Raw genomic sequence first — 115343 nt, 5'->3', positions numbered from 1 at the left:
CCAGATATATTAATCCAGTTAGTATGTACATTTTTGTTTCAATTGTTTACTTCCTAGTTGCCTACTCTCCAGAGCATTCGAGCAAAAAAAACAAAGAGCATTTACCTACGAAAACTGCATCAGAGAAAGTGGCAGTTTTGGATAGTGTAAAAAAAGAACTTGCTGGTGCTGGAGTGGTGAACCAAAAAGCTGATGAAATTTTAGATAATGTTAAAGCTGATTTTAAGAAAGAATTAGATATCGAACAATTTAAAGAACTCGGTTTTAAGGAACAAACTTTAGTTTTAACTGATCTTAAAACTCGTCGTAAAACAAATAAATCAGATTCTTTGAAGAAAATAATTTCAAAATTCTCTTCAATACACAATGATAGAAATGATAGTACTTATAGTGCGTATTTAAACAGGCAAAAGCAGTTGCCACTTTTAGAACAAGACAATTGGTTTAAGCGAATGGTAACTAAGCGTTCCATCACTATTGGTGAGAAATCGGAAGTTATAACGGAAACATTAGAACACAACAGACCTAAACAATACTTTTTATTGATGCCACTTTTAGCATTATTTATTATGTTGAACTTTCGTAAAAATCATATTTATTATCTTAACCATCTTATTTTTACCATTCATGGCATGACGGCCTATTTCATAGTGCAAATTTTTACACAGCCATTAATAAAATATGTTCTAGGTGGAACTGGATTTTTTCAATCGATAATAAGTTTTGCAGTAGTTGTTTGGATTGTATGGTATTTCTATAATGCTTTAAAAGTATTTTATCAAAGAAAACGTGGAGCCACTATTTGGAAAATGATATGGATATTTTTTCTTTACTACGTAGCATTAAGTTTAACCGAAATGGTTATGCTAAATGTAATATATTATGTTGCTACTTAATAGAAGGTTAAAATTTATTCATAAAAAAATCCCAAGTTTTAAAAACTTGGGATTTTTTTTTATATCTATCGAATTTTATTTTCTGTCTTTTAATGCAACGAAAGCTCTATCAGTTTCGCCAACATAAACCTGACGTGGACGACCAATAGGTTCTTTATTTTCGTGCATTTCTTTCCATTGAGCAATCCATCCTGGTAAGCGGCCTAAGGCAAATAATACCGTAAACATTTCTGATGGGAAACCTAAAGCACGATAAATTATACCCGAATAAAAATCTACGTTTGGATATAATTTTCTATCGATAAAATATTGATCGGTTAAAGCAGCTTCTTCTAATTTCTTCGCAATTTCTAAAATCGGATCATCAATACCTAAATTCTCTAAAATATCATCGCATGCCTTTTTAATGATTTTAGCACGAGGATCGAAGTTTTTGTAAACTCTGTGTCCGAATCCCATCATACGAAAAGAATCATTTTTATCTTTTGCTTTAGCGATCCATTTTTCAGTATCACCACCGTCTGCTTTAATCAATTCAAGCATATCAATCACAGCCTGGTTTGCACCACCGTGTAACGGACCCCAAAGTGCTGCGATTCCAGCTGCAATAGAAGCATATAAATTACAATCAGAAGAACCAACAATACGAACTGTTGAAGCTGAACAATTTTGCTCGTGGTCTGCATGTAGAATAAGTAATTTATTCATTGCATTTACCACAATTGGGTTCACATCATAATCTTCAGTACGTTGACCAAAAGTCATCCAAAGGAAATTAGTTACATAATCGTATTTATTTTTTGGATAAATAAGTGGATGCCCTAAAGATTTTTTATAAATGAATGAAACTATTGTAGGCAACTTAGCTAAAAGCTTTATAATAGTTAAATCCTGTTCTTCAGCAGTTTGGTTTGGCTTTAAACACTCAGGATAAAATGTAGAAAGAGAGAAGATCAACGAACCTAACTGACCCATTGGATGAGATTTTGAAGGATATCCATCAAAGAATTTCTTCATGTCTTCATGAATCAGCGTATGCTTGCTAATTTCAGACTGAAAGCCATCTAACTGTTCTTGTGTTGGAAGTTCTCCATAAACAATAAGATATGAAACCTCTAAAAAGCTCGATTTCTCGGCAAGCTCTTCAATAGAATAACCTCTGTATTTTAAAATACCTTTCTCACCATCTAAAAAAGTGATTTTACTTTTAGTTGATCCTGTATTTTTAAAACCAGTATCTAATGTTATAAAACCGCTTAAATCTCTTAATTTAGAAATATCAATCGCCTTTTCGTCTTCAGTTCCTGTAATTACGGGTAATTCTATCGTCTTACCATCAACTTTAATCTCTGCAATATCTGACATATTATTGTATTGTGTTTATAGCTTTCTAATTTATATAAAATTAATATACATGCATAGCAAATCTGTTAAATTAATATGAAATATTAGTCAGTATGACGTAACAATCATGATTAAAAAAGTCAGATTTATTTATTTATTTTCCTTTAATTTCCTCTACTACCCGACCGCATTCTAACATTTCGTCGCCATAATAAGGGTTTTTAATTTCTTTTTCTGTTGATAACCAATCTCCTCCATCGCCTTTATTTGCCATTGGGCAGTGCTGCACATATATTATTCCTTTTTCAACTTCTCCCGATTTGATAAAAGCGATTAAATCCATACTTAAAGTAGTGAAATTTTTTCGTTGAAAAACAATGTTATTGGTTTCTGATATTTTTTTTGCGATACTAGCCGTGCTTTCACAACCCTCGTAAAGCGCTAAGCTTTTTTCTAGTTTCTCAGCTGCTTTTTGAGCTTCTGATGAGTCTGATTTGACCAAAGCATTTTTTAAATCCTCGTATCGATTAAAAATATCCAACTTCTTGGCATCCTTTATAATAACTTGTGATTTAGACAAGGTATCTGCTTGAATCGAATCTTTTGTTTCAGCAGTTTTTTTCTCTGATTGATTGCAGGCCATTAAAACTGATAATATTGCGATTCCGAGTATCCTTTTCATTGTATTTGGTTTTGGGCTCAAATTAGCAATTAAAATATTAAATAAATAAAAAAAGCCCCCGAAAATTTCGGAGGCTTCAATTATATGATGTTTTAATTATAATTTAAAATTATATCCTAAACGTAAAGCAAACTGGCCAGTCCTCATAAAATATAAATCAGACGAACTATTGTTTACATAGCCTTCGTATTTAGCCCCAACTTCTAAACCATTATTCCATTCGTAACCAAGGCCACCTGTGTAAATAAAATTCATAGTAGCACCATCTTTCAGAGCTAATCCCGTTCCAAGGCCACCAGTTAAAAACATTCTATCTACCACAAAAGCTTTAACACCACCCATTAAAGGGATAAATTCGAAATTTAACGGACTGCCTTTCCATTTAAGTTTTGTGTAACCACCAGATGCTGTAATAGCAACATTTTTGGTTAAATCGTATTGAAGTCTCAAATCTGCACCGTAACCATAATCCATTTCAGATTTATCTGAAAAAAAGCCTGCCTGTGCACCTACTCCAACCTTAAACGCCATCCCATTATCCGTTGTCATGGTAGTTGTAGAAGTTTGAGCCTTTAAATTTGTTGTCGTTAATATTGCTAATGCCGAAGCGACTGCAAAAATTTTAGTAATTGTTTTCATACTGAATGTATTTAAGTTATTTATTAAGGTTTTGGTATATATACGACATCCAGCAATAAACAGATTTTATAAAATTATTTTTTTTGAAATTTCTGAAAAATAAAAAAGCCCCCGAATTTCGGAGGCTTTCTATTATTGGTTTGAAGCTTTTCTATAAACCAAATCCATAAGCTAAACGCAAGCCGAAGAAGCCTGTACTAGTGCTATTTTGAGCAAGACCTTCGTATTTAACTCCTAAATCTAAACCATTGCTCCAAGCGTAACCAACTGCTGGAGAATAAACGAAAGAAGTTCCGCTACCCGATTTTGTTCCGAAACCAGCACCTAGTTCTGCTAAACCATAAATACCTGAACCTGATGGATCGAAAAAGTATTTAGCACCTACTTTTACTGGAATGTATCCATAACTAGGGAAATCAACACCAGTATTGCCAATTTCTTTACCACTTAAATGAGTATAACCAGCAGTTACAGGAATTGATAATTGTTTATCCACATCAAATTGATATCTTAAATCTGCACCTAATGCAACGCTGTAAGCATCGCTTGTTGGAATACCAGCTGTTATTCCTATTCCTAATTTTTGAGATTGAGCATTTACACTGGTTGTAAAGAATAATGCTACTGCAGCTGCTGAAGTAGCAATGATTTTAGTAATTGTTTTCATTATAAAGTATATTTTTGAGTTAATCAATATGTGACAACAAATACAAAACCTATGCCAAATAAGTCTTTTTACCTTATTTAATTAGACAAAAACGTCATATTTAACTCACAAAAATCTTATTTAATTACTTTGAAACCTTTTCGAGAATTTGTTGTTTTAGCAGGTTGAGTGGTGCTGATGCATCGAGCCAATTTATTAATACTCCATCTTTTTCCATCTTTCTAAAAAAAGTATTTTGTCTTTTTGCAAACTGGCAAATTGCAATCCCTAATTTCATTGTCAATTCATCAAAACTTAACTCACCAGATAAATGGCTTACAATAAATTTGTATTCCAAGCCATAAAAAACTAATATTTCTTTACTTATCCCCTGCGCTAATAAATTTTGAACCTCCTCAATCATTCCATTTTGTAATCTGGTATCTAACCGTTTCAAAATATTAGATCTCGTTATCTCAACTTTGTTTTTAAGTCCGAAAATTATCGGCTTAATTTCAGGTCTTTCAACAATTTCCAGCTTATTGTATTTTAAGTATTCTGCTATTTCAATCGCCCTGATAAGTCTTTTCTTTGATGATAAATCTACACTTGAAGCAGAATCAGATTGATATTTACTCAACACATTAACTAATTCATCTTTAGATAAAAACTCTAACTCGTTTCGGAAATTAATATTTACAGGAACAGCTGTATAGTTTTGATTTTGTAAGAGGCTGTGGATATACATTCCAGTTCCGCCACAAAGAATAGGTTTTTTCTCCTTTTCTATAATGGATTGAAAAGCTTTGTAGAAATCGTTTTTAAATGCATCAACATGGTATCTTTCACCTGGTTCAAGAATATCAATTAAATGATGTGGAATAATTTTATCACCAATTAAATATTCATTCAAATCTTTACCAGTACCAATATCCATTTGTTTAAAAATCTGACGGCTATCGGCGCTAATAATTTCTCCATCGAGTTCATTAGCCATTTCAACAGCCAATTTTGTTTTACCAGATGCTGTGGCCCCTAAAATAATAAGTAACGAATTATCGGGCATATCAGAATTTTAAGATGAATTTTATGCTCCCTGTATTAAAGACTTGGCGATTTTTTGTTTCCTGAGAACCTTTATTTAAGCTACGATTTAAATCTTCATCCAAATTAAAATATTGAGGTTCGATCACATCAACCTGGTTAAAATTTAGTTTATAATAAGCTGCTCCAGTAGACCAGTCTTTATCAGCATATGTCATTAAATCATTAGGTTTTAATAATAATGATAAATGCTTAATTAATTTACTTAAACCACCAGTAATCGAAAAACCGCCTTTTACAGCAAACCTGATCAACTCAATCGATTTATAATTTTCTGTATGATTCATTTTCCGAAGTGCTGAAAATGTTGCGACAGCTAAAAGTTCATCATTTACAAAAAGACCAAATTTATACCTGCTACTTACAGCGCTTTGCAAATGGTTTTCATTTAAAAACAAATCGGCAGTAGGTTTATCGAGTTTTAAAACTTTGGTTTTCCGACCATGAATTCGCTTATTTTTACCCGAAAGCGAAAGAATTCGATTTAAAACTTGTCGAGGTTTTTTACTCCACACATCTTCCCAAATATTGATAAATTTTAAACACTTATCTTTATTAAGGTTTTGCAGCAAAATAAATTCCTGCGGTGTAAAATTATTATCAATATCGATCAGGTTGATAATAACTTGATGTTCTGTAAGTAAAACGAATGTGAAATCTTTATCATATTTCAAGTCAAAAGCGATATTATTTTCTGTTAGTCCAGCTAAAAAATTGCTACGCCATTTAGTTATCGATAGCTTTGAATGTAATATAATATTATCCAATTAAATTTTTGTTAGGCAAGTTTAGTACTCATCCGCAAATTTAACTGTTCATATTTATAATCGACTAAATCCACTCGTTTTCTTTGAAATTAACATGAGCAATCTCAACCAAGGTATTAACGTCTTTATGCTGCTCATTTGTTAATTCTGATATTTTTATTCCCGCCTTATTATCACCAAAATCGCTCAAATTTAAGTCAGAGTTATTTAAGTTGGTCGTATTCAGCTTCAATTCAATATTTTCGCCATTAATGTAAATGCCAACAAAAAAACGTTCAGTAACTTTTTCTTCTGTGGTTTCAATATTTTTCTCACTATATAAATCGTAACCAGTTTCTGAATTTTCGTGAACGGTGTATCCTCTAGAAGCATAAGGTTGTAAATCGGCTCTAATGGTCTGAAAAATTTCTACAAGGTTGGTTTTCATAATTTACAGTTTAAAATAATAAACACAATCAGTAAGATATTGTTTATTATTTAATCTAACCACCACTTATTAGTAGGAAAATCTTGATTCAAAATAACTGTTTCACCCAATTTAGGTGTTATAATTTTAACGTCTTTTTTTTCTGCGGCAAGAGTAACCCTTTTAATTGGCTCATCCCACGGATGAAGCGCTAAGCTAAACTTGCCCCAGTGTACTGGCATTAAAATTTTGGCATTTAAATCAATAGCAGCTTGAACTGTTTCTTCTGGAAACATATGAATATAAGGCCAAAGCTCATTGTATTGGCCACATTCTAGCAGCGCAATATCAAACGGACCATATTCCTTACCTATTTCCGAAAAATGTGTATCGTAGCCAGAGTCTCCACCTAAAAATAGTTTATAGTTTTCGGTTTTTAAAACAAATGCCGACCAAAGAGTTTGATTTCGCTTAAATTTTCTTCCAGTAAAATGACGGGCTGGAACAGCCGTAAAATTAAGTTTATCAAAAACATTTAAGCTTTGATTCCAGCAAAGTTCATTTATTTTATTAGAGCTTATACCCCATTTTTCTAAATGCGAGCCTACTCCTATCGAGGCAACGATTGTTTTGGCTTGTGGTGCAATTTTTATAATACTTTGGTAATCGAGGTGATCGTAATGATCGTGAGTAATTAATAACACATCGATATTCAAAAAATCACCTGCCTTAACAAAGTCAGTTCCTTTAAAGTTTTTGCTACCGATAAACGAAAAAGGCGAAGGCGTTTTACTGAAAACAGGATCTACCAGAATTCGTTTTCCATCAACTTTAATAAGGTAAGAAGAGTGTCCAAACCAAATAATTTCGGGTGCATTACTTTTTGCATCCGTATTTAAATCAGGTTTAACAAAAGGTAAAGGTTTTAATGGAACTTTATTTGGTTCTTTATGAAATAGAAAAACGGAAAGAACCTTAAAAAAACTCACCCCTTCGGGCTGCATTGGTGTAATGGATAAGTTCTGTAATGCTCGATCGCGGTAATTGGCTAAGTTCCGAATCGAATTTAACCTTGCACCTTTAGGAAGCCTTCCAAAAACAGGTAAGTTGGTAATAACAAAAAAAAACAGGACGAAAATTACTAGGATATAAACAGTTATCATGGTTAATTTAAATATTCGGCTAAATTAGGTGGAAAAATTAAAAACAAAAAAATCCGATTATTGCTAATCGGATTTTTATTTGAATGCTTATTTAAGATAAGCCTTTTTTATTTTTATAAGTCATTTTGGCTTTTGTACCAGCGCTGTAATTATAGTTTTTCAAATTACTTGCTTTCTTTTCATGAAATGCAGCACCACGTTCAGAAGTATCTTCTTCTTCAGCACCTTTCTTTTTCTTAGGTTTAGATGCAGCATCTACAATCTTTAAATCCTCAGGCAGTTCCATTAAATCCATTCGTTGTCCAATTGCCTGTTCAATTTTTTTAACCTCAATAAGCTCAATATCAGTAGAAAAAGTTATTGCAACCACTTCTTCATCGTTATGCTTAACAATACGTTGAATTAAAGTTTCCTTTTGTTCTGGTAATTCTAAATGAATTATAAAAGGAATGCCTTGAATATCTAAATCGGTTAAGTTTTCATTGGCAACAATTAAAACTCTGGCTTCTGGATTTGCCTTAAAATCTTCGATGTCATCGTAACCCTTATCATCAAAAAACAATGAACGATAAATGCTGTACTCTTCCTCGTTAGTATGGTTAAAATTTTTATAAACAGTTTGAGCTGTTAAACGCGTATTTACGAAAACTACAACTTTGTCAAAAAACTCTACATCGTTAAGTAATAAGGTTAACAGGTTTAGTTTTGTTCTAAAATTTGGCACCTGATATAACATTTGCTGATAAACCTCAGCTTGTTTTTCGCCAATTTCATCAACTTCGATAGTAGCTGTAGAATCCTTCATAAATGGAGAAATCATGTGATTAAGCTTTTCGTGCAAAACCTCAGTAAACACAACGTGTTGAGACTTATATGCACTCTTTGCCAATTCTACAACTGGTAATTGAAGACCTTTTTTTATAATCAGTTCAGCATTATCAACAATAAATAATTGAATTTTATTAGTGTTAAGCGCTAATTTTAAATATAAAGCACGAGCTCGGTCTGGCACTGCAACAATAATATCGCAACCATCGGTAATCTCGTTCATTTGAGTATCTACTGCACCACGACTGTCAATCCCTAAAATTCGGAAGGTATTGTTGCGATTTAAAAGCTTAAATTGCTCCAAAACATGATCTACATGTTCAGCATCTGGCACTAAAATTATTGCTCTTGGTGCTTCCTCAAATGCATATTTCAACTTCATTAAAGTAGCTAAAACATAAGTTGTTGTTTTTCCCGAACCCTCTGGTCCCACCGCTATAACATCCTGACCACCTAAAATACGCGACATAGTTTTAGCTTGGATTTCCTTTGGAGTTAAAAATCCTGCATCAGTCATGGCTGCAATAAGTGGTTTGCTTAGTTTTAATTTATCTAAAGACACTGCTTAAATTTTAATGTTTGAAAATACAAATATCCTCAAAATAATTAGCTTTTAAGAAATTGAATTTAAAGGTTTGGAAATGAACGTCGCTAATTCTTAGATACTTCAGTCCTGCTATCCATTATTTCCGATGAAAAATCAGAATCATTTCTATCAGGTTTAGCTAACTTAAACCGCTACTTTTAATACAAAAATGAAAATATTAAAAAATTAACAAAGTGAATTACAGTTAATTAAACAGAAAATCAAAATAATAACTACTAAATCTATAGATTTTATATACAAATTAATATATTTGCTCAACATTAATCAATAACTAAATAAGTATGTTAAACAATTAAACGTTAAAATCATGTCAATCTATTTTCAATATCCAACCATAAATGAATATCCAGATTTAGCTAATCCGCTAAAAATAGAGAAAATTGAAGTAAACAATAAAGATAATGAAGGTAGCATTAATTTACTTCAGTTAGAGGAATTAAAGGATTTCTTAGCGTTAAAACCAGTTTAGCATAAATGGCCAGTTGACCGATTGGAAGGTTGAAGTTTCATAAACTTTTAAATGTTGGTTCGAATCCATCACTAGGCCGCTAAGTGTTTCTCATATACACTTATCCTGATTCTGCTCAATCAGGTAAGATTTGGTTATCTTATATTTGTTTTGTTGTTAGCAAAGGCTATCCGCGATGGATAGCCTTAACTTTTTCTGAAAATCATAATGCTCTCCGAAATGTAGAAATGCTAGTAATCCATATTTTAATATCTAAGATTTCCCAGTTATAATACACATCAAACAAAATAAAATAAAAAAAATTAAAATTCTAAAAACTTTTTAATCCTTTCATGGTTATCTATATAATTCACATTATACTAATCTTTTACAGATTAATTTGTTTGGTTTAAAAAGGGGATTTATGGATATAAATCCCTTTTCTTTTTTGCGAAATTTTTAAATCATATATTCGCTTCTATAACCTAACATTTTCAAGTTTTAATGAATAGAAAATATTTCCTTTCCTCATTTATTGCAGCTACAACGGTTTTACCTGCATTTAAAAGTTTAGCTTATGCCGTTGAAAATGAAAATCCATCATTCAAAATCCCGCCCTATTTAAAACAAGGCGATACAATTGGTATAACTAGTCCTGCGGGCTATATTACTTTAGAGCAAGTTCAGCCATCGGTTTTACAAATGCAAAATTGGGGGTTTACTATAAAAATTGGTGCCACTATTGGAAAACGTGATTACACCTATGGAGGTACCGATGAAGAACGTTTAGCTGATTTCCAACAAATGCTTGATGACCCAAACATTAAAGCCATTATGTGTGCCCGAGGTGGTTATGGGTTTGTTAGGATAATTGATAAGCTAGATTTTACCGCCTTTAAACGTAATCCAAAATGGATAATCGGTTTTAGTGATATTACGGTTCTACATTGCCATTTGGCTAAAAATTATGGGATATCCTCTATTCACTCGAAAATGTGTAACAGCTTTCCTGATGATTGGTCCAAAGCAGAACCGATTCAAATTGACACCATTCTATCTATAAAAAATGCTTTAATTGGCGAGCAGATGAATTACACAGCTTCTTTTAACACCAGCAATCGTTTAGGAAAAGCCGATGGGATTTTAGTTGGTGGCAATTTAAGTATTATCGAAACCTTGGCTGGAAGTGATTCTGATTTAGACACACGGGGAAAAATTTTATTTATTGAAGATACAGGTGAATACTTGTATAGTATTGATAGAATGATGTGGAATTTAAAGCGTAGTGGTAAATTAAAAAACTTAAAAGGTTTAATAATTGGTGGCTTTAAAGTTAAGCCAGATGATGTTGGAGAAGAATTTGGCAAAACAATTTATGATATTGTTTTGGAGAAGATAAAGGAATACAAATACCCAGTAACTTTCGATTTCCCTGTTGGCCATCAACGCAATAATTTCGCTTTAAAATGTGGTGTAAATCATATTTTAGAAGTTACTGAAACAGGTTCTATTCTGAAAAGTCTTTAAATCAAACAGAAATTTAAGGAACAAACAACTTCCAGATTAAATAGCAAGCTAAAGTTCCAACAGCAGCGATAATAAAGCCACTTAATCTTTTCTTTTTTATAAAACAGATTAAGATTATGCCTGATATTGAAACCAAGGTCATCAGCACCGCCGAAATATCAATAATCCACGACCAGGCTTTACCAGAATCGCGGCCCTTATGTAAATCGTTAATTACTGCAACTGCACCAAAACGCGTTACTGTTAATTCATATTTGCCAGTTTCCCGATCAATAAAAGAATCGGCCAAATAACCTGGACCATTAAAGGTTAAGCTTAGTTCGCTATCATCTATTCTAAAATCGCTTAAAGCACCTTTAACTTCATGTTTACTTCTTAAAAACTCAACAATTTGCAATTTATTAATTTTGTTTGTATCAAGTTGGTTAACCCATTTGATGTTTACATTTCCAGAATCTTTAGTCACTACTTCTTTACCTGAAGTAAACCAATCGGCGTGATTTAACGTTAGTCCAGAAACGGCAAAGAATAAAAGAATGGTAAAACTTACCATCGATAAATAAATATGTAACCAGCGGGATAAGCCTGCAAATCGCTTTTTACCCTTACCGTTTCCAGCTTGTTTTTTAACTGGTTTTTTACCTAAACCTGCTGGCGCAGAAACGATATTATTTTTTTCTGTAGTCAAGAGATGCTGATGTAAGTTCTGTGTTTGGGGTTAATTCGAATTTTTGAGCGGTACCAGTAAATTTCATTTGCTTAGATATTATTTGATAAGTTCCATGTTCGCGGGCAACTTCGATATAAACCGTATAACTACCAGCCTTTACTAAATTTCCAGCGTCATCTTTACCATCCCAAGATAAGCTGTATTTACCTGGCCCACGCGTTGCAGAACTTGTAGAACTTAATACACTATTTTCTTTTTTAAATTCTTCACCATTTGTACGATTCCAAGATTTTAAATCGGGTAACCAACGTGGTTTATTATACCAAATAGCCAAATTACGAACTGGCTTTTTAGCCGCATCTTCTACCCATACAGCCACAAAAGGGCGGCGTGTACGGCGACCATCCGCCGATTCTATATTTGCCAATTCTAAATTAACAAGCAATTCGAACTTGGTGTTCCAAAGTTTATCCGCTTTGCTGCTAGTTAAAGCAACTTTAGGTTTTTCTGTTTTAACCTCGTATTTGGTCCAGTCTTTACTTCTAATCTCTTCACCATTTTTGGTAACCAGTAAATACGCAACATCATTTCTGGCAGCTACCAATTTTTCAATTTCATTAACCGATAAAACGTTAAAAGAAGTAGCCAAAGCACCTGCTTCGCTTGCATTTGCGGCAATTACAGTAGCGCTAATTATTTCAGAAACAGGGTTTCCTGTTCGTGGATCTACAATGTGCGAATACCATTTGCCATTTACATTGTAACCTCTACGGTAGTTTCCACTGGTGGCTACAGCCATGTTCGATACTTGTATGGTCGTTAAAGCGGCGTCATTTTCAGCATCGGCTTTCGGATTTGCAACTTGAATTCGTTCAGTATTGCTACCTTTTACAACCATATCGCCACCAATATTTACCACTACATTTTCAATACCAGCAGAAGTAAATGCTTTTTCTGCTGCTTTATTAATAATGTAGCTTTTAGCAAAAGAATTTAAAGCTAATGGTGCGTCATCCAATCGGGTTACAGTTTTATTTTCAAAGTTTAAAGTATAATGTTTTTGCTTTACAGTAGCCACCGCATGCTGCAATTCAGTAACAGATGGCAAAATATTTTCTATTGCCGCTTTTTTCCAAACTTTCGAAATTACTTCTGCTGAAGCATCTACAGCGCCATTTGTAATGCCTTTGTAGTTTTCAAACTGTTGCAAAACTTCAAATAAATCGTTCGAAATCTTTGTGGTTTGCTTACCGCTCTGCATCCATTTGCTAAATTCACTAGTCTTTTTGTATGCGCTTAAAATATTATCCAATCTATCAATTTCATTCAAAGCAATGTTTTCTGCAACATCTGCATCTGTTTGGTTTGCAGCCTTAAATTTCAATTCTAAAGATGTTCCTAAAACATTTTCAAAATTAGATACAAAAGTTTTAGTGGCTTTTTTTGGGTTAACAAACGCTGAAAATGTGATAGCCAGCAAGAAAATGGCTACAATGTGCTTAAATTTCATATTTGAACATATTTTATTTAAAGGCAAAGAAAAATTTTATTTGGATTAATTAAGAATAGTGAACAAATTATATTAAAAATAATACATGTAATATGATTTGAAAATTTATGCCTCAATTTAATCGGAAACTACACTCCCGCTTTTTGTTTCAACAAAAGCAGAAAAAGCTTTTGGTTTCCACTACAATCGGGTTTATAAACTTTGGATTGTGATTCTTTTGAAAGGTTTAATTGCTGATTGTAGAAGTTTTTATAGCAAACTATTTTTTGTAACCACAGATAGGTTTACAAATTTAGTTTTTTAAACCCGACAAAAACGGAAATACTTTTTGTTGCACATCTTCTATAATCCCAACTAACAATAGCAAAAAGATTGAAGTGTATGGCGGGACAACAGGAACCTATTGGCTACTGTAATTGCTTTTCAAAAAACATTACGATTATATAATAAGGTAGAAATGTAGGTTTAACCTTTTAGTGCGCTAATCTTTCAAGCTTTTTTTACTATTTTCGCTTATAACATGTTAAATATACAATCGAAACTTCCTGGCGTAAGTACAACCATTTTCTCGGTTATGTCTAAGCTTGCTACAGAATATAATGCAATTAATTTATCTCAGGGTTTCCCTGATTATCCTTGCGACCCGAAGCTTGTAGAGTTGGTTAATAAAGCCATGAAAGATGGATTTAACCAATATGCACCAATGCCAGGTTCGCCATTATTGCAGCAAAATATTGCCGAAAAGGTAGAAAAACTTTACAATGTAAAATATAATCCGAGTACAGAAATTACAGTTACTGCTGGTGGTACCCAAGCCATTTTTACAGCCTTAGCTACAATTATTAATAGCGGCGATGAAGTTATAATTTTTGAACCTGCTTACGATAGTTACGCACCAACAATTAGGCTTTTAGGTGGTTTAGTAAAAACATACGAACTTGCTCCGCCGAATTATTCGATTGATTGGGATATGGTTAAAAAGCTATTTACGGCCAATACCAGAATGATTATTTTAAACTCTCCGCAAAATCCAACTGGCAGTATTTTATCAGAAAATGATATGAATGCGCTTATTAAATTAATAAATGGAACCGATATTTTGATTCTGAGTGATGAAGTTTATGAGCATTTAATTTATGATGAACAAAAGCATCAAAGTGTTATGCTTTACCAAGAATTAAGGGAAAGAAGTTTTATTGTAGCATCGTTTGGTAAGCTTTTGCATGCTACTGGATGGAAATTAGGTTATTGCCTTGCACCCGAGAAGTTAACGAAAGAATTTAGGAAAGTACACCAATTTAATGTTTTTAGCGTTAATAGTGCAATGCAACAAGCCATTGCCGAGTACATTAAAGAACCAGCAAATTATACAGAAATCGGAACTTTCTTTCAAGAAAAGCGTGATTACTTTAGGGGGCTTTTAGCTGAGAGCCGATTTAAACTGCTACCTTGTAACGGCTCGTACTTTCAATGTGCAAGCTACAGCGATATCAGCGACGAAAAAGATACAGATTTTAGCATGAGGCTAATCAAAGAGTTTGGAGTTGCCACGATCCCTGTTTCGGCATTTTACCAAAAAGCAACAGACCATAAAATTATTCGTTTCTGCTTTGCTAAAGAAAAATCAACCCTGGCTTTGGCTGCAGAAAAATTAAAAAATGTTTAATCATCCCGCAAAACTAAACATATGGAAGCACCTGTTTACACTCAAATAGAAAACCTGAAAGTAACCATTTTTCAGGCTTATCTTTTTTGGGAAAACATAGAAAAAAATCTTGTAAACCTAGCCTTGCGCCTATCGATGGGTGTTAGGGAAAAAACAGACTTAATCATTTTACCAGAAATGTTTAATAGTGGTTTTAGCATGAACTCTGAAACGCTCGCCGAGGAAATGGGCGGACCAACTATGCAATGGATGCAAAAAATAGCGCACCAATATAATTGCGTAGTTACAGGCAGTTTGATTATTAAAGAAAACGGGCACTATTTTAACCGTTTAATTTGGATGAATCAGAATGGTGAACATGAGCACTATGATAAACGTCATTTGTTTGGTATGGGAGATGAAGATAAACACTTCAGCCCAGGTAAAGACAAACTAATTGTTGAACTTAAAGGTTGGAAAATAAGATTGGCGGTTTGTTATGATTTACGTTTTCCAGTTTGGTTGCGTAATGTTAACGAAGAATACGATATTTTACTTTTGGTAGCAAGCTGGCCCGATAAACGTTCTGCCCATTGGAAGGCCTTGATACCTGCCCGAGCAATAGAAAATCAAAGTTATGTTATTGGCGTAAATCGTGTCGGTCATGATGGAAATCAAGTTTATCATGGTGGCCATTCTATGGTAATCGATCCATATGGTAACACAGTTTACTACAAACCAGAAGATGAGGATATGTACACGGTTACCATTAACTACGAAGAATTAGTTAAAATTAGGCGCCAATTCCCTTTCTTAAAAGATGCCGATACTTTTAATATTAGTTAAAAGCAAAATTTAATTCCAAACCCTTACACAAACAAATAATTACTTATTACAAAATGTTTAACCGCCGTAAATTTATAAAAGCCTCTGCCCTTTCTGCGGGTTTATTAGCCATAGATAAGACAAGCATGGCTGATGCAATTCCTGAAAAACCTACTAAAGCTAAAAATTTTCCAATCGTAATTTCTACCTGGGATTTTGGTATTGCCGCAAATGCTGATGCATGGAAAGTGTTATCGAAAGGTGGAAGAGCTTTAGATGCCGTTGAACAAGGTGTTTGGGTGCCAGAAGCTGATGAAAAAAATCAATCTGTTGGTTATGGCGGTTTACCAGATCGAGACGGAAAAGTTACTTTAGATGCTTGCATTATGGATGAAAATGGCGATTGTGGTGCAGTTTTAGCATTAGAACACATTAAACATCCCATATCTGTTGCCCGAAAAGTAATGGAAAAAACGCCACACGTTATGCTAGCTGGAGATGGTGCATTACAATTTGCCTTAGAACAAGGATTTAAAAAAGAAAATTTACTTACCCCTGAAAGTGAAAAGGCTTGGAAAGAATGGCTGAAAACAGCTAAATATGAGCCTGTAATGAATATTGAGAATAAACTTTACGATAAAGCTGCTCCTCAAAAACTTCCAGGAAATCAGTACAATCACGATACTATTGGGATGCTAGCAATTGATGTTAAAGGAAATATATCGGGGGCTTGTACCACAAGCGGAATGGCTTATAAACTTCACGGCAGAATTGGCGATAGTCCTATTATTGGAGCTGGTTTATATATAGATAATGAAATTGGTGGTGCAACATCTACAGGCGTTGGCGAAGAGGTTGTACGTAATGTTGGTTCGTTTTTAGTAGTAGAACTTATGCGACAAGGTTATTCGCCAGAAGCGGCTTGTAAAGAAGCAGTTATGCGCATAATAAAGAAAAAACCAGAAACTGCGAAAAATATTCAGGTCGGTTTTCTAGCCATAAATAAAAAAGGCGAATATGGTGCTTATGCCATTCAGCAAGGGTTTAGCTATGCAGTTTGCAACGCTGAAAAACAAGACTTACTAATCAACGGAAAAAGTTATTACTAAATTATAAAATCATCCCAAATCAAATTATTAACCTTAAAAATTAAAAAATGGGATTATTATCTAAAATCTTTGGCAAAGAAAATGTCGAAGAGCGCAATGGTGAACCTGACATGGTTTACGTTCCGAATGAAGATGAACGTATGAACTGGGCAATTGAAAAAGCTAAATTAACCCTTTGGTATTTCGAACAAAGCCTTATTAGTCCTCAACCTCACCAGGTTTATTTCTCAATTAAAGTACACATAATTGATGGTGAAAATGGCGAGCATATTTGGTTAACCGAGCCTCATTTTGATGATGAAGGAAATCTTTTCGGAACAGTTGGAAACGAACCTGTAAATGTTAATACCGTAAAACTGAATCAGAAAATAGGCATAGATAGAAATTTAATTTCTGACTGGATGACCATTGAAAATGGAAAATTAATCGGTGGATATACGATTAGGGCTATTAGAGATGGTGTTCACGACAAAGAGAAAGCTGCATTCGATAATAGTATTGGTTTGTTTATTGACGAAGGGATTGACCATTTCAAAACCAATTTTGATACACCAGAAGGTGCAATACTTTCTCTCGAAAAAGCTTACAATGAAAAGAATTTAGATGCTGCAATTGCTTGTAAAGATTTTTATGAAGAAGCGAAAATGATGATTTCCGGCTTCAACACCAAATTAGATGAAGAAACAATACGAAGCACAGCCGAAGTTTTAGAGCTCTCGTTTATTAAAAATATTGAAGAATATGGCTTTCCGAATTTTGAAGAATTACAGAATGCTTTCGAGAGAGAAAAAATTGACGACAATCATTATATCATTACCGAAATCTGTTGGTTTCTAGATGGAGGAAAATCAATTCAAAAGCTTAATACTTTTAAATCAGCTACTGGATGGAAAGTTTTAGGGCCAATAAACGATAAAGAATAATAATGAACGGAATTTTAGAGGTTTGTGCAAATGGCTATGAATCGGCTTTAGCTGCACAAAATGGTGGAGCAAAACGAGTTGAATTTTGCGATAACCTGGCCGAAGGTGGAACGACACCAAGTTACGGTCAGATCGCATTTGCAAAGAAAAATTTAACGATAGAAATTTGGCCAATAATTCGCCCACGTGGTGGCGATTTTTTGTATTCTGATATAGAGTTCGAGTTAATGAAAGAAGATATAAAAATCTTTAAATCATTAAATTGCGATGGAATAGTTACAGGAATACTTAAAGCTGATGGTTCTATAAATAAAGAAAGAACTGCCGAACTAATTGAGCTTGCCAAGCCTATGAAAGTTGCATTTCATAGAGCTTTTGACATGAGCAATGATATGGAAGAAGCTTTAGAAGATTTAATTGATTTAGGAGTTGTTCGTATCCTTACTTCCGGCGGAGCTTCTTCTGCAATTGGTGGTGCTCAAAACTTAGCCAAGCTTGTAAAACAAGCAAACGAAAGAATCTCTATTATGCCTGGTGCGGGCATAAATCAAAATAACATTCAAGAACTAATAACTAAAACAGGTGCTACAAATTTCCATGCATCAGCCAAAATATTTATTCAAAGCAAAATGGCTTATCGCAATGCCGAAACAAAAATGGGCAGTATTGAAGATGAATATCAATATGAATTAACTTCAGAAGAAAAAGTTAAGGCATTGGTTGATGTTATTAATCAAATAAAATGATGAATCGTTTTATCTAATAATTATCTCCAAGTAATAAAAAAGGGAAATGCTTAGCATTTCCCTTTTTTATTATTAATTAATTTATTTAAATATTTAATTTTCAGATATTTAGTATATTTAATTAACCTTTCATATAAAACAAACAAAATGAAAAATTTATCTTTCTTATTATTTGCGGCAATATTTATTACCTCTTGCCAAACTAAAGAAACGAAATCAACTGCCTCTGTAAATACCGATACCACCAAGTATCCTTACACAATTAAAAAGATGCAAAGTTGGGAAATGAATTCAGATGTTAAAAACGCTCAGACCGCAATGGCACTAATCAAAACCTTTGAAAATTTAGACACGGCAGGTATGGGAAGAATTCTGGCAGATAGTGTTTCGTTTGATTTAGATGGTTATAAATTTAAAGGAACAAAGCCCGAATTTCTTAATCAGATACAAAGCGAATTTTCTAAAATGAGTGGTTTTAAAATCGAAATGCAAGATATGGAATCAGTGATAAATAAAGATAAAAGTGAAGAATGGGTAAGTCTTTGGTATAGCCAGGTTTCTACCACAAAAGATGGCAAAAGTGATACAGTTAGCTTGTACAACGATATAAAACTAAAAGATGGAAAAGTTTTTCGACTTTCAGAATATATACAACACCCTATGAAAAAATAAACTAATATATCCCTCCAAAGGGGACATATTTATAAAACTATTTTTTATCTCCACTTCCAGGAACATAACCCAAACCTGGTGTTAACCAATGTAATAAGATTACTCTCGAGTAACGGTAATTAATTGGAGATAGTAGAAAAACGCCAAATAAAATTAAACCAACATAATACCAAAGATTTTCGTAAACAAGCGCTAATCCTAAAATATACGAAGCCACTCCTATTGTAATAATTTCGGCAACATTCATTGCATAACTAACAAACATGGCTACATAGAAAAAGCCTGGTTCGCGTTCAAATTTCAAATTGCAGTATGGACAGTTTATATTAGTTTTTTGAAGTCTAAAAGCATAAGCACTACCCGTAAAAATATCACCTTTACGGCAACGTGGGCACTTGCATTGTAATACCGCCTGAAATTTTGTAAGCTCTGCCATGATTTTAATTGTTTAATAGTGCAAAGATAAGATAAGCAAATTCGTTAAAACATGACCTATGTCATATTTTAAAAACGATAAGAACTCAAGCTTTATCTTAATTAGAAAAATCTTAGCGTTTAATAATCTTCCCACTTTTTAAAACGAATAAATCTTTGCTGGCTAGTTGCTTTACAACACGTATTACAGTTTCCACTCTTAAGCCAGTCATATCAGCGAGATCTTGTCTGGTAACTTTAAGGCTTTCGCCAGTAGAAATATCAGCAAATAAAAAGCTAATTATTGTTTCCAATCTGTGTTCGGCCTTTTCGTTAGCAAGCTCTTCCAGCATCATCGATTTATAGAAAAGTCTTTTACTCAAAACCTTAATTAAATCCATACTAAATTCAGAATCATCTTTCAAGAGGTTGAAAAAATCCACCCTGTTAACTAGGATAATTTCAGAATTCTTACTAGCAATTGTGTAAGCCAAGTATGGTTTATTAATTAACAAGGCTGGTTCCCCAAAATATTGTCCCGTTTTAAAAACGCCTTGTATAAATTCCTTACCATCGTTGTTAACGGTAACCATTCTTATCTCGCCGCTTTTAATAAAATAAACAAATCTTGGTTGCATATCTGGCTCGTAGATTATCGTATCCTTTGGAAATTCTTTAACTGAATAACCTTTCTCTAAAAGCTGTTGAATATACATTAGCAATGTTATAAAAAAACTAACCTAAGGTTTCTTTCATTAATCCTGAATAAAATTCTTTTAATGAAATACCCATTGCAGCAACTTGTTGCGGAATAAAACTTGTAGCAGTTTGGCCAGGAATGGTATTTATTTCTATGAAATAAAACTTATTAGTTTCATGTTCAAGGAAATAATCTACACGCACAACACCTCTACAATTCAGTTTTTTATATACATCTTTTATAATTTGATGAACTCTTTGATACTCTTCATCACTCATACTACCTGGAGTAATTTCCTGCGTAGAACCTGGAGTGTATTTAGCTTCAAAATCGAAAAACTCGTTAGAAGGTATAACTTCGGTAGTAGGTAAAACGGTTATTGCTCCATTTGCGCTATAAACCCCAATCGAGAACTCCCGTCCGCTTACAAATTCTTCAATTAAAACTTGTGTATCTTCTTTAAAAGCCTTTTCAACTGCAGCGTCTAAATCATTTGCGTGTTTAACTTTGCTCATGCCAATACTGCTTCCACCGCTATTTGGTTTAACAAAATAAGGAAGTTTTAAATCTTGTTTGATTTGTGCTAAACTGTAATTTCCATCCTTAAATATTTGAACAGATTTGGCTACAAATAGATTATCAATATCACTTACAATTGCTTTCGTATAACCCTTATTCATTGTAATTGATGAAGTTAAAGCATCGCAGGTAGTATATGGAATGCTCAACATATCGAAATAACCCTGTAACTTACCATCTTCACCTGGCGAGCCATGAATGGCAATAAAAACTCCATCAAATTTTATTTTTCGTCCTTCTAATGTTAACGAAAAGTCGTTTTTATCTATATCAATTTTAACAGAATCGGCAGGTTCATAAAACCATCCCTTATCGTTTAGCATTATTTTGTAAACCTCGTATAAATTGGAATCAATATTTTGAGCAATTGTTGCTGCGCTTTTAACCGAAATTACCCATTCACCTGTGGTTCCGCCTGTTAACAATGCAATAGTTTTTTTCATGTCGATATAAATAGAAATTGAATATAAATATATCCTCAAAAATATAAATATCTTTGTGCAATATTTAATTTTGACGAACAGAATAACAAATGATTAACTTCAATCGTTCATTAAAACATTAATATAATTACATTTGAATTTACTGACTTAGCCCCATATTTTAAGATTCATGTCTAAATTTATAGATTATTTAAAAACCAAATCATTTAGAAATACCATTATAGCTGCAGCTATTACGGTATTTATACTCCTTCTAATAGCATTTTTTAGCTTAAGATTTTATACCAAACATGGGCAAGGGTTAAATGTACCGATGGTGAAAGGACTATCTTTTAGCGATGCTGTTGTGAAATTAGAAGAAGCTGGCTTAAAATATGAAGTTGATTCTGTTTTCATTTTAGATCAGCCTGCAGGTATTGTAATTGATCAGGATCCCGATCCAAATACTTTTGTAAAGGATAATCGTACAATCTATTTAACTATAAACGCGGGCAAAACCCCTAACACGAAGTTTCCAGATATTGCATTTAAAACTTTAAGAGAAGCACAAGCAATTATTGAAAGCTCGAGATTAAAACTTGGTGATACTACTTACAAAGCCGATGTAAGTCGTGATGTGGTTTTAGAGGCTTCTTTTGGTGGTCAACCTATCCAGGCCGGACAGACACTGCCAGTTGGCTCGAGTATTAGCCTGGTTTTGGGAGATGGTAGAGGAAATCAGGAAGTAGATATACCGCAATTGGTTGGCCTAACAATTGATGAAGCAAAATTTAGTTTAAAAGGTTCGGCTCTAACTTTGGGTAACATAATTTACGAAGGCGCAATAACAGATAGTTCAAATGCGGTAATTACCAAGCAAGATCCAATGCCTGCCGATTCGTTAACAAAGGTAACGATAGGTACAAAAATTAACATTACATTATCCAACAAGCAACTTTAAAATACGCATATTACGACAATGACTGAAGTAGAAAAAAAGAAAATGAGTACAGGTAAAAAAGCTGCAATGATTATAGCAGTTCTTATTGTTCTGATTGGTGGATATTTTGCATTAAATCTTTACAAAGTTTACTTCGCTCCTAATGTTACCGAAAATCAGAAATATTTATATATCAAAACTGGATCTAATTACGATGATTTAATTACAAATTTAAAGACTAAAGATATTCTAAATAGTCCATCCTCTTTTGCTACGGCAGCTGGTAAAATGAATTTACCAACAAGCTTGAAACCTGGCCGTTATCGCCTTAAAAAAGGAATGACTAACCGTACTTTAGTGAATATGATTAAAGCTGGAAACCAGGAACCAGTAAAATTAAAGTTTCAAAATATTCGTAAAAAAGAAAACTTTGCGGCCTACTTAGCCAGCAATTTAGAAGCCGATTCTTTAGGTTTTATCAGTGTTTTAGATTCGACTTCGTTAATTAGTAAATACGGATTCAATCAAGATAATGTTTACGCAATGTTTATTCCGAATACTTATGAAATGTATTGGAATGTTTCGCCTAGTGAATTTATGGAGCGTATGCATAAAGAATATGATAAATTTTGGACTGCAGAACGTAAACAAAAAGCTGCTAGCTTAAACCTTACTCCTGCCCAAGTTTACACTTTAGCTTCAATTGTTGATGCAGAAGCTCTTTATGATAAAGAGATGCCAATAATTGCTGGACTGTATTTGAACAGATTAAATAAGGGAATTTTATTACAAGCCGATCCTACCGTAATTTTTGCCAATAATGATTTTACAGTTAAACGTGTTACTAATAAATTACTTCAGGTTCAATCACTTTACAACACGTATAAATATGCAGGATTACCACCCGGACCGATTATGATGCCGAGCATTAATGCAATTGATGCTGTTTTAAATCGCCAGCAAAATGATTTTATTTATATGTGTGCCAAAGAAGATTTTTCGGGATACCACAATTTTGCCGCTACTAAAGCAGAACATGAAATTAACGCGAAAAAATATCGTGAGGCTTTAAACAAAAGAAACATTTTTAAATAATGTTTATACACGAAACGAAGGTTAAGGTTCGCTACGCAGAAACGGATCAAATGGGCGTTGTCCATCATGCTAATTACGCATTATATTACGAACTTGCCAGAACAGAGTGTTTTGAAGCCTGCTCAGGAATAACATACGAATCGATGGAATCGGATGGAGTAATGTTGCCATTGCTGGAATTACAATCTAAGTTTTTAAAACCTGCACTTTATAATCAGGTTTTAACGGTGAAATCTATTGTTAAAGAATTACCTACTGTTCGTTTAAATGTAGAATACGAAATTTATAACGAAAAAGAAGAACTGATTAATATTGGAAAAACTACTTTGGTATTCGTAGATAAGCAAACACGCAGACCTTGCCATCCTCCAAAAAATTTTATGGATGGAGTTACTCAATATTTTATTTAACAATTAAATGGAATGGTTACACAGGCAATTATTAAATCTTAAACTCTATTCTAAATTTATCGAATGGAGCAAAACTTGTGTGTTACCAGGTTTTAGTCCATTACCACTTTATACAGTTGCAACTTTCTTTTTTAAAGAAATCGGTAAGGATTCGCTTGTTAATAAATCCTCTTCCTTGGCTTACAGCTTCATGTTAGCCATTTTCCCAGGCATTATCTTCCTTTTCACCTTAATTCCCTTCATACCAATTAAAGGCTTCCAGGATCAGTTATTAAGCTTAATGGAACTTGTACTACCCCACAATGCATTTGATGCATTTGAAACGACCTTAAAAGACATTATTAAAAAACAAAATGGCCGTTTACTATCCTTTGGTTTTATATCTGCTATTTTCTTTGCAACCAATGGTGTTAAAAATTTAATGAAAGCATTTAATAAGTCATCCTTAATTATTGAAACAAGAAGCTGGTTAAAGCAACGTTTAATTGCTTTGATATTAACCTTGGTAATTTGCTTTTCAATAATAATCTGCATTAGTGCAATGGCTTTAGGCGAAATTTTATTAAACTATATTAAAACAGAGTTACACATTAAAGATAGCTTGGCTGTATATGCCATTCAATTAACCAGATGGGCTTTACTTGCTATCTTATACTTTATTACCATTTCTGTTCTATATCGTTATGGGCCTTCGCATGCAAAGAAATGGAAGCTCTTTAGTGCAGGTTCTTGGTTGGCCACAATTTTAGCTTTTTTAACCATGTGGGGATTTTCGTTTTATATCAACAACTTCGGTTCTTACAATAAAGTTTATGGCTCTATTGGTACTTTAATTGTTGTAATGATTTGGCTTTATTTAAACTCTTTAATTTTATTAATCGGTTTTGAGCTTAATGCGAGTGTTGATGTAAGTAAACGAAGTGTTAAAATTATTCGCCCTACATTCAATCTATTCAAAAAAACAGATCGGATTGAAGAAAATATCAGAAAAAAATAATTTTTTCTCCCTCTGTGTTAAGCAATTATCAACTTTATATAAAAAAAAGCACATTGGAGTTTGCAGATTTAAACTGGATTCGTACTTTTGCCGATGGAAAGCTGGCAGAGTGGTCGAATGCGGCAGTCTTGAAAACTGTTGACTGTCATAGGTCCGGGGGTTCGAATCCCTCGCTTTCCGCTTCACAGCGTAAAAAATCCTGCATCGAGAGATGGCAGGATTTTTTGGTTTATAAATAGCCGCATTTATTAATTACATCGTTTTTATGAGCAATTCGAACTGATTTTTGTTGAGGAAATATTCAACCTACCATTTAAATAGCTTAAACACTAGGTTTATTTATTTTGATGATTTAAAATCAAATGGAGCTTGAATATATTAAACATGGAGAAAAATTTGAACAAAATAAAAACGGGGTTCTTCTTCTTGCGATTCAGTTCCCCGTTTTAACCTTAATAACAACCGTAATTATCATTAAAGCATCTAATAACTCTGTAAATTGAATTTCTTCGTTTTTACTTGGTTTTTGCAAACTTTTGTAAATCGTTAAGAAGTTATTTCCGATAGCCGTGTTCCGTAAAACAATACTATTTTCAATAATGCCTGTTTAAGCCTTTTGGTTTTCGAATACATAATCTCTCGACTTTGTATTTATATTCTTAATTGGTTTAAACCGCTCAAAAAACAACCATATTCTTATGAAGTTAATCCGAAAAACTTCCCCTTTCGGTTCTGTTTCTCTTTTGGATTCTCTTTTCAGACTTTCAATTACTCCGTATTTGATATATTCTAATATAGGGTGAAAAACGATCTATGTCAATAAAAATATATTCTTTTTATAAACAAAGTTATCAACCTGAAAATCAGACTTGTTAACATATAAATTTGCCAAAAACATTGTTTTCTGCATTTGAAACAAAATATAGCGTTACTTTATCCACACAAACACATAACTAACTTACTAACAAACAGATAACAAATAGTGAAATTATATATTTATGTTTTCTGCTTAAAAGCTTAAAGTTTATGAAAAAACTTAATCCAAATCATTCAACAAAAACATAGGTAATATGTTATTTTTGTGATATGCAGATCAAGCAACCCATAAGAAATATTCAGGATTTTTTACTCAGCACCTATTTTGCTGATGGGTTGCGCATTACAATTGGTGTGCTGCTTCCCTCCTTAGTATTTGCTCAATTCGGTTTACTTAAATACGGAATGACCTTATCTCTCGGTGCGCTATGCGTAAGTGTTGTTGATAGTCCTGGACCAATGGTACATCGCCGAAATGCTATGCTAATTACAGCTGTGCTCATATTCATATTTTCGATATTAACGGGATTAACCAACAAAAGCCATTATTTTATTGGCTTTCTGTTAATTGTATCCAGCTTTATCTTCTCAATGCTCTACATATATGGAATAAGGGCGGCATCTATTGGTACCGCTACCCTATTAATAATGGTTTTGAGTATCGACGATATAAGACCGTGGCAGGAAGTATTAATCCATTCGCTAATGGTTTTAGCAGGTAGTTTATGGTACACTGGATTAAGTTATTTTGTTTACCGATTACGCCCTTATCGATTGGTGCAGCAATCGTTAAGCGATTCGATTATCGAGGTTGCAGAATTTTTAAGGGAGAAAGCTAAGTTTTACCATCGAAATAACAATTACGATAAAACATATGCAGATTTATTGCAATTGCAGGTTTCCGTTCATGAAAAGCAGGATGCAGTTCGAGAATTATTATTTAGAACTCGTGAAATTATTAGGGATTCGACACCTGAGGGCCGATTTTTAATGCTTGTGTTTGTTGATATGGTAGATTTGTTTGAGCAGGTAATGTCTACCTATTACAATTACAAGCAATTACACGATCAATTTGATTCTGCTAACATATTGCCAGATTACGAAATGGCTATAAAACGCATTTCTTATGCTTTAGATGATATTGCTTTCGCGTTAAAAAGCGGTGGTAAGCCTGTTATTTCAAAACGATTGTTAATAGAAATTGAGCGTTTAAAAATTAAAATAAATAATTTCGAAGGAAACAACAATAATAACCAATTTAGCACCTCTGCTATTATCGCTTTAAAAAATATTGAGGTTAATATCGAAAACATACTTGCTAGAGTAAAAACGATTAATAATTATTTTAAACTCCGCAATAGTAAAGATATAAGAAAGGCTGATGTTGATACAGAAAAATTTATTACTCGCCAAAAATTTGATTTTAATCTATTTACAGAAAACTTAACCTACAGTTCATCCACTTTTAGGCACTCTTTAAGGGTTACTGTTGTTATGCTTTTAGGTTATGTCGTTTCTCAGATTCTCAATTTTTCTCATAGTTATTGGATACTTTTAACCATTCTGGTGATTTCTAAACCAGGATTTAGTTTAACTAAACAGCGTAACTATCAAAGATTGATAGGCACTACAATTGGTGCTTTTATTGGTATGGGTGTGGTAACCTATATTCATGATAAAAATACGTTATTTGCGATCCTCTTAATCTGCATGATTGGCTGTTATAGTTTTCAACGAAAAAATTATGTTGTAAGCGTATTATTTATGACGCCCTACATCTTGATTTTGTTTGATTTTTTGGGAATGGGTTCCATAGCTCTAGCAAGAGAAAGAATTTACGATACTTTTATAGGCTCAGGAATTGCACTTTTAGCGAGCTATTCGTTATTTCCAACATGGGAACGAGATAAACTAAAGGATGCGATGGTTAATATACTTTTGGCAAACAAAGCGTATTTCGAGCAAATTGCAAAACTCTATTTTGAAAACAATTACAATCGAACAGATTATAAACTGGCAAGAAAAGAGGTTTACGTTAGCACAGCAAACCTTGCTTCTCTATTTCAAAGAATGTTCTCCGAACCAAAAAGCAAGCAAATCTTTATAAAAGAAGTTCATCAATTTACTGCGCTAAGTCATTTACTATCTTCATACATGGCAACTTTATCGCTGTATAACAAAGAACACGATTTTCATGTCGAAAATTTTGAAGCGCTAAAGCCAATAGCAAACAACACGGTTTATTTGCTTGATACTTCAATTGAAAATTTGCATAAAGGACAAAATACAATTGATAATGTACCTTTAATCCGTTTAAATGAAACTGGTTTTAGCATAAAATCAGGAGAAGATTTAATACCAGAACAATTTGATTTAATACAAAAAGTTGCCTACGATTTATACAAACTTTCTGTTAAAATAAAAATCTAACTTTTATCCAATTGCTCAAAAATTGCACAAATATTAAAGGGCAATGTTAAAATAGAACCGTTATCTAGTTTAAAAACAATTTGAATTTCACATGCTGTTTTCTTGCTTTCCAAATCTTTAGAACTAATCATTATTGGATAAAATTTTTGTTCTGGATTATCTGATTTGATTATTTCTTCTCTTGATTTAAATTTCAATTTGGTTTCAATACTCCCTTCTTTCAAATAAATCCGATCAATTTTTTTGTAATTACCATTCGATACGAAATCTAACATCAGCTTATCATCTAAAAGAGATGCATTCTTATAAAGTTCAAATGCATAATATTTATTATCATCTCGATAATATTGATAATCTAAGCTTTGTTTCTGCTGTGCAAAACACATTTTTGATAGCGCAATAAAAAAGAATATAATTAAGGATGTTTTCATTTTTTAGAATTTAGGGCATGGAACTTTAAAACCTTTAAAGTTATTATGTCGATAGATTAATGAAATTTCGTAAGTACGTGGAGTAGAACTTAATACACGATTACTTAAAATTGTATAATTAATACCTGCACTAACATTACCGAATACTAACCCCAGATATGGGTAAACCGACGATTCGTTAAATTTATACCACAGACCGCCATTCAATTTCAACTTCGTTTGATCGTTGGGCTTAAAACCAATTACTACACCAGCTAATTTATCATTAATATTCCCCTGGCCATTGTAAATTGCAGTTAAGTTGAAATCAACATAATCATTTACTAGATAAAGTAATCCAAAGTTTACTGTCCTTCTTGCAGGTAAGGCGTTATTAGTTGCCCCAAGAAGTGTTTCAACAGGTTTGGTAAGGTGGTATTGAGCATAACCAACGGCTAAACTCATCCGCTCGAAAGTTGCAGAAAAGTTAGCTCCAATATTTAAATCGAAATACGATGTTCTATCGTTTTGCAGATTTAAATAATTTGGCAATGTAGGATCGAATCCACTCCCATTATACTGAGATGCAAATGTAAGTTTGTTATAATCTAAAAACCTCGAAACATAAGATATTTGAGGTGCTAAGCCAAACTTAAACCGATGATGAACATCAAGATATTGATAATAAGAAGCGCTTGCGCTAATGTATTGTGATTTTAATGCCTTATTGAAAGACTCATCAAACAAGCCACTAACCCCTATTGAAAACACACTATTTGTAAAGTTCTCATCGGCAATTAGTTTAACATCTCCAGATATACTGTACGTATTATATGGATCACCAAGATTTCCCCATTGCTGCCTGGTATTTAAAGCTAAGCGATAGTCGCCATCGAAAAACCCAGTAAAAGCTGGATTTAAAGCCAAAGGCGCAGCAAAATACTGAGAAAATTTTGGGTCTTGTGCAGAACAACATATAGTTATAAAGCACAATATTAGAGTTGTTATTTCTTTGTACATTATAATATTAATATAGTTTTACCTTTTGATTGAAATTTCCCGCCCAAAACATCTATGCCTTCTGCAAACCATGAAAAAGTTTCCATTGGATGCATTTTAGAATTAAATTGCCCATCCCAGCCAGTTGAAACCATACTGCCAGTTTGATAAACCAAAATGCCCCATTTATTATAAACCTTAAAGCTTATTAATTTTTGTATGCTTGTAAAAAATGGATAAAGTAGATTGTTCGTAGATTTTTGAGGGGTAAAAGCTGTTGGAACAACTATTTTAGGAGCTGGTAAAACAGTTACCACAAGCGGAGCTGATATAGAGCATCCTTTATCACTTTCTAACGAAATATAATAAACACCACTTTTATTTATTTTTGTAGGATCGGCAAGTTGTTTAGTAAGCGAAGCATCCTCATAATAACGAGCCTTTACATAGCCCTTACTACCTTTAACGATATCGGCAGATGTTAAATCAATATAATCATAATCGAAAATTGAATTGGGTTGATTTAAAACAATTGTTGGCAATGGATTAATCGTAACATTTATTTTTGCAGATACAAAACAGCCATTGGCATTTGTAATTTTCACAAAATAAGCCCCCGTAGTGGCTATTTGGCTTGGTAGAGTAATTTTGTTGCTTAAATTACTATCGGTATAATATGAATAGGTTACTCCTATGGTAGTTCCAGTATATAAACTTTGTTCTGTGATATCAATTGTAGAAGGATAACACACAGGGCTCGGATCTTTTGTTACCAAAACGGGTAAATCAAAAACTACTACACTAATTTTATCGGTAACCGCACAACCCAAAACATTTGTTGCTTTAATATAATATGTTCCACTTCTGTCGATTTTTGTTGCATCGGGTATTATCTGATTAAATGCTGCATCATAATAAAACTGATATTTTAAATCTTTATCGCTACCAGTAAAATTATTTAAGGCACTAATATCAACGGTTTCAGGATAGCAAACAGCTTTGGGATTTGTTATTTTAAGGATTGGTTTAGTATTTACAATAACATCTACAGCTAAAATTTTACTACAGCCTAAATCGTTGCTGAGTTTGGTGTAATATCTTCCACTAACATTTATTCTGGTTGGATTAGCTAAAGTTTTAGTAGCCGCCGCATCAGTAAAATAACCTTTAGTTACATCAGTTAAATCCCCAACATATATATCATCATTTGATAAATCTACAGTCTGATTATAACAGGCTTGAGGTGGATTTTTAATTGTAATATTTGCTATGTCGAAGATCGAAATATCTACACTGCTAACGCTTTCGCATCCTTTATAATTTGTGGCTTTTATATAATAAGTTTTATTCTCATTGATCTTTACCATCCCAGTTATAGGAATTGATAAATCTTTGTCTTCATAAGCAAAGTAACTAAAATCAGCATTTCTATTAAGCACATAATCATCTGATGTTAAATCAATTAAAGTACCTTGACAAATTGTATTTTTTGGTAGAAGTTGAAGTTGGTAATCAACCGCCATAACAACAGCACTTAAAGTACTCGGACAACCATACCCAGTAAAAGGTACTACATCAAGAACGATTACTGTACCATCTGGTGGTGTTGGTTTAATTTTAACCGTTTGCCCTGTCCCATATTTAATTGTTCTATCACCATTGTACCAATCATAGGTTTGAAATCCACTCGGACCCGAAACATTAAGTTCTTCAGAGCTTTTACAGTAAGTATTACCGATAATTAAATCTCCACATAAATTGTTCACATCAACATAAGCATAGCCAAAATGCCCACCCAAAGTACAATCTCCAGTTATAAATTCTAAAAGGAGTTGTTTTCCTTGGTACCCAGACAAATTTATTGTTACTGGAGTCCATTCTTTATATATAACAGTACTACTTGATTTAGATTTTTTGAAGCCAGGGAGTGTTGAAGTTGCTATGTATTCGAATGAGGCGCAAGGGATATATTTACCCGTTTCAACATCTTTTACCCTTGCAATGAAGCGTGGTTGTTCTTCCTTAGGATGATTAGGATCTTCGAATACTACTGCATATTGATATGTAAGGGTAAATTCGGAACGATTGGCTGGTACATTTATCAGATATGAAATCCCCTCACCTTGTGCGCCAGTTCCATTATTCCCAACCTTAACAATATAGTTTCCACCACTCTTCGGAACAATTTGAAATTGACCATACTGATCCAAGGCTGTTTTGTTGTTCTGTAAGGTATGCCTACCCAAAACTGCAGAAGATACTTCGGTTAGATTTACACCTGAAAAATTAGAGGTTCCTGTGTAAATTTTCCAGTTTTTGAAATTGCCATTTTCAAAACCAATGTTTTCTGGACATAATTGTGCTTGTAATTTTGATGGCATAACCATGCTGGCTATACATAACATCAATAGTAATCTATAAATCAATAGGGAGCGATATTAATAATTCTATATAAAAATAGTTATACTGGTATAATTAGTTAGTCGTTTTTTTGTGTTTATGTATTTTTTTACACGAAAACTAGGCGTAAAAAAATTATTTCACCAGGCATAAAAGCGCACTTATTTAGCTGGCGATCAGACTAATTAAATCAATTAATTCTTGCTTTAAATTTAAATTTGAGGCAAGAAATTTTACACGAAAACTATTCGTTTTTTGTATGCATAAAGGCATTTTTCAAACAATTTTGCTTAGATAGCTGTTGTTTATGCTTTAACCGAAAATTATGGAAAAGTTATATACAGCTGAAGTTACAGCTACAGGGGGCAGAGACGGGCATATCAAATCAAACGATGGTCAATTGGAATTTGAAATTAGAAAGCCAAAAGAACTTGGCGGTCAAGGTGGGGCTACTAACCCAGAGCAGTTATTTGCTGCAGCTTGGGGACCTTGTTATCTTGGCGCTTTAGGTTCTGTTGCCGAACGAGAAGGTGTAGATGTTAGTGAAGCTTACGTTAATGTTTTGGTTTCATTTAATAAAGATGGAAATGCCTTTGTACTTTCAGCAGATTTAGATGTACATATCCCAGGAATATCGCACGATGAAGCCCAATCAATTGCTGAAAAGGCACATAAAGCTTGTCCTTACTCAAAAGCAACTAGAGGAAATATAGATGTGAGAATTACAGCTATTTAAACAAGTAAAAATAAAAACGGACTTTGCTAGTCCGTTTTTTTATGATTAATATTTTCTGTTGCAACCTTATAGCAAAAGCTTGCTAGCCAAGCCTAAAATTAAAAGAAAGCCAAAAACATCGGTAAAAGTGGTAATAATTATGGATGAAGCAATTGCTGGATCGATACCAACTCTTTTTAAGATTAACGGAATTCCAGCTCCAGTTATACCAGCAATTACTAAATTACCTGTCATTGCCAAAAAGATAACCAGTCCCAGCATGGGGTTTCCATCGAAAAAGAATGCAAAAATGAACACGATTAAGCCATTGGCGGCTCCATTAATTAAACCGACAGTAAATTCTTTTAATACCGTTCTATAAGCCTGCTTATCTGTTAAATCATAGAGCGAAATACGACGAACCGTTACCGCCAAAGCTTGTGTTGCGGCATTTCCACCCATACCTGCAATAATGGTCATATAGGCAGCTAATGACGGGATTAATTTAATTGTTGGATCGAAATAGCGTACAACTGATGAAGCTAAAAAAGCGGTTCCTAAATTGATAATAAGCCAGGGCAAACGGGATTTTACAGCTTCGACCCAATTACCACTCAGTTCTTCATCTTCTGATACACCTGATATTTTTAAAATGTCCTCCGTACTTTCCGCTTCCATAACGTCAATAACATCATCGAAAGTAACTCTACCTAATAATTTCTGATGCTCATCAATTACTGGAATACTGGTTAAGTTATACTGAGAAATCAAATTAGCTACCTCTTCCTGATCGGTATCAGGATGCACATAAACTGCATCGATTTTTACAAGTTCAGTGATTTGAGCATTGTGCCTGGCCTTGATGATATCTTTTAGAGAAACAATGCCTTTAAAAATCTCATTATCATCTACAACATAAATGGTATAAAATTCCTCCATCTCTTCACTCTGACGGATGATTTCATCAATTGCATCTTTCTTAGTTAAGTTAATGTTTACACAGATCAGTTCTGTGTTCATTAAACCACCAGCTGTCTTCTCGTCGTAAGTTAAAAGATTACGAATTTCAGAAGCATGCTCATCTTGTAAGTCTTCCAGAATTTCCTTCTGTTCGTGGTCTTCAAGTTGAGAAATAATGTCGGTAGCATCATCATAATCCAGTTCTTCAACAATTTCAGTACGCTTATCGGGATGCAGCTGAAAAAGTAAATCTTCAGGATGAGATTCCTCATCCATCTCAGAGATAATTTCTGAAGCTATTTCTGCAGGCAACAAATTAATAATGTGTTGCTGTTCTCCTTTATCTAAGCGTTCGAATAAAATTGCAATTTCTGAGGCATGATATTCCCCTAAAACTTGTTTTAAAGTTTCATCACCAGCTAAAATTGCATTTTTAACCTTCAGTACGTCGCTCTTATCTATTTCGAATGATGATTGCATATTTCTTGAGCTTCTAAAATAGCAATTCTAATACATTTTTAATGTTAAAACTTCTATTTCCAATAAAGAAAATTGTTGGAGGGTTATTTAAACCAGCCTCTACGCCAAAAGTATATAACTTGTATAATGGCAATAACAAGCATAACAAGCCAGGTGTATAAATAGCCATGTTCGGCATAAAGTTCAGGCATATTATCGGTTAATATTTTACCAGTTGTTGGGTCTTCCCTACTAAAATTCATACCGTAAATACCAGCAATAAAAGTTAGTGGAATAAATATGGAAGAAATTATGGTAAGAACTTTCATAATTTCATTCATCCGATTACTAATGATGGATAAATTCATATCGATGTTTGCCGACGCAATTTCTTTTAAAGACTCTATAAAATCGATGATTTGAATGCAATGGTCGTAAGCATCTTTAATGTATGTTTTAGTTAGATCAGAAATCAATGGGCTATCACTTCGCAAAATGTCGTTTAATTTATCTCTTTCTGGCCAGGCTACTTTCCTAATTGTAATTAATGATCGCTTTATGGCTTGTGTATCATACATAATTCGTTTATCAGGATTATCAAATAAACGGTCCTCAATTGCATCCAATTCTTCGCCCCAAAAATTAAGAAGCGTAAAATAGTTATCTACAATTGCATCCATCATGGCATACATTAGGTAACTACTTCCACCTATTCTAATATTTCCTTTACCTACTTCTAGCCGTTTTCTAACAGGATTAAAGCAATCTTCATAATTCTCCTGAAAAGTAATTAAGAATTTTGGTGTAAGGATAAATGATATTTGCTCATTACATAAACCATTTTCTTCGCTTAAGTAAAGATGTCTGCTAACTGAAAAAACATATTTATCGTTATCATATTCATCAAGTTTTGGCCTTTGATACGAACTTGTGATATCTTCAAGCACCAATCTACTTACATTTAATTTTTCGTATAAGGTTTCAAAAATGCTTGGATCAGCCAAACCTTTAATATCAAACCAATAGAAAAAATTACTATTCTCGGTTAGCTTTTCTATATTATCGATGTTTTTTAATTCTTCATTTTTATAAGATTTATCATCATAAGTATGGAAAGTGATAATGGGCTTTAACGCATTTTCATCAATGGTATATAAACCTGGACTGGTACCAGGCTCGGGCACTTTATAGTGAATGTGTTTATTGCGTTTTTTATTTTTAGCCATAATTAAAGGTATAACTTAGCCTGCGGACCTTGATTGAATAACAAATCGACAATACTTAAGTTAGGAATAAACTGATGTTTATCTTCAAAAACCTGAAAATATTGCTTATTGTTTAAATATTCATCAGTTTTTTTTGGACTCATCATATTTCGATAATCAAATTCAGGCTCAATATGATCATAATACTCGGTGGTAAAATTAAAAGTGATATCCAATTTAAGCTTTTTAGATAGCCATTCAATCAGTTCAAGGTTGTAATCGAAAAGAAAATCAAATTTCTTATTATAAAAAAGTACTAACTCATCCTCGTAAAATTCGAAATAAGCCGAGCTGCGATAACAACTTTCCAAACTCATCCAATGTAAGCGCTGCCAGTTAAAATCGTAACTAATTTTAACATCTTTAATTGCTGTTCTCATTTTTGCTCCTTTTACTACTGGAACAGTAATATCGAGTTTTCCGTTTGGTGAGTATATCCCAGCTCTGTTTCGGAAGGTTTGTTTAGGGAAATGCTCAAATTTTTCGATTAAAAAATCGGGCTTAATTTGTTGTATTTTACTAAAATAGCTTACAGGAGGAAGATAAAATAAAGGAAGTATAGCGGTATTTTGCATTTGAAAATATATGTTTGTAATTCAAACGTTTTAAAATTAATGATTAAAAGAGGGATTGCGCACGTGGGCGTATTTTTTTTATGCCTGATTTCGCTATTGCCTCTGCAAATATTATTTATTTTTGCAAGATTACTATATTATATCCTTTATTACGTAATCCGTTATCGAAAAAATGTTGTTCGTAATAACTTAACAAACTCCTTTCCCGAAAAATCTGAACAGGAAATTATCAAAGTCGAAAAGAAATACTTTAAGTTTTTAGCAAATTTGATTTTCGAAATCATTAAGCAGAAAACAATTTCAAAAAAGGAAACTTTAAAAAGAGTAAAATTTGTAGGCATTGAGCAATTAGAAGCTCATTTTAGCAAGGGTGAAAGTGTTTTGGCTTGCACTGGTCATTATGGAAATTGGGAGCTAGGCACTTTAGCTTTAGGCTTAAATATCTCTGCTAAAACGATTGTGATTTACAAACCAATAAATAATAAAACTTTCGAGTATTGGTTTAATAAACTTCGTACTAAATTTGGAAATGTATTTGTTGCCATGAAACAAACTTTACGTAGTATGGCAACCTATAAAAATGAACCAAGTTTATTGTGTTTTGCAAGCGACCAATCGCCTACCCGCGAGGAAAGTAAATATTTTCTTACCTTTTTAAATCAGCCAACTGCGGCTTTATTAGGAGTAGAAAAAATTGCAAAATCTACAAACAGACCTATTTATTACTTTAAAGTGAGCTCTGTAAAAACAGGCTATTATACTGTTGAAGTTTTACCAATGTGCTTAAATCCTTCTTTAACTGCTGATGGTGAAATTACCAATATGCACTTTAAGTTTTTAGAAGATATAATTAAAGAACAGCCTCAATATTGGCTTTGGAGCCATAAACGCTGGAAATTTAAACCCGAATAATAATAATGAATCCATCAGTAGCAGTTGTAATTTTAAACTGGAATGGTAAAGCTTGGTTACAACAATTTTTACCCAGCGTTTTACTCTCAAAATACGATAATTTGCAAATTGTTGTAGGCGATAATGGCTCTACAGACGATTCTGTATCCTATATTAAGCAAAATTTTCCAACCGTTAAAATTATAAAAAACGATGTTAACTACGGTTTTGCTGGCGGATACAACAAAATTTTAGAACGTGTTGACGCTGATTATTTTGTGCTTTTGAATTCGGATGTAGAAGTTACTCCAAACTGGATTCAGCCTGTTATTGATTTGATGGAGAGCGATGATAAAATTGCTGCAGCACAACCTAAAATTAAATGGCAAGAAAATAAAGCGCAATTTGAATATGCTGGTGCAGCAGGCGGTTTTTTAGATATTTATGCTTTCCCATTTTGCCGTGGAAGACTATTTAACATTTACGAAATTGATAAAGGCCAATACAATGATACCAAAGAAATTTTTTGGGCAAGTGGTGCAGCTTTTTTTATTAAAAGTACGTGTTGGCTAGAAACTGGTGGTTTAGATGCAGATTTATTTGCCCACATGGAAGAAATCGATTTGTGCTGGAGATTAAAGAACCTTGATTACAAAGTAGTTTATTGTCCTGATGTTGAAGTTTATCACGTCGGTGGCGGCACACTTCAAACGGAAAATCCTTTTAAAACCTATCTTAATTTTAGAAATAACTTAATCATAATGCAGAAAAATCTTCCTGCTGGAGATGCTATTTTTAGAATTTTCATTCGAATGTGTATCGATTTTATTGCCTGGTGGCATTTTCTTTTAAGTGGAAAGCCGAAGTTTACATTGGCTGTAAGTAAAGGCCATTGGCATTTTATTAAAGCACTAAGTAAAACGGCATCAAAAAGAAAACAAATCCAAAAACCCTATGCTGAGCATACTGGAGTTTATAAAAGCAGCGTGGTTTGGGCGTTTTTTATCAAGAAAATTAGATTCTTTTCCAATTTATAATTAAGCATTAAATAGTAAACTTTCAATCGCCAAACGGTAACCATTCATTCCGAAGCCAGTTAAAACACCTTGGCAATTTTTGCCTGTTAAAGAAGTGTGCCTAAATTCCTCTCTAGCATAAATATTAGAAATATGAACTTCTACAACAGGTGTTTTAATTGCAGCAATAGCATCTGCAATAGCAACTGAAGTATGCGTGTAACCACCAGCATTTAAAATAATCCCATCGTAGCTAAAACCAACTTCGTGCAGTTTATTTATAATTTCGCCTTCAACGTTACTTTGAAAATACTCAATATCAATTATAGTATAAATTTCTTTTAGCTTAATTATATACTCATCAATGCTTGTATTACCATAAATTGATGGCTCACGTACGCCTAAAAGATTTAAATTCGGACCGTTGATAATTTGTATTTTCATGTTGATATTATAACGTTAAATGTTGTAACGTTGCAATGTTATAAAAAATCTTAAATAAAATCATGCTTTGGCAATCATATATTAAAGGATTTAAAGGTTATTTAAAATTAGAGCGCTCGTTGTCAGGCAATTCTGTTGATGCTTACTTAAATGATATTGATAAATTAAATCAATATTATCAATCTTTAAATGTAGAGCCAGCCTTAAATGCAATTGTTGCAGCAGATATTAAATTATTTATAAGCTGGCTTAACGAACTGGGTATGCAAGCGAGTACGCAGGCAAGAGTTATTTCAGGATTAAAATCGTTTTTTACTTATTTAATGCTTGAAGAGGTAATTGTAAACGATCCGATGGCGTTAATTGAGGCTCCAAAACTTAGCCGAAAATTACCTGACACCTTAAATATTCATGAAATTAACAGCCTAATTGATGGTATTGACGCCTCTAAACCAGAAGGCATGCGTAATAAGGCCATTATCGAAGTTTTGTATGGCTGTGGTTTACGGGTTACTGAACTAACCGAACTAAAAATTTCAAATCTGTATCCTCAAATAGAATTTTTAAAGGTTATTGGTAAAGGAAATAAAGAGCGGCTGATCCCGATTGGTGGTGTTGCCTTAAAGCTTTTGGATCTTTACATTCATCAAATCAGGGTTCATGTAAAAATTAAAAAAGGAAATGAAGATTTTATCTTTCTGAATCGTTTTGGAGCTAAACTATCGAGGATTTCGATATTTAACCTAATTAAAAGTTTAGCCGTTCAAACTGGATTAAAAAAGACAATCAGTCCACATACTTTGAGGCACTCTTTTGCTACTCATTTAATAGAAGGAGGAGCAGATTTACGTGCTGTACAAGAAATGTTGGGGCATTCGAGTATTACTACAACCGAAATTTACACACACATAGACAGAGATTTTTTAAGAGAAGTAATTACGCAATTTCATCCTCGTTCTTAAGGATTAGTTCTAGCCATAATCATTCTATCCTTGCCCTGCATATCTTTCTTTAACTCTATGTTTTTAAATCTTTTATCAATAAGTATCTGAAGCGTTTCTTCCCATAAATATTCATTAATTTCGAAAAATAAATAACCATTTGGATTCAGATTACTCAAAGCAAAATCGGCAATTGCTTTATAGAAAATCAAAGGGTTTTCGTCACTAACAAATAATGCTGTATGCGGCTCATGTATCAAAACGTTTTCATGCATTTCTGCTTTTTCAAGCTCTCTGATATAAGGTGGATTACTCACAATTACATCGTACATCTTATCTGTTGAATATTTTAAAATATCCGCTTCAATTAAGTTGATATTTATTTTATTCAATTGTGCATTTTCCGCAGCAACTTTTAAAGCTTCAGAAGAAATATCGATAGATGAAACATCTAAATGTGGTAAATGCTTCTTTAATACGATTGGAATACAACCCGAGCCAGTTCCAATGTCTAAAAGCGACTCCTTTTTATCTTTAACATGATTAATAACCCAATCCACAAGTTCTTCAGTTTCTGGTCTTGGTATCAAAACGTTGCTCGTAACTTTGAAAGGTAAACCGTAAAAAATAGTTTCTCCTAAAACCTGTTGAACAGGCTTACCTGTTTTCAAATCAGTCAAAATTTTCGAAAGTTTATTAGAATCTTTAGCTAAAATTTCTTTTTCTTTATCGATAACTAACTGGCTTTTAGCTACTTTTAAAACACTGCTTGCGGCTAAATTAAATATTGCTTTCGCCTCATCGTTATCGTAAAAATGGCTTAAACTCTGTATATATTCTTTTTCTAAGGCTTTAATATTCATCGATTACAAAAGTAATAAATTGGTAACTATCCTTGTCATAATTTAACTACTTTTGCGCTAATGAGCGATGAATTTTACATAAAACGTTGTTTAGAGTTAGCAGCGATAGCAATTGGAAATGTAAATCCAAATCCGATGGTTGGTTGTGTTATTGTGGCCAATGGTAAAATTATTGGCGAGGGTTTTCACCAAAAATATGGCGAAGCCCATGCAGAGCCAAACGCCATTAAATCTGTTTTAGAAAAATATGGTGATGAAGCCGAAAATCTACTAAAACAAGCCACTGCCTATGTTAATTTAGAGCCTTGTGCACATTTTGGAAAAACCCCGCCCTGTGCCGATTTATTTGTAAAGTATCAATTAAAAAAAGTTGTTATTGGCAACCGAGATCCATTTTCTGGTGTTGATGGAAAAGGCATTGAGAAGCTTAAAAATGCAGGCATTGAAGTTTTAAGTGGTATTTTAGATGATGAATGTAAGTACTTTAACAGACGTTTTTTTACCAGAATACAAAAACAGCGACCTTATATTATCCTTAAATGGGCAGAAACTGCAAATGGCTATTTTGCCACAACAAACGGCCATCAAAAATGGATAAGTGGGGCATTGGCAAAACGTCTTGCTCACCAATGGCGAACAGAAGAAGATGCAATTCTAATTGGCAAACAAACCGCGGTGATAGATAATCCTCAATTAACAAGTAGAGAATGGCCTGGAAAAAATCCAGTAAGGTTGGTAATTGATAAAAATCTTCAGGTACCACAAAGCAATAATATTTATAACAAGGAAGCAAAAACTATTATTTTTAATGAAATTAAAACTGATGTGGTTGATAATATTCATTACATCCAAATGGAAGATATGCACTTCTATTTAGCTCAAAAAATTTCCTTTCAGTTATATTTAATGGATATTCAATCGGTTATTATTGAAGGCGGTGCAAGTATTTTAAAGCAATTTTTAGAGGCCAATCTTTGGGATGAAGCCAGGATTTTTGCTTCAGCAAACAGCTGGAATCAAGGTATCCCTGCTCCTGTTGTGAATGGCGATATAACAGATCAGATTATTATTGGTAATGATAAACTTTCTATCTATATAAACAATATAAATAAATGATATACATAATTTTAAGTATTTTTTGCAGCGTTACCGTTGCTGTATTGTTAAAGCTCGCAAAAAGATACAAAATCAGTATTATACAAGCCGTCACTTTTAATTATTTAACTGCGCTAACCCTATGTTGTCTTTTTTTTAAACCCGATGTTAAAATAATTACAGGAACTGCACCCTGGCCAATTTATATCGCGTTAGCCATTTTACTTCCAACCATATTTTTATTTCTTGCAGCATCGGTAAAAAAACTGGGAATTGTTAAAACCGATATCGCTCAACGTTTATCGCTTTTTATACCAATTCTTGCAGCGTATTTTATATTTAAGGAAGATTTTAATCAACTAAAATTTATAGGTCTTGGTGTCGGTTTTTTAGCTATCATTTTAACTTTCCTTAGAAAATCAGAAAGTAAATCCGAATCAGGCAACTGGTTCTATCCAATAATAGTTTTCGTTGGTTTTGGCTTTATAGATGTGCTTTTTAAACAAATAGCCTTACACAAAGAGTTGCCTTATACAACATCACTCTTTACGGTTTTTAGTCTGGCTTTTTTTGTTTCATTAATTATCATCATTATTATGATTGTTGCCAGAAAAACTAAACTACAATTGGTTAATATAGGCTGTGGATTAATTTTAGGGCTATTTAATTTTGGTAATATCCTTTTCTATTTAAAAGCGCACAAGGCCTTAGCCACAAATCCATCTACCGTTTTTGCAGCTATGAATTTAGGTGTAATTGTAGTTGGTAGCTTAATTGGTATTTTGGTTTTTAAAGAGAAACTCACTAAACTAAATTATTTCGGAATTGCACTTGCATTATGTGCTGTAATTTTAATCACTATATCTCAATTAAATGCTGTTCGATGATTCATATAAAACAATAAATGGGGCAGCTGAAGGTATTTTTAGAGATAAGGGCAGTAAATTTATTGCTTACGCCTATCCTATACGTTCCGAAGAAGAAATTAAACCTTTAATTAATAATTTGAGGTCGGAACATGCCAAGGCACGGCATTTTTGCTATGCTTATCGTCTTACTCCAGATCGATCTGTTTATAGAATTAACGATGATGGTGAGCCATCTGGAACAGCAGGCAGACCGATTTTAAACTGCCTTTTATCAGAAGATTTAACCAATATAATAATTGTTGTAGTTCGATACTTCGGCGGCACTTTACTTGGTGTTCCAGGGCTAATAAATGCTTATAAAAATGCAAGTCTAGAGGCAATTTCAGCATCAAACATTATCACAAAAACTGTAAATGATATTTATGATGTTCATTTTGAATATTTGCAAATGAATGATGTTATGAAAATTATTAAGGATGAGAATCTTGATGTTTTATCTCAAAACTTTGATATAAATTGTATTTTAAAATTTGAAATTAGAAAAGCGCAATTAAATCAGGTTTTAAGTAAGTTTGATAAAGTTGAAGGCATAAAACTAAAATATCTTCAAACTATTTAACCAAATAAGAAACCAATTTAATAGGTTCATTTCATTAAAAGCATAATCGAATTATGAAAATAGCAGAAAGCGATTTAATTATCAATCCTGATGGAAGTATTTACCATCTCAATCTTTTACCTGGTGATGTTGCAGCAACGGTAATTACTGTTGGCGATCCTGACCGTGTTGGAGAAGTAAGTAAATATTTCGACAGCATCGAATTTAAAAAAGGCAAACGCGAATTTGTAACGCATACTGGTTTAGTTGGAAATAAGCGAGTTACTATATTATCTACAGGGATTGGAACTGATAATATTGATATCGTTTTTAATGAGTTGGATGCGTTAGTAAATATCGATTTTGAAACCCGTGAAGTTAAAAAAGAACTTACATCCTTAAATATCATTCGTGTCGGAACTTCTGGTGCCGTTCAACCTGATGTTCCAATGGGTACAATTTTAGCATCTTCTTTTGGCTTAGGAATGGATGCTTTGATGAATTATTATGTTCATGATTTATCTGGCGATGAAAGAAGTTTACTCGACGATATTAAAACTCATTTCGGTCATTTAAAAAATATAAATCCTTATTTAACTGCAGCAAGTGATACTTTATTAAACACCATTGGTAAGGATATGGCAAAAGGAATTACCATTACAGCGCCAGGTTTTTATGCACCACAAGGCAGACAAGTTAGGGCCAAAAATGCGGTACCTAACTTTATTAAACTGATAAATAGTTTTAAAAGTAATCAGAACAGGATTACTAATTTGGAAATGGAAACTGCCGGAATTTATGCTTTGGCTAAAGTTTTAGGTCATAAGGCGCTTTCTGTGAATGCAATTTTGGCCAGCAGAGTAAACCTCGAATTTAGTAACGAACCTAATAAAATAGTAGAACAGGCTATTAAAATGGTTTTAGAGCGGATATAAAAAAACTGCTACGATTAAATTTATTCGTAGCAGTTTTTTTATGCGGATGGAATTTCTTCTTTAACGAGCTCTGTTTGTTTTGTATCGAGATAGCTACAAGTCATGCTATTCAAATCAATTACCCATTTTTCTACTCCAGCATCAGCCGCTTGCTTACAAAAAGTAAAATAATCTGTTTCACCCCGCTGATGAATTTTTAATGCATGTTCTAATTTTTCGGCAGAAGATTCGCTATTAATAACGAGTTCTGGATATTCATCTGGACTTGCCTGAACGGAATAATCGTCGCTATTAAAGTAGACAGATAAACCGTTAGCTACATAAACATCGTTTCTAACTACACCTAATGCCTTAATCTCCTTTATAAATTGAGGAAAATCAGCTCCTGTTTTTATTTTTGATTCTGCTGCTTTAATTTCTTCTATGCTGAACATAATTATTTGGTAAGTGAAACTTTAAAAATGGTTGTTTGCGTGTACAAATCTTCAGGTTGTAAAACTGTGGTCGGAAATTCGGGAATGTTTATTGCATTCGGGTGATGTTGTGTTTCGATACAAAATGCGTCATAAGCACCATAATCTCTGCCATCTTTTCCATTCTTAGCCTTTAAATACTTCGATGTGTACAAATGTGCTACTGGTTCGGTTGTGTACACGCTTAAAGTTAAACCGCTTTCATCCTCAAATGTTTTACTCGCGAGCGATAAATCGCCATAGGTTTTATCCAGCACAAAAGTTTGGTCGTAACCTTCCTCAGGATTCCAGTCTTTTGAAAGCTCTTTAGATTCGGTAAAATCTAAAGCTGTTCCTTTAACAGGCAGTAATTTTCCAGTAACGCAATAGTTGTCATCTTGCTCCAAGTAATTTGTTGCAAATATTTGTTGTTTATGTTTACCAACATTACCACCATTAGGCGATAAATTAAAATAACCATGGTGCGTTAAATTAATGGCGGTTGCTTTATCCGTTTCTGCTTCATAAGTTAAAATAAGCTCATCATTATCCGTTAGTTCAAAGGTTAAATCAACGATTAAACTACCAGGAAAACCTTCTTCCCCATCAACACTTTCATATTCAAGCGTAACAAAAGATTGATTCTCTTCTCCTAATTCAACAATATCCCAAACCTTTTTATCAAAACCAACAATTCCACCGTGTAAGCTATCGGTGCCCGTATTTTTTTCTAATTGATAATCTACGCCTTCAATCGAAAATTTTCCGCCTTTAATTCGGTTTGCATAACGGCCAATAACCGAGCCGATATGAGGATTATTTTCTAAGTATTTTTCATTAAAATATCCTTCTATATCATCAAAACCAAGTACAATATCCTGCATTTCACCTTTGATATTTTTCACCACAAAACGGTTAATTATTGCACCATAATTAAAAATTTCGACATAAGTACCTTTGCTGTTGGTTAGTTCGATTGCGATAATTTCTTCGCCATCAATAAATTTTCCTGTAGATGTTTGCTGAATGCTCATAAATTGTAACTTAGGGCTTTTGTTTCCTAAACAAACATACTATTATTTAAATATTTTCAACCAAATGAAGATTAAACTTGAAGAAAAATTTGCTGAGCTATACTATAAAAATGCTGATGCTGTTTACTTTACACCTGGCCGAGTTAACCTTATAGGCGAACATATTGATTACAATGGCGGATTAGTGATGCCTTGTTCAATTACTCTGGGAACTTGGCTAGCAATTGCACCAAACAGTGATAATAAATTCAGATTTAAAAGTTTAAATTTTGAAGTTCAAACCGAGGTTGAAGCCAATATTAGTCACGAAAAAAATGGAAATCTTTGGGCAAATTACCCTATCGGTGTAATAAATGAATTTATTAAAGATGGTAAAGAAATCACAGCTTTAGATTTTCTATATTTTGGAAATATCCCTATTGGTTCGGGTTTATCTTCTTCTGCTTCGATAGAAATTGCAACAGCTTTTGCATTAAATGAATATTTCAATTTAGGTTATGATAAACTGGAATTAGTAAAAATGGCTAAAAGAGTTGAAAACGATTTTATCGGTCTGAATTCTGGTATAATGGATCAATTCGCGGTAGCTTTTGGAGAAAAGGATAAAGCAATTGTTTTAGATTGCGAAACACTAAAATATAAAATGGTTGATATAAATTTAGGAAACTACGTTTTAGCGATTATTAACACTAAAAAACCCCGAGAACTGGCAGATTCTAAATACAATGAAAGAGTTGAAGAATGCCAGACCGCACTAAAATTATTAAACGAAGAAATAAAACTTAACAATTTATGTGATTTAACTGCCGAAAAGTTTGCATTACATAGTCACCTAATTACGGATGAAGTTATTTTAAACCGTGCAACTCATGTTGTAAAAGAAAATGATCGAGTACATTTAGCGGCTAAAGCTTTAAATGCAGGGGAATTAAGTGATTTTGGCAGATTAATGTATGCATCGCACGAATCGCTAAGAACTTTGTATGAAGTTAGTGGAAAAGAACTAGATGCCGTGGTTGATTTTTGTGCAGATTACGAACATGTAATTGGCGCACGGATGACTGGCGCTGGGTTTGGCGGTTGCGCAATTGCTTTACTGGAAAAAGGTTTCGAAGAAGATTTTGCAAAGCATTTAACTAATTATTATGTTGATAAAATCGGTTATCCAGCAGAAATATATGTGAGCGAAATCGGAAACGGCCCAATAAGATTATAGAATTAAATATATTTACAATGCTGATTTTAAGTCTTTAAGATTTAGAATCAGCATTTTTTAATAAGAATGAAGAAATTAAAATTAGATGAGCTTAATAGAGCTGATATAGAATCGTTTAAGGCGCAAGAAAAACTTCCTGTTGTTGCTGTTTTAGATAATGTGAGAAGTATGCACAACATTGGTTCTATTTTTAGAACCGCTGATGGTTTCGCACTAGAGCAAGTTGTACTTTGCGGTATTACCGCCCAACCTCCACATCGCGAAATCGAGAAAACTGCATTAGGTGCTACACAATCTGTAAATTGGGTTCATTATCCAGAAACTACAACCGCGGTAGACGAATTACGAGCTCAAGGTTATGAAATTGTAGCGATTGAACAAGCTGAAAACAGCACAATGCTAAATACATTTACACCAGATTTGGACAAAAAGTATGCTTTAATTTTCGGAAACGAAGTTGATGGGGTGAGTGATGAAGTAATGGCAAAGATTGATGAGTGCATAGAAATTCCTCAATTTGGAACCAAGCATTCATTTAATATAACCATTTCTGCTGGAATTGTTTTTTGGGATTTCTTTGCTAAATTAAGGTTGTAATATCTTCAGATGGAAAATTTATTTTTAAAAAAACTTCAAATAAAACCGAATTTTACGGTTAAAGTAATTGATGCACCCGAAAATGCAGCTGCTATTTTTGGAAATATTCCATCTGAAATATCCCTAAAATATACAGATGATACAACTTTCGATGTACTTATTGCCTTTTCGATTAGTAGATTACAACTCAATTCGCAAATAGAAAATAATCTAAAATCAATTAACTCTAAAACTATATTTTGGGTTTTTTATCCAAAAAAATCATCTAAAATTTCTTCTGATTTAGATTTAATGAAAACCTGGAAGGAACTTGGCGTTTATAATTTATCGCCTTGCGCATCGGCAGCTGTAAACGAAACCTGGACTGGTTTAAGGCTAAAATTAGCAACCGAAGTAAAACACTCGGGTGTAGGAAACCAACAAATTAAATCGAACGAATACGGTAATTATATCGATCCAGTAAATAAAACCGTAAAATTACCTGAAGATTTAGCATCAATCTTAACTCAAAATCATACTGCCTTGAGTTATTTCAATAGTCTGGCTTATTCTCATAAAAAGGAATATGTACTTTGGATTTTAACCGCAAAGCAAGACAAAACAAGACAAGCAAGGTTAGAAAAAACAGTAAATATGCTTTCTTTGGGTAAGAAAAATCCATCAGATAAAGCTTAAATATTAAGTACCAAATTCTCGTTTGTATAGAAAAGGCTACAAAATTTAACCAGATTTTAATGGTAAAAAGACTTTTATGTAAATTATTTTCATGCCGCTAATCTTCTGATTTATTGCTCTTTGTAGCAATAATTATACTTTTGGCAAGATTTTTTCTTGGTAGTTGCAAAACAGTTATGATGAAAAAGCTGTTTACCCACTATTATTTATAAAATTAAAAACATGAATACGAGAATTACAAAATCAACAATGTTGGTTGCCTTATTAGGATTATCATCGCAATTATTTGCACAAGAAACACCAACAGTATCTGGTAGATTCGGTAAGCAGAACTTAAGAACATGGAGCGTAGGTGCTCAAGCTGGTATCTTCAGCCAGAATACAATTTTAGGAGGAGGAAGTGTTAAAGCAAGAGAATTTAAAAGCGTAGGTTACGGAGCTTTTGTTAAAAAACAAATTTTACCTGCTTTAGGCTTACAAGCCGATTTTTTACGTGGAGAAATGAAAACGCTAAACACTACGAGCACTATCGAACAAAAAAACAGCATCAATTGGGCTGGTTCATTAACTGCAGTATTAAACATTGCTAATTTCAGCTTAAATACTGAAAACGCAGTTTTAATCCCTTACGTTAAAGCTGGTGCTGGTTACATGTCGTCAGATTCGCAAGTTGGAACAACTCAAGTTTTTCAGGATAGAGAAGGTTGGTATATACCAACAGGTGTTGGATTTAAGTTTGGTGTATCTAAAGGTGTTAACATCGATTTAGGTTACGATATTAACTTTATCAAATCATCACCAACTGTTAAAAGTGCTTATTTAGAGAACAGATATTCTTACTCGCACGTAGGTGTTGAATTTGCTTTAGGTAATAAAGAAAATTCGCAATTACAAAACTACAGTGCTATTGCCGATTTACGCAAACAAACTGCTGAAGAAAGTAACGAATTAAGAAGAGCATTATCTACAGCTGAAGAAAACGCAGCTAGAGACAGAGCACAATATGCTAAAGATTTAGCTGATGATGATAATGATGGTGTTGCAAACAAATTCGATAAATGTCCTGGAACTGCATCAGGTACTGTTGTAGATGGTTCTGGTTGTCCAATTAAAGTTCAACGCGAAATTATTAAAGAAACTAAAGTTGTTGTAACAGAAGCTGATCGTAAAGTTGTTAAGGATGCAATTTCTAATTTAGAATTCGATTTAGGTAAATCAACAATCCGTTCTAAATCTTTCGCTACTTTAAACCGTGTTGCGGCTTTATTAGTAGAGAAAAACTTTAGCTTAAAATTAGCTGGCCATACAGATAACACAGGTGGAAGAGAATTAAACTTACGTTTATCGAAAGATAGAGCTGAATCGGTAAAAGCTTATTTAGTTTCTCAAGGTGCTAATGCATCAAGAATCGAAGCTACAGGTTACGGACCAGATCAACCAATTTCTACAAACAAAACTGCCGCTGGTCGTCAAGAAAATCGTCGTGTAGAATTTACAATTTTTTAATTTGTAAATAACCGTTGGTTTTAAAATCAGTTTAAAACATAACTAAAAATAGCCGCCAAATTATTGGCGGCTATTTTTAGTTATAAATATTTTAGTTTATTAATAATTAAGAACCAATTAATGTCAACAAAAAAAGCAGCCAAGTTTATTGGCTGCTTTCTTAATTACAAATTATAATTTCTTTTGGATTTACATCTGCTAATTATTTGCGCAGTGCAAACCATACAATTAAACCAATTATTATTGCAATTGGTAAAATCCATCTCAATACAGAACCTGCACCGTTTTCGTCTCTTTCAGTAACTGCTGGTTTCCCTGGCCCTGGATCTGCTTTATGACTTTCGTAATCTTTTTCAATCGGTTTTGGGGCTTCCCCACTTTCCGCATGTTTTGGATCTATGTTTTCCATTAGTGAATGTTTTAGTAGTTATTTGAGCCAATGGTTGTTAGAAAATCAATTTGGCTCATATTTAGTTTTCAAAATAACAACAAGTGATTAGTTAAAAGGTTTTAATTCTAAGCGCTATCTTTGCAACAAGATGTACAACAATTCTGCAAAATATAGCAAGCTAATTAAAGATGAGGCCATACGCCTTGGCTTTTTAGATTGTGGCATTTCAAAAGCAGAATTTTTAGAAGAAGAAGCGCCGCGATTAGAAAAATGGTTAAACAATAACCATCATGGCGAAATGAAGTATATGGAAAATTACTTCGATAAAAGGCTCGACCCTCGCCTGCTCGTAGATGGTGCGAAATCGGTAATTTCTCTTTCGCTGAATTATTATACTGAAGATAAACAGGTAGATCCAAATGCGCCAAAAATATCTAAATATGCTTACGGCCAGGATTATCACACTGTGATTAAGGATAAATTAAAAGAACTTATTTTTTTTATTGAAGAAAATATTGGTGAAGTTTCTGGTCGTGCTTTTGTCGATTCGGCACCAGTTTTAGATAGAGCGTGGGCAAAGCGTTCTGGAATTGGCTGGATTGGTAAGAACTCTAATCTAATAAGTAAAAATAACGGTTCGTTTTTCTTTTTAGCCGAGCTGATCATCGATTTAGAATTGGATTACGATCATCCTTTTCAAACTGATCATTGCGGAACCTGCACCAGATGTCTGGATGCTTGCCCAACTGATGCCATTATTGCACCACAAGTTGTTGATGGTACAAAATGTATTTCTTATTTAACCATCGAATTAAAAAACGAAATTCCATCAGAATTTAAAGATAGAATGGATAACTGGATGTTCGGCTGCGACATTTGCCAGGATGTTTGTCCATGGAATCGTTTCTCCAAGGCACACAATGAAGAAGCATTTAAACCTGAAAGTGGATTACTCGATTTGAATGCGAAAGAACTTACTGAAATTACTGATGAAGTTTTTAAGAAAGTATTTAAAGGCTCGGCAGTTAAACGAACTAAATTTGTTGGCTTAAAAAGAAATATCGATTTTCTAAAGTCATAACTAAAGCTGTATATCAAATTTATCAATCCAAACAACCTTTCTATCGTAAGTTTTTTCGAAATTATTGATTATTAACTCTTTATTATAGATCGGTTTACGCTCTATTTTTTTAACCCCGTTCACAAAAACAACAATAGGCTTATTTACATCAACCATTTCTGGTGAAATAAATATGGATAAAGATTTTACATCTGAAGTTTCAATATTAAATAGATTGTTTTTGTAATTGCCCTTTATCGCACCAGATTTCCGAGGAAAATTAAATGCTTTTAATAAAGTATCAGTTGCCGTAATCTTATCATTTTTTTGGTCGTAGTTAACCAATTTTAAAATATCGAAATTAATATTTCTATGCCAATCGCTACGTTTTGTAACTGTATCTAATTGATTAATCTGTATCCAATCTGCTTTACCATATTTTACGTCATCACATTCCCAATAAATTGTGGGTTGAAAAGCATTTCTCTTGCGACCCGCTAAATCTCTAAAAATCATTGGATAAACAGGTTCTGATTCATCAAATTGCGGAAACCAATGTGGCCAACCAATATAACGATGATCTTGATAATCGGCTTTTAAATCTGTCATAATAACATTCAAGCTATCATTAGCGTCTGGCGGATAATAGTAATCTGCATTTGTTGAAACATTAAAATAAGAACGATTTAAAACGTTTTTAATAAATGTACCACCAGTTCTAATTTTAGGTTGAGTATTGAAGCCATAAAAACCCGCAAACGGATTTTGTTGCTTCATTAAATAAGAAAACGAACCTGTTGCCCCATTTGAATGCCCAGTAATGAAGACTTTATCATCATCTATATTTATCGATTGTTTAATTTCTTTGAGCATTTCAGGAATCATAAAAAACCCATCATCAGGTGCCATCCAATTATACTTTTTTGATCCCTTTGGGTAAACCATGATAACTTGATTTAAAGCAGCATATTTAGTATAAAACCGATTCCAATCGCCCAATATAGATTCGTTTTGATATTCTGCAAGCGCATTGATTTGAACGGCACCATGTAAAAAGAACATAATTGCGTAGCTCTTTTTAGGGTTGTAGTTTGCAGGCAAACTCACAAAATATGAAGTAGATAAACTATCTGTAACCTTAAATTTTATTGAATAATTTCGCTGTTTTTTACTTTTAAAATCATTAAAAGACTTAATCATTTGATATACTTCTGCTCCAGTTTTAGCTTTAGGAAAGGTTAATGTTTTAAATCTGCCTGTTTCAAATTCAAACTGATTGTCTTTCAATTTTTTGAAAAAAATATCTTTCATACTTTGCGCTTTTCCTGCAATTAAAGTCCATCTTTTATCAACTAGTAAATTTTTATATTCTGATGTTGAATATCTGCTTGTTAATGAACTCCATGTGGTATTTAAATCGCTGTTTATTGACAAAAGTTTTTCAAGAAATTCGAAAGATTTGTCTAATTCCTTCAATTCAGCAGAGATTACGGCAGCTTTGTATAGACCTGTTTTATCAATAGAATTCGGATAAAGTTTAAAAGCCTTTTCGTACACATTAAGAGAATTTCGATAATCTGTGGTGTCTTTCGCCTCCCACATTAAATGCAATGCGCTATCTGCAAGCTTGTTGTAAGATTGTGCGTTAATTTTTGTTATTGAACAAACAAAGAGCACTAAAATCAGATATGGTTTCATCTTCTATTAATTTATAAAACAAAACTAATGAAGTGATGATATCAAAAATTGTAAAATTGGGACATTACCTCATAAAATTCCAAAAAGTATCTTCAGAACCTACAATTTTACCCTCTTTAAAAAACTGCGATGGAGTTAAATTAGTTAGCTGTTTGCAAGCTTTTATAAAGTGAGATTGGTCTGTATAATGAACCTGATGAGATAGTGAGGTATAATTACTTTGATGGATAGGTTTGAGCTTATAATCCATTAATTGCCTAAACCTAACTATCGTACGATATTTCTGTGGATTAGTACCAATATATTTTTTGAATAATCTATTTAAATGTTTTCTACTTATCCCTAGTTTCGATTCAGCTAATTCATCAATATTAAATTCATGATCAATCCCATGTAAAAGCGATACTGCTTTTAGTAAATAAGCATTATCGAAGTTTACAAAATTATCTAATAATCTATTATCAAGTAATGAAGTGATTTTATCTAAATTATTTTCGCCAAAAAGTTGAAGTATGAAATCGTTATCAAAAAAGCTTAAAGATGGTGAAGAAATTATTTTGCTAATATTTATATCTTCTCTAAGAAACTGATTGATTCCTAGCGGATTAAATACAATCCCAATTTTATGTACAGGACCATTTTGTGTTACCTTTAAAATTTTCTCTCTTAAGGGTGTAAATATTTGAACTGGATCAGCATCTTTTTTAAAAGAGATAACCGAATGTTCTTTCAGAAAATCTACAACATGATTTTTATACAACGAAATTGTATTATTGAAATGTGGATAGCAAGTATATTGATTAAAGTAATTTAAATCATCGGCAATATCTAAGTAATAATAACTCACGTATTTTTGTATGATATTATTTTTAGGCTTTAGAGTTTCAAATATTCTCATCAATTATAATGACATTTCTTTTTTAAGAATGTTGCTTGTAAATTAAACAAAAAGACCATCATAAAAATAGCTTTTATGATGGTCTGAATGAAAAAAATATAATTTAATTCACTAAAAAGCTATTATCACTTTTAACTTTATCTGGTGTATGAGGATTACCCATTACAACCTTATTTAGTTTTTTGCTCGTTTTAACATTAACTGTAATCGCTGTTTCTCCCTTTTCCCAAACACCAATTGTGCTATGGTTACGCTCTGTAGAACCATCATCATAAGTTAAAAGCAAATCAATTGGCAGTGCTTTTTTGCCTTTGTTTTCGATTACAATTGCATAAACCAAATCAGTTTTGGTTGCAGATTTTATGGCCAAATCCAAAACTCCACCATCAAAAAACCATGGTTTCCAAAACCAGTTTAAATCTTTACCACTTCCTTCATTCATACTGTAAAAGAAATCGTAAGGCATTGGATGTTTACCATTCCAATTTTTAATGTAATTATGTAAGGCTTTAGTAAAAAGTTCTTCGCCTAAATAATCTTTAATAAAAAGGTAAGCTAAACCTGGTTTTGGGTATGAATTTGTAAACGAACCCGAACCTTTTAAATCAGGCGTTAAAGTCATAATTGGCGAATCATCTTTACCACCAGAACTCGAAGCTGTTGGCTGTACACCATATTCATCAACGATAGTAGAATCAATCATTGGCGAAATTAACCACTCGCCTATTGTTGCCCAACCTTCATCCATCCAGCCATATTTGGTTTCGTTTATACCCATATAAAATGGAAACATAGTATGAAAAATCTCGTGGTCGGTTAAAGTAATTGCATCTTCACGCTTGTCAACAGGATTATCATTCACCATCATTGGGTATTCCATTTGATCTAAGCCATCGAAAATAGTTTCGTGATTATATGGAAAAGGCCACTTTGGAAATTTAAAACTCATTGCTTCAACCGTTTTACGGGCAAAATCAATTACTTCGTAATAATCTTTGTGTTTTGGATTAAAAACGGCATCAACCCTTGTTCTTCTTTTCGTTAAAGAATCAACTACCAAACTCGATGATTTCCATAAATAATGATCGCTTAATGCAAAAACAAAATCAGTAACATTTTTAGCTTCGAATTTAAAGGTGTTAAAAGCTTTAGGTTGTGTTACTTTTTTATTCGCTAAATCGCTTTCAGTAATTATATCAATAACAGCATTATTTTTTTCCGCTGATGAAATTCTGGAAACAATTTCTTTCTGGAAGACTTCAGAAGGATTCTTTAAATCTCCAGTCGCCCAAACGCCATAACCACCAGGAACAGTAACTTCTGCATTAAAATTATCGAAGTCGTTATAAAATTCTTCTGCTCCTGTGTATGGATATTTGTTCCACCCATCCACATCATCGTAAACTGCTATTCTAGGGAAAAAGTAAGCAACAAAATCAGAGCCTTCATCTACCTGGCCAGTACGCATATGCGAACCTTTATTTAAAGTATAGTTATAAGTAATCGAAAACTTAATTGTTTTTCCAGGTAAAACTGCAGGAACATTTACGGTCATGTTTGTTCCATCAATATTGAAATCGGAAATCCCTTTTCCGTTAGCAACCAAACTTTCGATCGCTACACCCTCTCCTAAATCTGCTTCGGCGAAGCGAGCCTTTCTTGGAACTCCTTTTTTATAAAGATTTGGATATAATTTAAACCAAATCGTTTTTAAAGTATCAGGACTATTGTTTGTGTAAGTAACATCAACTTTTCCATTAAGCAATCGACTCACAGGATTAAAATTCACTTTTAAATTGTAATTGGATGAATTTTGCCAATATTTTTTACCCGGTTTTCCATCTTTACTCCTGGTTTCCTTTAGATAAGCATTTTGAAAAACTGGCTCAATTGGTAGCTGACTTTGTGCTTTTACAGCACTTACACAAAGCATTACAAACGTTAATATTTTAAGGAATTTCATAGTTGTTTTTTAAAAACTAAAGGCGCCGAAAGCACCAAATATTATTTAGTGCCATCAACGCCTTTAATTAAATTTATTATTTACCGAATTTCATTTTCAACTGCTCCAACATATCTGTATTTAATGGTTGCGCAGGTTTTTCCTGGGGTTTTGGTTTGTTAAATTGAGGCTTATTTGCAGGTGCAGAATTTTGAGGTCTGGGCGCTCTATTTTCATTTTTCTTAGCATTAAACTTCGCCCACTCTTCATCTAATTTCTTCTTGGTATAGAGTGGAAAATCGCCATTTTTCATCCAGGCATAATAGCTTGGTTCTACACTAAAAACCTGTTCGGTAGTTTTTCCTTTATGCTTCCCGAAGTTAAAACAAACTTCATCCTTATCATTGTAAACTAATCTACCTGCAAAATCTACTGGTTTATTAATGTTTGTAAAAACATGCAGGGCCTCTACGTCATTAACAACAGGTTTACTTTTTATACCTTGTTTATTTTCAAATTCTTTATCAGCATACATATCCAACTGACCAAGCAAAACTTTATAAGTTGCAATTACATCAGCTTCTGCAGCGTGAGCATTTATTAAATCTTCGTTACAATAAAATTTATAAGCCGCTTTAAGCGTTCGTTGCTCCATCTGGTGGAAAATATTCTGAACATCAACAAATTTTCGACCGTTCATATCGAAATTTACATCAGCTCTTAAAAACTCCTCTAAAAGCATTGGAATATCGAATTTATTAGAATTGTATCCAGCTAAATCACTTTCACCTAAAAATTCGGCGATTTCAATTGCCAAATCTTTAAAAGTTGGTTCATTGGCAATATCCTCATCATAAATACCGTGTATTAACGATGTTTGTAAAGGAATTGGCATTTCTGGATTAACACGCCAAGTTTTAACAAGCTCAGTACCATCAGGCATAGCTTTTAAAATTGCAATTTCTACAATTCTATCTGCACCAACGTTTACACCAGTTGCTTCAAGATCGAAAAAGGCTAAAGGGCGTTTTAAATTTAATTTCATTACAATAAATATAAGATTGAGGCCATTTGATTTAACAAATTGCCCATAATGTTTCTTTATTCAAAAGTGCTAAAAAGGTTTGATTTGTTTTGTAAAATCTGTGGGTAAATTCAAAAATATAATTGACAAATTATTTTTGATTGTAATGCCGTAAATCTAAATTGCAATAAATTAACCAAACTCATAATGCGTAAAATTTTCTTGCTTCTCTCTTTTTCTTTTTTTGTTATTAATGCTTTCGCTCAAAATTTTCCATTCGGAGCAGTTACTTTCGATGATAATAATTTCGATAGAAACAAAATTGACAGTAATGCCAATGCTGTCGTTTTAAAAGAATTTGGCACCTCATCTATTCAAATCAGTGATAGAACTGGAAGTTTTGAATTGATATTTGAGTACCATGTAAAAATTAAATTATATAGCAAGGAAGGCTTCAAAAAAGCTAATGTTGTAATTCCAATTTATAAAGATGGCACTCGTGAAGAATTTTTAAACACCATTAAAGCATCTACATTTAATTTCGAAAATGGCCGATTTGTAGAAACCGAAATGGATAAAAAGGCGATTTTCACAGAAATTAAGTCAAGATATTGGGCATCTACAAAATTTACACTTCCAAATATTAAGGAAGGCTCGATTATCGAATATAGCTACCGTTTAGAGTCGCCAAACCTTTTTAACTTTAAAACCTGGGAATTTCAGAGCGATATACCAAAAGTTTACAGCGAGTATTTAGCCTACATCCCTGCTGTTTACAATTATAATGTTTCGCTTCGTGGCTTTTACAAGCTTAGCAATAATAAAAGTGAAATTGCGAGAGAATGTTTAAGAGTTAATGGTGTTCCAATAGATTGCTCTAAAATTTGGTATGTAATGAAGGATGTACCAGCTTTCGTTGAAGAAAATTACATGACAGCTGCAAGCAACTTCAAATCAGCTATTTATTTCGAATTGTCTGACTGGCAAATGCCAGATGGAAGAAGACAGATCTACTCCAAAACCTGGAAAGATGTAGACTATGAACTAACCTCGGAAAAAACTTTAGGTTCGCAAATGAGGCGTAAAGACCTTTTCAAAGAAACAATACCCACAATTACCAAAAGTGCAACAGATGATTTAAGTAAAGCTAAAGCAGTTTACGAATACATAAAAAAACAAATTAAATGGAATAATTATTACGGAACGCGAAGCGAAGATAATATTAAGAAGGCCTTAGATATGCGATCTGGCAATGTTGCAGATATTAATTTAAGTCTTATTGCAGCATTATCTGCGGCTAATTTAGATACCGAAGCCGTTATTTTATCAACTCGCGATAATGGGACGGTAAATAAGCTCTATCCAATAATAACTGATTTTAATTACTTAGTTGCAAAAGTAAACATTGGTGATAAAAGTTATCTGCTCGATGCAACAGACCCCTTACTCCCCTTTGGCTTGCTACCTCTACGCTGTGTAAACGATCAAGGTCGGGTTATAAATCTAAAAAAAGCATCTTACTGGATTGATTTAACTGCTTTTCAAAAATCAACTTCTAGCTATATTATGGATGCTAAATTAAATGCAGATGGAAAAATTACAGGTACAATAACTATACACAATACTGGATACGAAGCACTAAACAAACGTAAAGAGATTAAAAAGTATAATTCGATTGATGAATATGTTGAAAAATTAGATGAACGTTTACCAAAATTGCAAATATTAAAACATAACATAATAAATATTGATAGTGTAGAAAAGACTTTAACAGAAATTTATCAAATTGATTTTTCTCCAATGGGAAGTCTGGGAAATGACGAACTAAATTTTAGTCCGTTTTTTATTAATCCAATAGTGAAAAATCCCTTTAATTTAAACGAAAGAACTTATCCTGTTGATTTGGGTGCTGCATCAGAAGAACGTATAATTATAAGTATTGCTTTGCCTGGGAAATTTGATGTAAAAGAAAAACCGAAAGATTTAGCCATTGCCCTTCCTAATTCTGGTGGTAGATATTTATTAAAAACAAATATTGATGATAATCTTGTAACATTTAGTCAAATACTCCAGCTTAGTAAAGCAATTTATCAGGCTGAAGAATATCCATACCTTAAAGAGTTTTACAGCAAGATTATTCAAAATCAGAAATCAGATCTTTTATTAAAAAAAGTTAAATAAAATGAGAATTATACTTTGTTTTTTTTGTTTTATTTTCTTCTACTCAGCAGCTTTTGGTCAAGATAATTATGATGCAGATTTAATTCCATCGAATTTAAAGAATCGGGCAAATGCGACCATTAGATCAGAAGAAACAATTATAGATATGCGTTCGCCAGATAACGTAATGTTGAGTGTTAAAAAAGCGATTACCGTATTGAATAAAAATGGAGAAGATAATGCAAGGCTGGTCCTTTTCTATGATAAAAATACATCAATAAAGAGCATTAAAGGCGAAGTTTACAACGCTTCGGGGATTTTAACCAAAAAATTTACGCAAAGCAATTTTAGCGACGAAAGTGCAGCCGATGGCTTTTCTTTATTTGTAGATAGTCGGGTAAAACATTATCTCCCATCCGAAAATATTTATCCTTATACAATAGTTTACAATTACGAAATTAGATATAAACAAAATCTCATTATCAGAGATTGGGTGCCGCAAAATGATGATGATATTTCTGTTGAAAAAAGCACTTACACTTTTATTTGCAAGCCAGTTGATGAGCTTAGAATTAAAGCTCAAAATTTTGCAGGTAAACCTGATGAATTAATTACCGAAAAACAAAAAACTTTAACCTGGAAAGTTGAAAACTTATTTGCCGTTAAACCAGAGCCATTTAGTCCAGCAAGAGATACTTATCAAACCACAATAAAAATTGCTGCTAAAAACTTTACTTATTATAATCACAATGGCAGTTATACCAATTGGCCAGAATTAGGGAAATGGATTTATGATGATTTACTTAAAACACGTAAAACATTAGCGCCATCAACTATTGAAATGATAAAAGACCTGGTAAAGAATGAAAAAACTGATAAAGATAAAGCAATAAAAATTTATCAATATTTGCAAAATAAAACCCGATATATAAGTGTACAGATTGGCATTGGAGGTTTTCAACCTGTATCTGCTGCTGAGGTTGACCGACTTGGTTATGGCGATTGCAAAGCTTTGGTTAATTATATGCAAAGCTTGCTCGATGTGGTTGGCATAGAATCATATTATTGCGTTGTCGAAGCTGGTAAGCAAAAGGTAAGTTTTGATCCTACTTATGCAAGTATGGTGCAGGGAAATCACATCATTTTATGTATGCCACTTAAAGGTGATACAACTTGGTTGGAGTGTACAAATCAAAAAATCCCTTTCGGTTTTTTAAGCACTTTTACCGATGATAGAATTGTACTTGCTTGCACGCCAGACGGAGGTAAATTATTAAGAACGCCGAAATTAGCAACTTCGAATAATCTTCAAATCCGTAATGCTGAATTAACAATCACTTCAAATGGCGATGCGGCTGGAAAAATAAAAACTGTTTTTTATGGTTCGCAATATGATAATAATGAAAATATTTTTGATAAGCCTTTTGGTGAACAGCAAAAACTATTACTTAATGTTTACGATATTGATAATGTAAATTTTAAGGCCGTGAACTATACACTAAAGAAAGATATTAATCCCGAAGCAATAGAAAGTATAGACTTGAATATTAGAAATTATGCTGCCTTAAATAATAACAGAATATTTATTAAAACAAATGCGTTTAATACTCAGAGTAGTATTTCGGAAATAAAAAACAGAACACAGCCTGTTTATATTAACCGTGGTTTTACAGATGAAGATACTATTGTTTATAATTTACCAGATGAAGTGGTAACCAGTATGTTACCTGAACTGGATAAAAAGTATAAAACTGATTTCGGGGAATATAACACCAAAATATCTTTAAATGGTAAAAAACTCACCTATTATAGAAAATTTGTTATGAATGATGGGACTTTTCCTGCATCTAGTTATGTCGATTTTTATAAGTTTATAACAGAAGTAAACTCCTCCGATGGATTAAAAATTATTCTTAACTTAAAAAAATAATACCAAGCGCAATCCCCACAATCATAATCAAATACATTAATATTTCTGTCGAAGCGAAGCGTTTGTATTTTGTCCAGAAAGAGTAATCGTTATCTTTATTTGGCATCAACTTTTTATTTATCAGCAAAAGTAGCGATTTTAGGCTTAATTATTTATAACAGGTTTATATGTTGTAATCTGCTTTGCCATGCCTTTAAAAAGCACAATGTGAAACGGCCACATTGCATACCAATACATTCTTCCCCATAAGCCTTTTGGTCTGAAAGTAGCAATTTGAGAAAGAAAAGCCTGACCATGAAAATCTATAAGTTTTAACTCTAACCAAGCTTCGCCTGGTACTTTCATTTCTGCATACAGCAATAATCTTTTACTTTTTTTATCCGCCAGCAAAACCCTCCAAAAATCCAAAACATCGCCCGCTTGGATATCGGTGTTACTAGTTCGCCCTCTTCTTGTGCCAACGCCGCCAAACATTTTATCTAAAAATCCTCTAAAATGCCAAAGCCAATCCATATAATACCAACCTCTGTTGCCACCTATACTCCAAATATTTTCAAAAACCTCTTCAGCCTTTCGTTCAAAAGGCATTTTTACTTTATACTCAAGCGTGCCATTCTGCGGAACTTTTATTTGGTCCATAAAGTTCGACTGCAAATAACCTCTATTCAAAGCATCCTTCCAGCTAGAAACAATCGAATTCTGGTCAATTTTTTCGAAAGCAAGATGTAATGATGCCGCATAGGTTAAACATTTTCTTGGAACCACATCATGTATTCGATTATCCTGACAAACAACTTCGTTTTTCATGCTTTCTACCAAACTTCTGGCAAGCGAATATGGCACTGGTGTAATCATATTTAACCAAAGTGATGATAATCTGGGGGTTAAAACTGGAACAGTTACAATCCATCGCTTTAAACCTCGCTCTTTTGCGTAACCCATCATCATTTCCCGATAAGTTAAGATATCTGGACCGCCAATATCGAAAGTTTGATTGAATGACTTTTTATTATGTAAAACACCAATTAAATAGGCCAAAACATCTCTGATGCCAATTGGCTGACATTTAGTTTTAACCCATTTCGGCGTGATCATAAAAGGGATTTTCTCTGTTAAATCTCTTATAATTTCGAAAGATGCACTCCCCGAACCAATAATTATTGCAGCCCTTAAAATTGTACAAGCAATGCCAGATGATTTTAATTCTTCCTCCACAGCTAATCTTGAACCTAAATGTTCAGACAGGTGCTCATCATTCGCAATTCCCGTTAGGTAAATAATTTGCTTACAATTGGTTTTTTTAATTGCTGATGAAAAATTTGATGAAGATTTTCTTTCCATTTCACCAAATTCGGAACCACTAGATGACATGGAGTGAACCAGATAATATGTTGCATCAATATCGCTTGGTATAGCTGTTAAACTTTCGAGATTTAGTAAATCTCCTTCTATAATTGTAACCTGTTTGCTTAGGTTAGATTGTGCCGCAAAACGTCTTTTATCGCGAACCATACAAATAATTTCATGTTCCTGCTCTAAAAGTAAAGGCAATAGTCTTGTTCCAATGTAGCCGTTAGCACCAGTAAGTAATATTTTCATACAAGAATTTCTTCTTAATAACACTTAAAAACTTTCTTTGTTACAGCCATGATTAAATTGTTTTCTAAAAAATATTCCGAAGAGTTTTAAAACCTCCAAATGAAGTCATGGTAATGTAAAAGACTCATCACTTTTCCTATTCGTATCATCCACGTTACAATAACACTCGTAATTAAGCGTATAAGTAGTTCATTATCAAACACAAATATCCCTGAATGAGTAAAAACATAATGGGCATTGTTATGACCGTTTTATTAGGTATTAGCATTGTCGGAACAAGTTGGAAAGCGGTGGAGTCTCCACAAAAGGAACAAACAAACAGTAAAGAAGAGATCAAAAGTTTATCGACCGATAGCTTGTACAACGATTACATTTCTAATCTTTATCACAAGGTTCACTTAGATTCTGCTGGGTTAAATATTAATGTATTTGAAAAAGCATTAACTGGGTTCTACAATTTTAAATCGTCTGGTTTACTGCATAATAAATCTATCTTAACCATTGCAGATTTCGATCAGGAGAGCTGTAAAAAGCGTCTTTATATTATTGATTTGGATAAGAAAGAACTTGTATTAAATACTTGGGTTGCACACGGACAAAACAGCGGCGGCGATAAACCTTCTTACTTTTCGAATGCGGTGAGTTCTAATACCAGCAGTATTGGTTTTTATATCACTGGCGAAATCTATTCTGGGAAACATGGCCGTTCTTTAAAGCTTGATGGAATGGATTATGGCTTTAATAATAATGCAAGAGAACGTGCAATTGTAGTTCATGGCGCAGATTATGTTTCCCAGGCAAGTATTAATCAATTAGGAAGATTGGGAAGAAGCCAAGGTTGCCCAGCCGTATCTTCAAAATTAGCCAACAAGGTAATCAATACAATATCAGATAAAACAGTTTTATTTATTAATAGCTCAAGTCAAAATTATACCTCTCAATATTTAAATGAAACCTTGGCCGCAAATGCAGCATTAGAGCAAGAAGAAGTTTTAACTGCAAATATGACCTAACGCTTAAGATCTTTAAAGCTGATATTTTTGGGTAAAAACCAAGATATCGGCTTTTTAAAATTAGACAGAAAATCCCAAACCCAACGGTTGCTGTCCAGTTTCCATTCTCCACAATCGATTATTTCAGCACGTTCAATACCTTTCAAAACAATATCTTGTATCCATTTAATTTTAGTATTTCGATGAATGAGTAAACCGAAATAATCGCAATAAACATGAGCCCATATTTCTACCATTAATGATTGATCAGTGATTTTTAAAGGCTTACCAAATTCAGTATTATAATCTGTTTTTATAAGCCTGATGAGTTTTATTGTCTGCGATACAACATCAATATCCAGGTAAACCCACAAGTCTTTATCGCTTTTTAAACGGATAATCCCTTCCAATACACTAACCTTAATGCTACAGTTATCTAATTTGTAAATTTTATTCATTATTGATATTGAATAGATTAGACACTTCAAAATCAAAATTGTTATCATCTTTTTGATTTATAATTGATTATCAGATATTTTCGTTTAAAACCATTTTCCAAATCCATTCTAAGCAATATTGTGAGTAAAATTTTAAGTCCTACACGGATATTTTTAATCATCTTTGGGGTTTAAAAAACTGAACTTATTAATGAAGATTGTAATTGCAGAGAAACCATCTGTTGGTCGCGAGCTTGCCAAAGTTTTCGGCGCTACCACCAGAAAAGACGGATACATTGAAGGTAAAGGTTATTCTTTTACGTGGGCATTCGGGCATTTACTGCAATTAGCTCCACCTCAGGATTATGGTTTCATTGGTTGGCGAAAACAGCATTTACCAATGCTGCCTGCAAAATTTAAACTGGCAGTTAGAAAAATCAAAACCAAAGATGGATTTGTAGAAGATCCTGCGGTTAGAAAGCAATTAGATACAATTAAAAAACTTTTTGACGATGCAACTGAAATTATTGTTGCAACGGATGCTGGACGAGAGGGTGAATTAATTTTTAGGTACATTTATTACTATTTAAAGTGTAAAAAACCTTTTAAAAGACTTTGGATTTCTTCGCAAACTGATGAAGCAATTAAAGATGGTTTTAGAAATTTAAAACCTGGTACAGATTATGATACACTATTTAATTCTGCTCATTGTCGCTCAGAATCTGATTGGTTAGTTGGCATGAATGCCACACAGGCATTAAGTATATCGGCAGGAAATAGAACTGTACTTTCGTTAGGAAGAGTACAAACTCCTACCCTTGCAATGATTTGTGCTCGCTTTTTAGAAATTAAAAACTTCGTTCCGCAAACCTATTTTCAAATTAGTATTCAGCTTACTAAAGATGAGCAAACTTTTAAAGCCATATCTATTAGTAATTATAAAGATAAAACTGAGGTAGAAGCTATTTTCAATTTGGTAGAAGATGTGGCTTCTGGTTTTCCAATTGGTGGAAATATTACAGCTGTTGAAGCTAAGCCTAGAAAAGAACCACCTCCACTTTTGCACGATTTAAGTTCTTTACAGCAAGAAGCAAATAAGAAAAAAGGTTATACAGCCGATCAAACATTAAATATATTACAGAACCTTTACGAGAGTAAACTGGTATCCTATCCGCGTACAGGTAGCCGATATATTGGTGATGATGTTTTCGCTGGTGTACCGGCACTTATTGATAAATTTGTTAATCACCCAGATTTTGGTAAGCAGGCACAGTTTTTACAAACAATTTCGTTAAATAAACGAAGCGTAAATGCCAAAAAAGTTACCGATCACCATGCTGTTTTGCCAACTGGAGAAGAAGCATACGGATTAAGTCCTGATAAACAAGCCGTTTACGACATGGTTGTTGGAAGAATGGTTGAGGCATTCCATCAAGAATGTTTAAAGGAAATAACTAAAATCACGATACAATCGGGTACAACTTTTCTGGCTAACGGAACAGTTATTCGTTCAGCTGGATGGCGTTCTGTTTTTAACGAAACTGAAGACGATAAAAAGGATGAAGACAATGCAGCATTACCAAAAGTTGCCGTTGGCGAACAATTACCAATTGTAGAAAAAAGCTTGTTAGAAAAGCAAACCAAACCTAAAGCCATGTACAACGAAGCTTCTTTATTAAAAGCGCTGGAAACTTCGGGTAAAGAGATAGAAGATGAAGAGCTTCGCTATGCGATGAAAGATAGTGGTTTAGGAACTCCAGCAACAAGAGCATCGATTATAGAAACCTTAATTACCAGAGAATATATAACCAGAGAGAAACGCAATCTTGTACCTACAAATAAAGGTTTAGCAGTTTATGAAGTAGTAAAGGACAAGCAAATTGCGCAAGCCGAACTAACAGGACAATGGGAAAAACGCTTAGAAGAAATTCGTACTGGGGCTTCTGTTAAAGATTTCAAATCAGAAATTACAGAATACACTAGAACAATTACAAACGAATTATTAATTGCAGGCGCAACAATATCGGGTAAGTTAGAAGAAAAAAAAGCAGAAAAAGTTTAAAGTTTAGTATCGATTAACTCTTTAGTAAATTTGTTCATGTGCTCGTCTTTTTGAATGAAACCGATTGCTCCAGCAGCCAAATAATCTGCTTCCAAAGTTGCTTTATCATTTCCTGTAAACATTACAATTTTTATATCGGGATGCTCTTCTTTAATCTCTACAACAGTTTGAGGGCTGCTATCACCATTAGGCATATTGATATCAAGTAAAAGCAAATCGAATTTTTCTGTTCTTAGCAAACTGTAAGTTTCTTCTAGATTCTTCGTTTGCATAACCTGAGCATTAACCAGATATTTAAGAAAAAAACCTCGCATAACCAATCGCATTAATTCGTTATCATCGGCTATTAAAATTTTAAGATTTTCTTTCATTTACAAATGATGTTGCACGTTTAATTAAAAAAATAACAATCATCACAAGAAAAGTCTACTCCAGCAAAATTCTATTTTACTATCGTTTTCCAAAATATGGTTACACTAAAATGGGATGATACTCAAATGTAATTATTTTATTTGTTTAGCATAAAAAAAATAAGATTGTCCTAAAGAAATTCCCATGCACTATGGTAAGCATTTAACCCCTCTGCATACTTCATAAAATCGTTATAAAATAAAGATCTCGATAAGGTAGCCCCATCTCCTACTACAACAAGCTTTTTTCTTGCTCTTGTCATAGCTACATTCATTCGTCTGGTATCAGATAAGAAACCTATTGCCCCTTCAGTATTACTCCTTGTTAAACTTATGTAAACTATGTCTCTTTCTTGTCCTTGAAAACTATCAATGGTATTAACCGAAATTTTATCATCATGCGCCATTAAAAGAGGATTCGATTGCGTTAGCTCTTTCAATAACTGAACCTGTTGTTTGTAAGGAGATATAACAGCTATACTTGGAAATTTATTTTCAAAGTTTTGATTTCCGAGCGATTCAATAAACTCGGTTAAGTGATTAAGCATGAAAGTTGCTTCTTCAGGATTTGTAGTACTTGTACCATCAGCCTTTTCTTCAAAACCGCAGCCAGCTGTATCTATAAACATTAAAGGCTCATCATTTGGAAACAATAAATGATTTGCTACCGAAGAATTAGCCATTAACCGATCTTCATAAAAAACCTTTGAAGAGTAACCCATTATTTGTGTATTCATACGGTATTGCTCATTCAATAGTACGACCGACTCTGGATGTAGAATGACAGATTTCTCGAGCAAAGTAGTGCTTAGTCCGCTTTTAGCAGCTTCATTCGATTTTATAGTTGGCGAAAGCTGAAAATGATCTCCAGCAAAAATTACTTTTTCGGCTTTTAAAATCGGAATCCAACAGGCAGGCTCTAGCGCTTGTCCAGCTTCGTCGATAACAACAGTATTATATTTTAAATTTTTAACGGTATAATGATTTGAACCGACAAGTGTCGCCGTAATAATCTGCGCATTATTAAATAGATTATCCATTATATACTGTTCAGAATTTTCTATTTCTCGTCCAATTTTATGTGCTTCATCAAACAACGCCTTTCGTTGATCTCTTTCGGCTTTTCCAAAACTTCGTTTGTATTTATGAGCCATGTTTTTGTACTCATTTGCTTGCTTTTTTAGCGCTTTAATAGACTTCATTTCTGGATGTTCAGCCATTTTATAATCAAGCGTTGCATGAACTAACTTTTCAGAAACTCTAGCAGGATTACCAACACGTATAACATTTAAACCTTCTTCTGATAACTTTTCAGTTAACAAATCTACAGCTGTATTACTTGGTGCAACAACCAGTATTTTTTGGTTATCTTGTTTACTGAGTGCTTTTATTGCCTGTACTAAAGTTGTGGTTTTTCCTGTTCCAGGCGGACCATGCACAATTGCTAATTGATTTGCTGAAAGAATCTTATTTACAGCTTCTTGTTGCGATATATTAAGTTTTGGAGAAGAATAATAACCTGAATCAACCTTAAAATCAGGCTGTTGCCCATCAGTTAAAATCCGTATTAATTTATTTTTGGCATCATCATCACAAAATGTTGTCGCTTGTTTTAAAGCATTATTCATTTCATCGTAACTGTTATTATCAAATAATAAATCAACTCCGAGTTTTCCATCCCTAGTCCAATCTGGAAGTTCATCTAAACGCAAACTAATTTTCATTTTATTGCGATTAAGGTGTGTAATTACACCGTCTATCCGATCCGCTTTTGGGTCGTGATTAGAAAATAGAACAACGGTAGAACCAAAGCGAAATTGCTGCGATAAATCTTGATGAGTAGTTCTCTCAACTTCGACCGTTATGTAATCTCCACGTCCGATTTCGGTATTACGAATAGCAATTGGATACCAAGTTAAACCTAAATTTCGCCTATCGGCAGCAGAAGTGTTTTCGGTTAATTTTAAGAAAGTTTGATGATCGGCTTTACGTTCTACATCAAGCAAATCGATCAGTTTTTTGAAATAATCTTTAGACAAAGAGTAAGGATAAAAATGTAATTATTATGTATTTATAATACCAATTGTTCTTGAAGGTTGATAAGGGTTTCTTCAGCATCGACACAAAAGCCTGGATGCACTTTGGAACATTGAACAACTGTACTTCTTGTTGCTGTTAACCAACGAAAACGAGAAGCCATATCATATTGACCAATTGTTCCAGATCCTTTAGCTCCTGCACTAATGCGCTCAAAAGCTACTAAATTTTCCTCAATTTCTTCGATATCTAAACTCTTGGAAAATGCTTTTAATCTACTGTAATCGATAGTAAAAATTGCTTTTAAAAATTTTTGTTTTGCGCAGTATAAGATAATTCCAATGTTTAGAAATTCTTCGCGTTCTACCCTAGGCATTACACGAATTACAGCATACTCAAATAAGTGTTTCTCTTGCATGCTGTGCTTCTTTTAAAAAGATTTCTGAATGTGCTAAGCGGGTTTCCAAAAATTTAGCATAAGCTTCGCGATGTTTATCTTTGGTTTCGAATATATTTTCGCCTTCTAACCATTCGTCTGGAATTAATGAAACAATGGCTTGAATATGTTCTGGTTTTAAAATAGCTCGAAATTCGGAATCGACAATTCCCAGGTCATTAGCCCAAAGTAATAAAACATGGTCTTTAATTAATACAAAGGGACGTTTTGCCTGCTCTTCCCAATTTTGCCACGAATGATGAAAATATAATGAAGCGCCATGATCTATTAACCACAATTCTTTATGCCAGATAAGCATATTGGTGTTACGACAAGTCCTATCCATGTTGGTTAGTAAGCAATCTAACCAAACAATTTGAGATGCAAGCTTTGAATCAACCTTTGTTACAGTTGGATCAAAAGTTATTGCTCCAGATAAGTAATGAAGAGCTAAGTTAAGACCAACACTTGCTTTAAGCAAATCCTGTATTTCTTCATCGGGCTCAGTTCGGCCAAAAGCCTCATCCAAATTGGCAAAAACTAATTCGGGCACGCGAAAACCTAAAACCCTCGCTATTTCACCGCCAATCAACTCGGCAATTAATGCTCTGGGGCCTTGACCAGCGCCACGGAATTTTAATACATATAGAAAACCATCATCAGCCTCGGCTATGGCGGGCATAGAGCCACCTTCCCGTAATGGCGTAACATACCTGGTTACATTAACTGTTCTCAGTTGAATATTGTTCATAATTTATATCGTCAAATTTAGAAGAAATCTGCCATATAAATCACAATAAAGGTTTAGATATAAATTACAACTGCTAACCGTCTATTCGTAAGTATGAAGAAAGTGCATTCCTTCAGGCGTTATCGAAGAGGACCACTGAACAGCCTCGCGGTTTATCCTAACATAACCTAAAGTCTCAAGTTCTTCATATTGCTCTTCCATTCCACCGAGAATAGACGAACTAACTTGTTGATCAATAATCTCAAGTAAAGATTTAATTTCTGCTCTTTCCATTGTAAAATAGTTTTAAGTGAAACGTTTGAAATTATAAAAAGTTTAATTTTTAGAAAGTTTCAAAGAGCTTAGAAAACGAACTAGGAACTATGAAAATCAAAAAAAAGTAAAAGTTTTCAAAAAAAATTCGGTTTTATCAGAACTAAATATATCTTTGCCCTTGAGAGCGTTAATTTAGATGCGGGTATACGACGAAAGTTGTATGCCCGTTTTTTGTTTAAGGCACTTTTACAGCCTCTATAACCCTTTCAAGGCATATTTTTAACCAAGGAGTATATTGTTCGGGTTTATCAATTATGTTAAGTCTTAATTTTTCTAAATCAACATATTTATACGCTTCTACCTCTTCTGTATTTATTTTTGGTAATTCATCCGATAATCCAAAAAAGACATGATCAAGCTCATGCTCAATTAAACCATCGCTAAACTCAGCCATATAGGTAAAGTGGAATCCATAACTTAAATCACAATTCATTCCCATCTCTTCGTAAAGCCTTCTTTTCGCAGCGTCTATATTTTCTTCGCCCCAGCGAGGATGACTGCAACAAGTATTTGTCCACAAGCCACCAGAATGATATTTGCTTTTAGCTCTTTGTTGTAGAAGCAATTCGTTTTTCGAATTAAAAATAAAAACAGAAAATGCTCGGTGCAACAAACCTTTCTCGTGCGCTTCAATTTTTTCCATTAGTCCTGTAGGTAAATCGGTATTATCTACAAGTATTACTTGTTCAATCATTTAATTTTCAAAAAATAGGGATGCTTAATAATTATAAATATAAAATTTATATGGCATTAAATTTATGTCTAATCATACAATCGAACATTAAACCAACTTTCCTGCCATTCGAAATGCGTATTCTTTCGTTCATTATGCGTTCGGCGGTTAGGCCTTTTATTTTACCGAACAACTTTTTATAATAAATGTATGATAGATAAACGCCGTTTCGGGAAGATGCATGTAACATTTTGATACCAATTAAAGCTTCTTCAAACTCTTTTTCTATTTCAATTTCAATTGCTCTTTTTTGATTATCGCAGAAAAGAGCAAGATTAATGTTCGGAAAATAACTCCTGTTTAAAGATTGATGATCGGCTTTTAAATCTCTCAAAAAGTTAACCTTCTGAAATGCAGAGCCTAATTTCATTGCATAAGGTTTCAATTGTTCGTATTCCGTTAAATCGCCATTTGTAAATACCTTTAAACACATTAAGCCAACAACTTCTGCAGAACCTAAAATGTATTTATCGTATAACTCTGGAGTGTATTCTTTTTCAATTAAATCCATCTCCATGCTACTTAAAAACAAGGTAATTAATTGATGATCTATATTGTATTCATTTACAACCTTTTGGAAAGAGTTCAGTATTGGATTTAAGCTAATCCCCGCTTCTATTGCCTCAAAAGTATCGTGTTTAAATTTATTTAGTAGATAATCTTTTTTAAAGGAATGAAAGCTATCTACAATTTCATCAGCCAAACGAACAAAACTATATATAGAATAAATTGGCGAACGAATTTTTTTATTTAAGAAATATATTCCAAACGAAAAGCTTGTACTGTAGCGCTTTGTTGTTAGTTTACTGCAATCTGCAGATAATTTGTCGAATATTTCTTTCATAAAAACAGGCAAATTTTACTATCGAATTCTCTAAAACTTTATTCGATTTATATTTTCTTTTGGATGGCATTTCACAAAAATGTTTATATCCATTGCAAATATCATCTTTCTTATACGTTTAACCAATCTAACTAAAATTGAATTTTATAATAATTTGTAATTAAAAAAACTTCAAGCTCAGATATTAAAACGAAAATAGTAGTATAAAGTTTCCATATAAATATTAAAACCCTTGTGTTTTTAACGCGATTTCAATTTATTTAATTAGATAGGCCCTCGTTTAAAAAAACACAAAACTACACGAACAAACACAAAACCATTACGAAGTGAGTAAAAACCGTGACAAAAACATTTTTTTTTCTAAATTAGAACTGTTGACTTAATTTGCATTCGTTTTAGCCGTTGCCATATATGAGATTGAAGTGTATTGTTATTGATGATGAAAACCATGCGGTTAATGCAATAAAATCATACATAGATACGCTCAAAAACCTTGATCTTATAAAGATTTATACAGACCCGTTACAAGCATTAACAGAAATAGGGACTGGCCCTGATGTTGACATTATATTTATGGATGTTGATATGCCAATGATTTCTGGAATCGAGCTTTCGAAGGCAGTTAAACACAAAACTTCGAAACTTGTCTTTACAACTTCACACAGTAAATATGCTTACGAAGCCTTCGAAATAAATGCAAGCGCTTATTTGTTAAAGCCTTACACATTTGCTCGTTTTGCAGAAACAATTAATAGACTTTTTCCGCAGATCGTTCATACGACTACTTCAATAGATATTCAAAAAGAAGAAAACCATTTCTTTATCAGAAATAAGAATGATAACAACAACCTTATAAAGGTGCGGTACAATGCTATTGTTGCGGTAGAAAGCTTACAAAATTATGTTAGGATTTACACGCTCGATGAAACCATAGTTTCATATATTGGATTATCCGAAATTAAAGATGTTTTAAAGGAACACCCGAATTTTGTTCAGGTACATCGTTCGTTTATTATATCCAAAAACCATATTGAAAAAGTTGATGGAAACTCTTTGAAAATGTCGAACCAACTTATTGTAAATCTGGGTAATAATTACCGTGATGAAGTTTTAACTTATATCAAAGACAAAACGATTAAAACAGGTCGTTCTTAATCTAAACAAAACTCTCTCTAGGTAATGATAAAAGCAGTAGTTAAAATCTTTAAGCATAATAATATTTTTTTAAATTGGATAATTACTTATAAATATAGTTTTATTGGTTGGGCAGCATTCTTGTTTTATGAGATTGTAATAGTTGGTTTGTACACGGGCAAACTTGCTAATCCAGGCACTTATATTTTTCACTACCTATTAAATATTTCTATCTTTTATTTTCATGCTTTAATTGTTTTAAAGTATGGATTAAAATATCCTAAGCAAATAATCTGGAGAATTCCTGTGCTTTTATTCTTAGAGGTAGCAGCATATTTATGTGTTACTTATATTACTTATGCTTTAATAAACAAGTACACACATATAATAAGCTCAAAAGATCCAGTATTAAATACTAACTTCTATATCGGCGGAACATTCAGAGCAGTTTATTTCATTATCTTTAGTACTGGATATTACTTTCTCATCACGTTTATTAAAGAAAGAAAGAAAACAGAACTGCTCGAGCAACAAAGGTTAAACAATATCATTCAACTGGCAAAATCAGAAAATGCATTTTTAAGAGCCCAAACCCAACCTCATTTACTTTTTAATACATTGGATTTCATTTATCATAACGCAAAAGAAAATTCTCCCGTTGCCGCAGAAACCATTATTGCACTTTCATCAATGATGAGGTATACTGTAGATAGCAAGCATGAGGAAGAATTTGTTAATTTACGAAATGAAATAGAGCAAGTAGAAACTTTCATCAACCTGCATCAATTAATAAACAATCATAGTTTACAAATTCAGCTCGACTATGAAGATGAAGTTAGAAATGAAAAAATAATACCAATGGTACTTATTACTTTGGTTGAAAATATTTTTAAACATGGCGAATTAAAAGACCGATCTAATCCTGCTTTTATTAAAGTTGTTGCCGATAAAGAAAATCTTTTAATAGAAACCAAAAATATTGCTAAGAATAAAAATTTTGAAGTAAAAAGAATTGGCACTGGGATAGATAACATAAGAAAAAGGCTAGATTATACTTATGGAGGTAAAGCCGATTTTAAACACTATTTTAATGATAATGAACACTTTAATATTAAAATTACGATAAAAAGACAAAATATTTTAAAAGATAATGCCTAAATTAGCTTTAGTTTTACTCTTTGATAAGGATAGACTGGCATAAAATCTTTAAAAGCAAAATTTTAAATTATAAATCTCAAAACCCTATAAAAATATATGCCGATTAATTGTATTGCGATTGATGATGACCCGAATTCTTTAGAAAACCTTAATTCTTACTTAAATACAGTACCAGATTTACAGTTAGTTAAAAGTTTTACAGATCCATTAAAAGCCCTTACTGATATCTCTGTATCGGAGAAAGTTGATATTATTTTTATGGATATCGAGATGCCAACCCTTTCGGGTATTGAGTTGGCTGCCTTATTAAGAAAAAAGACCAAGCATTTAATATTTACAACCGCTCACCCTCGTTATGCTATCGAAGCATTTGGCGTAGAAGCTGATGCTTACTTATTGAAACCATATTCGATGATTCATTTTACGGAAACGATTAGTAATCTTTATCCGAATGAAAGAAACGAAACTAAAGAATTAAAAGATGATTTCTTCTTTATTCCAATGCAAAATGATTCAAATGAATTTATTAAAATTGAATTTAGCGACCTGATTTCGTTAGAACAAATTAACGAAATGGTATGCCTAAGAACGGTTAAACAAAATTACATGAGTTTTAAATTAAACTTTAGTAAAATATTAAATATCGTAAGGGAAAACCCAGCTTTTATTCAAGTAAGTTCATCTGCAATTATTTCTAAATTACATATAAAGAGTTTTTTGGGCGATCAGATTGTTCTTGCTGGTGGCACTTCTATATCTCTTGCTAATAAATATAAACATTCCTTTATATCGTTTATACGAGAGAATTTATCAAAAAATAGATTGGTGGAAGATAATTAATGTAAAAGGCTTTGGTAAAACACCAAAGCCTTTTTTGATTTATTTGCTATTTCGATTCTACACTTACAGCCTTTAAAGAGATAGTTGCTTTATTCGTGTTTTTAATGGCTTTAAAAACAATATATACATCATGAAATTTAATATCGGTTATACCTTCAATTGGAATATTTAGCTTGCTTAAATTAGATTTACCTAGTATCATTCCATCTTGTTGGTCTAATCTTATTTCTACATCATAACCTGCATCTATAGGTTGGCTGGAAACCACTAAATTTATTGCACTAATGCCTGTTAAATCAATTAATGATAATTTTATCCATCCATTATTTTGAGTTAAGTTAAACAACTCGTTTTCATCACGATTAAATCCGTAGAAATCTTTTATATCGCTTAAATGTATTATGTTACTTTTTAAATTATAGGTGTTTGTAGTTGTTAAGGATTTTAAGCCTCTTGCCCCCATATCGGTATAAGAAGCCTTTATCGTTAAAACTGATTTGTTCTTGCTTATAGTTTCAGGTGGTGTAATTTTACCAATAGTAGGAAGTGATACAATATTTGTTTCTTTGGCCGATAAACTCATTACCCACTCTACAATTTGTTTCACTTCTGTTTCTTTCATGGCTGTATGCGCAGGCATTGGTACCTCTCCCCAAACTCCACTACTTCCTTTTATTACTTTCGATGCTAAATAATCTACAGCTTTTGGCTCTTTCTGATATTTAGCAGAAATCTTATCAAATGCTGGTCCAATGGAAACTCCTGATATTTTATGGCAAGTACTACAATCTGATTTCGCCATTAATGATTTACCAATTAAAGTTTGTGCCGCCTGTTGGTGCCCTAATTGCGTTCCTGCTAAATCGGTTCCTTCTGTATATGAATTTGAAATATAAATTCTTTCTTTATTAACCACTGCACCTTTATCGGCAACTAAAACCTGATAATTAACAGGCTTACCAGGAAAATAAAATGACTTATTACCTGTTAATAATATATCGACTTTTGGATGTTCATTTCCTGCAAAAACAGAAATAACCTTACTTTTTACCGAAGCTTTTTCTTTATCGAAAACTTGAACACTAATCGGATATTCGCCCGCTTTAGTAAAAGTATGCTGCAATTCAGGAACATTAGTTGTTTTTTTTAACCCATTACCAAGGTTCCATACATAAGTTAATGGTCCTCCATCAGCATCTTTAGCCTTAACCTTTGCAATTAATTTATAAGGCAATAATCCACTGGGCTTTTCTATAATTAAGCTAGAAACCAACGGTGGTCTATTGCCTTTTAAATAATCAATTCTGGCAATTCCCGCATCTGGATTTTTTGAGAACCAACCTTTTCCATATTCTAAAATGTAAATTTTGCCATCTGGACCTAATTCCATATCAATTGGTGCTGCAAAATCTAAATTAGCCATTATAGGTTCCATGCTTAAATAATCGCCATTTGGAGCCATCGTAACTGCTTTTACCCAACCTCTTACCCATTCATAAATAATAAGTTTACCATTATAATATGCAGGATAGGGAGAAGCTTCAGGTTTATTATACAAAACAGGTCCAGTCATTGCTGTTCGTCCACCTGAACCGACCTGCGGAAATTCTTTAGATTCGCCATAAGGATACCAAATAAATGCAGCTTGAGCAGCTGGAACAGTTGTTAAACCAGTATTGTTTGGCGAATTATTTGTAGCGCCATTGGCATCGAAAGCAGGTCCATTAGTTCCATTGCTAAAATCATACGCCTTGTAAGGATAATTATTGCCAATAAAATATGGCCAACCGAAATTTCCCGCTTTTCTTGCTTGGTTAACCTCATCGTATCCTTTCGGCCCTCTTAATTCATCATCATTAGTTGCATCAGGGCCAACTTCTCCCCAATAAAGAAATCCTGTTTTCTGGTCTACTGATATTCTGTAAGGATTTCTATTTCCCATTACAAAAATTTCAGGCCTTGTTTTTGCCTCGCCATTAGCAAATAAATTACCTTTCGGAATACTATAAGTGCCGTCTTCGTTTAACTTAATTCGAAGAATTTTCCCTCTTAAATCGTTTGTATTACCAGCCGAACGCCTTGAATCATATTGCTGCAATCCTGGCCTGTTATCTAATGGAGCGTAACCTTTGTTAACAAATTGCTGTTTTGGTACATCGAAAGGCGTCGAGTTATCGCCTGTTGAGATATAAAGTAAACCCTCAGGACCAAAAGCGAGTGAGCCACCAGTGTGACAACAAATTTCTCGTTGAGAATAAAATTCTAAAATTACCTTTTCAGATGTCATGCTAAGCATATCGTTAACCATTTTAAATCGTGATAAACGATTTACCGATTTTCCGATAGGACTATAAAAAAGATAAACGTATTGATTGGACGCATATTTCGGATCGATTGTTAACCCCAACAAGCCTTCTTCTGCATTTACATCAGAAAGCCCTGTTTTAAAGTAAACATCGAGTTTAGCAACTTGAGAAAGCTTTTTTGTTTGATTTTTATAAAGCATCAACTCACCTCTCCTTTGAGCAACTAAAATATCGAGATTAGGTAAAACTGCCATTTCAGTTGGTTCGGTAAACTGCCCCTGCACTAAATTAACTTTTACAAACCTATCCTGATCAGGCGTATCAATTTTAATTTCTTTTTGCTTTTGATGGATTAAAGTTTTGCTGTTAAATGTATTATTGATTAATGTGGTTGCCAGAAATATGGTAAATGCAATTCCCGAGAGTAAGATTGAAGAAGATGTTTTCATGTATATGGCTAGAAAATTATTATTTCATAAATATACCCGAATGTTTTAAAAAGCATAAACGAGAATATTAAAATATGGTAATATTATTGTTCGAAAGCGGTTATATAATCTATATTTTAAAACTAATTTTCCATTTTATAAAATCTGTAGATTATCTTTGTCATAGAAATTGCTTTACGGCTGTTTCTATTAAATCTTCCCCCATGAGAAAATTATTTTTTTTTGCTGCTTTCCTTTTAACAAGCTTTTTAGCTAAAAGCCAAACCTTAATATTAGCCAAAGATGCATCGCAGTATATTGGAAAAACTGTAACCGTTTGCGATTCTGTTTATGGTACTAAAGCTTTAGATAAACTGACTTTAATTAATATTGGTGGCGCTTATCCAAAAGAACTTTTAACTGTAGTAGTTAATAAAGAAGATATTAGTAAATTTTCTTCTGAGCCAGCAAGTATGTTTCTTGGAAATAAGATTTGCATAACAGGAATCGTTAGCGAGTTTAAAGGGAAATTTCAAATTGTAGTAACAGAACCAAAGCAAATTCTAGTTAAATAGAGTCGATTTATTATGAAAATTCAAACCCCTCCTTTTTATAAGGAAGGGTAAAATGATGAGCGTAATAGATGTAAGATTGAGTTATTAATTTATATTTAGTTATTTATACCTTTTTAAAGCGCTTTAGCAGCCGACAAGGAGGTAGCCCTGCCGACTGTTTGAGCTTAGATTTCCTATAATCTTTTCAAATGTTGTAAATCAAAATAGTTCCTCCTAATTCGTTATACAGAAAGTCTAAAATCCTTTATGAAAGGGTTAAATTCCTTGATAAAGATTTAACAACGATTCAATACAATCTCTTATTATATGTTTTCTCAAAAACTGTAATATTTATATGTAAATAAAATTCTATTTACATTAATTTTCTACCTTGTTAAACTCTTTAACCAATATATAAATCGATTAACTATGATTAATAGATATACATTAAAATTAGTATTTACACTAGCGATAACATTGTTATCTATTTCTAAGGCTCAAGCAAAGCTTAATGTGGCGGTAGCAGGTTTAAATCATGATCATATTTATCTGATTATGAACAGTTTTCAAAAAGGCGAAGTTAATATTATCGGAATAGCAGAAAATAATCAAGAACTAGTAGAACGTTTTAAAAAGCGTTATAACCTTGCCGATAGTATTTTCTTTAAAGATTTACCTACCCTATTACAAAAACGGAAACCTGATGCGGTTTTGGCATATAATGCAATTAGCGATCACTTAGCTGTGGTGGAAGCTGCAGCTCCTCTAGGTATTTCTGTAATGGTAGAAAAACCTTTAGCTATGACCGTTAAACAAGCAGAAAGGATGGTGCAATTAGCGAAACAACACAATATACACTTACTAACTAACTACGAAACTACCTGGTATCCAAGTAATCAGGAAGCTTTTTTAAATATTAAACAGCAAAACTTAATTGGCGAGATCAGAAAAATGATTGTTCATGATGGTCATCAGGGACCCAAGGAAATTGGTGTAAGTAAAGAATTTTTAAACTGGTTAACAGATCCTAAAAAAAATGGCGCAGGTGCATTGGTAGATTTTGGCTGCTATGGAGCCAATTTAATGACTTGGTTAATGGATGGTAAAGCTCCAATATCAGTTTCTGCAATTACCCATCAAATAAAGCCTGAAATTTATCCAAATGTAGACGATGATGCTACAATTTTGCTAGAATACCCTAATGCCACTGGAATAATTGAAGCCTCGTGGAATTGGCCTTTTAGTATTAAAGACATGGAGGTCTTTGGTAAAACAGGTTATATTCAAGCTATTAACGAGCATAATTTGCGGTTAAGAGATAACAAAAAATCCGAATACAAAATTTATAATGCAAAATTACTTGCTCCTGCTTACTCGAGTAGCTTAGGTTATTTGGCAGCTGTTTTAAAAGGAGAAATCAAAACCATAAACGATTTATCGTCATTAGAAAATAACTTAATTGTTGTTAAAATTTTGGAAGCAGCAAAGATTTCTGCCAGAACTGGCAAAAAAGTTATGATAAAATAAATTTTATAAATTTGTTCAAATCACTTAATTAAAAATGTCTAAAAAACCGAGGATTTTAATTTTACTATTATTTATACTGATCATCAGTTTTACTTTATTAAGCGCTTTCATAGCAAAAAATCATATTTTCCCCTTCGATATAGAGGTATCATTGGCAGTTCAAAAATACCAGGATAAATGGTTAGATAAACTAATGCTGGCTATTAGTTTCTTTGGAGAATTACCCTGGTCGCTACTTTCAGTTTTAGTTGTTGCATCTATATTCTATTTTAATAAATACAAAAGAGAAGGTTTTTTTATATCAACAACTTTGTTCTCGGGCTTAATAATTCTTGGAATTAAAAATGTTATTAACAGACCTCGTCCAACTAGTTTTTATGTTCGTTTGGTAGAAGTTAACAGGTTTCAAAGTTATCCTAGCGGCCATGTTTTATCTTACGTTTTATTTTTCGGTTTTCTTATTGTGCTTATGCAAAATTTAAAAACCATTGCGTTAGTTTGGCGAAATTTAATTACTGGTATTTCAGCTTTTCTCATTATAACAATAGCTCCATCAAGAATATATCTTGGTGCTCATTGGTTTACTGATACTTTAGGTGGTTTCTTGCTAGGTTTAATCTGTTTATTTCCCCTTTGTTATTTCTATTTTAAAAAGACTGGGAATATAGATGAGCTGCCCACCAATAAAAACAAGTAAAAATTTCTCTCTAACTATAGGTTTTTCTTCAGAAGGAATTGGGAAAAAGGGTTTTCTAAAACGCATAACCATTTTATTATTACCTAAATTTACAATTCAAAATATAAATTTACAATACCAAATTAAGTGTATTTTAATAGATTCTAACAAACTTAGAACTGTAATTTTTGCCATCAAAACACCACCAAAAATATAAGAGTTGCTGAAGAGTTTGAAAAATATTCGAATATTTTAAAAGTAGTTTCAAATTTATAACCATCCAATTTTTACAGAATTAATCAATTAATTATTCTTAGTAACGGCTTGATGACAATATTTAAAATATCGTTTAAGAAAATACCTTTGTCAAATATTTTAAAAAATCAATATGAAATTTCACTACCCCTTCGCCTTACTTATTATTGCAATTAGTTTAATTTTAATTTCCTGGGGATATACTGGTCATCGAACCATTGGTCAAATAACTGAAAGCTACTTATCTTCTAACTCAAAAGCGGCAGTAAAAGATTTACTAGGTGATGAAAGTTTAGCAGATGCTGCCACCTGGGCAGATGAAGCAAGAAAATTTCCAGAATTAAAAGAAACAGCAAATTGGCATTTTCTAAATTTACCCTTAGGTTTAAATTTTAAAGAGTTTAAAAACATGGTTGATACCATGAAACAGGCAAATGTATATAGTGCATTGATTAAAGCCCAGGAAACACTGAAGCAAAAGGATACACCTAAAAAGGAGAAAATTAATGCCTTAAAATTTGTACTTCATTTTGTAGGCGACATGCATCAACCTATGCATATTTCTCGTGCTGAAGATAAAGGTGGAAATACGATCCAATTAAATTACGAAGGCAAAGGAACTAATCTACATAGTTTAATAGATACCAAATTATTAGAACACCAGGGATTGAAATATGATAGTCTTGCAATTAAGTTTAACAATATACCTAAACGCAAAATCAGAAAATGGCAAAAAGCACCAATTATAAAGTGGGCATGGGAAAGCTATCAAATTAGTTCTAAACTTTATGCCGAAGTTGATGAAATGAAATCGCGAACAATTGGCGAAGAATATTACAACAAACATATAGGAATGGTAGAAGAAAGGATTCAACAAGCCTCGGTGCGTTTGGCAGGGCTGTTAAATGAAATCTACAAAGATGGTTATGTATCTGAAACTTCAGGTAATTAGAGAATCAAAAGTCACTTTTCAAATCAACGAATAGTTATTAACAGTTTTCAACAGGTGTTTATAAATATTTTAGGTTAAAAACCTTTCAATGCATAACTTGTTATAGTTAAATAAATCACTTGAAAATAAGTCCTGTGAGCGGGGTATCCGCGAAGGGCAGGCACACCATAACAACAAAATAAACTTGAACCAAAAAAAGAAAAACCCGCATAATAGCGGGTTTTTCTTTTATACTAATTTAGTACTTTATCTAATGATGAAGACAATTCCATCATTTTTTAATTTATAGAAATATTGCCTTTGTCCTTTACTACAAACAATTTGTACTCTTTCTACCTCTCCAGTTTTCCCACGATAAACCTTGATTTGATCACCTTCGCGAATACGATCTAACTCATGAGCTGGCGTATTTTGATTTACTTCTTTCATGATAATTTATAATGATGGTAATTATCAAAGTTGATATGCAAATAATTAATTTGGGCAGCTAACGTTATGCTAGAGAAAAAAAATTGCAGGTTATCCTATAACCTGCAATCCTCTAAATTAATCATTGCTTTCAATCCTGATAAGCTATGTATGATTAACGGCAAAGTAGGCAAATTGTTAAAAAATTAGGCCGTATGAATAAACTGAATAGATTTAGTATCGCAACAATGAACAAAAACACAGATTTTTATGCCGAAGTTGTGAATCACTTTGTGAGTTGTAATTTATATGCTTTAGAGAAATAAGCGTTTTTTTATTTCAATATCCCACAAAGAACACAATTAAAGCAAACAAATGTTATTCAGCCAATAAAACATTTTTTGTTTCGAGCAGCTTACCTTGTTCAGTTTCATCTAAAACTGGAAACTTGATATTCAGGCTTTTTAATTTATCCTCGATAATTTCGCTAATAGCTAAACGGGCAAACCATTTTTTATCTGCAGGAATAATATGCCATGGTGAATCAGATGTAGCCGTTTCGTTGATAGCATCTTCATAGGCTTTCATATAATCATCCCACAAAGCCCTTTCTTTAATATCGCCAGATGAAAATTTCCAGTTTTTTGTTGGGTCTTCTATCCGCTCTAAAAATCTTTGTTTTTGCTCATCTCTACCTACATTTAAGAAAAATTTTAAAATCACAGTTCCGTTAGCAGTTAAATGCTCTTCAAAATTTCGAATACTTTGATAACGTTGTTTCCAAAAATCTTTATTTACTTTTTTTACATCGCTAAAACCAGGAATGTTTTCGCTTAAAATATATTGAGGATGAACTTTACAAACCAAAACGTTTTCATAATGTGAACGATTGTGAATGCCTATTCTGCCCCTTTCTGGCAATGCTTTATAATGTCTCCACAAAAAATCGTGTTCATACTCTTCAGATGTTGGAACTTTAAAACTAAAAACCTGACATCCCTGAGGATTTAATCCACTCATTACATGTGCTATAGCGCTATCTTTTCCAGCTGCATCCATTGCCTGAAAAATTATTAGTAAAGAATGTGTACCAGATGCATAGAGCTTTTCATGTAAATGATTGATTTCAATTTTAGATTTCACTAAAGCATCTTTAGCTTTTTCCTTGTTGTAATCTCCTGTATAATCGGTTTTGGTATTTTTAATTGAAAACTTTTTATCTCCTTGTACAATTAGGCTTTTAAATTCGTTCTTCATATCTATGCGTTATAATGTTGAAATTTCTAAAATCAATAATTTAAATATAGAACTAAAAAATAAGTAAATTAAATACGTTAATTTGCATTTAGAGTTTTTTATATTTAACGCCAAAGCTTTTTCCAAATACATCATCTTAACCTTATGTTTAAAGAGATAAAAAACAAGTACTTACGTTATTCTGCAATTGGTATTTTTTTCATAATTATATTTTTCTCTGCACTTCAAATTAACTTTTTGTGGTTATTTGGCTACTCACCTAGCTATCATGATATTAAAATCCCAACTCTTCGTGTAGGCTCTGAGTTATATACTGCTGATGGAAAATTGATTGGCAGGTATTTTAAAGAAAACAGAACACCTGTTAATTACAACGAAATTGCGCCAAGCGTTTTAAATGCTTTAATTGCTACTGAGGATGTTCGTTTCCGTAAGCACTGGGGAATTGATATACAAGCTGTTGGGCGTGCTGTTATAGGCTTTGGTAAAGATGGAGGAGCCAGTACAATAACACAACAATTGGCGAAAAACCTATATCGTACGCGTTACAATAAATCGCAAGGCTTATTATCGAAAATACCTTTGGTTAGAACCATTGTTTTTAAACTAAAGGAATGGATGACCGCTGTAAAGTTAGAATCGAATTATCCGAAAAATGATATTATTACGATGTACTTAAATACAGTTTCTTTCGGAAATAATACGTACGGAATTAAAACTGCCAGTCGCATTTATTTTGATAAAGAAGCTAAAGATTTATCTACTACCGATGCTGCATTGCTTGTTGGAATGCTAAAAGGTACATCTTTATATAACCCAACTAAAAATCCTGAAAGAGCTTTAGTACGAAGAAATACGGTTTTAAGCCAAATGAATAAGTATAACTATTTAAGTAAAGATAGTCTTACACTCTTATCAAAAGAACCGATTAAACTTAAGGAAGGTAAAATGGAAGATGGAAGTGATGGCGATTCTTATTTAAGAGCTGCTGTTGCAAAATATCTGGAAAAATGGTGTAAGGATAATGGATATGATTTATATGAAGATGGTTTAAAAATATATACAACCATCGATTCTAAGCTTCAAAAATATGCTGAAGAAGCTGTACAAGATCAAATGAAAACTTTACAACGCAGATTTTACAGCGTTTGGGGAAATGAAGATCCTTGGTATGATTCTGAAAAGAAAAAAGTTGATTACCCTGATCGTGCAATGAAAAATTTGCCAATATATGGCTTGCTTCAAAAGAAATTCCCGAATGCGCCAGATTCGGTTACAGCTTACTTCAATAAGAAGAAAAAGATGCAGATATTTTCTTATAAAGGAGATAGAGATACCATGTTTTCGACCCTAGATTCTATTCGTTATTACGGAAAAATAATGAATACAGGCATGATGACTATGGAGCCTGCAAGTGGAAAAATTAAAGTTTGGGTTGGCGGTATCGATCATAAGTTTTTTAAATATGATCACGTAAATCAAGCAAAAAGACAAGCTGGATCTACGTTTAAACCGTTTGCATACCTAACCGCTTTAGAACAAGGAATGAGTCCTTGCGATAAATTTACGGATAAGCCCGTTAAAATTCCTTATCAGGATAAAGGCGAAACGAAATATTGGGAACCTAAAAATGCTGATTACAGTGTAACCTATCGGGAGATGAGTTTGCGTTGGGCGATGGCAAAATCGGTAAACACCATTACTGCTCAGGTTACCGAAAAGGTTGGTTGGGATAATGTAGTTAAATGGGCAAAAGAATGTGGCATAGATAGTCACTTAGAGTCTGTTCCTTCTGTGAGTTTAGGTTCAAATGATGTAAGTGTTTACGAAATGGTAAAAGCGTACGGTACTTTTTTAAATAAGGGCGTAAAAACAGATCCTATTTTAGTCGAAAAAATTACCGATCAGGATAATAATTTAATTGATGATTTTAAGCCAAAAACTAAAAGAGTTTTAACGGAGGAAATTGCCTGGTTAATGTTATATATGTTCCGCGGTGGTATGGAAGAACCTGGCGGTACCTCTCAGGCTTTATGGGAATGGGATTTATGGAAAAAGAATAATCAAATTGGCGGAAAAACAGGAACTTCATCAGATTATGTAGATGCCTGGTATATGGGAATTACCAAAGATTTGGTAACTGGTGTTTGGGTTGGTTGTGATGAGCGTACTGCTCACTTTAAAAACGGAGAACAAGGAGAAGGCTCGAGAACTGCATTACCAATTTTTGCGAAGTTTATGGAAAAGGTTTATCATGACCCTACATCTGGCTACACTTACGGACCATTTCCAAAAGCAACTGTTGATATTACAAGAACAATTAACTGCCCTAGTCCTCGTATTGTACAGGATACAACCTCTACAGATAGTGCTACAGTAGATTCTACAACTGTTGCAGAACCTGAAAACCCTGAAACTGCTGTTCCTGCTACAACAGAACCTGAAGTTAAAAAAGAAGAGAAAAAGCCCGAACCTACACCTATTCAACCTGCTGCTGTTGTTCCGTTAACTAAAAAGGAAGAACGCGAATTAAAAAGAAAACAAAGACAGGAAGAACGCGAGAAAAAGAAAAATGGCAATAACTAATGCGCATTCATTATCTTAAAAAGTGTTAAAATAAAAATAGTAATTTAAACAATTGCTATTTTTATTTCCGAATATCTTATCATTTCGTTTCGTAATTATACTGCATACCACTAAACCAACTGTATGAAAATAAGCTCTACAACCTTAAAGCAATTTATACCTGCTTTGCTTTTAACCATACTTTCTTTTTCTGTACAGGCGCAATTCTTTGGCCAAAACAAGGTTAGATACAAAAACCTGGATTTTAAAGTGTTACAAACACCACATTTCGAAATTTACTATTATTTGAAAAATGAAAGTTTACTAAAGAAATTTTCTCAAGATGCAGAAACCTGGTACAAAATGCATCAAGAAGTTTTCAGGGATACGTTCATGAAGAAAAACCCAATTATTCTTTATAACAATCATCCTGATTTTCAACAAACTACAGCACTTAATGGCGAAATTAGTGTAGGTACAGGCGGTGTTACTGAAGCATTAAAAAACAGGGTTATAATGCCTGTAATGGAATTAAATAGCCAAACAAGGCATGTGCTTGGTCATGAGCTAGTTCACGCATTTCAATACCATATCTTACTCGAAAAAGATTCTATTAGCTTAGAAAATGTTGGCCAAACACCTTTATGGATGGTTGAAGGTATGGCCGAATATCTATCTATTGGAAAACGTGATGCATTTACCTCAATGTGGATGCGTGATGCAATGCTTAATAGAGATATTCCATCTTTAAAAGATTTAACCAATTCAAATAAATACTTTCCTTATCGTTACGGGCAAGCTTTTTGGACATACATTGGCTCTCAATATGGCGATACTACAATTGTTCCACTATTTAAGAACACGGCTAAATACGGTTACGAAAACGCCATAAGGTATACTTTTGGCTATGATGATAAAACACTATCTGGCTTATGGAAAAACTCCATCGATGCACACTATAAGCCGATGCTAAAAGCCGATAGTTCGCAAATAAAAATTACGGGCAGTAAAATTATAGATAATAAAAATGCAGGAAATATGAACGTTGCTCCTGCCCTTAGTCCTGATGGAAAATATGTTGCATTCTTATCTGAAAAAGATTTGTTTGGAATTGATTTATTCCTGGCAGATGCCAAAACGGGTAAAATTTTAAGAAAACTTACCAGTCAAATTTCTAATGGCCATATTGATGATTTTAATTTTATAGAATCGGCTGGAGCCTGGTCGCCCGATAGCAAACAATTTGCATTTAGTATTTTCAGTAAGGGTAAAAACCAAATGATGATCATTAATGTAGATAATGGCTCTACAGTATCTCAAAATGCAATGGGCGATGTTTCACAATTTGGTAACTTAACCTGGTCGCCAAATGGAAAAGACATTGCATTTTCGGGTATGGTTGAAGGTCAAAGTGATATTTTTTCTTATAATTTAGACACTAAACAGGTTACACAAATTACAAACGATGTTTATTCAGATTATGCTCCAAACTATTCGCCTGATGGCAAAAAAATAGTTTTCTCTTCAGATAGAGGTGCAATTCAGAATAACAATATTGCAGCTGTGCATCCAATTAACCTGGCCATTTTCGATATTTCTACCAAAACTCTTAGCAACATTGATGTTTTTCCAGGTGCCAATAATCTAAATGCTCAATTCTCGTCAGATAGTAAAAGTGTTTATTTTTTATCCAATAGAGATGGTTTTAGAAATTTATATAAATACAGTTTCGACGATAATGCAGTAGATCAATTAACAGATTATTTTACTGGAATTAGTGGTATAACCGAATTTTCTCCAGCCATTTCTATATCAAAAACTAATGATATTGTTTACAGCTACTATCGTTACCAACGTTATACGCTTTATAACGCCAATTTAAGTAGCTTCAAACCGAAAAGAATAAATAACAAGGAAGAGAATTTTGACGCCGCCATATTACCGCCGATGGAGAATATTGGTGTAAGCATTATTAATTCTAATCTAACAAACTTCGATAGATTTGAAAAAATAGTAGCCGATTCTATGAAAACGGTTCCTTATAAACCTAAATTCAAATTAGATTATTTGGCAAATAGTGGAATTGGTGTTTCAACAAGCAGATTTGGAACGGGTGCTCAAGGTGGTATTATTGGAATGTTTAGCGATATTTTAGGAACCAATCAAATTGTAGCGAACTTATCTGTTAATGGAGAGATTTATGATTTCGGTGGATTAGTTGGTTATATCAACCAAAAAAGCAGAATAAATTGGGGTGCTGCTGTATCTCACATACCTTACGTTTCAGGTTTCAGTTCTTATGGTTTTGAAAAACTTCCTGGCGCAAACAACACGACTACAGATGTTATAAATTACCGTACAGATATTATTAGAACGTTTGAAGATCAGGTACAATTATTTGGTTCTTATCCATTTAGTAAACTACACAGATTCGAATTAGGTGGTGCTTTTTCTCGTTACACATACCGTGTAGACCGTTATAGCAATTATTACAGTACTGATGGATATTATGTAGGCTCTGATAGAAGCAAAGTTTCAAACGAGCAAGCCAGCATAGATTATGGCGTACCATTTAACTCATTCACTTTGTATCAATTAAACGCATCTTTTGTTGGTGATAACTCAATATTTGGTTTAACAAGTCCACTCGATGGTTTTAGATACCGAGTTGGTGGCGAATTATATTTCGGAACTTATAAATTTAGTGGTGTTACTGCCGATTTACGTAAATATTGGAGGTTAAAACCAATAACTATAGCAGCAAGATCATACAATATGTTCCGTATTGGTAATGATGCTGATAGGCTTTATCCAATGTATTTAGGTTACCCCTACTTAATAAGAGGGTATGAAGCCAATTCAATTTATAAAAATAATACCTCTACTTTGGGTAACAGCTTTGACATAAATCAACTAAGCGGAAGTAAATTAGCTGTTTTCAATTTTGAAGTTCGTTTACCTTTTACTGGACCGAAAAAATTAACTGCTATACCATCTAAATTCTTATTTACAGATTTAAACTTATTCTTTGATGCGGGTGTTGCCTGGACAAATAATACAAAAGTTGCTTTTAAAAGTGAGCCAACCTACACAACAACACCTATCCTCGACTCAAGCGGAAATGTTGTAGGTTCATATGAAGATACTAATGAAAGAATACCTGTAATGAGTGTTGGTATATCTTTAAGAGTAAATGTATTTGGCTATTTTGTTTTGGAGCCCTATTATGCTATACCTTTCCAACGTAAAGATGTTAAAACTGGTGTTTTCGGATTAACCTTCGCACCAGGTTGGTAGAAAATAATTTTTGAATCAGTGAATATCTAGAATCTTCAAAAGAAAACAATTTAACTTGAAGAATCTGGGTATTCATTAACTCAATTATCGAAACTCATTAGTTGTTTAAGATAAGCTATTGAAAGAAAGCTTTACCTGATTGGTAATATTTCTATGCATAAGAATATTTTCAAAATCAAGGCCAATAGTTAAATCAATCCAATCGGGATTACAAGATCTTACTAAACGTTCTTTTTGCATACGGGTAAATCTACTGATCAATTTAAAACGAGACAAAGCCTGAGCCTCGGTTTTAAATTCTTCGAAATATACAAGGCGGGTTAATTGCTGTCCGTTATCAAAAAATAAGTTGGGCATCTGCTTGTAAAAATCTAATGTTTTAATCAAATCAGAACTCATGCCAACATGCATACTGGTGCGATTTCTGTCGGTAACGATGTAAACGAACTTTTTCATAATAACGTGTTTAAAAATTAAAACTAAACTATTTAGTATACCCTCTTGCAAATCAAAATAATATTACTAACTTTATGAGCATAAAATTACTAACTATTTTAGTAATTCCAAATTTATTTTAAAATTTATTTTTATGTCGAATATTTCAAATAATTTAAAGTACCTAAGGAAGAAAAAAGGCCATACACAGCAGGGATTCGCTGATATTATGGAAATTAAAAGATCACTTATAGGTGCCTATGAAGAAGACAGGGCTGAACCAAAATATGAATTACTAAAAAAAATAGCTGAATATTTTGAGTTAACCATCGATGAATTCATCAATGAAAAAATTTCTGATAGCTGGAAGCCAAAACCGAAAAGCCAGGGTTCTAATTTAAGAGTACTCAGTATTTCGGTTGATGCGAACGACAGGGAAAATATCGAGCTGGTTCCAGTTAAGGCAAGTGCTGGTTATTTGAACGGCTTTTCTGATCCTCAGTATATAAGTGATCTTCCAAAGTTCCAGCTGCCAATTGCTGCGCTTCGTCAGGGAACTTTTCGTGCTTTCGAAATTATGGGTGATAGTATGTTACCTGTTCAACCTGGAAGTGTAATTATTGGTGAATACTTAGATAACTGGAATGAGGTTAAAACTGGTGAAACTTATATCATTATTAGTAAAAATGAAGGTGTAGTTTACAAACGTGCAGGCAATCGGTTCAGAGAAAATAAAGAGTTAAAATTAGTTTCGGATAACAAAGTTTATGATGCTTACACAATTGCCGCCGATGATATTCTTGAAATTTGGAGAGCAAAGGCATATATATCTACTTCGTTGCCAGAACCTGCACCAGACCCAACGATGGAAACCTTAACTCAAATGATGGCTCAAATGCAAAAATCAATTTCGCAACTTAACAAGAATTAACATATTTTAACAAGTACAAATTAAACCGAAAGACATTTTTACTATCTATTAGTTAAAACACACATAAATAACTAATACACATGAAAAAATTGATTTTAACAATAGCCGTTGCAGTAATGGGTTTTACTGCAGTGTTTGCTCAAGATTCGACTAGAAGAGTAAGAAGAGAAATGCCTAAGCTAACTGCAGAACAAAGAGCAGAAAAAGCAACAGGGATGATGGATAAAAAACTAAGCTTAACCGCCGATCAAAAGAAAAAGGTTTATGCAATAGAATTGGATAAAGCTAAAAAGGTAGATGCTTACCGCAGCGAAGACAAATCTGCAATGAAGGGGAAAATGAAAGAAAGAAAAGCAGATATGGATAAAAGCAAAGCAGATCTTGAAGGCGTTTTAAATGCAGATCAAAAAACAAAACTAGAAGCTTTTAGATCTGAAGCTAAAGAAAAAGCAGGAAAAATGAGAAGAGGTATGGGAAAAGGGAAAAGAGATAAAGCGCCTGTAGTTTCAAATCCACCAGCTCAAGGTTAATCTTTAAAGAAATTATTTGAAATATTTAAAAGCGTTCTACTTAGTAGAACGCTTTTTTTGTTTTTTAGGCATTAGAATTTTAGCTGGCCTTCCCTCCTAATTTTTTTCGATTGATGTTTAGATTATACTATTTTAAATAGTCGTTTGCATTAAGATATTCAGCCCAAACTTTGTAACCTTCTGGAACAAGATGCAAGCCATCTTTAGTCAACTCGGCTCTCAATCTTTTATTATCATCTACAAAAACAGGATATAAATCCACAATTGTTACATTTTTTGCTTCGAGTTTTCTGATCTCATCATTTAACCAAAGAATGTGATTATCCTTACCGTAATGATTCTTAAACTTTTCAAAAGAACTATTTACAGGCAAAAGTGTGCTGAAATAAATATGCGTTTTTTTCGATTCTTTTCTGATTCGCTGAATCATTGTTTTATAATTATGCAGAATCACACTATCAGGAATGTTTCTCGATATATCATTTATGCCAATCAAAATAAAAACTTTAGCGGGCTTTCTATCGATAATTTCTTGCAATCTTTCTAAAATACCAAAAGTAATATCGCCCGAAATACCACGATTTTTTGCCTGAGGAAGATTTAAAAGCTTAGCCCAATCAGTGCCAGCAGTTATACTATTACCTAAGAATATGAAATCTTTCTTCGATTTGGGTTCTTCTTTAAATTTAGTTACCTGTTCTGCATATTTTCCTGGGCGATAAGTGCTATCCCATTTAACAACCTGAGCTGTTGCATAATTAGAGCTTTGTACAATAAATAAAGAAACTGCCAGTAACGATTTGTAAAAGAAAGATTTCATATCGATTAAATTGATTAGGAATAGTGCAATTTCTTAAATTATTTGGATTGAACCAAGATATTTGGATAATCTGAAATAATTCCATCAACACCTAGAGCTTTCAATGCAGCTATATCTTCAGCTTTGTTGGCCGTCCAAGGAATAACTTTTACTCCATCTGCGTGTGCTTTCTTAACTAAATCTTCGTTTACCATTTGCCAAACTGGACTTAAAATAAATGGTTTGTAACCTAAATCTGCAATATTTTCTTCGTAAGTTTTTTTATTAGCCACCAAAAATGATGTTCTAACATTTGGATATTTTTCGTGAATAAGCTGAATGGTTCGTTTATCGAAAGATTGAATAACAACATAAGGCGCAATTCCCTTTTTCTGAATAACATCCATCAATAATTTCACAAAAACGGCAGGTTCTGGGTTTGTAATTCCATCTCCAGCTACACTGCATTTTGTTTCAATATTATAAAAAACCTGCTTCCTTTTATTAGTTTTGATGTCCTTTTGTACCGCATCAATCAAATCTTCCAACAAAGGAATTTGCGATTTAATTTTTTGTTGTTCAGGAAAGCCAAGCAATGCTTTCGAGCCTAAATCGTATTGCTTTAAATCGCTATAGTCCATCCCAAAAACTGGATATTTTTTCGCATCAGCGTCGGGAATATCCTGCCCATCAGGTGTACGCATAAAACCAGGGCTTAAATAATCATCATGGGTAACCACAACGTTACCATCCTTTGTAATATGCGTATCCATTTCCAGTGTTGTAATGCCGTCAATTTTCAATACGTTTTGCATAGCCACAATCGTATTTTCGGGCCACAAACCACGGCCGCCACGATGTGCTTCGGCACTAAAAGCAGGAAATTTTGCCTCTTGTGCGTTTACCTGTACCGTAATTGCCCCGAAAACAATAAGTAATAAGGATTTCGAAATTTTCATAATTTTCTTTTCTTTAGATATATTAAGCTTTAAAGTTTGCCTCGTATTTTTCGCCAAATCTATCTGTTGCAACCACTTTAACTACTTTTACTGAAGGTTCAAAATGCGCTACAAATAAATGATCGGTTTTACTTGGCTCAGGAAACGTTCTTCCTTTCGGCAAGGTATCACCCTTATATAAACTTACTGATAAGGGATCGTAACCTTTTTGCTGTTCCAAAAGCCCCATTGATTTTCCATCAAGAAAATATTCTACTTTCCACTTTGGATCCCAGTTCCAAACATTGGCAATTAAACGCTTTTGGTTAGTTAAATCATCTACATAAATATGAATTTGCTCTTTTTTATCTAAACCTGTAGGCTGATAAAACCATTTTAATTCGGTCCCATTCACCTCGTAAACGCCATAACCTCTTGGTGTCCCATCTTCGCAAATTGGGCCAGTCCACCATGCCCCACAAACCGCACCATGATTATGTTCGAAAATGTTATCGGTAATTACATTTCTGTTGTAATGCGTATGGCCAGACATAATGTGTACATTGGTAAAACCCTGTAAAACAGCGTAAAAATCAGCATTATTTTTTACCGCATTATGAACTGGAATATGAAGATTGATAATCAATAAAGCATCTTTCGAAACAAATTTCAAATCTTTTGCCAACCAATCTAATTGCTGCTGACTGATATATCCATCGTAATTTCTTTCTGTACCCAAGTAACGAACATCATCTAAAACCACATAGTGAGCTTTTCCCCTGTTAAATGAATAATAAGTTGGCCCATAATGTTCTTGAAAAGTTTTGTCAGATGTTTCATCGCCACCCATTCTATAATCCATATCATGATTTCCTAATGCCTGAAAAAATGGAGTTCCCATTTTAGTTACAGCTGCATTGTAATCAACAAAAAGCTCATGATTATCCCAAACAATATCTCCCACCGTAATGCCATGAACTGGAATTTTCGGATCCATAGATTTAATGATTTTGATGGTATCTGGCACAGAAGTTTCCATCATCTGCTCAACATCCATTTTATTTTTTACTTGCGGATCAGCCCAAATGATAAAATTATGCTTATCGTCTTTTTGTTTTAATGGCTTAAGATCAAAATTTAATTTACCAGCAGTATCTGGTTTATAATAATGACGTGCTATATTACTTTCTGATTTAAATTCGTATCCTGATGGTGTACTAATCCACACAAAACGGGCAAGCTCGTGTAGTTTAATTTCGTACTTACCATTTTTATCTGTTTGAATAACATTATAGCCATCAGAAATGACTACACCTGCAACTGCTTTTCCTTTGCTGGTTACAACTCCACTTACCAACCCATCAACAGAAAATAAAGATGATGGAAATGATTTTAAACTAATGAATAATGCAGAGGTTAATAAACTTGATTTCTGTATAAATGATCTTCTGTTCATTTGATGTTTTTTAGTTAAAATAAACAAACCATCTTTTAATTGATGGTTTGTTTGAGTTAATATATTAGTTTGTAATTGTAGTGAAACCTGTTGTTTGCTCTATTATTGATAATGGCGATGTGGTTGTTAATTCGATATTGGTTGCCGTTCTACCTGTACTCCAAATACCTGTCGAAGCATTATAAACACCCCCTAACATGGTAAAATTACTTGTTGTAGGGAAACCGAATTTATTCGTATTAGTACCTGCACCATAAAACGCTACAGTTTTTCTATTTTGAATAGTACTATATTTATCAGTATTTGTAATTCTATAGCCTGCCTCTGGCGGACCAGCAGCATATATTGCACCATTACCACCATACATAATTACATCTAAAGGAATGGAATTTCCCGTTACCGTAAGTCCTTCAAACACAGCTACCCCAGCAACGTTACCGCTGTTAGCCAATAAATTTGCTGTTGCAGTTCCAAAATCATCACCATCTAAAGTAGAGTATTGTTTACTAGCAATCCAAACTCCAGAACTGATATCTGTTGAACCACTTCCCCAAATTACTTTGTTTCCGCCAACGTAGCAAAACTGACCTTTTTTAACAGTACCAGTCTTAATTGTAAACTTGTAAGTTCTTACACCACCCATTGCCCAGCCTGTTGCAGGTGCAACTAAAATACCTGCATTATTACTCGTAACAATAGAGAAAGGAGTTGCAGCAAAATCGATATCTCTTGTTGCTTTAAACTGAATATATTCATTATTTGCATCAGAACCTGTTGGATCGGTTAAATAACCAGTAATGATTAATGCGGATGGCTTAATCTCTGGCAACGCAAAAATATCAGTTGCTGTTCTTGGCCAAAGCTGAACACCCGTTGCCGTTTGAAACACAACTCCTGTGTAATCTGCAAATGGTGTAGCCTCCTGCTTTGCAAAACTAGAGGAAACTTCTGTATGAATAATTCCAGTTCCAAAACCATCATTTATTGTTTTGTTACCAGAATAAGTATTACCCGAAAGAGGTTCTGGAGACATCTTACCCTTACTAATCGTGATTAACGTGCTCTCATAAAAACCTGGTCTGCTCGTTAACATTCCTGTATTTACAGCTCTTAAAATTATTGATCGTCCAGCCGCCTTTTTCTCGATACCTGCTGCTGTAACACCTTCAATTTGTAAAGTTCCATTAACTCTTTTAAGTGTAGATCCTGTAATTCTTACATGAACAGAATCACCAGGAATATATTTTGCGGCCTCGGTACCTACATTGAAAGCAATACCTCTTAGCGAATCGATACCATTACCCGCAATACGACTATTTTGTACAAGAAGTAAACCTGTTGGAATATTACCTCCTGCTTGATTTGATACAACGATTCCCTTAATAAAATTTGCACCACCTAAGTTTTCATCGCTTAGCAGTAAATCAGATCCTTTAAAAAGTTTACGCAAATCGAAATTTGAAATATATGGACTAACTGTAATGCCAATATAATCGCTATCACGTTTACATCCCATCCAGGTACCACAGATTACAACTATGGCAACGATATAAAATATTATCTTTTTCATATTATTTTTTTGATATGATTAAGGTTTTTGCCACCAAACAAGTGTGTTAATATCATCTGCACCTTGCGAAGCAACTGCATTTTTATAACTTGTTGGATTGGTTGATTGAGTAACTAATGGATAATTTAATCTTGCGGGCATTTTGCCACCGTTTGCTAGTCCAGTTCCTTTTGGAATAAACGGGTGACCTGTTCTACGATATTCGAACCATTGCTGAAAATCGACTAAAAACATGGCATAATATTTCTGCAAGTGAATAAGCTGCATTTTACTAACCGAATTATTTGCAGAATTATCCAAAGGAAGATTGTTATTCCAGCCAATATCAGCGTTGTTTATATAAGCCTCTAGTGCTGGATCTGATGCTGTGGTAAAAATTGTGGGCAACCAATAGTTGATTGCATCTGCAATACCTTTTGTGTAGTAAGATTCTCCTGTACCTGTTATCCAACCTTTAGCTGCAGCTTCGGCTAAAATAAAATCTACTTCAGCACAGTTCATAACTATTCCCGTATAACGGTCGGTTTGCAAAGTGGTTGGATTATTGGTAGTTGCATCAGAATAAAAGTAAGATTGTTTTATTGCTGATGTACCCGTATCATATCCGCTAGGAACGCCAATTAATCCTCCAGGACCTGCAGCAATACCAAATCTATTAACGCCATTTACACCAAATGCCCCATCTATACGTGGATCTTTCCAAAAACCTAAACTGCTAATAAAAAAATCTGTTATTGCAGGTGTTCTAAAATCTACAGCCCTAACATTTATCATAAACGGAGATGAGTAAACAGAAGTACTACTATTTGTTCCGTTCCACAATATTTTTGCGGTATGGCTATTGTTTTCCATAATAGGATAATTAGCCTTATTACCATCAGCAATTTCTTTTATTTTAGCAATTACCTGAGCACTAACATCAGCTTTGCTAGATACACGAAGTAATAAACGCAAATACAGAGAATTACCCAATCTACGCCACTTACTTACGTCGCCCTGGTAAATAGGATCACTGCTTGCCACTATCGATGTGCCTTCAGTTAATAATTTATTTGCTTCTTCCAATTTTGTAAACAAATCGAGATAGATATCTTTTTGCTTGTCAAAAACTGGTTCGTAATTACCTACTTTCCCTTGGTTAGCCTGCGAATAAGGAACATCACCATAAACATCTGTTAATAACTGAAATACCCAGGCCTGGGTAATTAACGATATGCCTTTATAAGATGCATTTAAAGACTCGGGCTTACTGGCGATTGTGTAGATGTCGCGTAAATTGGTTAATTCTGGATACCAGGTATTCCAGGTATAATCTGCCCAGTTACGTCTAACATCGTACCTGAACACTTTACCTTCAGCATCGCTTATATCTACAGTAACCTGCATTAATTCGTTATTGAAGTTACGATTGCGCACCATATTGGCAGATAAAACATTTACCAAAGCTGGTGCTAAAAGTTGGCTTGCGCTAACTGATGATTTACCGATTGGATCGGTATTTACCTCGTTAAAATCTTTTTTACAGGAGAAAGCAGATAAGCTAACAATTCCTAATAATATATAATTGGTTATTTTATTAATCGTTTTCATATTATTTCTTTTATAAGCCCACAACTAAACGCACGCCATAAGTTCTCGTTGATGGCAATTGACCAGTTTCAAAACCTTGAACAATATCAGTTCCTGATAAAGTTCCAAACTCAGGATCGAATGCTGGCCAAGGCGACCAGATAAATAAATTACGACCATAAGCGCCGATAGTTAATTTGGTAAAGCCAATTCTTTTCAGAAATGCTGGTCCGAAAGCAAAAGTTACATTCGCTTCTCTGAACTTTAAATAATCTGTTCTGAAAACGCTTCCCTCCGCTTGGTCTGAACCATAAAGTGAAGTGTAGAAGCTCTCTAGATTAGTTGCGACAACATCATTAGGGCGATAAGTACCATTTATGTTTTGAATTACGCCATCACCGATAACGCCATTATATCGTCCTGGCAAAGTAAGATTAAGCTTGCCCAAAGCAGCCATTCTTGAAAAGGTTAACGAATGCGCTACGGCTCCCAGTTGCGCATCGAATAATCCATTTACACTGAAACGACCATAAGTAAGTGTTGAGCCAAAACTAAATCTGAATTTTGGCATTGTGTTACCTAAATAAACTAAACCTGTTCCCGTTTTTGCATTACCTGTAGTTGCATCATAAACAATTTGTCCATCAGGCGAACGCAAATAGCCATTTCCATACAGATCACCCATGCTGCCGCCAACATTAGCCACAATTTGTCCGCCACCTAAGGCGCCTGTTCTCAATACAACAGAACTATCGGCCAGTTCAGTAATTTTATTTCGGTTTGCGCTAAATGTTCCTGTAAGCTCCCATTTAAACTTACCAGTTTGTATTGGTGTTCCGTTAACAGCTAGCTCGATACCTTTATTCTCTACTTTACCCACATTAAATACAGCTACATTATAACCCGTTGCTCGATCTACAATACGGTTAAGAATTTGATTTTTAGTATTTCCCATATAGGCTGCGAAATCGAAATTTAAACGATTCTTAAATAAACGCAACTCTGTACCAACTTCAATAGTTGTGGTTTTAAGCGGTTTTAAATTCGGATTTGGCAGTACATTCGGATTAGTCATTGCGCTATCTGGATAAATACCATTTGAAGCAAGACTGTAATTATATGCAGTGCGATAAGGTGTTGTACCCCCACTACCAACCTGAGAAATTGAAGCCCTTAATTTGAAGAAACTAATTTGTTCGGGCATTTTCCATAAATCCGATGGAATAAAAGATACACTTGCCGAAGGGTAGAAAAAGCCAACATTATCTGTCCTAAAGGGCGTAGCCAATGTACTGCTCCAATCCTGACGGCCTGTTAAATCTAGATACAAATAATTTTTAAAACTGAATGAGATCGCTGCGTAAAAGCTATTAATTCTGTAACGGGCTGTATCTGGTACCGAAACTAAAGGACTGGCATTATTGGTCAATCTATAATCGCCAGGAATAACTAAACCATCAGCACGAAGTTCTGATTTATTGTATTGATTACGCATTTGGCTACCACCAACATTCGCATTCATTCTTAAAGATTCGGTAATTTTTTTATCGTATTTTAATAAGAAATCAGCATTAACTTCGTATGAGTTAATATCTTGAACTCGGTAAGAACCTTGCGCAAATTTATTACCCGCTGCATCCCATGGGCGTTGTGTTTCACGAATATCATGGTTGTAATCAATCGAACCACGAACAAGTAAACTTAGTTCATCTGTAAATTTATAATTTGCCTGTATGTTACTTAAAACACCATTTCTACGTTGCTTATTTAAATACTGCTCAGAAATTGCATAAGGACTTTCGGGGTTTGTAGTTGTAATGTTTACAAACTGAACGCCTTCTTTTCCTGGTGCCCAATAATCGCGGTACCAATCTGTATTTACGTTGGGTTGTGCAAACATAAACCAATACATTAACGATTGATTTCCGTAACCTGTAGCTGGCAAATTATCGCTATGCCTGTTATTATACGCAGCTTTAAAATTTATATTTAATTTTTTAGTTACCTCGGCATTTGCCGAAAAAGATGCAGAAGTACGTTCTAAGCCTGTATTTGGTACAATCCACGAATTATCTCCATGGCTAGCCGAAAAACGCATTCCAACTTTTTTATATGTTCCATCTAAACTAACTGAGTTTGATGATTCGAAACCTGTTTTAAAAAATGCATCAATAGGATTTTGATAAGCTACCCAAGGTGCTCTTGATGTTCCTCTTGTTTTGGTTATCGGATCATATTGATAAAAGCTTGTACCTTGATTAAAAGGTGCCCCCCAACTTGCGCTGGTTGCATTTGTACTTGCGCCATCTTCTGTAGCACCATAAGAAAAATAGGAAACACCGAATTGCCCTTGTCCGTACTGATTTTGAATATCAGGACTTCTACTTACTTGTTCCCAAGTACTGTTAGAAGTAAAAGTAATATTAAGTTTTTTACTGTTTTTACTTCCAGATTTTGTCGTAATAATAATGGCACCGTTTGCACCACGCTGACCATAAAGTGCAGCAGCACCTGGGCCCTTTAGTACCGTAACGTTCTCAATATCGTCTGGATTTAAATCGTTCAAGGCTGAACCAAAATCGGGAGGCATAATATCACCAGAAGTACCATAAACACCACCAGATGAAGCAGCTGTACGACGTGCAGAACTACTTGCTACTACTCCATCAATTACAATTAGGGCTTCATTATCGCCTGTTAAATTGTTCTCACCACGTAATATAATTTTGTTCGAAGCTGCAGGCCCACCATTACGAACAAGATTTAATCCCGCTACTTTACCAGATAATGCATCTGTCCAGTTACTGGCAACTGCATTTGTAAAAGCGCTACTATCTACCTGCGTTACTGCATAACCTAAAGCCTTTTCTTCACGTTTTATACCTAAGGCAGTTACAACAACTTCATTCAATGAATTATCTAGTGGTTTAAGTTGAAAATTCAACTTAGTTGTTATACCATTATTTACTTTTACACTTTGAACCTTCGATCTTTCATAAGCAATATAACTCGCTTCAATGGTATAAATTCCTGGAGCAACAACTATCGAAAAATTGCCATCATTATCCGTTTGCGTAGTTCTATTCAATTCCAGCACTTTTACTGTAACTGCAGGTAAAGTTTGATTGTTCTCGTCTAAAACCTTACCGCTTAAAATACCCGTTGCTGTATTTTTCGCTACAATTAAAAAGCTTCCATTACCGCTGGCCTTAAAGCTAAACGGCAAGTCTTTTAACAATAATGTCAGAACTTCGTTAACTGTACGCAAACTCCTAGACACATATACTTTTTTTTGATCGTTAAGCTGTGTATTGTTATAATTGATTGTGTTTCCGCTAAGTTTTTCTAATTCGTTGAAAGCTTTTATTAAAGTTATTCCGTTTGCTTCGAACAGAATCTTCTTATCAGCTTGAGCATTTACATTTTGCAATTGCAATATTATTATGGCTATTAAGACCAAAAGTTTTAAGGAGTACTGATGGATATTCCTTATCCACCGCGTATTATTTTTCATATCTTTACTAAGTTTTACTTTGTCTTTTTAAATAAGTTTAACAGGTTTTGTAGGCTTGAAATGTGTCCAGCATTTCGAGCCTTTTAATTAGTTAGTTTTACTTCATATCTACTTTTTTAAGTTTCTTTAATAAATGATTACTTTTTTTTCATAAATTTTATATTTCGAGTTCGATAACTGAGCAACTACATCAAGAATTTGCCTAACCGAAGATTTATCAAACTTTGCAGTTAGCTTAATATCTTTTAGCGATGCTCTTTCAAGCACAATATCTACATCGTATTCTCTTTCAATCATTTGAATTATTTCTGAAAGTGGCTTATCATAAAAAACCATTTTGTACACTCTCCAAGAATCTATCTCAGTCGCATCAACATTTTTCTTGGTCATCACCAAATCATCAGTAGAAATGTTTAATTGTTCATTAGGATATAAAAATTGAACATGCTTTTCTTTCCCATTTTTAACAACTACCCCAACTTTACCTGTTTGTACGGTAATCGATAAATTTTTAGAAGATTTGTATGAATTTATATTAAATGAAGTACCCAGAACTGTGGTGCTAACTTTACCTGTATAAACGATAAACGGTTGATTTTTGCGGTGCTGAACATCAAAAAAAGCCTCACCTTCTAAATAAACTATTCTCTTTTTTGTATCGAAATTTTGTGCGTATTTAATTTTGCTATCGCCATTAAGGTAAATATTTGAACCATCTGGCATGGTTACCAATCGTTTTTGGCCTTTAGGATTATAAATTTCGTTGTAAACAATTTCTTCATTTAAATCACGCTTTTGAAAATTGATATATAATAAAGAGATTGAAGAAATTATAACTATTGCAGCAACTATTTTAAGCCAAAACAGCTTAATCGTTTTTTTCTCGGGAAAAATGGTTTCGTTTTGATTTTTTGAAATATGTTGCTGGATAGTTGCCCAGCTCTTTTGCTGTTGTTGTGTATTTTTAAAAAAATGATCAGCTGCTTCATAGGTTTTTAGCACTTCCCTAAAAGTATGTTGATTTTCATCGCTAATATCTACCCAGGTCATTAAATCGTTAAGATCTTCATTGCTGATATCCTTATTAATGTAGTTTTCTATTAATGTATAATAATGTTGCTCCATTTAGTAATACTGTTCTGATGCTAAGACAGTATTACACCACATCTCTACGTAGCGCAAAAAGTTAAGTTATTATTAAGAAAATATTAACGGCTAAACAAAAAAGAAATTTAGATTTTAGATCGATTATCTCTACTAGAAATAAGAGTACGTAGATTTTTAACTGCTTGATAAAGCAAAGTTTCTACTGTTCTAACCGTAATACCTAAAATTTCTGAGATATTTGTTTTTTCCAGAAGATCAACCCTACTCATTAGTAGAACTTCTCTTTGCCTTTCAGGTAATTTGTGAATTAAATCGATAATCTCTTTGTAAGATTCACGACTGCTTAGCAATTCGTGTGGATTTAAATGTCCGTCTAAAAGCAACAAACTTTCGTCGTGATCACTTAAGCTTGAGGTGGTTAATTTTGCTCGCTGAATTTCATTTAATGCAGCATTTCTTGCGGATACAAATAAATATTTTTTAAGAGACTTCACTTCTAGTGATAAGCGTTTATCCCATAATTTAATAAACAAGTCTGCAATCAACTCCTCAGCCTTACTATAATCTTTTAAGTAAATAGATGTAAATTTACAAAGAGGCGAGTAATAACGATTAAAAATCATTTCAAGCGCAGCCCCATCTTGTTGTTTTAACAAAGCCACTAAATCTTCATCACTTTTAGCTAAATATGCACCCTTCATTTGTGCGCTAAAGTAACACGGCAATATTATGCTAAAGTTAAATTAGTTTAGCTTTTAGATTACCTAAGTATTAATTTAGTTAGGATTGAAAACGTATTTATTATATAATTTACTTATTGCGTAAACTCTTTCTAATAGAATTAAAATTATCGCGGGGAACAAACTTAAGGCTACGTGGCCGAAAAAATTAAAAACACAAACAGACACAAGCATTAGTCTAATGTATTCTAAATAGTAAATCCATTTTCTTTGTTCGAGTAATGCGCCAATATTAATTAAGGTTAATAATATAAATAGCAAAATCGATACCTGATCAATCAACTTAATTGAACTAAAGTAAAGTGTTAAAAAAGAAAGTAATGCAACTACTAAAACAAGCTGAACATTAAGATAACCTTTAAAATTTATTGGGGTAGATTTATTTTTTTTATGTTGGCTAAATCTTCGTTCTAAAATAGGTCGAATACTTTGATCCATTAAAGCGGGGCTGCCGAAAATGGCATTCCATTTTGCCTTAAACCCGTTTGCCCTTTTATAAGCCTCGCCAATTTCAAGGTAATAATGAAAATGTTGCCATAAAAAGCTATAACTTTTAATTGGATGGGTTAAACCGTATTTTGGTGCTTCTTCTTCTGTTTGAAAAGTTCCAAATAACTTATCCCAAAAAACAAAAACGTCGCCATAGTTTTTATCCAGGTATTTCTCATCAGATGCATGATGAATCCCATGTAAAGAAGGTGTAATTAAAACATTTTCGAGCCAGCTAATTTTACCAATCAATTGTGTATGCGTAAAAAAAGAGTACGCCCCATGGGCCAGTAAAATTGTAATAATCATATTTGGATGAAAACCGACTAATGGCAAAACACACCAAAACACATTTCTAAATACGGCCTGGATAGTTGTAATTCTAGCAGCAGCTGATAAATTAAATTCCTCACTTTGGTGATGAACAATGTGAGCAGCCCATAAAAAATTAATTTCGTGTCCTAATCTATGGTACCAATACCAAACAAAATCGGTAGCTAAAAGTAAAAGCAGCCACACATACCATTTATTTGGGATATCGAAAAGTGCATAACTCGTGTATATCCAATTGTAAACTTGATAAAAACTTGCTGCAATAAATAAATTCAACAACCGCTCTGCAATACCAACGCTAAAATTAGCTACCGAACTTTCGTACTTAAATACAGAACCTTTGTTCTTTTGTTGTGCCAACTTGTATTCTATATAAACAAAAAGAAAAAACGCAGGTATAGCAAAAGCCAGATAGTTTACATCATTCATAAAAACACATTTATAGATTAACGTTGCAAACATAAATATATTCTACAAAATACATAGATTTAATAGTATTAATTATTTACATCAATATTACTACTCTTATCAATTAATATTTGTCGTTTTAAATTATTTGTAGAACTTCGGATTCTACAAACAGTACAATTATGGCGACAAAGAAACAAGCTACAAATACTAATATTTTATCTATTGATATTGGCGGAACAAGTATAAAAACAGTTCTTTTAGATGAAAGCGGAAATATGCTATCAGAATACATGAAGAGCAAAACACCCGATGGTGCAACACCAAAGGATATTGTTTCGGGAATTGTAGAGTTAGTAAAACCTATTCCTGCTACTTATGATAGAATTTCAATTGGTTTTCCAGGCTATGTAAAAAACGGAATTGTTAAAACTGCGCCAAATCTTGCTAAAAATAAATGGGCTGATGTAGATTTAGCTCAACGCATTGCTGATGCTTTGGGCAAACCTGTAAGATTAGTAAATGATGCAGATCAACAAGGTTTAGGAGTTGTTGAAGGTAAAGGCTTTGAAATTGTATTCACTGTTGGTACTGGTTTCGGTACAGCTTTGCTTTTCGATGGCGGATTACTTCCGCACCTGGAACTGGCTCATTTTCCGATTAGCAAAGAAGAAGATTATGATGATTATATTGGCAATAAAGCTTTTGAAAAAATTGGAGCAGAACGTTGGAATAAACGTTTGAAAAAGGTTATAGAAATTTATAAAACTGTTTTTAACTACGATACTTTATATATTGGTGGCGGTAATTCGAAACAAATCGATTTCAAATTGGAAGACAATATTAAAGTTGTAACCAATCGTGATGGAATTAAAGGTGGCGCAAAACTTTGGAAACTAACTGACGGAAACAACATTACAACAGTTAGTCCTAAAAAAACAGCTTAAAGCATTAGCTTTTATTACAATCATTTAACACCGTACACTAAAATATTAATTTGTAAACCCTAATTTTGGGTATATATTAAATAACAAAAAATGGCAAATAACGATTCAAAGCAATATAAATTGGGGATGATTGGTTTAGGCACAATGGGCCGAAACCTTTTATTAAACATGGCCGATAAAGGATTCTCTGTTACTGGTTACGATAAAGACCAAAAGATGATTGCTAAGCTTAAAGACGAAGGCAAGAAACATAATCTTGAGGGCTTTGACAACATTGAAAGTTTTATTAACCATCTGGCAACACCAAGGACATTAGTTTTACTTGTACCAGCTGGACCAATTGTAGATAGCGTTATTGCAGAATTAAAACCTCTTTTAAGTAAGGGCGATATTATTATTGATAGTGGGAACTCACACTTCACAGATACTAACAGAAGAGTTGATGAATTAGAAAAAGATGGCTTGCATTTCTTTGGCATGGGTATTTCTGGTGGCGAAGAAGGTGCACGTTTCGGACCAAGTATGATGCCTGGTGGCGATAAACAAGCATATAATGTAGTAAAAGATGTATTTGATGCTATTGCGGCAAAAGTAAATAACGATCCTTGCGTAACTTATATTGGTCCAGGTGCTTCTGGTCACTTTGTTAAAATGGTACACAATGGCATCGAATATGCTATTATGGAGCTTATTGCAGAAGTTTATGGTATATTAAAAAATGGATTAGGCTATTCTAACGAAGATATTTATAAAGTATTTAAAAAGTGGAATGAAGGCAAACTCCAATCTTTCCTATTAGAGATCACAGCTGAGATTTTTCTTTTCAAAGACACAGAAACACAAAACGATCTTTTAGATATGATAAAAGACGAAGCTCGTTCTAAAGGTACAGGAAAATGGACTTCGGAAGTTTCAATGGAACTGCAATTACCTATTCCAACTATTAACGAAGCAGTTTCGAACCGCGATTTATCTAAATTCAAGCAATTAAGAGTTTCACTTGAAGAAGGTTTTGGTAAAAAAGACACCAAAATTGATGTTACAATTGAAGAATTAGAAGATGCTTTTTACTTCTCGATGATCAGTGCTTACGCACAAGGTATGCATTTATTAGTACAAGCGTCAAAAGAATATCAATACGATTTAAAATTGCAGGAAATTGCTAAAATCTGGCGTGGTGGCTGTATTATCAGAGCTAAATTCCTGGAAGATATTTATCAGGCTTACGAAAAAAACAATAGCCTCGAACATTTATTTGGCGATTCAGGTATTCAAGATATTATAAAAAGCACTTTAAAAGGAACACGTAAAACAGTTTCTGCATGTATTAGTTCAGGCTTAGGGATTCCAGCATTTGCTTCTACCCTAACTTATTTTGATACCATTACAACGGCTCGAATGCCTTCAAACTTAATTCAGGCACAAAGAGATTTCTTTGGCGCACACACTTTTGAACGTATCGACAAAGCAGGCGTTTTCCATGCCGATTGGAATAAATTATCGTAAAATAACACCGATTATTAACACGTAAAAAACAAAATGAAATCAAAAACCGCATTACACCCCACAATATTTGTAATATTTGGTGGTACTGGCGATTTAAATAAACGCAAACTTGCTCCTGCATTATACAACTTATTTATAGAAGGCTACATGCCCGAAAAATTTGCTGTAATTGGCACGGGTAGAACAGAATTTACTGATGATAGCTACAAAGCTGCTTTAGAGGATGCTGTAAATGAATTTTCTCGTACTGGAAAAGTTAAAAAAGAGAAATGGGAAGATTTTAGTAAGACAATGAATTATTGCCCTACTGATTTTGCTCAGCCTAAAACTTTTGAAAACTTAAAAGCGGCTGTAGAAAAATATCAAAAAGAATTCGGGAAAGAAACCCAGGTTATATTCTATTTAGCCGTGGCGCCGAACTTCTTCCCTGTTATTGCAGAGTGTTTGCAAAAATATAAACTTACACAGGATGAAGATAACAGCCGTATCGTTATCGAAAAACCATTTGGTCATGATTTAGAATCAGCCAAAGAGTTAAATAAACTTTTAAGTACAATTTTTACGGAAAAACAAATTTATCGTATCGATCATTATTTAGGTAAAGAAACGGTTCAGAACATGATGGCTTTCCGTTTTGCAAACTCATTATTTGAACCTCTTTGGAACAGGGCTTATATCGACCATGTACAAATTTCGGTAACCGAGCAATTGGGCGTTCAAGATCGTGGTGGTTACTACGAAGGTGCTGGTGCATTAAGAGATATGATTCAAAATCACTTGCTACAATTACTTTGTTTAGTGGGAATGGAAGCACCAATTAGCTTCGATGCTGATGAAATCAGAAACCGCAAGGTTGAAGTTTTAAGAGCTATGCGCCCATTTTCTGCGGAAGACATTCGTTTCCACACGGTTCGTGGTCAATATAGCAAAGGCTGGGTTGAAGGTAAGGAAGTACCAGGCTATCGCCAGGAAAAAGGTGTTGATGATCATTCAAATACTGAAACTTTTGCAGCAGTTAAATTCCATATCGATAACTGGAGATGGCAAGGAATTCCTTTCTATTTAAGAACAGGAAAACGTTTAAATCAAACTTCATCTTTAATAACCATTCAGTTTAGAGATGTTCCTCATCAAATATTTTCATCAGGTGTAACCGAAAACTGGCAACAAAATCGTTTGGTTATTAGTATTCAGCCAGAAATGAGTATTCGTATGCAGGTACAGGCGAAAAGACCAGGTTTAGATATGGTTTTAAATCCTGTTGATATGGTTTTCGATTATAAAGGAACTTACGAAGGTGATACCCCTGAAGCTTACGAGACTTTATTGCTTGATGCTATGATGGGCGATCAAACTTTATTTATGCGTGGCGATCAGGTTGAAGCAGCTTGGGAATTGGTAATGCCAATTTTAAATACTTGGGAAAGCAAAAAATCAATTAATTTTCCTAATTACCCTGCTGATAGCTGGGGACCAGAAGAAGCCGAAGCACTTATCGCAAGAGATGGTTTCCATTGGTTTAATTTGCCGTTGAAGAATAAAGAATAATATTTAACCCCCACCATTGCAAAGTAGGAAGCAATCTTTTAGCGTTAGTAAAATAGCGGCTGTCGTTAGATTGCTTCTTACCTTTCAGTGATGTTATCTTATAAACATGAATCTACTTATTTATAAAACGCTCGAAGAATTAAATCAGGATTTAGCCGATTACGTTATTAAAATTGCTGAAATGGCTATTGAGGATAATGATCGCTTCAACTTTGTTTTAACTGGCGGTAATTCGCCAAAAGAGCTGTACCGAATTTTATCGACAGATTGTAAAGACAGAATTGATTGGGAAAAAGTTTATTTCTTTTTTGGCGATGAACGTAATGTTCCTGCTGATGATGAAAATTATAATGGCTTAATGGCAAAGAAAAATTTCTTTGATAATTTAAACATTGAAACAGACCATATTTTCTATATCGATACAACATTAGCACCAGAAAAAGCCGCTATAGAATACAAAAAATCTATAGATAAACATTTTGATGGAAATGATATCGTTTTCGATTTAATCTTGTTAGGAATGGGCGATGACGCTCACACGGCTTCAATTTTCCCTCATACGACATTAGTTAAAAATCAAGAAGTTGATGTAGACTCTGTTTTTGTCGAAAAATTAAATACTTATCGCATTAGCTTAACAGCTCCGTTAATTAACAAAGCCGAAAATGTAGCATTTCTTGCTTTTGGCGAAAATAAGGCTGAAGCTTTAAAACATGTTATTGGCGATGAAGAAAAAAACTTTGATACTTATCCAGCGCAGTTAATTAATCCAACTGATGGAAAATTAACCTGGTTTGTAGATGAAGCAGCAGTAAAATTGCTTGAAGAATAAGTAATATGGCTGAAATGCAATTAGCAGGCTTTTTAAAAGGAAAAACGGAATATACGCTCGAGTTATTCCGTTTTTTTATTGAAGAATTTAGTAAGATTGGCTACATTGAATTACATCCTTTAAAATCGATGATTGCGATAGAAAGTAATCATAAAATAGCTTACATTACTCAATTGGGTAAAAACTTCATTCATGTGGTATTTCCCTTTAACCAAGCTTTTAATGATAATTTTTGCTTTATTAAAATTGCACAAGTTCCTGGCACAAATCAATATAACCATCATCTTCGCATATATTTTAAGGAAGATATAAATATCGAGGTTAAGCGTTTTATGGAAATGGCTATGTTAAATAATAACATAACCATCTGAGAGCCATATTATTGATTCCCTAATCTTGTTGTAAAATCAGAAATTACATTTTGATACTTTCTCAAAACTCTATCCCAGTCATGAAATTGTTCATCGGCTTTCACACTAGTTAACGGCATTCCAGAATATTCGCTTACTAATTTAACTTTATAAGTTAGAGGGTCGCTTTTAGAAAGTTTAATAATTAATCTTGTACGAATCGTATTCTGAGCAAAGCTTTGAATCGACCACGCTGTACGAAGGTAAGAGGTTTCTTTGTCAGCAACTTCTATTGCATCAAAATAATCGGTTACAATTTGATTCGTACGTTTCCAAACATCAGTAATGTCTAATTTTTTATTTACCTCTATCGAAAAATCAATATTCGCTTGATCTGTTTTAATTGATGCTTCTTCAGCATCATCTTTTTTCATATCAAAGAATTGTTTTTTTGGAGGTTCAGTCATTCCCTTTTTATTGCAATAAGTTTGCTCGTATCTTAAAAAGCCTGCTTTCTGAATTTTAACATTTACACAAGAATTTTTAGGAACTTTAATTTTCAAACTACCTGTACCAAGGCTTTGACCATCAACAATAATTTTTGCATCAGACTCCGATGCGGAAACTTCTACAGTTTGGGCTTTCACTGAGAGCGCACACAGCACTCCTATTGAGAACATAATTAATTTAGCTTTCATAATTTTTAGTTAACGGGTTTATCGTTGGCTAAAATACTTTAATGAACAGGCCAAAAAAATACCTAGTGTTAGGTATTTTTTTGGCCTGTGTAGAAAGACTAAAAAATATTTTTTATTAATGAAATTTAACTTAATTTTTCCTCTATTAGCAATTTAATAATACCATCGGCCATGCCAACTTTTGGTACATAAATTTGTTTAATTCCCGTCCATTTCATTAGTGTTAAATAAATTTCTGAAGCAGGAATAATTACGTCAGCTCGATCTGGATTTAGACCCAAAACATGAATACGTTCTTTAAGCGAATAACTGGTTAACTTGTTATATAAAGAATTTAATTTCTGTAAAGACATTGGTGCGCCATCCTTTTCATCCGCCATTCTAAAAAGTTTGTTAATGTTACCACCAGTTCCAATCCCTGCAAGTTGTTTATAAGCTTTTGTATGCTCCTTTACCCAGCTTTTCATTTCTTCCCAGGTTTCTTCCTTATCCTGGTTATCAAGTATCCTAATTGTACCAATATTAAATGACTTTGAAGCAATAGGCGCACCCTTAAAAAAAACACTCAACTCCGTACTACCTCCACCTACATCAATATATAAGTAAGTTTTACTTTGATCTAAATCCTGTTCAATGTGGTTTGCATAAATAATATTTGCCTCACGTTGACCTTCAATAATTTCGAGTGTTAAATCCGTTTCTTCTTTTATCAACTTCACAATATCCTCTCCGTTTTTAGCTTCACGCATGGCAGATGTTGCACAAGCCAAATATTCGGTTACGTGGTACACGTCCATTAAGTTTTTAAATGCGAGCATCGTTTTAACCAAATCTCCTGCCTTTTTTGGAGATATATTTTGATCTAAAAATGCATCATCGCCCAAACGCAAGGGCACTCGGATTAAAGTATTCTTCTTGTATTTGTATAAACCATCTTGTTTGCTGATATCTGCAATAAGCAATCTTACTGCATTCGAACCGATATCGATAGCTGCGTATCTTAACATATTATTGGTGCTTGTTTTTTAAGTAGTTGTAAATATCTACTTGCGCCCTTGTTTTTTTGGTTAATCTGTTTTTGTGGTATTTATTATTATTCAAAGCATTAATTTGTCTTGCCTTGGTGTTATCCTGTAATTGTAAATCGATAATATCCTGAATCTCTTGTTTTACATCAGGATCTAAAACCGGGAAACCAACTTCTACCCTATGCTCAAAATTTCGGCTCATTAAATCTGCCGATGATAAATACATGTCGTTTTTTCCGTTATTACTAAAGATGTAAATTCGGGCGTGCTCTAAAAATTTATCAATTATGCTAATTGCTGTAATATTTTCACTAAAGCCTTTAACGCCAGGCACCAAACAGCATATACCTCTTATAATAAGTTGTATTTTTACGCCAGCGTTACTTGCTTCATACAGTTTGGCAATAATACCTTCATCAGCTAAACTATTCACTTTAAGTAATATGTAAGCTATTTTACCAGCCTTTGCATTTCTAATTTCGCGATTAATAAAATTAACCAGTTTAGATCTGCTTTCTAACGGAGAAACAATAAGATGTTTAAATCCTTTTGTTACCGTTCGTTTACTTAATGCGTCAAAAAGTTTAACCAAATCATTCGTAATCTCTTTTTTTGCCGTAAAAATACTATGATCGCAGTATAAGCCTGCCGTTTTCTCGTTAAAGTTACCCGTTGCTAAATTTGCATAATAAACAGGTTTATCTTTTTCGATTCGCTTTACAAGGCAAATTTTAGAGTGAACTTTGTAATCGGTTAAACCATAGTTTACCTTTACGCCTTCCTCCATTAATTTACTAGTCCAGAATATATTGGCTTGCTCATCAAATCTTGCCTTAAGCTCTAATAAAACCGATACATTTTTACCATTTTTAGCCGCATTTATCAAAGCGTTTATAACCTTCGAATTTTCTGCCAATCGGTATAAAGTAATTTGAATATCTGTAACTTTCGGATCTATCGCAGCCTCACGTAAGAAAAGAATAATATAATCGTACGATTGATAAGGTAAATTAACCAGGTAATCTTTCTGTGCAATTTTCGCAAACACACTTTGTGTTCTATGTAAATCATGAACCTTTAGCGGTACATTTGGCGCATATTCTAACTCCTTTCCACCAACGTTAGGAAAAGATATAAAATCTCCAAATTTGTGGTATCGGTTACCAGGAATTAAACTTTCTGCTTCTAGCCTTAACTTATTTACTAAAACAGTAAGCATATTTAAAGGCATTGCTGAATCATAAAGTAAACGCATTGGCTTACCTTTTTTACGTTTTTCCAGACTGCTTTTTAAATCTTCTATAAATTTTTCGTTTATATTTTTGTCAATATCAAGCTCTGCATCACGAGTTAACTGAATAGAATAAGCCTCTAAATTATCATAGGTAAAAACATAAAAAATATCATCAAGACAGTAGCGAATAATATCTTCTGCAAGAATGATAAATTTTAAATCGTTCGTTTCAGGAAGAACAAGGAAACGAGGTAAATTTGGCGGCATCTCAATCAAAGCATATTTTTCTTTAACTTTTGTATCCTTGCGGGATAACTTAACAAAAAAGTAAAGAAATCTATCTTTAAGTTCTGGAAATGGCTTATCCATATCCAACATAATTGGCACCAGGTTAGATAAAATTTTATCTCTAAAATGATTTTTAACGAACTCACCCCTGCTTACATTCAGCTGGGTATCATTTAAAATAAATATTCTATTTTGAGCAAGTTCATTGATTAGTGTAGCTTGAAAAAGCTGATCGAATTTACGCTCTTGTTTTACAACAATGTTTTTAATCTCATTGAGTATCTTTTTCGGATTAAAACCTAAAAGCGCTTTTGCTTTTTCATTCAGATTCGTCAATCTGGTCATAGTGGCAACGCGAACCCGATAAAACTCCTCCAGATTTGAGGAGAAAATTGATAGAAATTTTATTCGTTCAATCAGTGGAACAGATTCGTCAGCTGCCTCTTGTAGTACACGTTCGTTAAAATATAACCAGCTAATTTCTCGATTAAAAAAGGGTAACTTCTTCTTGCTCATTTAAAAAAATAAAAATCCCTGCAAAAACAGGGATGTTCAAAACTGCAAATTATTTTGTTAAGTAGATGTTAATTCACACCCATATTAATGTTAACAAAATTATTTTTTAGGAGTAGTTTTGGTAGCCTTAGTTACTGTTTTTTTTACGGCAGTTACAGCTTTAGTTGCCGTAGCTTTAACTGGTGCTTTTTTAACTGTAGTGGTTGCTGTTTTTTTGGGAGCAACATTACTTTCAACTGCCTTTTTCACTGCTGGAATAGCTTTTTTTACTTCTTCTGCAACTTTAGTTACAGGTTTTGATATCGCTTTTTCAGCCTTTTCTTCCGAAGCAATTGCGGCAACTTTAACACTTTGAACAACAGGCTTAGCTTTTGCAACTGCTTTTTTAACCACTTTTTCTGCTTTTGTAGTTGCTTTGGCCACAGGTTTTTTATCCTCTTTTTTTGCTGATTTTGACGAATGCAAAATGTCATCGATTTTTTGACCTACATCAGCTTTAATAACAGTAAACTTTTTAGCCAGTTTTTTGGCAACTCGTTTACTCGCCTTTGCAACTTCGGTACTTATTTCTGATGCATCATGACCTAAACTTGTGATAACTTCTAAAAACTTATCAGAAATAGATTGTTCTAATTGCTTTTTAGCTTCTTTTTTAGTTGTCTTTTTTTGAGTCTTCGTCTTAGTGGTTTTCATAAAATTTTTCGTTTTTTTGTAGTATCAGTAATAATCTATTAAATCTACTTATTTTTTTACTTTAAAGCTAAAACTATGCCTTCTTTTGATATTGTAAGTAAAGTTGATTCGCAAACGCTTGATAATGCGATTAACAATGCTAAAAAAGAAATTTTAAACCGTTTCGATTTTAACGGCTCTAAAAGCACCATCGATTTGGATAAAAAAACAAATGTTGTAACTATCGTAACTGAAGATGATATGCGTTTAGCAGCAATTGAAGGGTCTATAATTTCTAGAATGATGAAACAAAATTTAGATCCAAAAAGTTTGGATTTTGGCGATGAGCATCAAGCATCAGGCAATATGATTCGCAAAGAAATTTCTATAAAAGAAGGTTTGGATAAAGAAGCCGCTAAAAAAGTAGTTGCAAAAATTAAAGCCAGCGGTTTAAAAGTTCAGCCATCTATTATGGATGACCAGGTTCGTGTAACTGCTAAGAAAATTGATGATTTACAAGCGGTAATTAATCTTTGTCGCAATGAGGATTTTGGCCAACCTTTGCAGTATATTAATATGCGCAATTAATCAATTTTGTAAATAATTTTATTGGAGTTCTTAAAAAGTCCTTCAATGAAATTGTTTGATTATTAAAAGCCTATAATTGATTTTCATTGCTTAAATATTATTCTGTCAATTCTTTAATTTCACTATAAATTTCAAATTAAACTGTCTCCCCGTTAAATAATTTGGAATCGCATATTGCACATTATCAACGTCTTTAAGCCACAAATAAGAAACGGTATTATCGATATTTAACATATTAAACACTTCGAAAAATAGAATAACAGAGTTAAAGTTTCTGTCTAAAAATTTAGGTTTATGCAAGGCGGCATCGTCTAAAAAATCTTTAGAAAAACCAATATCTACTCGTTTGTACGATGGAACAGAGAACTTATCTAAATACCTTGGCGTTTGAGATGGCCCTATTGGTAAACGTGATCCATACAGCATATTTAAATGCACTTTGTAAGTGGGGCTATTCAACAATCTATCCTGAAAAAAAATAGAAAAATTAAGCCTTTGGTCGGTCGGGCGCTTTAAATAACCAGGATAAATTATTTCGCCATTTTGAACATAACTATCGCCAATAATATCTTCATTAGCATGCATTACCGACATTCTGAAATAGGAAACTAAATCCTTTACAAATTCACCACCAATACTAAAATCAGCTCCATAAGCATAACCTTTAGATACTTCATTTGCTAAATATTTAATTCTGAGGTTATCTATTTTATAAGGAATTAACCGATCTGAATATTTAAAATAAGCCTCAGAAGTAAATTTTAACCTGGTTCCAAAAGCATCGAAAGCATAATCGTAACCAACTGAAGTGTTGTAAGAACTTTGCGCTTTCTGATTAATATTTAATTTTCCCGTAAAATCGCGAATGGTTCTATACGATGGCGGTTGCTTGTAAACACCTGCAGTAAACCTCAAAATTTTATTATTAGAATTTGGTCTGTAGGCTATTAACATCCGCGGACTAATTAGCAATTGCTTGCTTAAAGAACTATAAGTTGCACGGGCACCAAGCTGAAGTTCTGCATAATTTGAGAGCGAGTAACTATCTTGAATATAAGCACTATAGTTTTTTATATCTATATAATTATCCACATTAATTACATTTTGAAGTACAATGTTTTTTCCGCTATTCGGCAAAATAAATCCTGCCGAATCCGTATAATTATATTCATTTAAACGGTCGTCATACTTAGATTTATCAAACTTTAATCCCCAAGAAAAAACATGATTGTTAAAGTTTTGATCTACTTTAACCTCAGAAGCAAAAATCTGCGTATTTAAGCTATTCCTGCCATAATTATAGTAGCTACCTATCCCTTTATTTTTTGTTATCGGGCCAAAATTTTCTAATGGAAAACTATTATCAACTTCATCAAAAATATAACGGCCGTCAATATCAAACCGCTCTCTTTCAATCGTGTTAAAATAGCTATTAATAAATTTGATTACTAGGTTCGGTTTTGGTGCATAAGTTGCAGTTATAGCGGTCCCAAATGTTTGGTAATCATCAATTTCTTGGCCTGTATAATCTACATTTAATCGTAAAGTAGTATTAAGGGTTCCAAATTGTGTTTCGCGATTAGTAGGCACTAGTTTAAACTGCCCCAAATTTAAGTTTCCTAAAAAGCTAACATTAAATTTTGGAGAAATATCATATTGATATAATACCTGCACATCACCAAAATTTGGGCTATAACTGCCCTTTTCGTCCTGCTTTATTAAAACATTAGCATTATTTTTATAGCGCAAGCCAGCAAGCAAAAAGCTATGTTTAAAAATCTGTTTTGTAGTTAAAGAAGTATTTAAAAGACTTGTGCTTAATATGGTTTGATTACTATCAGGTTTATCATAACGTATATCTAAAACTGACGAAAGTTTATCTCCATATTTTGCTTCAAAACCTCCTGCCGAAAACTTTGCTTTACTAACCAATTCCGCATTTATAAAACTTAACCCCTCCTGTTGTCCGTTACGGATTAAAACTGGTCTGTTGATTTCTATATCGTTGATGTATATTAAGTTTTCATCAAAATTACCTCCACGAACGCTGTATTGTGCACTCAACTCGTTATTGGTAGATACGCCTGGCAATGTTTTGAGCATGGTTTCGAAATTTCCAGAAACCAATGGCATAGATGCGACATCGGCTATATTAATGGTGGTGGTATTACTCAGCTGATTTTGTTTATCAGTAATATCTACCTGTTCTAACTCATTAATATTGGCAACTAAGCTTATTTGCTGTGTTATTCTTGCTCCAGAATGTTCGTTAAATTTTAAAATTTTTGGCTGATAACCAAGCAAGGTGTACTTTATACTAAAGGTTTTGGATTTTGAATAAATCGTATAAACACCAAACTCATCGG

Annotated in this window: 104 protein-coding genes and 2 tRNA genes (2 of these 106 cut by a window edge); 50 read left to right on the top strand and 56 right to left on the bottom strand. The window is 33.4% G+C overall.

The window, feature by feature from the left end; all coding sequences use genetic code 11:
* A protein-coding gene (locus ACZZZI_RS16790; RefSeq protein ID WP_463490124.1) for a DUF3667 domain-containing protein crosses the window boundary here: on the top strand, nt 1-896 show its 3' portion. Its footprint begins 238 nt before the window's first position; only the last 896 of its 1134 coding nucleotides appear in the window; the start codon falls outside the window, past its left edge; it ends in the stop codon at nt 894-896.
* A 75-nt stretch (nt 897-971) separates the two neighbouring features.
* On the opposite strand, the gene ACZZZI_RS16785 is transcribed toward ACZZZI_RS16790, so the two are convergent.
* From ACZZZI_RS16785 to ACZZZI_RS16745, 9 genes are all read right to left on the bottom strand, one after another.
* Nucleotides 972-2261: a citrate synthase gene (locus tag ACZZZI_RS16785; RefSeq protein WP_316760396.1), complete on the bottom strand. Its 1290-nt coding sequence runs from the start codon at nt 2259-2261 to the stop codon at nt 972-974.
* Nucleotides 2262-2394: 133 nt separating this feature from the next.
* Nucleotides 2395-2922, bottom strand: a complete 528-nt coding sequence (locus tag ACZZZI_RS16780) for a DUF3347 domain-containing protein (RefSeq protein ID WP_316760399.1) — start codon at nt 2920-2922, stop codon at nt 2395-2397.
* Nucleotides 2923-3018: 96 nt separating this feature from the next.
* Nucleotides 3019-3561: a hypothetical protein gene (locus tag ACZZZI_RS16775; RefSeq protein ID WP_316760402.1), complete on the bottom strand. Its 543-nt coding sequence runs from the start codon at nt 3559-3561 to the stop codon at nt 3019-3021.
* 151 nt (nt 3562-3712) lie between these two features.
* Nucleotides 3713-4228: an outer membrane beta-barrel protein gene (locus ACZZZI_RS16770; RefSeq protein WP_316760405.1), complete on the bottom strand. Its 516-nt coding sequence runs from the start codon at nt 4226-4228 to the stop codon at nt 3713-3715.
* A 124-nt stretch (nt 4229-4352) separates the two neighbouring features.
* Complete coding sequence (gene miaA, locus ACZZZI_RS16765) at nt 4353-5273, bottom strand: tRNA (adenosine(37)-N6)-dimethylallyltransferase MiaA (RefSeq protein WP_463490121.1); 921 nt, start codon at nt 5271-5273, stop codon at nt 4353-4355.
* A gap of 1 nt (nt 5274) precedes the next feature.
* Complete coding sequence (locus ACZZZI_RS16760) at nt 5275-6078, bottom strand: hypothetical protein (RefSeq protein ID WP_463490119.1); 804 nt, start codon at nt 6076-6078, stop codon at nt 5275-5277.
* 64 nt (nt 6079-6142) lie between these two features.
* Nucleotides 6143-6505: a hypothetical protein gene (locus tag ACZZZI_RS16755; protein WP_463490117.1), complete on the bottom strand. Its 363-nt coding sequence runs from the start codon at nt 6503-6505 to the stop codon at nt 6143-6145.
* A gap of 50 nt (nt 6506-6555) precedes the next feature.
* Nucleotides 6556-7647 (bottom strand): MBL fold metallo-hydrolase, encoded by a 1092-nt coding sequence (locus ACZZZI_RS16750; protein WP_463490115.1) that lies wholly within the window; start codon nt 7645-7647, stop codon nt 6556-6558.
* 91 nt (nt 7648-7738) lie between these two features.
* A complete protein-coding gene (locus ACZZZI_RS16745) occupies nt 7739-9037 on the bottom strand; it encodes a DEAD/DEAH box helicase (RefSeq protein ID WP_316760422.1) in 1299 nt (432 codons plus the stop codon).
* Between the two features lie 352 nt (nt 9038-9389).
* On the opposite strand from ACZZZI_RS16745, the gene ACZZZI_RS16740 reads away from it, so the two are divergent.
* The 3 genes from ACZZZI_RS16740 to ACZZZI_RS16730 all read left to right on the top strand — a co-directional run bounded on the left by ACZZZI_RS16740 (nt 9390) and on the right by ACZZZI_RS16730 (nt 11057).
* On the top strand, nt 9390-9551 hold the full coding sequence (locus ACZZZI_RS16740; protein ID WP_463490113.1) for a hypothetical protein: 162 nt from the start codon (nt 9390-9392) through the stop codon (nt 9549-9551).
* A gap of 7 nt (nt 9552-9558) precedes the next feature.
* A tRNA-Met gene (locus ACZZZI_RS16735) sits at nt 9559-9630 on the top strand.
* A gap of 404 nt (nt 9631-10034) precedes the next feature.
* On the top strand, nt 10035-11057 hold the full coding sequence (locus ACZZZI_RS16730) for a S66 peptidase family protein (protein WP_463490111.1): 1023 nt from the start codon (nt 10035-10037) through the stop codon (nt 11055-11057).
* A gap of 13 nt (nt 11058-11070) precedes the next feature.
* Here ACZZZI_RS16730 and ACZZZI_RS16725 read toward each other — a convergent pair whose 3' ends face one another.
* Nucleotides 11071-11745, bottom strand: a complete 675-nt coding sequence (locus ACZZZI_RS16725; protein ID WP_463490109.1) for a PepSY-associated TM helix domain-containing protein — start codon at nt 11743-11745, stop codon at nt 11071-11073.
* The gene (locus ACZZZI_RS16720; protein ID WP_344769022.1) at nt 11726-13237 is read right to left on the bottom strand and encodes a DUF2271 domain-containing protein; all 1512 of its coding nucleotides are present in this window, start codon (nt 13235-13237) and stop codon (nt 11726-11728) included. The genes ACZZZI_RS16725 and ACZZZI_RS16720 overlap by 20 nt, the downstream gene beginning before the upstream one ends.
* 520 nt (nt 13238-13757) lie before the next feature.
* Here ACZZZI_RS16720 and ACZZZI_RS16715 point away from each other — a divergent pair.
* The 6 genes from ACZZZI_RS16715 to ACZZZI_RS16690 all read left to right on the top strand — a co-directional run bounded on the left by ACZZZI_RS16715 (nt 13758) and on the right by ACZZZI_RS16690 (nt 19157).
* Nucleotides 13758-14903, top strand: a complete 1146-nt coding sequence (locus ACZZZI_RS16715; protein WP_344769024.1) for a methionine aminotransferase — start codon at nt 13758-13760, stop codon at nt 14901-14903.
* A gap of 21 nt (nt 14904-14924) precedes the next feature.
* A complete protein-coding gene (locus ACZZZI_RS16710) occupies nt 14925-15728 on the top strand; it encodes a nitrilase family protein (protein WP_316760440.1) in 804 nt (267 codons plus the stop codon).
* Nucleotides 15729-15781: 53 nt separating this feature from the next.
* Complete coding sequence (locus ACZZZI_RS16705) at nt 15782-16816, top strand: N(4)-(beta-N-acetylglucosaminyl)-L-asparaginase (RefSeq protein ID WP_316760442.1); 1035 nt, start codon at nt 15782-15784, stop codon at nt 16814-16816.
* A 47-nt stretch (nt 16817-16863) separates the two neighbouring features.
* Nucleotides 16864-17739 carry a YegJ family protein gene (locus ACZZZI_RS16700; protein ID WP_344769027.1) on the top strand — a complete coding sequence of 292 codons (876 nt, stop codon included), beginning with the start codon at nt 16864-16866 and terminating at the stop codon, nt 17737-17739.
* Nucleotides 17740-17741: 2 nt separating this feature from the next.
* Nucleotides 17742-18485 carry a copper homeostasis protein CutC gene (locus tag ACZZZI_RS16695; protein ID WP_344769028.1) on the top strand — a complete coding sequence of 248 codons (744 nt, stop codon included), beginning with the start codon at nt 17742-17744 and terminating at the stop codon, nt 18483-18485.
* A gap of 147 nt (nt 18486-18632) precedes the next feature.
* A complete protein-coding gene (locus ACZZZI_RS16690) occupies nt 18633-19157 on the top strand; it encodes a hypothetical protein (protein WP_344769030.1) in 525 nt (174 codons plus the stop codon).
* 37 nt (nt 19158-19194) lie between these two features.
* Here the strand turns inward: ACZZZI_RS16690 and ACZZZI_RS16685 are convergent, their stop codons facing one another.
* From ACZZZI_RS16685 to ACZZZI_RS16675, 3 genes are all read right to left on the bottom strand, one after another.
* Nucleotides 19195-19593, bottom strand: coding sequence for a DUF983 domain-containing protein (locus ACZZZI_RS16685; RefSeq protein WP_344769031.1), 399 nt, complete (start codon nt 19591-19593; stop codon nt 19195-19197).
* A gap of 112 nt (nt 19594-19705) precedes the next feature.
* Complete coding sequence (locus ACZZZI_RS16680) at nt 19706-20287, bottom strand: Crp/Fnr family transcriptional regulator (protein WP_316760457.1); 582 nt, start codon at nt 20285-20287, stop codon at nt 19706-19708.
* 19 nt (nt 20288-20306) lie between these two features.
* Nucleotides 20307-21293 carry a D-alanine--D-alanine ligase gene (locus ACZZZI_RS16675; protein WP_344769034.1) on the bottom strand — a complete coding sequence of 329 codons (987 nt, stop codon included), beginning with the start codon at nt 21291-21293 and terminating at the stop codon, nt 20307-20309.
* 169 nt (nt 21294-21462) lie between these two features.
* On the opposite strand from ACZZZI_RS16675, the gene ACZZZI_RS16670 reads away from it, so the two are divergent.
* The 6 genes from ACZZZI_RS16670 (at nt 21463) to ACZZZI_RS16645 (ending at nt 27960) form a co-directional block, all read left to right on the top strand.
* Nucleotides 21463-22233, top strand: coding sequence for a PASTA domain-containing protein (locus ACZZZI_RS16670; protein ID WP_316760462.1), 771 nt, complete (start codon nt 21463-21465; stop codon nt 22231-22233).
* A gap of 18 nt (nt 22234-22251) precedes the next feature.
* Nucleotides 22252-23307 carry an endolytic transglycosylase MltG gene (gene mltG, locus ACZZZI_RS16665; protein WP_344769036.1) on the top strand — a complete coding sequence of 352 codons (1056 nt, stop codon included), beginning with the start codon at nt 22252-22254 and terminating at the stop codon, nt 23305-23307.
* Nucleotides 23307-23717, top strand: a complete 411-nt coding sequence (locus tag ACZZZI_RS16660) for an acyl-CoA thioesterase (RefSeq protein WP_344769038.1) — start codon at nt 23307-23309, stop codon at nt 23715-23717. Before mltG ends, ACZZZI_RS16660 begins: the two co-directional genes overlap by 1 nt.
* Nucleotides 23718-23724: 7 nt before the next feature.
* On the top strand, nt 23725-24714 hold the full coding sequence (locus ACZZZI_RS16655) for a YihY/virulence factor BrkB family protein (protein WP_316760471.1): 990 nt from the start codon (nt 23725-23727) through the stop codon (nt 24712-24714).
* 95 nt (nt 24715-24809) lie between these two features.
* Nucleotides 24810-24894 (top strand) — tRNA-Ser (locus ACZZZI_RS16650).
* Nucleotides 24895-25800: 906 nt separating this feature from the next.
* On the top strand, nt 25801-27960 hold the full coding sequence (locus ACZZZI_RS16645; protein WP_344768795.1) for an FUSC family protein: 2160 nt from the start codon (nt 25801-25803) through the stop codon (nt 27958-27960).
* On the opposite strand, the gene ACZZZI_RS16640 is transcribed toward ACZZZI_RS16645, so the two are convergent.
* From ACZZZI_RS16640 to ACZZZI_RS16630, 3 genes are read right to left on the bottom strand one after another with little or no spacing between them, the layout of a single operon-like run.
* Nucleotides 27957-28391: a hypothetical protein gene (locus ACZZZI_RS16640; protein WP_463490102.1), complete on the bottom strand. Its 435-nt coding sequence runs from the start codon at nt 28389-28391 to the stop codon at nt 27957-27959. The two genes, ACZZZI_RS16645 and ACZZZI_RS16640, sit on opposite strands and share 4 nt — an antisense overlap.
* Nucleotides 28392-28394: 3 nt before the next feature.
* The gene (locus ACZZZI_RS16635) at nt 28395-29390 is read right to left on the bottom strand and encodes a PorP/SprF family type IX secretion system membrane protein (RefSeq protein WP_344768799.1); all 996 of its coding nucleotides are present in this window, start codon (nt 29388-29390) and stop codon (nt 28395-28397) included.
* Complete coding sequence (locus ACZZZI_RS16630; protein WP_463490100.1) at nt 29390-31750, bottom strand: hypothetical protein; 2361 nt, start codon at nt 31748-31750, stop codon at nt 29390-29392. The genes ACZZZI_RS16635 and ACZZZI_RS16630 overlap by 1 nt, the downstream gene beginning before the upstream one ends.
* 344 nt (nt 31751-32094) lie before the next feature.
* Between ACZZZI_RS16630 and ACZZZI_RS16625 the strand changes: the two genes are divergently transcribed.
* A complete protein-coding gene (locus ACZZZI_RS16625; RefSeq protein WP_316760480.1) occupies nt 32095-32505 on the top strand; it encodes an organic hydroperoxide resistance protein in 411 nt (136 codons plus the stop codon).
* A 66-nt stretch (nt 32506-32571) separates the two neighbouring features.
* Here the strand turns inward: ACZZZI_RS16625 and mgtE are convergent, their stop codons facing one another.
* The 3 genes from mgtE to ACZZZI_RS16610 form a co-directional block, all read right to left on the bottom strand.
* Nucleotides 32572-33924, bottom strand: coding sequence for a magnesium transporter (mgtE, locus tag ACZZZI_RS16620; protein WP_316760482.1), 1353 nt, complete (start codon nt 33922-33924; stop codon nt 32572-32574).
* 83 nt (nt 33925-34007) lie between these two features.
* Nucleotides 34008-35129, bottom strand: coding sequence for a magnesium/cobalt transporter CorA (gene corA / locus ACZZZI_RS16615; RefSeq protein ID WP_316760485.1), 1122 nt, complete (start codon nt 35127-35129; stop codon nt 34008-34010).
* Nucleotides 35130-35131: 2 nt separating this feature from the next.
* Nucleotides 35132-35743 (bottom strand): WbqC family protein, encoded by a 612-nt coding sequence (locus ACZZZI_RS16610; RefSeq protein WP_463490097.1) that lies wholly within the window; start codon nt 35741-35743, stop codon nt 35132-35134.
* A 39-nt stretch (nt 35744-35782) separates the two neighbouring features.
* On the opposite strand from ACZZZI_RS16610, the gene ACZZZI_RS16605 reads away from it, so the two are divergent.
* Together ACZZZI_RS16605 and ACZZZI_RS16600 are read left to right on the top strand one after the other, a co-directional pair.
* Nucleotides 35783-36655 (top strand): lysophospholipid acyltransferase family protein, encoded by an 873-nt coding sequence (locus tag ACZZZI_RS16605; RefSeq protein WP_463490095.1) that lies wholly within the window; start codon nt 35783-35785, stop codon nt 36653-36655.
* A 5-nt stretch (nt 36656-36660) separates the two neighbouring features.
* Nucleotides 36661-37671 (top strand): glycosyltransferase family 2 protein, encoded by a 1011-nt coding sequence (locus ACZZZI_RS16600; protein ID WP_463490093.1) that lies wholly within the window; start codon nt 36661-36663, stop codon nt 37669-37671.
* Here ACZZZI_RS16600 and aroQ read toward each other — a convergent pair whose 3' ends face one another.
* The gene (aroQ, locus tag ACZZZI_RS16595; RefSeq protein WP_316760495.1) at nt 37672-38094 is read right to left on the bottom strand and encodes a type II 3-dehydroquinate dehydratase; all 423 of its coding nucleotides are present in this window, start codon (nt 38092-38094) and stop codon (nt 37672-37674) included.
* Nucleotides 38095-38156: 62 nt separating this feature from the next.
* On the opposite strand from aroQ, the gene xerD reads away from it, so the two are divergent.
* A complete protein-coding gene (xerD, locus tag ACZZZI_RS16590) occupies nt 38157-39056 on the top strand; it encodes a site-specific tyrosine recombinase XerD (protein WP_463490091.1) in 900 nt (299 codons plus the stop codon).
* On the opposite strand, the gene prmC is transcribed toward xerD, so the two are convergent.
* Nucleotides 39053-39898, bottom strand: a complete 846-nt coding sequence (gene prmC / locus ACZZZI_RS16585) for a peptide chain release factor N(5)-glutamine methyltransferase (RefSeq protein WP_463490089.1) — start codon at nt 39896-39898, stop codon at nt 39053-39055. The two genes, xerD and prmC, sit on opposite strands and share 4 nt — an antisense overlap.
* 60 nt (nt 39899-39958) lie before the next feature.
* Here prmC and ribD point away from each other — a divergent pair, with 60 nt between their 5' ends.
* From ribD to ACZZZI_RS16565, 4 genes are read left to right on the top strand one after another with little or no spacing between them, the layout of a single operon-like run.
* Entirely contained in the window at nt 39959-41014 is a 1056-nt protein-coding gene (gene ribD / locus ACZZZI_RS16580; protein ID WP_463490087.1) for a bifunctional diaminohydroxyphosphoribosylaminopyrimidine deaminase/5-amino-6-(5-phosphoribosylamino)uracil reductase RibD, read from the top strand.
* Nucleotides 41011-41880, top strand: a complete 870-nt coding sequence (locus ACZZZI_RS16575) for an EamA family transporter (protein WP_463490085.1) — start codon at nt 41011-41013, stop codon at nt 41878-41880. Before ribD ends, ACZZZI_RS16575 begins: the two co-directional genes overlap by 4 nt.
* Nucleotides 41867-42481, top strand: coding sequence for an IMPACT family protein (locus ACZZZI_RS16570; protein WP_463490083.1), 615 nt, complete (start codon nt 41867-41869; stop codon nt 42479-42481). The genes ACZZZI_RS16575 and ACZZZI_RS16570 overlap by 14 nt, the downstream gene beginning before the upstream one ends.
* Before the next feature lie 53 nt (nt 42482-42534).
* Nucleotides 42535-43395: a nucleoside phosphorylase gene (locus ACZZZI_RS16565; protein WP_463490081.1), complete on the top strand. Its 861-nt coding sequence runs from the start codon at nt 42535-42537 to the stop codon at nt 43393-43395.
* 38 nt (nt 43396-43433) lie between these two features.
* Here the strand turns inward: ACZZZI_RS16565 and ACZZZI_RS16560 are convergent, their stop codons facing one another.
* On the bottom strand, nt 43434-43829 hold the full coding sequence (locus tag ACZZZI_RS16560; RefSeq protein ID WP_316760508.1) for a DUF1398 domain-containing protein: 396 nt from the start codon (nt 43827-43829) through the stop codon (nt 43434-43436).
* A gap of 2 nt (nt 43830-43831) precedes the next feature.
* A complete protein-coding gene (locus ACZZZI_RS16555) occupies nt 43832-44881 on the bottom strand; it encodes an aldose epimerase family protein (RefSeq protein WP_463490079.1) in 1050 nt (349 codons plus the stop codon).
* Between the two features lie 64 nt (nt 44882-44945).
* Between ACZZZI_RS16555 and ACZZZI_RS16550 the strand changes: the two genes are divergently transcribed.
* From ACZZZI_RS16550 to ACZZZI_RS16535, 4 genes are all read left to right on the top strand, one after another.
* Nucleotides 44946-46097: a galactokinase gene (locus ACZZZI_RS16550; RefSeq protein ID WP_463490077.1), complete on the top strand. Its 1152-nt coding sequence runs from the start codon at nt 44946-44948 to the stop codon at nt 46095-46097.
* Nucleotides 46098-46163: 66 nt separating this feature from the next.
* On the top strand, nt 46164-46694 hold the full coding sequence (locus ACZZZI_RS16545; protein WP_316760514.1) for an RNA methyltransferase: 531 nt from the start codon (nt 46164-46166) through the stop codon (nt 46692-46694).
* A gap of 9 nt (nt 46695-46703) precedes the next feature.
* The gene (locus tag ACZZZI_RS16540) at nt 46704-47369 is read left to right on the top strand and encodes a YdeI/OmpD-associated family protein (protein WP_344768830.1); all 666 of its coding nucleotides are present in this window, start codon (nt 46704-46706) and stop codon (nt 47367-47369) included.
* 222 nt (nt 47370-47591) lie between these two features.
* Complete coding sequence (locus ACZZZI_RS16535) at nt 47592-48875, top strand: OmpA family protein (RefSeq protein WP_316760521.1); 1284 nt, start codon at nt 47592-47594, stop codon at nt 48873-48875.
* 202 nt (nt 48876-49077) lie between these two features.
* On the opposite strand, the gene ACZZZI_RS16530 is transcribed toward ACZZZI_RS16535, so the two are convergent.
* Nucleotides 49078-49284 carry a hypothetical protein gene (locus tag ACZZZI_RS16530; protein WP_316760523.1) on the bottom strand — a complete coding sequence of 69 codons (207 nt, stop codon included), beginning with the start codon at nt 49282-49284 and terminating at the stop codon, nt 49078-49080.
* Nucleotides 49285-49414: 130 nt separating this feature from the next.
* Here ACZZZI_RS16530 and queG point away from each other — a divergent pair, with 130 nt between their 5' ends.
* A complete protein-coding gene (gene queG / locus ACZZZI_RS16525; protein ID WP_463490074.1) occupies nt 49415-50347 on the top strand; it encodes a tRNA epoxyqueuosine(34) reductase QueG in 933 nt (310 codons plus the stop codon).
* Here the strand turns inward: queG and ACZZZI_RS16520 are convergent, their stop codons facing one another.
* The 4 genes from ACZZZI_RS16520 to ACZZZI_RS16505 all read right to left on the bottom strand — a co-directional run bounded on the left by ACZZZI_RS16520 (nt 50348) and on the right by ACZZZI_RS16505 (nt 55909).
* Complete coding sequence (locus ACZZZI_RS16520) at nt 50348-52024, bottom strand: hypothetical protein (RefSeq protein WP_463490072.1); 1677 nt, start codon at nt 52022-52024, stop codon at nt 50348-50350.
* Between the two features lie 64 nt (nt 52025-52088).
* Entirely contained in the window at nt 52089-52922 is an 834-nt protein-coding gene (locus ACZZZI_RS16515) for a helix-turn-helix domain-containing protein (protein ID WP_316760529.1), read from the bottom strand.
* A 103-nt stretch (nt 52923-53025) separates the two neighbouring features.
* Nucleotides 53026-54885, bottom strand: a complete 1860-nt coding sequence (locus ACZZZI_RS16510) for a M1 family metallopeptidase (RefSeq protein ID WP_463490069.1) — start codon at nt 54883-54885, stop codon at nt 53026-53028.
* A 76-nt stretch (nt 54886-54961) separates the two neighbouring features.
* Nucleotides 54962-55909 carry an exonuclease domain-containing protein gene (locus ACZZZI_RS16505; RefSeq protein ID WP_424057644.1) on the bottom strand — a complete coding sequence of 316 codons (948 nt, stop codon included), beginning with the start codon at nt 55907-55909 and terminating at the stop codon, nt 54962-54964.
* 186 nt (nt 55910-56095) lie between these two features.
* On the opposite strand from ACZZZI_RS16505, the gene ACZZZI_RS16500 reads away from it, so the two are divergent.
* Both ACZZZI_RS16500 and ACZZZI_RS16495 read left to right on the top strand, forming a co-directional pair.
* A complete protein-coding gene (locus ACZZZI_RS16500) occupies nt 56096-58069 on the top strand; it encodes a transglutaminase domain-containing protein (protein ID WP_463490067.1) in 1974 nt (657 codons plus the stop codon).
* Between the two features lies 1 nt (nt 58070).
* Nucleotides 58071-59978, top strand: coding sequence for a DUF3857 domain-containing protein (locus tag ACZZZI_RS16495; RefSeq protein WP_463490065.1), 1908 nt, complete (start codon nt 58071-58073; stop codon nt 59976-59978).
* Nucleotides 59979-60122: 144 nt separating this feature from the next.
* On the opposite strand, the gene ACZZZI_RS16490 is transcribed toward ACZZZI_RS16495, so the two are convergent.
* The gene (locus ACZZZI_RS16490) at nt 60123-61577 is read right to left on the bottom strand and encodes an SDR family oxidoreductase (RefSeq protein WP_463490063.1); all 1455 of its coding nucleotides are present in this window, start codon (nt 61575-61577) and stop codon (nt 60123-60125) included.
* A 215-nt stretch (nt 61578-61792) separates the two neighbouring features.
* On the opposite strand from ACZZZI_RS16490, the gene ACZZZI_RS16485 reads away from it, so the two are divergent.
* Nucleotides 61793-62590, top strand: a complete 798-nt coding sequence (locus tag ACZZZI_RS16485; RefSeq protein WP_463490062.1) for a murein L,D-transpeptidase catalytic domain family protein — start codon at nt 61793-61795, stop codon at nt 62588-62590.
* On the opposite strand, the gene ACZZZI_RS16480 is transcribed toward ACZZZI_RS16485, so the two are convergent.
* Nucleotides 62587-63027 carry a hypothetical protein gene (locus tag ACZZZI_RS16480; RefSeq protein ID WP_463490061.1) on the bottom strand — a complete coding sequence of 147 codons (441 nt, stop codon included), beginning with the start codon at nt 63025-63027 and terminating at the stop codon, nt 62587-62589. The genes ACZZZI_RS16485 and ACZZZI_RS16480 overlap by 4 nt on opposite strands.
* Nucleotides 63028-63217: 190 nt before the next feature.
* On the opposite strand from ACZZZI_RS16480, the gene topB reads away from it, so the two are divergent.
* A complete protein-coding gene (topB, locus tag ACZZZI_RS16475; RefSeq protein ID WP_316760546.1) occupies nt 63218-65068 on the top strand; it encodes a DNA topoisomerase III in 1851 nt (616 codons plus the stop codon).
* Here topB and ACZZZI_RS16470 read toward each other — a convergent pair.
* The 7 genes from ACZZZI_RS16470 to ACZZZI_RS16440 all read right to left on the bottom strand — a co-directional run bounded on the left by ACZZZI_RS16470 (nt 65065) and on the right by ACZZZI_RS16440 (nt 70594).
* Entirely contained in the window at nt 65065-65439 is a 375-nt protein-coding gene (locus ACZZZI_RS16470; RefSeq protein ID WP_316760550.1) for a response regulator, read from the bottom strand. The two genes, topB and ACZZZI_RS16470, sit on opposite strands and share 4 nt — an antisense overlap.
* 170 nt (nt 65440-65609) lie before the next feature.
* On the bottom strand, nt 65610-67517 hold the full coding sequence (locus ACZZZI_RS16465; protein WP_463490060.1) for an AAA domain-containing protein: 1908 nt from the start codon (nt 67515-67517) through the stop codon (nt 65610-65612).
* A 32-nt stretch (nt 67518-67549) separates the two neighbouring features.
* Entirely contained in the window at nt 67550-67933 is a 384-nt protein-coding gene (locus ACZZZI_RS16460; protein ID WP_424057649.1) for a DUF3037 domain-containing protein, read from the bottom strand.
* Complete coding sequence (locus tag ACZZZI_RS16455; RefSeq protein WP_424057650.1) at nt 67911-68702, bottom strand: HipA family kinase; 792 nt, start codon at nt 68700-68702, stop codon at nt 67911-67913. Before ACZZZI_RS16455 ends, ACZZZI_RS16460 begins: the two co-directional genes overlap by 23 nt.
* 81 nt (nt 68703-68783) lie before the next feature.
* Nucleotides 68784-68975, bottom strand: a complete 192-nt coding sequence (locus ACZZZI_RS16450; RefSeq protein ID WP_316760557.1) for a hypothetical protein — start codon at nt 68973-68975, stop codon at nt 68784-68786.
* 217 nt (nt 68976-69192) lie between these two features.
* Complete coding sequence (gene idi, locus ACZZZI_RS16445; RefSeq protein ID WP_463490059.1) at nt 69193-69711, bottom strand: isopentenyl-diphosphate Delta-isomerase; 519 nt, start codon at nt 69709-69711, stop codon at nt 69193-69195.
* A 46-nt stretch (nt 69712-69757) separates the two neighbouring features.
* On the bottom strand, nt 69758-70594 hold the full coding sequence (locus tag ACZZZI_RS16440; protein WP_463490057.1) for a phytoene/squalene synthase family protein: 837 nt from the start codon (nt 70592-70594) through the stop codon (nt 69758-69760).
* A 411-nt stretch (nt 70595-71005) separates the two neighbouring features.
* On the opposite strand from ACZZZI_RS16440, the gene ACZZZI_RS16435 reads away from it, so the two are divergent.
* From ACZZZI_RS16435 to ACZZZI_RS16425, 3 genes are all read left to right on the top strand, one after another.
* Entirely contained in the window at nt 71006-71749 is a 744-nt protein-coding gene (locus tag ACZZZI_RS16435) for a LytR/AlgR family response regulator transcription factor (RefSeq protein ID WP_463490055.1), read from the top strand.
* A gap of 24 nt (nt 71750-71773) precedes the next feature.
* On the top strand, nt 71774-72886 hold the full coding sequence (locus ACZZZI_RS16430) for a sensor histidine kinase (RefSeq protein ID WP_463490053.1): 1113 nt from the start codon (nt 71774-71776) through the stop codon (nt 72884-72886).
* Nucleotides 72887-72982: 96 nt separating this feature from the next.
* Complete coding sequence (locus ACZZZI_RS16425; protein WP_463490051.1) at nt 72983-73726, top strand: LytR/AlgR family response regulator transcription factor; 744 nt, start codon at nt 72983-72985, stop codon at nt 73724-73726.
* A gap of 46 nt (nt 73727-73772) precedes the next feature.
* On the opposite strand, the gene ACZZZI_RS16420 is transcribed toward ACZZZI_RS16425, so the two are convergent.
* On the bottom strand, nt 73773-76481 hold the full coding sequence (locus tag ACZZZI_RS16420) for a PQQ-dependent sugar dehydrogenase (protein ID WP_463490049.1): 2709 nt from the start codon (nt 76479-76481) through the stop codon (nt 73773-73775).
* A gap of 203 nt (nt 76482-76684) precedes the next feature.
* On the opposite strand from ACZZZI_RS16420, the gene ACZZZI_RS16415 reads away from it, so the two are divergent.
* The 4 genes from ACZZZI_RS16415 (at nt 76685) to ACZZZI_RS16400 (ending at nt 80424) form a co-directional block, all read left to right on the top strand.
* Complete coding sequence (locus ACZZZI_RS16415; protein ID WP_463490047.1) at nt 76685-77035, top strand: single stranded DNA-binding domain-containing protein; 351 nt, start codon at nt 76685-76687, stop codon at nt 77033-77035.
* A 408-nt stretch (nt 77036-77443) separates the two neighbouring features.
* Nucleotides 77444-78541, top strand: a complete 1098-nt coding sequence (locus ACZZZI_RS16410; RefSeq protein WP_463490045.1) for a Gfo/Idh/MocA family protein — start codon at nt 77444-77446, stop codon at nt 78539-78541.
* A gap of 34 nt (nt 78542-78575) precedes the next feature.
* Nucleotides 78576-79238 (top strand): phosphatase PAP2 family protein, encoded by a 663-nt coding sequence (locus tag ACZZZI_RS16405; protein WP_463490043.1) that lies wholly within the window; start codon nt 78576-78578, stop codon nt 79236-79238.
* 367 nt (nt 79239-79605) lie between these two features.
* Entirely contained in the window at nt 79606-80424 is an 819-nt protein-coding gene (locus ACZZZI_RS16400) for a S1/P1 nuclease (RefSeq protein WP_463490041.1), read from the top strand.
* Nucleotides 80425-80670: 246 nt separating this feature from the next.
* On the opposite strand, the gene ACZZZI_RS16395 is transcribed toward ACZZZI_RS16400, so the two are convergent.
* Nucleotides 80671-80853: a hypothetical protein gene (locus ACZZZI_RS16395; RefSeq protein ID WP_463490039.1), complete on the bottom strand. Its 183-nt coding sequence runs from the start codon at nt 80851-80853 to the stop codon at nt 80671-80673.
* A 357-nt stretch (nt 80854-81210) separates the two neighbouring features.
* Nucleotides 81211-82089, bottom strand: a complete 879-nt coding sequence (locus ACZZZI_RS16390; RefSeq protein WP_463490037.1) for a polyphosphate kinase 2 family protein — start codon at nt 82087-82089, stop codon at nt 81211-81213.
* 144 nt (nt 82090-82233) lie between these two features.
* On the opposite strand from ACZZZI_RS16390, the gene ACZZZI_RS16385 reads away from it, so the two are divergent.
* Both ACZZZI_RS16385 and ACZZZI_RS16380 read left to right on the top strand, forming a co-directional pair.
* Complete coding sequence (locus ACZZZI_RS16385; protein WP_463490035.1) at nt 82234-84675, top strand: transglycosylase domain-containing protein; 2442 nt, start codon at nt 82234-82236, stop codon at nt 84673-84675.
* 123 nt (nt 84676-84798) lie between these two features.
* Nucleotides 84799-87951 (top strand): peptidase MA family metallohydrolase, encoded by a 3153-nt coding sequence (locus ACZZZI_RS16380; protein WP_463490033.1) that lies wholly within the window; start codon nt 84799-84801, stop codon nt 87949-87951.
* A gap of 105 nt (nt 87952-88056) precedes the next feature.
* On the opposite strand, the gene ACZZZI_RS16375 is transcribed toward ACZZZI_RS16380, so the two are convergent.
* Nucleotides 88057-88407 (bottom strand): GIY-YIG nuclease family protein, encoded by a 351-nt coding sequence (locus ACZZZI_RS16375; RefSeq protein ID WP_316760591.1) that lies wholly within the window; start codon nt 88405-88407, stop codon nt 88057-88059.
* Nucleotides 88408-88540: 133 nt separating this feature from the next.
* On the opposite strand from ACZZZI_RS16375, the gene ACZZZI_RS16370 reads away from it, so the two are divergent.
* Nucleotides 88541-89317, top strand: a complete 777-nt coding sequence (locus tag ACZZZI_RS16370; protein ID WP_316760594.1) for an XRE family transcriptional regulator — start codon at nt 88541-88543, stop codon at nt 89315-89317.
* A gap of 80 nt (nt 89318-89397) precedes the next feature.
* Nucleotides 89398-89847 (top strand): hypothetical protein, encoded by a 450-nt coding sequence (locus ACZZZI_RS16365; RefSeq protein WP_463490031.1) that lies wholly within the window; start codon nt 89398-89400, stop codon nt 89845-89847.
* A gap of 127 nt (nt 89848-89974) precedes the next feature.
* Here ACZZZI_RS16365 and ACZZZI_RS16360 read toward each other — a convergent pair whose 3' ends face one another.
* The 9 genes from ACZZZI_RS16360 to ACZZZI_RS16320 form a co-directional block, all read right to left on the bottom strand.
* Complete coding sequence (locus ACZZZI_RS16360) at nt 89975-90667, bottom strand: GDSL-type esterase/lipase family protein (RefSeq protein WP_463490029.1); 693 nt, start codon at nt 90665-90667, stop codon at nt 89975-89977.
* 38 nt (nt 90668-90705) lie between these two features.
* Complete coding sequence (locus tag ACZZZI_RS16355; RefSeq protein ID WP_463490027.1) at nt 90706-91605, bottom strand: glycerophosphodiester phosphodiesterase family protein; 900 nt, start codon at nt 91603-91605, stop codon at nt 90706-90708.
* Between the two features lie 22 nt (nt 91606-91627).
* The gene (locus ACZZZI_RS16350) at nt 91628-93040 is read right to left on the bottom strand and encodes a calcineurin-like phosphoesterase C-terminal domain-containing protein (protein WP_463490025.1); all 1413 of its coding nucleotides are present in this window, start codon (nt 93038-93040) and stop codon (nt 91628-91630) included.
* A gap of 64 nt (nt 93041-93104) precedes the next feature.
* A complete protein-coding gene (locus ACZZZI_RS16345) occupies nt 93105-94610 on the bottom strand; it encodes a DUF5689 domain-containing protein (protein ID WP_463490023.1) in 1506 nt (501 codons plus the stop codon).
* 18 nt (nt 94611-94628) lie between these two features.
* Nucleotides 94629-96200, bottom strand: a complete 1572-nt coding sequence (locus ACZZZI_RS16340) for a SusD/RagB family nutrient-binding outer membrane lipoprotein (RefSeq protein ID WP_463490021.1) — start codon at nt 96198-96200, stop codon at nt 94629-94631.
* 10 nt (nt 96201-96210) lie between these two features.
* Nucleotides 96211-99693 (bottom strand): SusC/RagA family TonB-linked outer membrane protein, encoded by a 3483-nt coding sequence (locus ACZZZI_RS16335; protein WP_463490019.1) that lies wholly within the window; start codon nt 99691-99693, stop codon nt 96211-96213.
* A 126-nt stretch (nt 99694-99819) separates the two neighbouring features.
* Nucleotides 99820-100818, bottom strand: a complete 999-nt coding sequence (locus ACZZZI_RS16330) for a FecR family protein (protein ID WP_463490017.1) — start codon at nt 100816-100818, stop codon at nt 99820-99822.
* A gap of 107 nt (nt 100819-100925) precedes the next feature.
* Nucleotides 100926-101501: an RNA polymerase sigma factor gene (locus ACZZZI_RS16325; RefSeq protein ID WP_463490015.1), complete on the bottom strand. Its 576-nt coding sequence runs from the start codon at nt 101499-101501 to the stop codon at nt 100926-100928.
* Between the two features lie 75 nt (nt 101502-101576).
* Nucleotides 101577-102791, bottom strand: a complete 1215-nt coding sequence (locus tag ACZZZI_RS16320) for a sterol desaturase family protein (RefSeq protein WP_463490013.1) — start codon at nt 102789-102791, stop codon at nt 101577-101579.
* A 161-nt stretch (nt 102792-102952) separates the two neighbouring features.
* On the opposite strand from ACZZZI_RS16320, the gene ACZZZI_RS16315 reads away from it, so the two are divergent.
* The 5 genes from ACZZZI_RS16315 to ACZZZI_RS16295 all read left to right on the top strand — a co-directional run bounded on the left by ACZZZI_RS16315 (nt 102953) and on the right by ACZZZI_RS16295 (nt 107974).
* Nucleotides 102953-103717 carry an ROK family protein gene (locus ACZZZI_RS16315; protein ID WP_316760628.1) on the top strand — a complete coding sequence of 255 codons (765 nt, stop codon included), beginning with the start codon at nt 102953-102955 and terminating at the stop codon, nt 103715-103717.
* Nucleotides 103718-103807: 90 nt separating this feature from the next.
* Nucleotides 103808-105223, top strand: coding sequence for an NADP-dependent phosphogluconate dehydrogenase (gndA, locus tag ACZZZI_RS16310; protein ID WP_463490011.1), 1416 nt, complete (start codon nt 103808-103810; stop codon nt 105221-105223).
* 33 nt (nt 105224-105256) lie between these two features.
* Nucleotides 105257-106771 (top strand): glucose-6-phosphate dehydrogenase, encoded by a 1515-nt coding sequence (gene zwf, locus ACZZZI_RS16305; protein WP_344765953.1) that lies wholly within the window; start codon nt 105257-105259, stop codon nt 106769-106771.
* A gap of 106 nt (nt 106772-106877) precedes the next feature.
* On the top strand, nt 106878-107603 hold the full coding sequence (pgl, locus tag ACZZZI_RS16300) for a 6-phosphogluconolactonase (protein WP_316760639.1): 726 nt from the start codon (nt 106878-106880) through the stop codon (nt 107601-107603).
* A gap of 14 nt (nt 107604-107617) precedes the next feature.
* Nucleotides 107618-107974, top strand: coding sequence for a hypothetical protein (locus tag ACZZZI_RS16295; protein WP_463490010.1), 357 nt, complete (start codon nt 107618-107620; stop codon nt 107972-107974).
* A gap of 8 nt (nt 107975-107982) precedes the next feature.
* Here the strand turns inward: ACZZZI_RS16295 and ACZZZI_RS16290 are convergent, their stop codons facing one another.
* The 4 genes from ACZZZI_RS16290 to ACZZZI_RS16275 form a co-directional block, all read right to left on the bottom strand.
* On the bottom strand, nt 107983-108651 hold the full coding sequence (locus tag ACZZZI_RS16290) for a hypothetical protein (protein ID WP_316760645.1): 669 nt from the start codon (nt 108649-108651) through the stop codon (nt 107983-107985).
* Between the two features lie 125 nt (nt 108652-108776).
* Nucleotides 108777-109658: a Ppx/GppA phosphatase family protein gene (locus ACZZZI_RS16285; protein ID WP_316760647.1), complete on the bottom strand. Its 882-nt coding sequence runs from the start codon at nt 109656-109658 to the stop codon at nt 108777-108779.
* 1 nt (nt 109659) lies between these two features.
* Nucleotides 109660-111717 carry a polyphosphate kinase 1 gene (ppk1, locus tag ACZZZI_RS16280; protein ID WP_463490009.1) on the bottom strand — a complete coding sequence of 686 codons (2058 nt, stop codon included), beginning with the start codon at nt 111715-111717 and terminating at the stop codon, nt 109660-109662.
* A 99-nt stretch (nt 111718-111816) separates the two neighbouring features.
* Nucleotides 111817-112410, bottom strand: a complete 594-nt coding sequence (locus ACZZZI_RS16275) for a hypothetical protein (protein WP_463490008.1) — start codon at nt 112408-112410, stop codon at nt 111817-111819.
* Between the two features lie 75 nt (nt 112411-112485).
* Here ACZZZI_RS16275 and ACZZZI_RS16270 point away from each other — a divergent pair, with 75 nt between their 5' ends.
* Nucleotides 112486-112977 carry a YajQ family cyclic di-GMP-binding protein gene (locus ACZZZI_RS16270; RefSeq protein ID WP_316760656.1) on the top strand — a complete coding sequence of 164 codons (492 nt, stop codon included), beginning with the start codon at nt 112486-112488 and terminating at the stop codon, nt 112975-112977.
* A gap of 105 nt (nt 112978-113082) precedes the next feature.
* Here ACZZZI_RS16270 and ACZZZI_RS16265 read toward each other — a convergent pair whose 3' ends face one another.
* Nucleotides 113083-115343: the 3' portion of a TonB-dependent receptor gene (locus ACZZZI_RS16265; protein ID WP_463490007.1), read on the bottom strand. Its footprint extends 160 nt past the window's final position; only the last 2261 of its 2421 coding nucleotides appear in the window; its start codon lies off the right edge, out of view; its stop codon occupies nt 113083-113085.

Source organism: Pedobacter sp. AC190 (assembly GCF_979258025.1).
Note: the sequence above shows the minus strand (reverse complement) of the source record. Positions and strands in the feature narration are given on the sequence as shown.

Excerpts from the sequence above, each read along its gene's own strand:
- ACZZZI_RS16785 (WP_316760396.1), bottom strand. The coding sequence starts at position 2,261 with ATGTCAGATATTGCAGAGATTAAAGTTGATGGTAAGACGATAGAATTA.
- ACZZZI_RS16780 (WP_316760399.1), bottom strand. The coding sequence starts at position 2,922 with ATGAAAAGGATACTCGGAATCGCAATATTATCAGTTTTAATGGCCTGC.
- ACZZZI_RS16775 (WP_316760402.1), bottom strand. The coding sequence starts at position 3,561 with ATGAAAACAATTACTAAAATTTTTGCAGTCGCTTCGGCATTAGCAATA.
- ACZZZI_RS16770 (WP_316760405.1), bottom strand. The coding sequence starts at position 4,228 with ATGAAAACAATTACTAAAATCATTGCTACTTCAGCAGCTGCAGTAGCA.
- miaA (WP_463490121.1), bottom strand. The coding sequence starts at position 5,273 with ATGCCCGATAATTCGTTACTTATTATTTTAGGGGCCACAGCATCTGGT.
- ACZZZI_RS16755 (WP_463490117.1), bottom strand. The coding sequence starts at position 6,505 with ATGAAAACCAACCTTGTAGAAATTTTTCAGACCATTAGAGCCGATTTA.
- ACZZZI_RS16750 (WP_463490115.1), bottom strand. The coding sequence starts at position 7,647 with ATGATAACTGTTTATATCCTAGTAATTTTCGTCCTGTTTTTTTTTGTT.
- ACZZZI_RS16740 (WP_463490113.1), top strand. The coding sequence starts at position 9,390 with ATGTCAATCTATTTTCAATATCCAACCATAAATGAATATCCAGATTTA.
- ACZZZI_RS16730 (WP_463490111.1), top strand. The coding sequence starts at position 10,035 with ATGAATAGAAAATATTTCCTTTCCTCATTTATTGCAGCTACAACGGTT.
- ACZZZI_RS16720 (WP_344769022.1), bottom strand. The coding sequence starts at position 13,237 with ATGAAATTTAAGCACATTGTAGCCATTTTCTTGCTGGCTATCACATTT.
- ACZZZI_RS16715 (WP_344769024.1), top strand. The coding sequence starts at position 13,758 with ATGTTAAATATACAATCGAAACTTCCTGGCGTAAGTACAACCATTTTC.
- ACZZZI_RS16710 (WP_316760440.1), top strand. The coding sequence starts at position 14,925 with ATGGAAGCACCTGTTTACACTCAAATAGAAAACCTGAAAGTAACCATT.
- ACZZZI_RS16705 (WP_316760442.1), top strand. The coding sequence starts at position 15,782 with ATGTTTAACCGCCGTAAATTTATAAAAGCCTCTGCCCTTTCTGCGGGT.
- ACZZZI_RS16700 (WP_344769027.1), top strand. The coding sequence starts at position 16,864 with ATGGGATTATTATCTAAAATCTTTGGCAAAGAAAATGTCGAAGAGCGC.
- ACZZZI_RS16695 (WP_344769028.1), top strand. The coding sequence starts at position 17,742 with ATGAACGGAATTTTAGAGGTTTGTGCAAATGGCTATGAATCGGCTTTA.
- ACZZZI_RS16690 (WP_344769030.1), top strand. The coding sequence starts at position 18,633 with ATGAAAAATTTATCTTTCTTATTATTTGCGGCAATATTTATTACCTCT.
- ACZZZI_RS16685 (WP_344769031.1), bottom strand. The coding sequence starts at position 19,593 with ATGGCAGAGCTTACAAAATTTCAGGCGGTATTACAATGCAAGTGCCCA.
- ACZZZI_RS16680 (WP_316760457.1), bottom strand. The coding sequence starts at position 20,287 with ATGTATATTCAACAGCTTTTAGAGAAAGGTTATTCAGTTAAAGAATTT.
- ACZZZI_RS16675 (WP_344769034.1), bottom strand. The coding sequence starts at position 21,293 with ATGAAAAAAACTATTGCATTGTTAACAGGCGGAACCACAGGTGAATGG.
- ACZZZI_RS16670 (WP_316760462.1), top strand. The coding sequence starts at position 21,463 with ATGTCTAAATTTATAGATTATTTAAAAACCAAATCATTTAGAAATACC.
- mltG (WP_344769036.1), top strand. The coding sequence starts at position 22,252 with ATGACTGAAGTAGAAAAAAAGAAAATGAGTACAGGTAAAAAAGCTGCA.
- ACZZZI_RS16660 (WP_344769038.1), top strand. The coding sequence starts at position 23,307 with ATGTTTATACACGAAACGAAGGTTAAGGTTCGCTACGCAGAAACGGAT.
- ACZZZI_RS16655 (WP_316760471.1), top strand. The coding sequence starts at position 23,725 with ATGGAATGGTTACACAGGCAATTATTAAATCTTAAACTCTATTCTAAA.
- ACZZZI_RS16645 (WP_344768795.1), top strand. The coding sequence starts at position 25,801 with ATGCAGATCAAGCAACCCATAAGAAATATTCAGGATTTTTTACTCAGC.
- ACZZZI_RS16640 (WP_463490102.1), bottom strand. The coding sequence starts at position 28,391 with ATGAAAACATCCTTAATTATATTCTTTTTTATTGCGCTATCAAAAATG.
- ACZZZI_RS16635 (WP_344768799.1), bottom strand. The coding sequence starts at position 29,390 with ATGTACAAAGAAATAACAACTCTAATATTGTGCTTTATAACTATATGT.
- ACZZZI_RS16630 (WP_463490100.1), bottom strand. The coding sequence starts at position 31,750 with ATGCCATCAAAATTACAAGCACAATTATGTCCAGAAAACATTGGTTTT.
- ACZZZI_RS16625 (WP_316760480.1), top strand. The coding sequence starts at position 32,095 with ATGGAAAAGTTATATACAGCTGAAGTTACAGCTACAGGGGGCAGAGAC.
- mgtE (WP_316760482.1), bottom strand. The coding sequence starts at position 33,924 with ATGCAATCATCATTCGAAATAGATAAGAGCGACGTACTGAAGGTTAAA.
- corA (WP_316760485.1), bottom strand. The coding sequence starts at position 35,129 with ATGGCTAAAAATAAAAAACGCAATAAACACATTCACTATAAAGTGCCC.
- ACZZZI_RS16610 (WP_463490097.1), bottom strand. The coding sequence starts at position 35,743 with ATGCAAAATACCGCTATACTTCCTTTATTTTATCTTCCTCCTGTAAGC.
- ACZZZI_RS16605 (WP_463490095.1), top strand. The coding sequence starts at position 35,783 with ATGATTAAAAGAGGGATTGCGCACGTGGGCGTATTTTTTTTATGCCTG.
- ACZZZI_RS16600 (WP_463490093.1), top strand. The coding sequence starts at position 36,661 with ATGAATCCATCAGTAGCAGTTGTAATTTTAAACTGGAATGGTAAAGCT.
- aroQ (WP_316760495.1), bottom strand. The coding sequence starts at position 38,094 with ATGAAAATACAAATTATCAACGGTCCGAATTTAAATCTTTTAGGCGTA.
- xerD (WP_463490091.1), top strand. The coding sequence starts at position 38,157 with ATGCTTTGGCAATCATATATTAAAGGATTTAAAGGTTATTTAAAATTA.
- prmC (WP_463490089.1), bottom strand. The coding sequence starts at position 39,898 with ATGAATATTAAAGCCTTAGAAAAAGAATATATACAGAGTTTAAGCCAT.
- ribD (WP_463490087.1), top strand. The coding sequence starts at position 39,959 with ATGAGCGATGAATTTTACATAAAACGTTGTTTAGAGTTAGCAGCGATA.
- ACZZZI_RS16575 (WP_463490085.1), top strand. The coding sequence starts at position 41,011 with ATGATATACATAATTTTAAGTATTTTTTGCAGCGTTACCGTTGCTGTA.
- ACZZZI_RS16570 (WP_463490083.1), top strand. The coding sequence starts at position 41,867 with ATGCTGTTCGATGATTCATATAAAACAATAAATGGGGCAGCTGAAGGT.
- ACZZZI_RS16565 (WP_463490081.1), top strand. The coding sequence starts at position 42,535 with ATGAAAATAGCAGAAAGCGATTTAATTATCAATCCTGATGGAAGTATT.
- ACZZZI_RS16560 (WP_316760508.1), bottom strand. The coding sequence starts at position 43,829 with ATGTTCAGCATAGAAGAAATTAAAGCAGCAGAATCAAAAATAAAAACA.
- ACZZZI_RS16555 (WP_463490079.1), bottom strand. The coding sequence starts at position 44,881 with ATGAGCATTCAGCAAACATCTACAGGAAAATTTATTGATGGCGAAGAA.
- ACZZZI_RS16550 (WP_463490077.1), top strand. The coding sequence starts at position 44,946 with ATGAAGATTAAACTTGAAGAAAAATTTGCTGAGCTATACTATAAAAAT.
- ACZZZI_RS16545 (WP_316760514.1), top strand. The coding sequence starts at position 46,164 with ATGAAGAAATTAAAATTAGATGAGCTTAATAGAGCTGATATAGAATCG.
- ACZZZI_RS16540 (WP_344768830.1), top strand. The coding sequence starts at position 46,704 with ATGGAAAATTTATTTTTAAAAAAACTTCAAATAAAACCGAATTTTACG.
- ACZZZI_RS16535 (WP_316760521.1), top strand. The coding sequence starts at position 47,592 with ATGAATACGAGAATTACAAAATCAACAATGTTGGTTGCCTTATTAGGA.
- ACZZZI_RS16530 (WP_316760523.1), bottom strand. The coding sequence starts at position 49,284 with ATGGAAAACATAGATCCAAAACATGCGGAAAGTGGGGAAGCCCCAAAA.
- queG (WP_463490074.1), top strand. The coding sequence starts at position 49,415 with ATGTACAACAATTCTGCAAAATATAGCAAGCTAATTAAAGATGAGGCC.
- ACZZZI_RS16520 (WP_463490072.1), bottom strand. The coding sequence starts at position 52,024 with ATGAAACCATATCTGATTTTAGTGCTCTTTGTTTGTTCAATAACAAAA.
- ACZZZI_RS16515 (WP_316760529.1), bottom strand. The coding sequence starts at position 52,922 with ATGAGAATATTTGAAACTCTAAAGCCTAAAAATAATATCATACAAAAA.
- ACZZZI_RS16510 (WP_463490069.1), bottom strand. The coding sequence starts at position 54,885 with ATGAAATTCCTTAAAATATTAACGTTTGTAATGCTTTGTGTAAGTGCT.
- ACZZZI_RS16505 (WP_424057644.1), bottom strand. The coding sequence starts at position 55,909 with ATGAAATTAAATTTAAAACGCCCTTTAGCCTTTTTCGATCTTGAAGCA.
- ACZZZI_RS16500 (WP_463490067.1), top strand. The coding sequence starts at position 56,096 with ATGCGTAAAATTTTCTTGCTTCTCTCTTTTTCTTTTTTTGTTATTAAT.
- ACZZZI_RS16495 (WP_463490065.1), top strand. The coding sequence starts at position 58,071 with ATGAGAATTATACTTTGTTTTTTTTGTTTTATTTTCTTCTACTCAGCA.
- ACZZZI_RS16490 (WP_463490063.1), bottom strand. The coding sequence starts at position 61,577 with ATGAAAATATTACTTACTGGTGCTAACGGCTACATTGGAACAAGACTA.
- ACZZZI_RS16485 (WP_463490062.1), top strand. The coding sequence starts at position 61,793 with ATGAGTAAAAACATAATGGGCATTGTTATGACCGTTTTATTAGGTATT.
- ACZZZI_RS16480 (WP_463490061.1), bottom strand. The coding sequence starts at position 63,027 with ATGAATAAAATTTACAAATTAGATAACTGTAGCATTAAGGTTAGTGTA.
- topB (WP_316760546.1), top strand. The coding sequence starts at position 63,218 with ATGAAGATTGTAATTGCAGAGAAACCATCTGTTGGTCGCGAGCTTGCC.
- ACZZZI_RS16470 (WP_316760550.1), bottom strand. The coding sequence starts at position 65,439 with ATGAAAGAAAATCTTAAAATTTTAATAGCCGATGATAACGAATTAATG.
- ACZZZI_RS16460 (WP_424057649.1), bottom strand. The coding sequence starts at position 67,933 with ATGCAAGAGAAACACTTATTTGAGTATGCTGTAATTCGTGTAATGCCT.
- ACZZZI_RS16455 (WP_424057650.1), bottom strand. The coding sequence starts at position 68,702 with ATGAACAATATTCAACTGAGAACAGTTAATGTAACCAGGTATGTTACG.
- ACZZZI_RS16450 (WP_316760557.1), bottom strand. The coding sequence starts at position 68,975 with ATGGAAAGAGCAGAAATTAAATCTTTACTTGAGATTATTGATCAACAA.
- idi (WP_463490059.1), bottom strand. The coding sequence starts at position 69,711 with ATGATTGAACAAGTAATACTTGTAGATAATACCGATTTACCTACAGGA.
- ACZZZI_RS16440 (WP_463490057.1), bottom strand. The coding sequence starts at position 70,594 with ATGAAAGAAATATTCGACAAATTATCTGCAGATTGCAGTAAACTAACA.
- ACZZZI_RS16435 (WP_463490055.1), top strand. The coding sequence starts at position 71,006 with ATGAGATTGAAGTGTATTGTTATTGATGATGAAAACCATGCGGTTAAT.
- ACZZZI_RS16430 (WP_463490053.1), top strand. The coding sequence starts at position 71,774 with ATGATAAAAGCAGTAGTTAAAATCTTTAAGCATAATAATATTTTTTTA.
- ACZZZI_RS16425 (WP_463490051.1), top strand. The coding sequence starts at position 72,983 with ATGCCGATTAATTGTATTGCGATTGATGATGACCCGAATTCTTTAGAA.
- ACZZZI_RS16420 (WP_463490049.1), bottom strand. The coding sequence starts at position 76,481 with ATGAAAACATCTTCTTCAATCTTACTCTCGGGAATTGCATTTACCATA.
- ACZZZI_RS16415 (WP_463490047.1), top strand. The coding sequence starts at position 76,685 with ATGAGAAAATTATTTTTTTTTGCTGCTTTCCTTTTAACAAGCTTTTTA.
- ACZZZI_RS16410 (WP_463490045.1), top strand. The coding sequence starts at position 77,444 with ATGATTAATAGATATACATTAAAATTAGTATTTACACTAGCGATAACA.
- ACZZZI_RS16405 (WP_463490043.1), top strand. The coding sequence starts at position 78,576 with ATGTCTAAAAAACCGAGGATTTTAATTTTACTATTATTTATACTGATC.
- ACZZZI_RS16400 (WP_463490041.1), top strand. The coding sequence starts at position 79,606 with ATGAAATTTCACTACCCCTTCGCCTTACTTATTATTGCAATTAGTTTA.
- ACZZZI_RS16395 (WP_463490039.1), bottom strand. The coding sequence starts at position 80,853 with ATGAAAGAAGTAAATCAAAATACGCCAGCTCATGAGTTAGATCGTATT.
- ACZZZI_RS16390 (WP_463490037.1), bottom strand. The coding sequence starts at position 82,089 with ATGAAGAACGAATTTAAAAGCCTAATTGTACAAGGAGATAAAAAGTTT.
- ACZZZI_RS16385 (WP_463490035.1), top strand. The coding sequence starts at position 82,234 with ATGTTTAAAGAGATAAAAAACAAGTACTTACGTTATTCTGCAATTGGT.
- ACZZZI_RS16380 (WP_463490033.1), top strand. The coding sequence starts at position 84,799 with ATGAAAATAAGCTCTACAACCTTAAAGCAATTTATACCTGCTTTGCTT.
- ACZZZI_RS16375 (WP_316760591.1), bottom strand. The coding sequence starts at position 88,407 with ATGAAAAAGTTCGTTTACATCGTTACCGACAGAAATCGCACCAGTATG.
- ACZZZI_RS16370 (WP_316760594.1), top strand. The coding sequence starts at position 88,541 with ATGTCGAATATTTCAAATAATTTAAAGTACCTAAGGAAGAAAAAAGGC.
- ACZZZI_RS16365 (WP_463490031.1), top strand. The coding sequence starts at position 89,398 with ATGAAAAAATTGATTTTAACAATAGCCGTTGCAGTAATGGGTTTTACT.
- ACZZZI_RS16360 (WP_463490029.1), bottom strand. The coding sequence starts at position 90,667 with ATGAAATCTTTCTTTTACAAATCGTTACTGGCAGTTTCTTTATTTATT.
- ACZZZI_RS16355 (WP_463490027.1), bottom strand. The coding sequence starts at position 91,605 with ATGAAAATTTCGAAATCCTTATTACTTATTGTTTTCGGGGCAATTACG.
- ACZZZI_RS16350 (WP_463490025.1), bottom strand. The coding sequence starts at position 93,040 with ATGAACAGAAGATCATTTATACAGAAATCAAGTTTATTAACCTCTGCA.
- ACZZZI_RS16345 (WP_463490023.1), bottom strand. The coding sequence starts at position 94,610 with ATGAAAAAGATAATATTTTATATCGTTGCCATAGTTGTAATCTGTGGT.
- ACZZZI_RS16340 (WP_463490021.1), bottom strand. The coding sequence starts at position 96,200 with ATGAAAACGATTAATAAAATAACCAATTATATATTATTAGGAATTGTT.
- ACZZZI_RS16335 (WP_463490019.1), bottom strand. The coding sequence starts at position 99,693 with ATGAAAAATAATACGCGGTGGATAAGGAATATCCATCAGTACTCCTTA.
- ACZZZI_RS16330 (WP_463490017.1), bottom strand. The coding sequence starts at position 100,818 with ATGGAGCAACATTATTATACATTAATAGAAAACTACATTAATAAGGAT.
- ACZZZI_RS16325 (WP_463490015.1), bottom strand. The coding sequence starts at position 101,501 with ATGAAGGGTGCATATTTAGCTAAAAGTGATGAAGATTTAGTGGCTTTG.
- ACZZZI_RS16320 (WP_463490013.1), bottom strand. The coding sequence starts at position 102,791 with ATGAATGATGTAAACTATCTGGCTTTTGCTATACCTGCGTTTTTTCTT.
- ACZZZI_RS16315 (WP_316760628.1), top strand. The coding sequence starts at position 102,953 with ATGGCGACAAAGAAACAAGCTACAAATACTAATATTTTATCTATTGAT.
- gndA (WP_463490011.1), top strand. The coding sequence starts at position 103,808 with ATGGCAAATAACGATTCAAAGCAATATAAATTGGGGATGATTGGTTTA.
- zwf (WP_344765953.1), top strand. The coding sequence starts at position 105,257 with ATGAAATCAAAAACCGCATTACACCCCACAATATTTGTAATATTTGGT.
- pgl (WP_316760639.1), top strand. The coding sequence starts at position 106,878 with ATGAATCTACTTATTTATAAAACGCTCGAAGAATTAAATCAGGATTTA.
- ACZZZI_RS16295 (WP_463490010.1), top strand. The coding sequence starts at position 107,618 with ATGCAATTAGCAGGCTTTTTAAAAGGAAAAACGGAATATACGCTCGAG.
- ACZZZI_RS16290 (WP_316760645.1), bottom strand. The coding sequence starts at position 108,651 with ATGAAAGCTAAATTAATTATGTTCTCAATAGGAGTGCTGTGTGCGCTC.
- ACZZZI_RS16285 (WP_316760647.1), bottom strand. The coding sequence starts at position 109,658 with ATGTTAAGATACGCAGCTATCGATATCGGTTCGAATGCAGTAAGATTG.
- ppk1 (WP_463490009.1), bottom strand. The coding sequence starts at position 111,717 with ATGAGCAAGAAGAAGTTACCCTTTTTTAATCGAGAAATTAGCTGGTTA.
- ACZZZI_RS16275 (WP_463490008.1), bottom strand. The coding sequence starts at position 112,410 with ATGAAAACCACTAAGACGAAGACTCAAAAAAAGACAACTAAAAAAGAA.
- ACZZZI_RS16270 (WP_316760656.1), top strand. The coding sequence starts at position 112,486 with ATGCCTTCTTTTGATATTGTAAGTAAAGTTGATTCGCAAACGCTTGAT.